Source organism: Pigmentiphaga sp. MLSB6-MA01, assembly GCF_058793475.1.
On record NZ_JBXAFV010000001.1, the window covers coordinates 609577 to 691603 of the forward strand.

The following is an 82027-nucleotide window of genomic DNA, read 5'->3' on the forward strand; positions in this document are numbered from 1 at the left end:
GGGCGTCGGTCAGGAAAGGGCGGTGGCGAGGCGGTGCGTTCACTGCTTGGGCGCGGCGGCGTCGGGCGCCGCGGTATTGGGTGGTGCCTTGGCGGTTTCCGTGGGCGAGTGCGCGCCGGCGGCTTCCAGCGGCTTGGCCTCGGGCGGCGCATAGACGAAGGGGCCGGGGTCGGCGCAAGGCGGCATGGAGGCAGGCTCGTGTACGGTCTTGCCGGCGGCGCGCGCGCTGGCGAAGTAGGCGGCCGCGGTCTTGTTCTGCGCCTGGCAGAGCTTGTAGCCGTCGACCTTGCCCGCCCAGGCGGCGCGGGCGGCGGCCTCGGCCGCCTTGGCCTGGGCCTCGGGGCTGGGCGGGGGCAGCTTGGCAAGGGCCGCGGAGGAGAAGACGGCCAGCAGCAGCGCGAGAGCGGTTTTCATGCGGGATCTCCTGGTCGAGGCCGACGGGTTCAGGCGTTCGCCGGCCGGGTGTCCGGCTTCTTCTGCGCAGGCTGGGTGCGCTGGGCGGGGATCTTGCCCGCCTTGATGTCGTTGTACCAGAGTTCGTGGTGCTCGCGGGCCCAGGCCTCGTCCACGTAGCCGGTCTTCATGGCCTTGTAGGCGCCCTTCATGCCCAGGGTGCCCAGGTAGATGTGGCCCAGGAACATGCACATCATCAGGATGGTCGCCACGGCGTGGACCATGTGGGCGATCTGCATGGTGCCGCGGGTGTAGACCAGGCCGGGGATGACCCGGTCCAGCACCAGCCCGGACCCGATGACGATGAAGCCCAGGAACAGCACGCCGCCCCAGAATACGAGCTTTTCCCCGGCGTTGAAACGGCCGGTGGGTACGTGCTGGCCGTTGAACAGCCCGCCGCCCTTGCGCAGCCAGACCATGTCGTCGCGTGTGGGCAGGTTGTCGCGGATGAAGGTGAAGAAGACCACCACCAGCGAAACCGCGAACAGCGGGCCCACGAAATTGTGGGCAGTCTTGAGCAGCCAGGTCATCCAGCCGAACAGGGCGCTACCCATGATGGGCAGCAGGAAGAACTTGCCGAAGGCCATGATCAGGCCCGAGATCGCCAGGACCACGAATGCGGCGGCATTGACCCAATGGGCCGCCCGTTCGAAGTACGTGAAGCGCTCGATCTTGCGGCCGGTCTCGGCGCCGTGGACGGTAAGCGGGCCCTTGGTGAAGTAGAACAGCGCGATGGCCACCAGCACGATCAGCAGCAGCGAGCCGCCGTAGGGGATCAGCCAGTTGTTGCGCACCTGCCGCCAGGCTTCGCCGGCCGAGGTGTACTTCGAGCCCGGATACTGCACGAAGCGCTGGATCAGCACGCCGGCTTCCGGGGCTTCGCTGCGCGGCAGGCTGCTATAGCCGGGCTGGCCGGAATTGACCAGGCGCCAGTTCGGCGCGTTGTTGCCCGGCTGGACCTTGGCGCGCTCGGCGTTGGTCTGGTCGGCATAGCCCGGATCCTGGCTGGCGTCGGGCTTGACCTCGAAGATGTTGGCACTCTGGATGGCACCCATCGAGGTGCCGGCTGGGGGCTGCGCGGCATCTGCCGCCTGGGCGGCGGGGGATGCCAGCATGGCGCCGAACAGCGCGAGCGCGGCAAGTAGCGACCGTATCATGGCGACCTCCGGTCAGTTCACCCGGTTGTATTCGTTCTGGCCTTGCTGGGCCCGGGTCTTGAGTTCCTGTTCCCAGCTGTTCCGGTCTCCCGGGGTCCAGCCCGGCGCGGTGAAGGCCGAGACGCCGGTGCCCTTGTAAGCGGGCTCGCCGTTCTGGACCTTGCCCTGGTAGAGCGACTGGTCCCGTTCGGTGCAGGCGGCGGTGCCGAAAACGAGCAGGATGGCGAGAAAGACGCTGGCTTTCATCACTTGCCTCCGGTGGTGGTACCGCCCGGCTGGGGATTCTGCGGCGGCTGGCCGGCCTGCTTGGAGCCGTAGGCGGTACCCCAGCCCCAGACCTCGGCGCCCTTGCCGCGCGCGACCACGCGGGTGCGGAAGATGTCGGCGATCACGTCGCCATCGCCGCCCAGCAGCGCCTTGGTCGAGCACATTTCGGCGCAGGCCGGCAGCTTGCCTTCGGCCAGGCGGTTGCGGCCGTATTTCTTGAACTCTTCCTCGCTGCCGTGGGCTTCGGGGCCGCCGGCGCAGAAGGTGCACTTGTCCATCTTGCCGCGTACGCCGAAGGTGCCCTGCGACGGGAATTGCGGGGCACCGAACGGACAGGCGTATGAACAATAGCCGCAGCCTATGCAGGTGTCCTTGTTGTGCAGCACCACGCCTTCGTCGGTGTGATAGAAGCAATTGACGGGGCAGACCGCCATGCAGGGCGCGTCGCTGCAGTGCATGCAGGCCACCGAGATGGACTTTTCGCCCGGCACGCCGTCGTTCAGCGTGACCACTCGCCGGCGATTCACGCCCCACGGGACTTCGTGCTCGTTCTTGCACGCCGTGACACAGGCATTGCATTCGATGCAACGCTCCGCATCGCAGATGAACTTCATTCTGGCCATGGCGCGCTCCTTATGCCTTCTCGATGTTGCAGATGGTGGTCTTGGTTTCCTGCATCATGGTGACGCTGTCGTAGCCGTAGGTGGTACCGGTGTTGACCGCCTCGCCGCGCACGATCGGAGCCGCGCCTTCGGGGTAGTAGTCCAGCAGATCCTTGCCCTGCCAGCGGCCCGCGAAGTGGAAGGGCATGAACGCGGTGTCTGGTCCGACCCGTTCGGTGACCAGGGCCTGCACGTTGAGCCGTGCGCCGGTGGGCGTGACCACCCAGCAGCGCGAACCGTTGGTGATGCCCCGTTCGGCCGCTGCCTTGGGGTTGATCTCGACGAAGCTTTCCTGCTGCAGCTCGGCCAGCCAGGGGTTGGACCGGGTCTCGTCGCCCCCGCCCTCGTATTCGGTCAGGCGGCCGGAAGTGAGGATGATGGGGAATTTCTCGTAGAGCTTGTCTTCCACGTTCTTCTGCTGCAGCGACTTGTACAGCGTCGGCAGGCGCCAGAAGGTCTTCATGTCGTCGTGGGTCGGGTACTTGGCGACGAGATCGGGGCGCGTGCCGTAGATCGGTTCGCGGTGCTGCGGGATGGGATCGGGGAAGTTCCAGACCACCGCGCGCGCCTTGGCGTTGCCGAAGGGGTGGCAGCCGTGGTTCTTCATCACCACGCGGATGATGCCGCCCGACAGGTCGGTCTTCCAGTTCTTGCCTTCGGCCGCGGCTTTTTCGGCGTCGGTCAGTTCGTCCCACCAGCCGAGTTTCTTCAGCAGCACGTGGTCGAATTCCGGATAGCCGGTGGGGATGTCGGCGCCCTTGGAATGCGAGCCGTCCTCGGCCAGCAGGTTGACGCCGTTGCGCTCCACGCCGAAGTTGGCGCGGAAGTTGCCGCCGCCGTCCATGACGTGCCGGGAGGTGTCGTACAGGTTGGGTGAGCCGGGGTGTTTGAGCTCGGGCGTGCCGAAGCAGGGCCAGGGCAGGCCGAAGTAGTCGCCCTGGATGTCGTAGCCGGTTTCCTTGTCGACCACGCTGCCCTTGGCGCGCAGGGTCTTGACGTCGAAGGCGTGCATCAGCCGCATGTGGGCCTTGAGCCGCTCCGGGCTCTGGCCGGTGTAGCCGATGGTCCAGTTGCTGCGGTTGATCTCGCGCAGGATGTCCTCGATGACGGGCTCATCCATGCCCTTGACCTTCTGCATCTTGTAGTTCTTGCACAGCTCGGCGCCGAAGCCGAGTTTCTGCGCAAGCTGGTACATGATCATGTGGTCGGTGCGGCTGTCCCACAGCGGCTCGATGACCTTCTCGCGCCATTGCAGCGACCGGTTCGACGCCGTACAGGAGCCGCTGGTCTCGAACTGCGTGGCCGCGGGCAGCAGGTAGACGGCGCGGTTGGGGTTCAGGTCCTCGCTCTTGCCGGGCATGGCCGCCATCGCGGCGGTGGCCGAGGGGTAGGGATCGACCACGACCAGCAGGTCGAGCTTGTCCATGGCCCGCTTCATTTCCAGCCCGCGCGTCTGCGAGTTGGGCGCGTGGCCCCAGTAGAAGACGGCGCGCAGGTTGGAGTCCTGGTCGATGAGGTCGTTCTTCTCCAGCACGCCGTCGATCCAGCGCGAGACGGTGATGCCCGACTTGGTCATCATCGCGGGCGAGGCGTAGCGGCTCTTGATCCAGTCGTAGTCGACGTCCCAGACCTTGGCGAAGTGGCGCCACGAACCTTCGGCCAGGCCGTAGTAGCCGGGCAGCGAATCGGGGTTGGGGCCGATGTCGGTCGCGCCCTGCACGTTGTCATGGCCGCGGAAGATGTTGGCGCCGCCGCCGGAAACGCCGACGTTGCCCAGCGCGAGCTGCACGATGCAGGAAGCGCGCACCATGGCGTTGCCGATGCTGTGCTGGGTCTGGCCCATGCACCACACCAGCGTGCTGGGGCGGTTCTCGGCCATGGTCTTGGCGACGTTGTAGCAGGTGGCCTCGTCCACGCCGCAGGCTTCCAGGACCTTGTCCGGCGTCCACTTGGCCAGGACGTCGGCCTTGACCTGGTCCATGCCGTAGACGCGGTCGTTGATGTATTTCTTGTCTTCCCAGCCGTTCTTGAAGATGTGATACAGCACGCCGAACAGGAAGGGGATGTCGGTGCCGGACCGGATGCGCACGTAGTGGTCCGCCTTGGCGGCCGTGCGGGTGAAGCGGGGGTCGGCGACGATGACCTTGCAGCCTTTTTCCTTGGCGTGCAGCAGGTGCAGCATGGACACCGGGTGGGCCTCGGCGGCGTTCGAGCCGATGTACAACGCAGCCTTGGAGTTCTGCATGTCGTTGTACGAGTTGGTCATGGCCCCGTAGCCCCAGGTATTGGCTACGCCGGCGACCGTGGTCGAGTGGCAGATGCGCGCCTGGTGGTCGCAGTTGTTGCTGCCCCAGAAGCTCATGAACTTGCGCAACAGATAGGACTGCTCGTTGTTGTGCTTGGACGAGCCGATCACGTAGACCGAGTCCTGGCCGCTTTCCTTGCGCAACTGGAGCATGCGGGCCGAGATTTCGTCGAGGGCGGTATCCCAGCTGATGCGCTGGTACTTGCCGTTGACCAGCTTCATCGGATAGCGCAGGCGGTGCTCGCCGTGGCCGTGCTCGCGTACCGAGGCGCCCTTGGCGCAGTGCGCGCCGAGGTTGATGGGGGAGTCGAACACCGGTTCCTGGCGGACCCAGACGCCATTCTCGACCACGGCGTCGACCGAACAGCCCACCGAACAGTGCGTACAGACGGTGCGCCTGACTTCGACCTTGCCTTTGCCGATGGCGGTCTTCTGGTCACCGTCGGCCGCGTCGGCTTTCCTGACCAGGCCGAGTTGCGTGGCGGCGAGCCCCGCGCCCACGCCCAGTCCCGAGCGGCGCAGGAAGGTGCGGCGGTCCATGGTGGGCAGCGCGTGGGCCATGCCGCGGCGCAGGCTATGGACGAACGAGGAAGAGGATGCGCCGGAGTCGCCGGCGCCCGTTTTCTTGGTCAGCAGCATGCCGTGCTCCGGTGGTTAGACCAGCGTGGACTTGTAGTAGCGCTTGACGTGGTCGGTGACGCTGTAGCCGCCGCCCCGTTCGGGCGCGGGCCTGGCGGCCGCCTGGGGCGACGGGCCGGGGCGCAGAGAAGGCGCGACGACAGCTGTGGCGGCAACGGCGCCGGCGGTGGCGGCGCCGACGAAGAAACCCCGGCGGGATAGGTTGGCGGCGATCTTGGGCATCTCTGTCTCCGTTGGGGCTGCCAGATATGAAGTGCTGTGCATACTGTACCCCCGGTAACCGGTTACAGGCAATGCCGCAAACCGTTCCTGGCCTCGGGTATACCCTCGGCCTTGCCGCGGTCAGGGCAGCATGTCGAAACCCTGCGCCTCCACGCTGGCGAACGCCCGCGTGAACTCGCTCAGCGCCGCATAGAAGCGCGCCCGCGGGTGGGCCGACAGGGCGTCGCACATGGCGGGCACCCACGGCAGCAGGTGGTCGCCGAAGAACTTGCGCTGGTTGGCGAGGTGGCACTGCGCCGCGTCCTCGCCGGCGATCAGGTAGCGCATGACTTCGCACAGGTAGGCGATGTGGTCCTCGGTCTCGGGCATGGCGGGGTCCCGGGCCAGGCCCAGGGCGGCCAGGTCATTCCGAAGTCCGACCAGCGATTTTTCGTTCAGGAAACCGTTCAGGTAGTGCGACCCGTACAGGTAGACCTCGGGCTTGCCCAGGCCGCCGAACAAGGCCTCGTACTCGTCGTGCAACGACGGATCGTCCATGTCCCGCGCGGCGGCGACCAGGTCGCGCCAGGGCGTTTCCAGGAAGGCGCCCGCCATCGGGGCTTCGGTGGCCGCCGCGCGCAGGCCGGCCGCGAAGGCCGGGTCGGGCGGCGCGTAGAACAGGCGCGCCAGCACGCCATAGAGTTCGGCGCGGGCGATTTCCTCGTCGAGCGAGGCCGAACCGATATCGGCGGGGGAAATGGAAGCGTTCATAGATCCGTGATGCGTGATTCGTTGGCGCCGGAGTACAGATCGATCACGCGGCAGTCGCCGCACATTTTCAAGCGTTCCTGGCCCGCGCCCTGGAACATGGGGTGGCCGCCCAGCCGGGCCAGCATGGCCTCGATCGCTTTCTGCGTGCCGAAGGGTTTGTGGCAGCGCACGCAGTGATAAGGCTGCGTTTCGTTCAGCACGCGGGCCTGGGCGCGTTCGGGCGCGAGCAGCAGGCGCGGCGCGAGGGCCAGCGCGTTCTCGGGACAGGTTTCGACGCACAGCCCGCATTGCACGCAGTTCTTTTCCAGGAAGCGCAGTTGGGGCGCCTCGGGGTTATCGAGCAGGGCGCTGGACGGACAGGCGCCCACGCAACTCATGCACAGCGTACAGGCGTCCTTGTCGATGACCAGGCCGCCGATGGGCGAGCCGGTGCCCGGCGGCCCGCCGGGCAGGGCGATTTCGTTCCGCGCGGCCGGGGCGTGGGTGATCAGGTGGTCCAGCGCGAGGTCCAGCGTGCTGCGCTTCTCGCGGACCATGGCGAAGCGTGCAGGCACGGCCGGCACGCCGGGGCGGCGTGCCGCGAGTTCGCGCAGCGCCGTGTCCAGCGCCTGCGGCGACTCGGGGCGCAGCAGGTGCAGGTGCGGTCCCGCGTAACCCAGGCCGTCGAGGATGGCCTGGCCCACCGCGAGTTGCGCGGCCAGGTTGTCCAGGTATTGCGGCGCCTCTTCGGCCGTGGCCAGAATGGCGACCTGCGAGGCGCCCAGCGCGATGGCGCCCAGCCAGGCCTCCAGGCCGAGGCTGGCGGTGTGCCAGACGCCCAGCGGGATGACGTTGGCCGGTACGCCCTGGAGCCGGTCCAGGCTGGCCTCGCGTCCCAGGCGCTCGATCATCGCGCGTCCGGCCTCCTGGCTGTGCACCAGCACGACGGGGGCCTGGCCGCCCGCCCGCGCGTAGGTGGACAGCAGTGTGCGCACGGTCGCGCCCTGGTCCGTCATGCGCGGGTAGGCATAGGTGATCGCGCCGGTCGGGCACGCGGTCGTACAGGCGCCGCAGCCCACGCAGAGATTGGGATTGACCTTGATCTGCTGGTGCGCCTTGTCGCTGTCGATGGCGTGGGCCGAGCAGATGTCGACGCAGGCGCGGCAGCCGATCGTGTCGTTGCGGCTGTGCGCGCACAGCGACTGCTTGTAGTCGAAGAACTTGGGTTTCTCGAATTCCCCGACCATGTCGCGCAGCCGCAGCAGCGGCGCGGGATCGGCACCGTTCCAGGAGAAATAGCCCTGCGGCGGGGCGTGCTGCGCGAACAGCGTGCGGCCGCCCAGTTCCAGGACCAGGTCGAAGCGCGCCTCCTGGCGTTCCGGGGCGCGGGCGAAATCGATCGCGCCCGCGGTCGTACAGGATGCCACGCAGGCACGGTGGTCGCGGCAGCGGCCGGGGTCGATCTGGTAGTCGAGGCCGATCGCGCCTTCGGGACACGCGGCAATACAGGCATTGCAGCGCGTGCACAGGTCCAGGTCGATGGGATTGTCCTGCACCCACGCCAGATCGAACGCGCCCAGCCAGCCTTGCAGCGATTCCAGGCGGCCCGCGAGCACGGGATGGAGGCGCTCCTGGGTGGCGCCCGCCGCGCCGGGGCCACGCGCGAAGATCGTGACCTCGAGCGTGTCGTCCAGCATGGAGGCGGCGCGTTCGGCCTCGTCGAGCGGGCCGACGATGAGCAGGCGTCCGGCGCTGCGATAGGTGACGGTGGGGACCGGTTCCGGGTCGGCCAGCCTCGCGGCCGCCAGCAGCGCGGCCAGCTTGGGCATGGCCTTCGAGGCGTCGCGGCTCCAGCCGCCTGTTTCACGGATGTTGACGAAGCGCACCGGGGCGACGGCGCCTTCGGTGTGTTCGCCGATCTGCGCGAACAGGCGTTTTTCCTGCGTACAGGCGACGATGACGGGCGCGGTGCCCGTGACCGCCCGCTGGAAGTCGCCGGCTTCGTGGCGGCAGAGCGTGGAGTGCAAAGCCAGCTTTTCGTCCAGTGCCGCGCCGAGCGAGTCGGCGTCCAGGGGCATGGTCTTGTTGCAGTCGCAGATCAGTGTAGGCATGGGCGCTCTGAAGAGCCCGGCTACCTGGGGGATTCGGGCTCGGGAAAGTCGAAATGCGTCTGGCCGTCGCTGGGCGTCTGGCCTGTGGATGCGCCAGACTCTAGCACGGATCCCCCGGCGTCATCACCGGTCGCGGCCTCGTTCGCGGGCCGGGCCGGGCCGGAGGGATCATCGCCGGACCGCGGAGCGGGATCGTCCTGGACCAGGGCCAGGACGCGCGCGCTGACCATCTGCCTGAGCGTGGACTCGGGCAGTTTCTCGGGCGAAGAGTAGTCGTCGATGTAGACGTCCAGCCCGTCCATGATGTTGTAGTGCGGGTCGGAAAAAAGCTTCTTCAGCGCCGCCAGCTTGACATCGGGCTCGACCGCGGGCTGCATGAAGGCGGAGAAGTCCGAGTCGTGCGTCAAGGTTGCCAGGTCCTCCCGGGTCGGGGCCGGCGGGGACTGTGCCGCGAGGCCGGTATTCTGGCGCGGATCGGCCGCGCGGGAAGAGGCTTCGCTGTCCGCCGGGCCGTTCGTATCCGGGGGCGGCGCGGCAGGCGGGCTTGCCGGGTGGCCGGCCTCGTCCGCGATCGGCTTGGCGACGACGGGGTCGGCGTCGACGTCGCGCTCGTCCGCGCTTGCCCGGGACCGGGCCTTGCGCCGCGACCAGCGGCCGAGGAAGCCTGCGTTCTCGTCGCTCATGGCTCTTCGGTGTTCTTGCGCCTGCCGGTGCTGACCGAAGCCGGGTTGCCGAAGCGGTCTTGCAGCGGCTCGAAACTGACGGGGCGCCGCCTGCGCTTGGGCTCGGCCACGTAATGCTCGGCCACGAAGGCCTGCAGCCATCCCGCGATATCGGCGGGGGCGGGCACCTGTTCGACGGTTTCCTGCGCGTCCAGCAGCCGGCCCGCATGGTAGTAGCTGAGCGTGACCAGTTCGGGCCGGGCCAGCGGCTCGTCGCTCAGGCCCGGCGTTTCCTCCATGCGCCACATCACGAACCAGCAGGGCGCCTCGGTCGTGGCGTTCAGGTAGTAACCCTCGGCGTCATCCTTGAACAGCTCGACCACGAAGCCGGGATGCAGCCACAACTCGCCGTCCGCATCCTGGCGCAGCAGGTGGGGCGTGCCGCCGAACGCCGGCTCGTCGGCGACAACGTCCGCCAGGGTCCACCGCCAGGGCTGCCACCGGCTCATCGGGCCATGGACGCGCTCCTTGCGCATGATCACGGCGACGTCGATGCGGGGAGCCTGGCTGGTCATGGCGGCCTCGCGTCAGGAGTCGGCGCTGATGGAAATGGTGGGGAACTTGGACGAGAAGTCCTTGTTCCGGGCGGCGACGGCGACCGCCACCTGGCGCGCGACGGTCTTGTACAGGCCGGCGATCTCGCCGTCGGGGTCGGCCACCACGGAAGGCTTGCCGCTGTCGGCCTGCAGCCGGATATTGATGTCCAGCGGCAGCGCGCCCAGATAGGGCGTGTCGTATTCGGCGGCCATCCTCTTGCCGCCCTCGGCGCCGAAGATGTGTTCGACGTGCCCGCACTGGCTGCATACGTGCACGGCCATGTTCTCGACCACGCCCAGGATGGGCACGCCCACCTTCTCGAACATCTTGATGCCCTTGCGCGCGTCCAGCAGCGCGATGTCCTGCGGCGTGGTGACGATGACGGCGCCGGTCATGGGGACGCGCTGGCTGAGCGTGAGCTGGATGTCGCCGGTGCCCGGAGGCATGTCGACGATCAGGTAGTCGAGGTCTTTCCAGTTGGTCTGCCGCAGCAGTTGTTCGAGCGCCTGTACCGCCATGGGGCCGCGCCAGATCATGGCCTCGTCGTGGGCGACCAGGAAGCCGATGGACATGACCTGCACGCCGTAGTTTTCGAGCGGCTCCATGGTCTTGCCGTCGTCGCTGACGGGGCGCGCGTCGATGCCCATCATGAGCGGCTGGCTGGGGCCGTAGATGTCGGCGTCGAGCAGGCCGACACGCGCGCCCTCGGCCGCCAGGGCCAGGGCCAGGTTGACCGCCGTGGTGCTCTTGCCCACGCCGCCCTTGCCCGAGGCGACGGCGACGATGTTCTTGACGCCCTGCAGCAGCGGCACGCCGCGCTGGACCGCGTGGGCGATGATCTCGCTGCGCACGTTGGCGCTGACGTTGGCGATGCCGGGCACGGTCCGGGCCGCCGCGATCAGCGCGCTGCGCAGGGCGGGGATCTGGCTCTTGGCCGGGTAGCCGAGCAGGACGTCGAACGAGACATCGCCGCCGTGGATCTCGACGTTCCTGATCGACCGGGTCGAGACGAAGTCTTTGCCGGTATTGGGATCGACGACGGTTTGCAGGGCCTGGAGCAGGGATTCGGAAGTGGCCATGGGAAGGGGGCGGGCTCATGAGTGGGAGGCTGCGTGTCGCAGGCCGATAGGGGATATTAGACCACCAGCCGCGGACGGCGAAATCCACGGGCGCCTCGTCTATACTCAGCCGCATGATCGACAAGGACTCCATTACCGGTTTGATCCTGGCGGGTGGGCGCGGCAGCCGCATGGGCGGCGTCGACAAAGGCCTGCAGAACTACCAGGGTATTCCGATGGCCATGCATGCGCTGCTCAGGCTGGGACCCCAGGTGGGGCAGGTCCTGATCAACGCCAATCGCAATCTGGCGGCCTACGAATCCATGGGCGTGCCGGTGTGGCCCGATGCGCTTTCCGACTACGCGGGGCCGCTGGCCGGATTTCTGACCGGGCTCGAGCGTTGCGAGACCGATTACCTGGTCACGGTGCCCTGCGATACCCCCAAGTTTCCCGAGGACCTCGTCGCCCGGCTGGCCGGCGGGTTGGAGGCGGCCGGTGCCGAGATCGCCATGGTGGCCACCCGCGCGGACGGCGCCGTGCGCACCCAGCCGGTGTTCTGCCTGCTGCGGGCGGAACTGCTGGACAGCCTCGTGGCGTTCACCGCCGCGGGCGGCCGCAAGATCGACAAGTGGACCGCCACCCACCGCTGTGTCGAGGTCTTTTTCGACGACCCCGCGGCTTTCGCGGGAGCCAATACGCTCGCCGAATTGCAGCAGCTCTGATGCCATGAACGACAAGTCCGCTCCTTCGCTAGAAGAAATCTCGTCCTGTGTCAGCGGCTACGATCCGAACGCGCTGCCGGTCGAGCAGGCCCGTGAATTCATCGCCCGGCTCGTGCCGTCCGTGGAAGGCGTCGAGATGCTGGCGCTGCGTTCCGCGCTGGGGCGCGTGCTGGCGCGCGACATCGTCTCCGGCATCGACGTGCCGGCGCACGACAACTCGGCCATGGACGGGTACGCGTTCTATGGCTCCGACCTGGCCGCGGGCCGTGACACGGAGCTGAAGGTCGTCGGCAGCGGCCTGGCCGGCAACGGTTTCACGGGCAGCGTCGCCTCCGGGCAGTGCGTGCGCATCATGACCGGGGCCACCATGCCCGACGGACTCGATACCGTGATTCCCCAGGAGTTCGTCCGGCAGGATGGCGATCGCGTCGTCGTGCCCGCGGGGGCGGTCAAGACCGGCGAGAATCGCCGGCTGGCGGGCGAGGACCTGGCCCGGGGCGACGTGGCCCTGTCGGCCGGCCGCGTGCTGCGCCCGGCGGACCTGGGCATGCTGGCCTCGCTCGGCCGGGCCGAGGTGCCGGTCTGGCGCCGCCTGCGCGTGGCGTTCTTCTCCACCGGCAGCGAATTGCGCTCGATCGGCGAACCGCTCGATCCGGGCTGCGTGTACGACAGCAACCGCTACACGTTGTGGGGCATGCTCCAGCGGTTGGGCGTCGACGTGCTCGACATGGGCGTGGTGCACGACGATCCGCAGGCACTCGAGTCGGCGTTCCGCGATGCCGCCGCGCAGGCCGACGTGGTCATCACGTCGGGCGGCGTGAGCGTGGGCGAGGCTGACTACACCAAGGCCATCATGGCCAAGCTCGGCGACGTGCTGTTCTGGCGCATTGCCATGCGCCCCGGCCGCCCCATGGCCATCGGCCGCATCGCCACCGGCGGGCGCAGCGCCATCCTGTTCGGCCTGCCCGGCAATCCCGTGGCGGTGATGGTGACCTTCTATGCCCTGGTGCGCGACGCCCTGCTGGCCATGGCCGGCGCGCCGGCCCAGCCGTTGCCGATGCTGCGCGCGGCCAGCGTGGGCGCCATTCGCAAGAAGCCGGGGCGTACCGAGTACCAGCGGGGCATCGTCACGCCCGCCGCGGGCGGCGGCTGGGAAGTGCGGATCACCGGATCACAGGGGTCGGGCATCCTGCGCAGCATGAGCCAGGCCAACGGCCTCGTCGTGCTGGGGCACGGCCAGGGCAACGTGGCGGCCGGCGAACTGGTCGACGTCCTGCCTTTCGACGGGCTGATCTGATGACGCGCGTCCTGGGGCTGGCAGGCTGGAGCGGAGCCGGCAAGACCACGCTGCTGACGAGATTGATTCCCGCCCTGCGGGAAAAGGGCCATAGCGTGTCGACGCTCAAGCACGCGCATCATTCGTTCGACATCGACAAGCCGGGCAAGGATTCCCACCGCCACCGGGAGGCCGGCGCCGGGGAAGTCCTGATCGCCTCGGGCAGCCGCTGGGCGTTGATGCACGAGCTGAGGGGGGCGCCCGAGCCTCGCCTGGGTGAACTGCTGCACCGGTTTTCGCCGGTCGACTTCATCCTGGTCGAGGGCTTCAAGCGCGATCCGCACGTCAAGATCGAGATCCACCGGTCCGCCAACGGCAAGCCCTGGCTGTATCCCGACGACGCCAGCATAGGCGCCATCGTCAGCGACGTGCCGCCCACCAGCGCATCGTTGCCCTTCGTGGACCTCGACGACCTGCCCGGCATCGCCAACCTGGTCGTGGACCTGGCCTGGCCCCTGGACCGCACCCTGGCCGCCCTGAGCGCTTAATAGACCACCGTCTACCCGCCTGTCGGTTGCCCGGGCACCGCGGATCCGGCTTTGCCGGTCCGCAGGCGCCGCTCCCTTGAGGGGGAGCGGCCAAAGGCCGCCCGGGGGTGGGCTTCCCTTCCGGTCCGCAGGCGCCGCCCCCTGGGGGGGCGCGTAAGCGGGCAGGGGGGCTACCCCAGTCGTTTTATCAGCGACGACGTGTCCCAGCGGCTGCCGCCCATCTGCTGCACGTCGGCATAGAACTGGTCGACCAGGGCCGTGACGGGAAGCCGGGCGCCGTTGCCGCGGCTTTCGTCCAGTACCAGGCCCAGGTCCTTGCGCATCCAGTCCACCGCGAAACCGAAATCGAACTGGCCGTCCACCATGGTCGCGCCGCGGTTTTCCATCTGCCAGCTCTGCGCCGCGCCCTTGGAAATCACTTCCAGGACGAGCTTCATGTCCAGCCCGGCCTTCTGGCCGAACGCGATTCCCTCGGACAGGCCCTGCACCAGGCCGGCGATGCAGATCTGGTTGACCATCTTGGCCAGTTGGCCGGAGCCGGATCCGCCGAGCAGGGTGACCGCCCGCGCATAGGCCAGCGCGATTGGCTTCATGCGCTCGAACGCCGCGCCGTCGCCGCCGCACATGACCGTGAGCACGCCGTTGACCGCGCCGGCCTGGCCGCCCGAGACCGGGGCATCGATGAAGGCGATTTCCTGGTCCTGGGCCGCGGCGGACAGTTCGCGCGCGACCTTGGCCGAGGCCGTGGTGTGGTCGATCAGCAGCGCGCCGGGTTTCATGCCGGCCAGGGCGCCGTCCGCGCCCAGCACGACGCTGCGCAGGTCGTCATCGTTGCCGACGCAGAGGAAGACCATGTCCGCGTCCTGGGCGGCTTCGCGCGGCGTCGGCGCGTGGCTGCCGCCGAACTCCTGCACCCAGTCCCGCGCCTTGGAGGGCGTGCGGTTGTAGACCCGGACGGTGTGCCCGGCCTGGGCCAGGTGCCCGGCCATGGGAAAGCCCATGACGCCCAGGCCGATGAAGGTGACGTTGAGCGGGGAAACGCTGTCGTAGGTTTTGGGGCCGATCGATGCCATGCTGATTCTCCATTGCCAGGGGCAAGTGTATAGCGTCGCGGATGTCTGTTTACGGCGGAACCGCGGGGCGGCTGATGTCCGGGCCACAGGCAAGAAAAAAGCGCCCGAAGGCGCTTTTTTCTTGCCGCCGCCGAAGCGGCGGGCATCTTCATCAATCCTCGACGAAGGTTTCTTCGCGCTTCTTGCGGATCGCGGGCGAGGCCACGAGCAGGACCAGGATCACGGCGATGACCAGCAGGGTCGCCGACAGCGGCCGGGTCACGAAGGTCGTGAAGTCTCCACGCGACAGGAGCAGGGCACGGCGGAAGTTTTCTTCCATCATGGGGCCCAGCACCAAGCCCAGCAGCAGGGGGGCGCCTTCGCACTTCAGCTTGGACCAGGTGTAGCCGACCAGGCCGAAGGCTGCCGTCATCCAGATATCGAACACGTTGTAGTTCAGCGTGTACACACCGATCGAGCAGATCAGCAGGATGGCCGGGAACAGGATGGGGTAGGGCACCTTCAGCAGCTTGACCCAGATACCGATCAGCGGCAGGTTCAGGATCACCAGCATCAGGTTGCCGATCCACATCGACACGATCAGGCCCCAGAACAGGTCCGGGTTGCTGGTCATGACCTGGGGACCAGGCTGGATGTTGTGGATGGTCATGGCGCCAACCATCAGGGCCATGATCGCGTTACCCGGGATACCCAGCGTCAGCAGCGGGATGAAGGAGGTCTGCGAGCCGGCGTTGTTGGCCGATTCCGGACCCGCCACGCCACGGATATTGCCCTTGCCGAAGCTGGAGGGATCCTTGGCGAGCTTCTTTTCCACCGTGTACGAGGCGAACGAGGACATCACCGCGCCGCCGCCGGGCAGGATGCCCAGGGCCGAACCGATGGCGGTGCCGCGGATGATGGCGGGCGCGGAGTCCTTCAGGTCTTGCCAGGTGGGATACAGGTGGCCGATCTTGTCCAGGAAGACTTCGCGCTCTTCCTTCTGCTCGACGTTGTTGATGATCTCGGAGAAGCCGAACACACCCATGGCGACCGCGGCGAAGTCGATGCCGTCGGTCAGTTCGGGGATGCCGAACGAGAAGCGGGCCACGCCCGAGTTCACGTCCGTGCCGACCATGCCGATCAGCAGGCCCAGCAAGATCATGCAGATGGCCTTGACCAGCGAACCCGACGCCAGCACGACCGCGCCGACCAGACCCAGGCACATCAGCGAGAAGTATTCCGCGGGGCCGAACTGGAAGGCCACTTCGGCCAGCGGGGGCGCGAAGGCGGCGATCAGCAGCGTACCCACGCAGCCGGCGAAGAACGACCCGATGGCCGCAATCGCCAGCGCCTGTCCGGCGCGGCCGTTCCGCGCCATCTGGTAGCCGTCCAGGCAGGTCACCACCGCGGAGGTTTCACCCGGCAGGTTGACCAGGATGGCGGTGGTCGAACCGCCGTACTGGGCGCCGTAGTAGATGCCGGCCAGCATGATCAGGCCGGCAACCGGGGGCAGCGCGTAGGTGATGGGCAACAGCATCGCGATGGTCGGAACGGGACCCAGGCCGGGCAGCACGCCCACCAAGGTGCCGATCAGGCAACCGAGAAATGCATAGATGATGTTTTGAAGCGACAGCGCCGTTTCAAAACCTAGGGCCAAGTGCTCTAACACTTCCATGGATGGCTTTCCTTAGTTCAAACCGAGAAACGAAGGCCACAGCGGGAAGATCAGACCCAGGCCCATAATGAAGATGAGGTGTACGGCGATCACCAGGCAGATGCCGTTGATGATGGCGGTTTTCCACTTGAATTCGTGGCTGGCCATGCTGGACAGCAGCACGAGCAGGAATGAGGCCACGTACACGCCCAGCGGACGCAGCAGGATGCCGAACAGCACGACATTGCCAAGAATGACGCCCAGGGTCTTGAGGTTGAATTTCGGGATTTCTGTCTTTTCGGCCCTGGGCGACAGGCCGGAGATGCCGATGATCGCACCGAGGATTGCCAGGATCACGCCCAGCCAGAATGGGAAGTAGCCTGGTCCCATCTTGGCCGCCGTGCCCATCTGGTAATCGATGGCGAATCCGGCGAAGAACAGCCCGAGGAATACGAACATCACCCCGGACCAGAAATTCTGTTTTGACTGAATGCGCATTGGAAGTGGGCTCCTATCTGACTTCACTTGCAAGGCCGGCATGTTAGCTCACGCGAAGCAGGCGTGAATAACGAAATTGCTCGCAATGCGTCGGGGTTTTCCCGAAAAATGATAGATCGGCACAACTTTGTGCCAAATTGATCCATTGGATGTTCAGACTCCTGTCAGCCTTGACAGCTTTTTCGCGTCGAAAGTCGTGCCAGACTTCCCCCGGGGCCGCGAGGCCCTGCCCATGACAAGGTTTTCAACGACGGGGAAGGACGCACGATGAAGTCGATGCACAGGTGGGACGACGGCCGGGAACGCGGCAAGGCCCTGACGCAGAGGGAGCGCGAGGTCATGGATCTGCTGGTCGAAGGGCGTGCGAACAAGGTGATCGCCGACCGGTTGGGCATATCCATCCGAACCGTCGAAGTGCATCGCGCCCGGGTGCTGTCCAAGCTGGGCGTGCGCAACGCCGTCGAGCTGGTCTGGCGCATGCACACGCACAAGATGGCCGCGGTGGCGGAAATGCAGGGGTTGCGCGTGGCCGAGGGCGAGGCCGGTGACGACTGGGGCCCGCGAGCCGATTGAGGCGGCGGCCGGACGGGGGCCGGCCGGCTTTCAGGACCGCTTGAGCTTGTGGGCGAAATCCTTGCGCATCTTGGCGACCTTGGGGGCGACCACGAAGGCGCAGTAGCCCTGGCCGGGATTGCGCAGGAAATAGTCGCGGTGGTAGTCCTCGGCCGGCCAGACCTTGGCCGGGGGCAGCAACCGGGTCACGATGGGCGAGCCGAACACCTGGCGGGCCTCCAGGTCGGCGATGACCTCGCGCGCCGCTTCCTCCTGGGCCGGGGTCTGCCAGAAGACGGCCGATCGGTACTGCGGCCCGGCGTCATTGCCCTGTCGGTCGAGGGTGGTCGGGTCGTGCGAGGCGAAGAAGATCTCCAGCAGCTCGTGATAGGTGACCACGGCGGGGTCGTAGCTGACGGTGACGACCTCGATGTGGCCGGTGTCGCCGTTGCAGATCTGCTCGTACGTCGGGTGGTCCACATGTCCCCCGGCATAGCCGGAGTCGGCGTGAAGCACGCCCTCGATCTGCTGGAACACGGCTTCGATACACCAGAAGCAGCCGCCGCCGAACACGGCTTGGTCGACTTGTGCGGGCATGGTCGTCCTCTTGAAGGGAGCCGGCGCCGTTGGCGCCCATGCCGATAGTGTAGCGGTCCGTACGGTCCGGCCGGCGCGAAGGGGCCCCTCGTCCCCGCCGCTCAGGCCGTGGCGGGCGTCCGCCGGAACAATTCGACGAACAGGTTCCTGAGCCAGATGTTGGCGGCGTCGTGGTGCGCGCGTTCGTGCCAGAACATCCGGATTTCATACGAGGGCAGGGGGACCGGGGGCGGCAGAATGCGCAGCGGCATGGTTCCGGCCAGGTGGTCCGCCAGCCCGCCTGGCATGGTGACGACCAGGTCGGATGCCGGGATGACGAAGGGCAGGGCGATGAATTCCGGGGCCTCCAGGCCGATGCGGCGCACGATGCCGTGCCGCAGCAGCGCTTCCTCCACGACGCGATGGGCCATCGCGCGGGTACCGGTTACGGCGTGGCGGGCCTCGCGGAAAGCGGCTTCCGTCATGCCCGCGCCGAAGCTGGGGTGGTCGGGGGAAACGGCGCACACATAGTGTTCGTGGAACAGCAGGCGCTGATGAAAGCCGGCGCTCAGGGTGGTGATGTGGCCGACCGCCAGGTCGACCTCGCCGTTTTCCAGCTGGGTGCCGGGCTGCTGGTCCGGCAGCGTGCCGATCTTCAGCGCGACGCCGGGGGCGTGCCGGCGCAGGTGGTCGAGCAGCCTGGGCAGCATGACCATCTGCCCCACTTCATTCATGTAGACGCGGAATACCCGATCGGCCGTGGCCGGGTCGAAGCTGCCGGTGTCCCGCAGGGCTTCGTCCAGCGTGGCCAGGGCCGCGCGGGCCGCGTCCGCGATGCGGGCGCCGCGCGGTGTGGGCACCATGCCGCCGGGTGCCCGGACGAACAGCGGATCGCCCAGGATCCGGCGCAGCCGCGACAGGGAGTGGCTGGCCGCCGACTGGGTCAAGCCCAGTGCCTCGGCGGCCTGCGAGACGCTTCCCTTCGTCCGCAGCGCATCGAGCAGTCGCAATTGCCCGAACTCCAGCTGAGAAATATGCACCGAATTCATAGAAAGAATGACTGATGTGACATCGACATCATGGCCGCCATTCTAGATCATGGCGTGGCGATTGCTTCAGCCTTTCTTCTTTTCGGAGTCTCGTCCCATGCCTGTCCCACACGTCCAGGCCCGCTGTCCTTCCGGGGATGTCGAGCTGGCATACCGTCTTGTCGGCACCGGAGCCGCGCCGCGGGCCGAACCCGTGGTATTCATCCACGGCCTGTCGTACTTCTCGTACGACTGGGTCGATTTCGGTGCGCAACTGTGCGGCCAGGAGCGGGCCGGTTGCGCCATGGACATGCGCGGGTTCGGCGACTCGTCCTGCAGTCTGGGGAAGGACTACACCATCCCGACGATGGCGCAGGACATCGAGAACCTGCTCGACCACCTCGGCTGGCGGCACGCCATCCTGGTCGCCCATTCGATGGGCGGGCGCGGCGCGACCTGCCTGGCGGCCAGCCGGCCCGAACGCGTGGCGGCGTTGGTGCTCGTCGATTGGTCGCCGGAGAACGCGCCCGCGGGAAGCCGGCGGGTGGCATCGACCGTTGCCGGAACTCCGGACAGCTTTCCGTCGGTGGAGGCCGCCATGCGATATTTCGGCGCCGATCCGGACACGCCGGCCGCCAGCCGGCTGCGCCCGCGTTTCGAGGCCTATCTGCGCGAGGTGCCGGGAGGCTACGCGCTCAAGCGCGATCCGTATTTCCGGGACCAGTTCCGCCGCCAGTTGGAGACGGGCGAGAAGCCGCGCCATGGCGTGGATCTGTGGCGCGCGCTGGGCGAGGTCGCCGTGCCGACGCTCGTCCTGCGCGGCACCCGGTCGGACCTGTTCGCCGCCGAGACCCTGCCCGTTGTCCAGGCCTGCAACCCCCGCCTACGCACGCGCGAAATCGAAGGCGGCCATCACATCGCCGGCGAGAACCCGGATGGGGTGCTCGAGGCGATCCAGACCTTTCTGTCCCAGGAGTCCCTATGAAGCCTTTCGTCCGCGGCACCGCGCCCATGCGCGGCATCGACCATCTGGCGTTCGTCACCGATGACCTGCCCGCCACCATGGATTTCTACACCCGCGTGATGCAGATGCGCCTGGTGCACGTGCGGCGCGTGCCTTTCGAGCAAGACAGGGGCCAGCCGCCCTACGACAATCTGCGCCACTATTTCTTCGACATGGGGCACGATCAACTGCTGGCGTTCTTCGAGTATCCCGCCGGACTGGCGCGGCAGAACCGCGATCTGCCCGGCGGCATGCAGCACGTCGCCTTCCATGTCGAGCCGGAGCGGTTCGATGCGCTGCTGGCCCACGTGCGGGCGGCCGGCGTCGATGTCATCGGGCCGGTGGCCTTGGGAGGGCGCTTCTGGTCCGCCTATTTCTACGATCCCAATGGCATCCGGCTGGAGTTCGCGACCAGCCGCGGGCAGCGGCGGGACGGCGTGGTCGATTCGGTGCTGCAGTCCGAGGACGAGGCCCGCGCCGAACTGGGCACGCTGTTCCAGGATCCGGCGCAGGTTGCGTTCTGGCTCGGCCAGATGCCCCTGCGGGACCACGCGGGCGCGAACCCGGGCCGGGTGGGCCCAGCCCGCTAACCACGAAAGGAGGAGACCATGGACCGCTGTTCCCATGCAAGGCGTCGGCTGCTGGCGGCCGCGATGGTTGCCGCGGGCACGCCCTGGCGGATATCCCGGGCCCAGCATGTCGTCCGTCTGCTGGTGGGTTTTCCGCCGGGCGGGGCGATCGACGTGACCGCGCGGGTCTACGCCGAGGCCATGCGCGGCGCGGGGACCTTCGTCGTCGAGAACCGCGCCGGCGCCGCCGGCAACATCGCGGCGACGGCGCTGGCCCAGAGCCGGCCGGAGGCCTCGACGGTCATGCTGGCCCCGTTGAACGTGTATTGCATATCGACCGCGCTGTATCGCAGCCTGTCGTTCGATCCCGCCAGGGATTTCGCGCCGGTCGGTATCGTTGCCACGTTCCCGTGGGTGCTGGCGGTACATCCGGATATCCCCGTGCGGTCGGTCCCGGCGTTCATCGCCTGGGCCCGGGCCCGTCCCGGGCAAGCCTTGTGCGGCATGGCCGCCGTCGGCAGCGAGGGCCACCTGATGGCCTTCGGCTTCAGCCAGAACGAACAGTGTCCGCTGACCTTCGTGCCCTACAAGGGGGGCGCGCCCATGGCGCAGGATCTCATGGCTGGCCACATTCCGGCCGTGTTCGATCCCATCGTCAACCTGGCGCCGGCCCACAAGGCGGGCAAGGTGCGGATACTGGCGGTGACCAGCGCGGAAAGGTCGGCGCTCCTGCCCGAGGTGCCGACCTTCACGGAGCTGGGTTATCCATCGGCGGCGGGCGAGACCTGGATAGGCGCGAGCGCGAGGCAGGGCGTTCCGGCCCCGGCCGTTCGGGATCTGTCGACGGCGCTGCTTGCGGCGGGCCGGACCGCCGCGGTGAAGGACAAGCTTGCCGCCATTGGCCTGGCGGCAAACGTCCAGGGGCCCGAGGCCATGGCGGCGACGATGGCCTCGGATACGCAGCGCTATGCCGGCCTGGTGCGTGCGCTGGGGTTGAAGCTGGACTGACTCGCGCCGGTCCGGGCGGGGCGCGTCAGTTCTTCAGGGTCAGGATCCACTGAGCCAGCTTGCGCGCCTCGTCGTCGCTGACGGCATTCTGGGCGGGCATGGGAATGGCGCCCCACTTGCGAAAACTGCCCTTGCGGATAGAGGCGACCAGTTTGTCGGCCGCGTCGGTGTCCGAGGCATAGCGTGCCGCCACGCTCTGGTAGGAGGGACCGACGCGCTTGGCGGCGACGTCGTGGCAGGCCATACAGTTCTTGGCCTTGGCAAGATCGAGCCCCGTGGTCTGCGCTCCGGCGGTCGTGTGCAGGGCGGCCAGTGCCACCAATGCGCCCAGGCTGAGGGAACGAATGGACATGAAGGTTCTCCGTGATGCTGCGCGATGCGCGTACTTCTCGACGGGGCAGAGTATATACAACCGGATCCGGCGGACACCGGATCCGGGCACGACTGCGTCGATCTGTCACAGGGGCCCGGGGCAAGGGGCGTTATGATCGCCACTGTTCGACAGACACCGTGGCCGGGCTGGCGCCCGGCCTTTCCTTGAAAGGCGCGCGCAAACATGTTGGTTCACCCGCAGTTTTCTCCCATCGCGTTCGAGATCGGACCCCTGGCGGTGCGTTGGTATGGACTCATGTACCTGGTCGCGTTCGTCCTGGCCTGGACGCTGGGTCGCTGGCGCATCCGCCACGGCAAGACCGCGCTCACGACGCGCGACCTGGACGATCTCCTGTTCTACTGCGTGCTGGGGGTCGTGCTGGGCGGGCGCCTGGGCTATGTCCTGTTCTACAAGCCAGGCTATTACCTGTCGCATCCCCTCGAGATCTTCGCGGTCTGGCAGGGCGGCATGTCGTTCCACGGCGGACTGCTGGGCGTGCTGCTGGTGATGGCGCTGTTCGCGCGGCGGCGTGGATTCCGCTTCCTGCAACTGGGCGATTTCGTCGCGACGCTGGTGCCGCTGGGATTGGCGGCCGGCCGCCTGGGCAATTTCATCAATGGCGAATTGTGGGGTCGGGCGACGACGGTGCCCTGGGGCATGGTGTTCCCGCAGGCGGGTGACGGCGTCGCCCGCCATCCTTCGCAACTTTATGAAGTCGGCCTGGAAGGTCTGGCCCTGTTCGCGGTGGTCTGGCTGTTCGCCAGCAAGCCCCGGCCGATGGGCCAGGTCAGCGGCGTGTTCCTGATGGGCTATGGATTCTTCCGCTTCATGGTGGAGTACACGCGGGAGCCGGACAGCTTCCTGGGCATCCTGGCGGGGGGGTTGAGCATGGGGCAGTGGCTGTCGCTGCCCATGGTGCTGGTGGGGCTGGCCCTGTTCGTCTGGGCGCGCCGGCCGGCGGCCTGAGCCGCCGGGCCTGCGGGGCGCGGACGATGGCTATTGCAGATAGACCGTGCCGCGTACCGAGACCGACACCGAGGACTTGCCGCCTTCCAGCGGCAGGTCGGCCGCCTTGGCTTCCATGGCGGGAGCCGCCATCGCGTAGGCGCGCGGCATGGGCGTGACCGTGCCGCTGCCGCTCAGATCGAGCTGCTTCACCGCATAACCCGTGAATCCGAAGGCCTTGGCGGCCTGGGTCGCCCGCGTGGTGAAGGCCTTGGCCGCTTCGGCCAGCAGGCGCTGCTCCTCGGCCTCGCGCGCCTCGCGCGACAGCGAGAACGACACGTTCGATACCGCCATCTGGCGGCTCAGTTCGCCGGCCAGCTTGGAGGCGGCGCCGAAGTCCCTGGATTCCAGGATCAGTTCCGCGCGTCCGCGCCAGGTGGTGATGCGGCCGTTGCGGTCGGTATTGGCCCAGACGTTGTAGTTGCCGCTGCGCGCGGTGACCGCTGTGTTGCGCTTGGCCTCGGCCAGCGTGGTCTCGAGCAACTGGTTGAGTTGCTGCGACAGCTTGGCCTGGTCGCTGCCCTCGATTTCGTTGGCCAGCGTGATGGTCACCTTGTCCTGCGCCACTTCCGACGTGGCGGCGGCCGACAGCGATAGCGTTGGCCGGTCGGGCCTGGCGGTGTCCGGCGCGGCCTGGGCGACGGCGAGGGACGACATCGCTGCCGAGACGGCCAATGCCGCGCCGCACAGGGCGCGGCGCATCGTGGGGGCGAGGGAGGGGCGGTAAGCCATGGTGTGAGTCCTTGTTCTGATTGATGGAAGGGCTGACCACGTGCGCCGCGACCCGGACCGCGACGCTCGTCAGGCTCCCGTCAGCGCGGTGACGGCCTTGTATAGCATATAGGCCGCCAGCAGCATCAACAGGTAGGCAAAGATCCGCTTCAGCGAGCGTACCGGCAGCTTGTGCGCGGTATGGGCACCCACCGGCGCCAGCAGCACGCTGGAAATGATCAGCACGATCAGCCCCGGCCAATAGACATACCCGAGCATGCCGGGTTGCCCGCTGGGATGCTGCATGCCTGACCAGATGTAACCTGCGGTATTGGCCAGCGCGATGGGGAAACCCAGCGCCGCCGAGGTGGCCACGGCGTTGTGCAGCGGGACGTTGCACCAGGTCATGAAAGGGACGGAAACAAAACCGCCGCCGGCGCCGACGAGCCCCGACAGGAAGCCGATGCCGGTTCCCGCCGCCGAGGTGCCCAGCGTGCCCGGCATCTGGCGGCTGGGCTTGGGCTTCTTGTCCAGCAGCATCTGGATGGCCGAATACCCCACGAACACCGCGAATACCAGCGCCAGCCAGCCGGTCTTGAGCGTCGAGAACACCGCCCCGCCGGCAAGCAGCCCGCCGATCACCAGCCCGGGCGCGAAGCGCGCCACGATCTCCCACCGCACCGCGCCGCGCTTGTGGTGCGCACGCACGCTGGAAATCGACGTGAACAGAATGGACGCCATCGACGTCGCGATCGCCGCGTGTACCACCAGCTCAGGCGGCAGGCGCTGCCAGGTGAACAACATGGTCAGGAAAGGCACCATGATCATGCCCCCGCCTATGCCGAGCAGCCCCGCGGCAAAGCCGGTGCAGGCCCCGAGTACGAGCAATGCGACGATGAATAAGGGATCCATAGTTGAAGTCTTGACGATAGTTGGTAAATCGGTGGACGCGTCTCTTCTCCCCAAGACCCGCCCTTCGTTCTAGTTCTGGCACCGAAAAAACTACCCCGGCAATGCTTGGTCGATTCCAGGCAAGCCGGCATTGACGAACGCCGCCCCCCGCCAGCCTGGTGGTACCCCAGGATGCGGTGGATCCGGCTTCGCCGGTCCACCCGCATCGCCCCCTGGGGGGCGCGCGTCAGCGCGTAGGGGGGGCCAAAAAAAACCCGGAGCATAACGTATATGCTCCGGGTCGGATAGGATCCCCGCCTGTGTCGCTAGGCCGGCATCTTGAACCGTGGTTCAAGGTGGTCGCGGTCAGCCGCGCTTCGGGTTCGTCTGACGGAGAGACGATCACACCCGCGGGCAATTTCCACAACCTCATGCCATCAGCATGGGTCCAAGAAATATAAGGCCAAACACGAGCACGGCAGGGAAGACTGATCATACGCGTTTGTGCCGCACCGAAAAGTACCGCACAAACATCAAAACTCAAAACAACTTTTCTTGGGCCCCCAGGGCTGCATCGACCATGCGATGCATGTCTTCGATTTTACGCTTGTAGTCGCCGACTGCAAGTCGAGAGTCGGGAGAATTTGCATTCATCAGCTCGGCGGCCAATTGCAGCGCCGCCATCACCGCGATGCGCTCGGTGCCCGCCACTTTCCCTCCGGCCTTGATGCGCTGCATGGCGCGATCAACCATGGTGGCCGCGGTCAGCAGCGCCTCTTTTTCCGAGGGTTCGCAAGCCAGCGGATAATCCTTGCCGAGGATCGTGACGTCAAGACGTTCCATATAGACTCCGAGCGCCCGGATCGGCGCCTTCTGCACCAAGTGAGGAAGCGTTGTCCGGCGCATCGGCGTCGCCCTCGACCGCCTCGGCCGGCTCTTCGCCGCCGGGCAGGCGCGCCAGCACGCCCTCGACCCGCGATTGTGCGGCGGCCAGCGTATCGCGCAGCGCGCGGATGTGCGAATCACGTTGGGCGAGGCTCTTGCCCAGCGCCGCGTTTTCGTCGCGCAGGCTTTGCGTCAGTTCGGTGAGCTGGCGTATGCGGCTGGCGAGAAGGTCGAGATCTTCGATCATGGGCGTATCGTAAACCATCCAGTGCCGAAAATTGTAGCGAACGGCGAGCAGCCGGAAACCCGGCCGCACGCCGCTGTATCAATTGTTTGCAAGCCTCTCAATCGCGGCCGGATGGCGGGGCCCGGCTACAGCTCCAGGTTGTCGATCAGCCGTGTCGCGCCGAGCTTGGCGGCGGCCAGCGCCACGAGCGGTTCGCCGCCTTCGACTTCCTCGCGGGAGGGCGGCAGCAGGTCGCGCTGGCGCCGCACCGAAATGTAATCGACCTTCCAGCCGCGTCCGTCCAGCGTGGCGGTGGCCTCGCGCTCGAGCGCGGCGGCGTCGTGGTTGCCGCTGCGCAGGTCGGCCTGCACGCGGCGCAGCGTGGCATACAGCTGCGGCGCTTCGGCGCGCTGGTCCGCGCTGAGGTAGCCGTTGCGCGAGGACAGGGCGAGGCCGTCGTCCGCGCGTATGGTTTCCTGCGGCACGATCTCGATCGGCAACTGGAACTGCCGGCACATGGCCCGTACCACCATCAATTGCTGATAGTCCTTCTTTCCGAACACGGCCACGCGCGGCTGCACACAGGAAAGGAGCTTGAGCACGACGGTCGAGACGCCGGCGAAGAAACCCGGGCGGAATTCGCCTTCCAGGATGCCGCCCAGGTCGTCGGGCGGCTGGACGCGGAAGTTCTGCGGTTCGGGGTACATCTCGCGCTCGTCGGGCGCGAACAGCACGTAGACGTTGCGGTCGCGCTCGAGCTTCTCGATGTCGGCGGGCAGCGTGCGCGGATAGCGGTCGAAGTCTTCGTTGGGGCCGAATTGCAGGCGATTGACGAAGATGCTGGCGACGACCGGGTCGCCGTGCTGGCGAGCGGTCTTCATCAAGGCGAGGTGGCCCTCGTGCAGGTTGCCCATCGTGGGAACGAACGAGACCCGGAGCTGACCGCGCAATTGATCGCGCAATTCTTCGATGGTGTGAACGACCTTCATGGCGTTGGATTCGGTAGGGTGGGCTTGGAGACCGGGGAGGCGGACGGCGGGGCCGCGCGCCGGGGCCTCAGTGAGTATGGACGGAAGTGAAGGCCAGGCGCACGTAGATCGGCGCATACGGCTCGGCCTGGGTGATCTCGAGCAGCGATTCGCGGGCCAGTTCCAGCATGGCGATGAAGTGCACCACGATCACCGGCACGCCGGCGCCGTCCTGCACGCGTTCCATGAAGAGTTCGGTGAACTCCATGTAGCGCACGTTCTGCAGCCGGCGCAGGATCTGGCTCATATGATCGCGCACGGACAGTTCCTCGCGCGAGATGTGGTGGTGCGCATTGAGCTTGGCGCGCTTGACGATGTCGGCCCACGCGTCGCGCAGTTCCCCGACGTCGACGTCGGGCAGCCGGCGCACGGTGGTCTGTTCCAGCAGCACCTGGGCACGCACGAAATCCCGTCCCAATTGCGGCAACTGGTCCAGCCGTTGCGCCGCGAGCTTCATCTGTTCGTATTCGAGCAGGCGCCGGACCAGTTCGGCACGCGGATCCTCGACGTCTTCATCGGTATCCGCCTTGCGCACGGGCAGCAGCATGCGCGACTTGATCTCGATCAGCAGCGCCGCCATGAGCAGGTACTCGGCGGCCAGTTCGAGGTTGTGCTCGCGGATCTGGTCGACGTACGACAGGTACTGGCGCGTGACTTCCGCCATGGGGATGTCGAGGACGTTGAAGTTCTGCTTGCGGATCAGGTAAAGCAGCAGGTCGAGCGGTCCCTCGAACGTTTCGAGGAATACCTCGAGCGCGTCGGGGGGGATGTACAGGTCTTGGGGCAGGGCGAACAGCGGCTCGCCGTAGAGCCGGGCGATCGCGACGCCGTCGACGATATCGGGGGTGCTGTCGACCGCGGGTTCAGCCAATGCTGCCAGCCCGTCGTTGGGGGGCGGGGAAGAGCCCATGCCGGCGATGATCAGTCTTCAGTCTGATAGACATAGGGCTTCTGCGGCACCGTCCCGGCCTTGAAACCTTCGACAAGTTCCGGATCGATGGTCTTGTCCCACAGGCGCGCGCGGCCCTCCTTCTGCTCGCTTTCGAGGTTGGGGCGCTGCTGCTTCAGATCCTGCAGGAAACGGGTGATCTCGGATTCGTAATTCTTGGCCATGACTAACCTTTGTTCTGGCATGCCGTGCCGCCGGCGCGTGAAGTCCGCCGTCGGGACGTTTTGTGCTCCCGGGAGTTTACTGCACGCCGGGCCGCCACGCCGGCCGCGCGGGGTGTTTGCGGGGGTTGGTGGAATTTTCTCTATTTTTGTGGAAATGGGAAAAATATTTCTCAAAAATCACGGATAGAGGCGTAAGTTTGCAGAAATTTTGCGAGGTGGTATTGATAAAGTATCCGCAGTTTCCCTAACTTTCTGACATTCCCATGAGCAAATGGTCGTTCACTTCGCATCCTTCGTCCGTGGGTGAGACGTACTTCGAACATCTCGCCGCGTCGTGGGGATTCGCGTTCCGCATGCTGATGGGGGGGCTGGCGGCCCTGGTCCATGGCCTGTTCCCGTTCCTGTGCGTGCGCACCGGTTCGTCCATCATCACGAAACTGAACGACAAGATGGTGGTGAACCGGGTCAAGCCCGGCCACGTGCCGGCCGGTCAGCCGTCGCAGGTCCGGGCGCGCTAGGGACGGCGGTAGCCGTCCCCCCGGCGATGGCGCGGGCCGCCGCGCCGGTTACCGTACGCGCATGCCAGGCTGGGCGCCCGCCACGGGCTCCAGCACATAGATGCCGGGCAGCGCTTTCTCATCGGCGTGGCTGGCGGCCAGCACCATGCCCTCGGAGATGCCGAACTTCATCTTGCGCGGCGCGAGGTTGGCCACCAGCACGGTCAGCTTGCCGATCAGGTCTTCCGGCTTGTAGGACGACTTGATGCCGGAGAACACATTGCGGGTGCGGCCTTCGCCGGCATCCAGCGTCAGCCGCAGCAGCTTGTCCGACCCTTCCACGTATTCGCAATTGACGATCCTGGCGATGCGCAGGTCGATCTTGGCGAAGTCGTCGATGGTGATCGTGGGCGCGATTTCCTCGCCGCCGGGCGTGGGCGCCGCGGGTGCCGGCGCGGCGGGCGCTTCCAGCAACGCGTCGAGCAGCTTGGGATCGACCCGCTGCGCGAGGTGCTTGTAGGGCGCGATGCGCTGCGGCGGCACGACCACGTCGCGCCATTCGAAATCGCGTCCCAGGCCGAACAGTTCGTGCGCCACGCGCCGCGTCAGCGCGGGCAGGACCGGTGCCAGCATGACCGACAGCGCCTTGAAGCCGATCATGGTGCGCGAGCAGATCTCGTGCAGTTCGCGCTTCTTGTCCGCGTCGTCCAGTTGCTTGGCGAGCACCCAGGGCTGGGCCGCGTCGAAGGACTGGTTGATGCGGTCGGCGGTGGCCATGATCTCGCGGATGGCCTTGCCGAACTCGCGCGCCTCGAAGGCGTTGCGCACGAGGGTGGCCGAGGCGTTGAGCTCGTTCTCGAGTTCGATGGGCGTCCCGCCGTCAAAGCAGAGCTGTCCGTCGAAATGCTTGATCAGGAAGTTCGAGGCGCGGCTGGCGATGTTGACGTACTTGCCGACCAGGTCGCTGTTGACGCGCGCGATGAAGTCCTCGGGGTTGAAGTCCATGTCCTCGACGTGGGCGTTGAGCTTGGCGGCGATGTAGTAGCGCAGCCACTCCGGGTTCATGCCGAGATCGAGGTAGCGCAGCGGCGAGATGCCGGTGCCGCGGCTCTTGGACATCTTCTCGCCGCTGACGGTGATGAAGCCATGGACGTTCAGGCCGTCCGGCGTCTTGCGCTGGGCGAAATGCAGCATCGCGGGCCAGAACAGGGCGTGGAAATAGACGATGTCCTTGCCGATGAAATGGTACTGCTCGGTGTCGGACTGCGGATCGAGCAGCGCGTCGAAGTCCAGGCCCGTCTTCTTGCAATAGGCCTTCAGCGAGGCCAGGTAGCCCACCGGCGCGTCGAGCCAGACGTAGAAATACTTGCCCGGCGCATCGGGGATCTCGATGCCGAAGTACGGCGCGTCGCGCGAGATGTCCCAGTCCGCCAGCCTGCCTTCCTCGCCCAGCCATTCGCGGGTCTTGGCATAGACCTCGGGCTGGAGGCGCGGCGTGCCGTTGCCGTTGACGCTGCCGGTCCATTCCTGCAGGAACGCGTAGCAGCGCGGATCCGACAGCTTGAAGAAGAAGTGTTCCGAGCTTTTCAGGACGGGCGTGGCGCCGGTCAGGGTGGAGTACGGGTTGCGCAGGTCGGTGGGGGCATAGACCGCCCCGCAGACTTCGCAGGCGTCGCCGTACTGGTCCTTGGCCCCGCATTTGGGGCATTCGCCCTTGATGTAGCGGTCGGCCAGGAACATGCCCTTGACCGGGTCGTAGAACTGCTCGATGGTGCGGGTCTCGATCAGGCCGGCGTCGCGCAGCTTCAGGTAGATTCCGCTCGACAGCTCGGTGTTCTCGTCGGTGTCGGTGGAGTGCCAGTGGTCGAACGCGATGTGGAAGCCCTGGAGGTACTTGGGGCGTTCCGCGGCGATGCGGGCGACGAGTTCGCGCGGCGTGATGCCTTCGCTTTCCGCCTTGAGCATGATGGGCGCGCCATGAGCGTCGTCGGCGCACACGAAGTGGACCGTATGGCCTTGCATGCGCAGGTTGCGGACCCAGATGTCGGCCTGGATGTACTCCATGATGTGGCCGATGTGGAAGGATCCGTTGGCGTAGGGCAGGGCGGTGGTGACGAAGAGTGTGCGCGACATGGGGCGGAAACGAGGGGCGATGAAAGTATCGAATGGGGGATTTTAGCCGTTGGGACGGCGGATGGCCGGGCACGGGGCTTTGTCCGTGCCGCCCGGCCGCCGTTTTTGCCATACTGGGCGCACAGGAGGCATCCATGTCCATGAATACCGTTTATGCCGCCGGGGAGCCCGCCCGGACCGAGGTCGACGCCCTGGGCGGGCCCACGGTGCTGGAGTTCGGCGCGCCCTGGTGCGGGCATTGCCTGGCGGCCCAGCCGCTGATCGAGGCCGCTTTCGACGGGCATCCGAAGGTGCGGCACCTCAAGGTCGAGGATGGCAAGGGCCGGCCGCTGGGGCGCTCGTTCGGGGTGAAGCTGTGGCCCACGCTCGTGTTCCTGGACGAGGGACGCGAAGTGGCGCGCCTGGTGCGCCCCGGCCAGGCGGCGCAGATACGCGACGCGCTGGCCTTGATCGATCCGCCGGCCTGAGGCGGGAACCGTCAGGCGCGCGCCGCGCGACCGGCGTTCCGGAGCATGTCGTAGAGCAGGTTGGCGGCGGGGGAAAGTGGCCGTCCGTGCTTGGAGATCAGGCCCAGGGTACGGCTGACGCGGGGTTGGGAAAGCGGAATGCCGACCAGGGTCGCGTGCGTGGTCAAGGGCAGGGCCAGTTGCGGAACGGCGGCCACGCCCAGGCCGGCCTCGACCATGCCCAGCAGCGTCAGGATGTGGCTGACCTCGATGGCGGTCTGCGAGCGCTTGCCGCTCTTGGCCAGCGCCGCCTCGATCAGCAGGCGGTTGCCGCTGCCCTTGTCGACGGTCATGACGCGTTCCCGGGCCAGATCCTCCCAGGTGACCGATTTGCGCCGGGCCAGCGGGTGATCCTTGCGCGCCGCCAGCACGAAGTTTTCCTTGAAGATGGCCTTGAAGTCGACTTCGGTCTCCTGGGTGCCGATGAAGTTCACGCCGAAATCGGCCCGGCCGGAGATGACGGCGTTGAGGACGGTGTTGGCGCCTTCGTCGATGACGCGCACGCGGATGCGGGGGTGCTTGGCGGTGAAATCGCGCAGTACCGAGGGCAGGAAGTAGTACGCCACCGACGGCACGCAGGCCACCGTGACGAGGCCGCTCAACTGCGCCGCGAGGTCGCTCACGCCCAGCATGGCGCTTTCCAGTTCGTCCAGCGCGGCGCGCGAGCGTTCCAGGAACACACGCCCCACATTGGTGAGCGAAACGTGCCTGGTGGTGCGGTCGAGCAGGCGCACGCCCAGGATGGCTTCGAGCTTCTCGATGCGCCGGCTGAGGGCGGGTTGCGACAGATGCAGGTCGTCGGCGGCCGCGCGGAAGCTGGAGCGTTCCGCGACCGCGACGAATGCCTGCAATTCCTGGAGATCGAAACTAATGCGTGCCATGCATCAAATTATATAAAAAATGCAATTTACTAATGCACAATCGGAGTGCATCATTTCGTCATGCAAAAAGTCATACCTTGTGTACTCATGCGGGGAGGTACGTCCCGCGGCCCCTATTTTCGCGCCGAATGGCTGCCGCAGGACGTGGCCAAACGTGACCAGGTGCTGTTGGCGGCCATGGGGTCGCCGCACGAACTGCAGATCGACGGACTGGGAGGCGCCAACACCCTGACCAGCAAAGTCGCCATCGTGTCGCCTTCGACGCGGCCCGGTTGCGATGTCGATTACCTGTTCGCGCAGGTATCGGTCGACCGCGCCCTGGTCGATACCCGTCCCAACTGCGGCAACATGCTGTCCGGCGTCGGTCCGTTCGCGATCGACCAGGGCCTGGTCGCCGCCAGCGACGGCGAGACCCGTGTGCGCATCTACAATGTGAACACGAATTCGACCATCGATGCCGTGGTGCAGACGCCCGGCGGCAAGACCGAATACGAAGGCGATGCCCGCATCGACGGCGTCCCGGGCACCGGCGCGCCGATCCGGCTGAACTTCCTGGATGCCTGGGGCTCGGTCACGGGCAAGGTGTTTCCCACGGGCAACACCCAGGACGTCATCGATGGCGTGCCGGTCACGTGCATCGACGCGGCCATGCCGCTGATGATCGTGCGGGCCTCGCTGCTGGGCGTGAAGGGCGACGAGACGGCCATCGAACTGGATGCCGACACGGCCATGCTCGAACGGCTGGAGGCCCTGCGCCTCGAAGCCGGCCGGCGCATGGGCCTGGGCGACGTCACGGACAGCGTCATCCCCAAGCCGGTGCTGGTCAGCGCGTCGGCGGATGCGGATACGGTGGTGTCGCGGTATTTCACGCCGCACAAGTGCCACCGCTCGCATGCCGTCACCGGCGCGATCGGCGTGGCGACCGCCTTCGTGACTCCGGGCACGGTGGCGTTCGAGCTGGGCGCGCCTCGCGCGGCCGGCATGCATCGCATCGCCGTGGCGCATCCCTCGGGACGCATCGAGGTCGATGTCGAATTGCGCGGCACGGCGCCTTCGATCGAAGTGTGCGGTGCCGGCCTGATTCGCACAGCCCGGAAAATCATGGAAGGGCAGCTTTACATTCCCGCCCGCTTTTTTTAGGACCGCGTCATCCGCCACCGGACGTCTTCATCGAACGTCTGGCGGAAGTCGCTCATGCTTCGGTAGATCCGAAGAACCAAACGGAGACCCCTTTATGCAAGCCTCGTTCCGACTGCCGGCGATTGCCGCTGGAGTGACCGCTGCCGCGCTGTCCCTGGGCGCCATCAACGTCCAGGCCGCCTGGCCCGATCGTCCCATCACCATCGTCGTTCCCACCGCTCCCGGCGGCGGCAACGACGCGTTCGCGCGCGTCATCGCCCAGAAGATGGGCGACAGCCTCAAGCAGAGCGTCGTGGTCGTCAACAAGGCCGGCGCGCAGGGCGCGATCGGCAGCGAGTACGTCGCGCGCGCGCCGGCGGATGGCTACACCATCCTGTTCGGCTACATCGCCACGCACGGCATCAACCCCGCGCTGCAGAAACTGCGCTACGACCCGGTCAAGGACTTCAAGCCCATCGGCCTGCTGGCCAGCTCGCCCACGCTGCTGGTCGTGTCCTCGGCCTCCGGCATCACCTCGGTCAAGGACCTGATCGAAAAGTCCAAGAAGGATCCCAAGGGCCTGAGCTACGCGTCGGCGGGCGCCGGCACCGCGCCGCACGTCACGGCCGAGCTGTTCAAGATGGTGACGGGCGCCAACATGCTGCACGTGCCGTACAAGGGCTCGGCGCCGGCGATGACCGACACGCTGGCCGGCACGACGCAAGTCATGTTCCCCAGCCTGTTCAGCGCCTATCCGCACCTGGCCTCGGGCCGGATCAAGGCCCTGGCCCTGGCCGGCGACAAGCGTTCCGACGTCCTGAAGGACGTGCCGACGCTGGAAGAACTGGGCGTCAAGGGCGTGAGCGTGCCCCAGTGGTATGCGCTGTTCGCGCCGGCCGGCACCGACGACGCCATCGTCGACCGCCTGAACAAGGAACTCAACAGCGCGCTGCGCGACCCCGAGGTGATCGCCAAGTTCAAGGAACAGGGCGCCGAGACGATGAGCAGCACGCCGCAAGAACTGGGCAACTTCGTGAAGGCGGAAGTGGCCCGCTGGAAGAAGGTGGTGGACGCGGCGAAGATCACCGCTGAATGAGATTCCCCGACGCCCTGCGGGCGTCCCGATGCGGGTGGGCCGGCGGAGCCGGATTCCCCTGCATCCAGGGGTAGCGACGGGCTGGCGGGGGAGTAGAGATACCGACTGTCAGCGGTCCGGCGCCAAGAAAAAAATGGCCTCGCTTTTTGAAAGCGAGGCCATTTCGTTTCCTGGCGCCCCTTGACCGGGTGCCGCGGATCCGGTCTTGCCGGTCCGCAAGCGGGGCTCTCTTGAGGGAGAGTGGCCGCGTGGGGCGGGCCAGCCCAGCGCCTCAGTGCGTCGAGGGAGGCATCACGTCTCGCACTTCCACGTCGACGATGTCGCTGCGCTTCATGCGGTTGGCATAGCCGCTGGTGGATCGGGCGGGGGCCGCCGCTGCGGCGCCGCCTCCGGCGTTCTCGCCGAAGCCCCAGCGGGTCTGGGAGCGTTTCCAGTAGGTGTTGGCGACGAACGGCTTGCCGCGCAACTTGGCCACGACGTAGACGATGGTGAGGGCGACCGCGGTCGAGGCGAGGAGGATGGCCGCCATGATCATGCCGACCAGGGCGATGCCCGCCACGAAGGCGGTGCGTAGCAATTTGGCGATGGTGTCAGTCATAGAGAGTGCGTCGGGCGGGAGCGGCCCGGGAGCGGGCGGTCAAAGCGTTTGGTCGGCCGCGGGGTTGGAAAAGTTCCCGATTCTTGGGGCTTGCCCTACAAATGGGGATGTCCGCGGCGGGTTCAATAGGGTTCTTCCGGAGTCTCGGTGGGTTCGATGTGGCTGGCGATGACCTTGTCGATGCGTTTGCCATCCATATCGACCACTTCGAAGTTCCAGCCCGCCCAGTCGACCTGCTCGCCGGTGTGCGGGATGCGGCCCAGCAGCAGCATCAGCATGCCGGACAGCGTATGGTAAGTGCCCGAATCGCCTTCGGGTAGATGTTGCAAACCCAGCATATCCTCCATTTCGTGCACGTCGAGCAGGCCATCGAGCAGCCAGGAGCCGTCCTCGCGCTGAACGGCCGAGGGTTCCTCGGGGGCCGTGGAGGTGTGGAATTCTCCCACGATGGCTTCCAGTACGTCGCGCAGGGTCACCAGGCCCTGCACATCGCCGTACTCGTCCACCACCAGCGCGGTCTGGGTATGCGAGTCGCGGAAGTTCTGGACGAGCTCGGTGCCGGTCAGTGTTTCGGGCACGTAGAGCACCGGGCTCAGCCGGCCGGAGAGGTCGAGCGGCTCGCCCGCCATGAGCTGGGCGAGCAGGTCCTTGGCCCGCACGAAGCCGATCACATCCGACAGGTCCCCGCGTACGAGGGGAAAGCGGGAGTAGTGCGAGCTTTCGATTTTTGCCCGGGAGACCTCGAGCGGCGCGTTGATGTCCAGATAGACGATGTCGGAGCGCGGCACCATGAGCGAGGACAGGCGCCGCTCGTCCAGCCGGAAGACGTTGCGCACCATCTGCTGCTCGGCATGTTCGAAGATGCCCGCCGTGGCCCCCTGGGCCATCAGCACCTGGATTTCTTCCTCGGTGACGAGCTGGTCGTTGTTGTCCTTGGCGCCCATGAGCTTGAGCACCGTGTCGGTGGCCAGCGACAGCAGCTTGACGAAGGGGGTGGCGATCCACGAGAGGACGCGCATGGGCGCGGCGATCAGGCCGGCGATGGTTTCCGCGTGCATCTGTCCGAGCCGCTTGGGAACCAGTTCGCCGATGATGATCGACATCAGGGTGATGACGATGATCACCAGCGTCAGCGCGATGGCGCTGGCCGCGTCCGCCAGCGCCGGGAAGGTGTCGCGGATGGCTTCGGCCAGGGGCTTGGCGAGGGCGCCTTCGCCCACGATGCCGGTCATGATGCCGATCGAGGTGATGCCGATCTGGACGGTGGAGAGGAAGCGCGTGGGGTGTTCGGCCAGTTCGAGGGCGGCGCGGGCCTTGGCGTCGCCTTCGTCGGCGCGCTGTTGCAGGCGGGATTTGCGGGCGGTGACGACGGCGATCTCGCTCATGGCGAAAATGCCGTTGGCGACGAACAAAATCAGAAGTAAGCCAATTTCCATTTTTCCAGGCGGGTCGGTCAGGCGTGCATTCCCCCTTTTGTTTGGAAAACGCTTGTAACGCCAGCGAAACCGGTCTTATTTGACCGAATTTCCCCTGCCTACTGTTGTGAAGACCCCGTAGCATAGCCGAGGATGGCCGTATTCCAAATGAGCAATGCTACTTACGGGGGGCCATACGCCTTGTAAACACTTCGAAACAATCGCCGGCGCGCGGTCGCGGAAGACGCGCGCGATCCGCTATGCTTGGGGTTGAATCAACACGGCGGAAGCGTCATGAGTTTGTCAGTCGAACGGGCCTTCGCGGCCGTGCATGCCATGATCGATCTTCTTTCGGGCGCCGGCGTGGCCGGCGTCTTGGTTGCCAGCGGAACCGTATTGCCTGCCCCGCGGACGTGATGCGCCTGCCTTTCGCGCCTGTCTTCCTGTGCGCCTTGCTGGCCCAGCCCGTGTTCGCGGCGCGGCCCGAGATCACCATCGACCCCGGCGGGTTGTCCGCGGGGGCGCTGGAAGCCGTGACGCACGCCGTGGACAGCATGGCCGACATGGCCGACGACCAGGACGGCGGCGAGGGCATACGCCTGCGGCGGCGCGCCCGCGAAGCCACGCTGGATGCCCTGGCCACCGAAGGCTATTTTTCGCCTCAGGTCCAGCTCGAGGCCGGGACCGACGTGGCCGGCCCGACCTGGGACATCACCATCGTCCCGGGCGAACGCACGATCGTCGAGACCGTGGACATTTCCTTTCTTGGCGCCATATCCGGTCCGGAGTTCGAGGAGCGCGTCGCCCTGTTGCGCAAGGACTGGGGACTGAAGGAAGGCAGTCCTTTTCGCAATGACGAATGGGAAACGGCCAAGCGCAACCTGCTGGACAAGGCCTCCGAGCGGGATTTCCCGGTGGCCCGCCTGGTCGATACGGCGGCGGACGTGGACGCCGACCGCGCGCGGGTCGTCCTGCAGGTCAAGCTCGACAGCGGGCCGGCCGTGCGCCTGGCGGGTGTCGAGGTGCGGGGCCTGAAGCGCGTGCCCCAGGGGGTGGTCGAGCGCTATGTCCGTATCCGTCCGGGCGAACCCTATGACCGCGACCGCATGGTCGACTGGCAGCAGACGCTCCAGTCTTCGCCGTTCTTCTCGGGCGCGACGCTGGACATCGATCGCAAGGGCATCGCGCCCAGCCATGAAGAGGACCCCGCCCTGATGCCCAAGGGGCTGGAGCCGGACCAGACGCGCACCGAGCAGGCCTACCAGGGCCCCAGCCACCTGACGCTGCCGGTGATGGCCGACGTGGTCGAGTCGCGTCCCCGCCGCATGAGCGTCGCGCTGGGCGTGGATGACGAGGCCGGCGCGCGCATCGAGACCGTCTACCGGCAGAACGTGGTCCTGGGCCAGCCGGTGGAGCTCGAGACCGGGCTGCGGCTGGACCGCCTGCGCAAGTTCGGTTATGCCGACATCCATCTCGCGCCCAACGAGAACGGCTTTCGCGACAGCTTCGGTGTGCTGGCGCAGGACTCGGACGTGCAGGGCCTGCACGTGCGGCGGCTGGCGGTGGGGGCGATCCGCGCCAAGACCTATCCCGCCGGCTTCCAGAGCCGTGTCGAGTACGAGACCCGCTATGGCGCGCGACTCGCGCACGAAATGACCGACATCGACGGCTACAACTCCTTCACCACCAACACGGCCACGGCCACCGCCGAGATCATCCGCCGCGACGTCAACGACAAGTACGATCCGCGCGAAGGCACGCTGTTCGCGCTGGGCGCCGGCGCGGGTACCGCGCTCGACGCCAGCAATCATTTCAACCGGCTGACCGCGCGCGGCCAGTTCTGGTGGTCGCCCTCCAAGCGCGACGTCGTCACGGTGCGCGGCGAGATCGGCCGGCTGTGGGCGCAGGACATCAATCGCGTGCCGGACGATTTCTCGTTCCGTACCGGCGGAGCGCGCTCGATCCGGGGCTACCGCTACCTGGGACTGGGGCGGCAGGTGGGCAACGCCGTGCTGGGCGATGCCGTGCTGTTCGTCGCCAGCGTCGAGGCCACGCGCTATTTCGACGACCGGCTGGGCGGCGCGGTGTTCGTCGACACCGGCAACGTCGCATCGAGTTTCTCGGACATGAAGCTGGCCACAGGCGTGGGCGCGGGCCTGCGGGTCCGCACGCCGGCGGGGCCGCTCAGCGTGGACCTGGCCTACGCGCTGCGCGATAAGAACATCCGCCTGCACTTTTCCCTGGGGATCGCATTTTGAACGGGCCCGCCACTCCTCCTCCCAAGCCCGCTCCGCGCCGCCGCCGCTGGCCGTGGGCCGTGGCCGGCGTCTTCGCGCTGGGTGTGGCCGCGGTGGCCGGCGCGGGCGCATGGATCGCGTCCTCGGCCAGCGGCGCGGCCTGGGCCGTGCGCACAGGCGTGCAGTTGGCGGGCGGGTCCGTGCGGCTGGAGGGCGTGCGCGGCTCGCTGCTGGGCGGGCTGGACATCGACACGCTGGAGCTGCGGCTGCCGACGGTGGATGCCGATCTGGAGAAGCTGCGCCTGGACGTCCGGTGGCGTGCGCTGCGCGGCGCGCGGCTGCATGTGTCCGAGTTGTCGGCGCGGCGGGCCAGGCTGAACCTGCGGCCGTCCGACGAGCCCGGCACGCCGCTGGCCTCGCTGCGGCTGCCGCTTGCCATCGACGTGGACAAGCTGGGGCTGGGCACGCTGGACATCGAGATGGACGGCGAGCGGCTGCCCGCCAGTTTCGACGGCATCGACCTGCGCGCGACGTCATCGGGCGCCGAGCACCGGATCCTCTTGGCCAACCTGCACGTGGCGGCGCCGCAGGCCGAGGCGACACTGCGGGGCGAGGCTACCGTCGGCGCCGATGCGCCGTTCCCCGTGAAGCTGGCGCTGCACGCCGGGGGCCGCCAGGCGGCGCATGCGTTCGACCTGGGCGCCTCGGCCACCGGGTCGCTGGAGCGGCTGGCCTTCACGGTGAAGGGCGATGGCGCGGGCGTGGATGTGAATGCCGAAGGGCAGGCGGCGCTGCTGGAAGGGTTTCCGCTGCGCGGGCTCAAGCTGCAACTGCGTGGCATCGATCCCTCGGCGTGGGTGCCCGGCGCGCCGTCCGCCAACCTGGGCCTGACCGCCGATCTGGCGGTGGCCGAGGGTGCCGCGCCGGCGCTGCTGCAAGGCCCCTTCGCGCTGACCAATTCCACGCCGCGCCCCCTGGACAAGGACGGCGTACCGGTGGCCGCTGTCTCCGGACAATTGAGCGCGCCGGTCGAGACCTTCGACGCGCTGGACATCGCCGGGCTGGCGATCGAGTTCGCCGGAGGCGGGCGCCTGGCGGGGCAGGTGGCGTGGCGCCGCGATGCCTCGGCCGGCGATGCGGGGCGCGTGCAGGGCCGCCTGCAGGCCATTGGCGTCGATGCGTCGCGGCTGCACGGCGCGGCGATGCCGACGAAGCTGGCGGGGACGCTGGCCTTCTCGGCCGACACGGCTGTCCAATCGCTGACCGCGGACCTGTCCGACCGGTCGGGCAAGGTGCCGCTGACGCTCAAGCTCGAGGCCGGTATCCGCGACCAGGTCGTTCACCTGCCGCAATTTGCGCTGGCCGCCGGCGAAGCGCGTGCCAGTGGCAAGGGCGAACTGCAACTGGACGAGCCCCGCCGTTTTGCCGCCGAGCTGCGGCTGGAGCGTTTCGATCCCGGCCACTGGGTGCGCAGCGATGTCCTGCCACCGGCGCAGGTTTCGGCGCGGGCCGAGGTCAAGGGCGCGCTGCTGCCCGAGCCGGGCGGGACGGTGCAGTTGCGCATCGAGGATGGCAGCCGCTGGAACGGGCAGCCCCTGGGCGGGCATGGCGACCTGGTTTTCGCGGGCATGCGTGTCACGCGCGCGGATGCCGCGCTGAGCGCCGGCAGCAACCGGCTGACGGCCAAGGGCGCGTTCGGCCGCCCGGGCGACAAGCTGGATTTCGACCTGGACGCGCCGCGGCTGCAGGCCCTGTCGTCGCTGTTGAACGGGCGCCTGTCCGCGCGTGGCTCGTTGGGCGAAACGCTGGATGCGCCGGTGCTGGACATGACGCTGGATGCGGGCGACCTGCAGTTGCCCGGTGGCGTGCGCGTCGGCAAGATCCAGGGGCGCACGAGCCTGGGCGGGTCTCCGGTCAACGGCAAGCGCCCGCAGGGCGGGTTCGCGGCCGCGCCGGCCGACGTCGACCTGCGCATCGAGAAAGTGGCCGTATCCAGCGCCCCGCAAGCCACCATGAGCCATGCGGCCTTGCGCCTGCAAGGCACGATGGCGCGGCACGAGGGGACGGTCGACGCCGAGTTCGTGCCCGCCGACCGGTCGGCGCCGGCCACGCTGGCGATCCGCTTCGACGGCGGCTGGGGCCCGGGCAAGGAGCGGGGCGCGCCGCCCGGGTGGCGGGGCAGGGTGGCGCAGTTCGAGCTTGCCCGCGCGCCGCTGGGCATGTCGCTGGAGGCGCCGGTGGACCTGAGCTACGTGCCGGCGGCGGTGGCGCCGCAATGGCAGTGGGAAGCCGGTTCCGCCGGAATCGCGCTGCGCCTGCCGGGGGGGCAGACCGGAAGGCTGGTCAATGACGGGACGCGCGGCGGAGGCGGCCGCTGGGAATCGCGCGGGCGTGCGCAGGGGCTGGCCTGGGCGCCGGAGATCCTGCTGGAGGCCCTGGGCGGCAAACCCATTCCGCGTGAGCGCATCGTCGTGCTGGATGCCGACTGGGACATGCGTTTCGCCGGTTCGCTGCAAGGGACGGCGAACATCCGCCGCCGCAGCGGCGACCTGTGGGTGCCGGGCACGCCGCCGCTGGCGTTGGGCCTGCGCACCCTGGAGGCGAGTGTGCGCGCGACGCCGGACGGCAATGCGGGCCATAGCCGCGTCGTCCTGCAAGCCGTCGTCGACGGCGAACGCGTGGGCAGCGTGCGGGTGGACGGCGAAGCCGGCGTCGTTGCCCGAGACGGCGCGATCGGCCTCGATCGCGACCGCCCGGCCCAGTTGGAAGCCCAGGTCGACCTGAAGGACCTGAGCTGGGTCAGCCTGTTCGTGGGCGACAGCGTCGAGGTGGGCGGCAAGGTGGCGGGCTCGGCGCGCGTGACCCAGTCCGGCGGCCAGTGGCATGCCTCCGGCGGCCTCCAGGGGGAGGGCATCCGGCTCGTGCGGCTGGACGACGGGCTGAGGCTGCTGGACGGTACGCTGAAGGCGACGCTGGAGGATGACCGCATCGTGCTGGAGTCCCTGCGTTTTCCCAGCGTGATCCGCGTCAATCCACGCGACTCGCGGGTGCAGCAGTGGATCAAGAACGAGAGCCAGGGCGGGTGGATGGAGATCAGCGCCGATTGGCGGCTGTCGCAAGCCTCGGGCCACGCGACCCTCAAGGCCGAGCGCTTCCCCGCCATCCAGCGCGCCGATCGCTTCGTGGCCGGATCGGGGCGGGTGGACATGGACATCATCCCGGACCGCATGCGCATCGCCGGCCTGTTCGAGGCCGACACCGGCTGGGTCGACATGGGCACCCAGGCGCCCGCCAAGCTGTCGGACGACGTGTACGTGCGCCGCACCGGCGAGGAACGGCAGAAGAAGACGCTGGGCATCGCCATCGACGTGGGCGCCAAGCTGGGCGAACGTTTCTACCTGCGGGGCTATGGCCTGGACACGGGCATCACCGGCGATCTGCGCATCGTCGGCATGGTGGGGGCCTTGTCCTCGAGCGGCACGGTGCGCACGCGCGGGGGTCGTTTCAATGCCTATGGCCAGACGCTGACGGTGCGCCGCGGCGTGCTGACCTTCCAGGGACCGATCGACGATCCCTTGCTCGACGTCGTGGCGGTGCGCGTCGGTCCGCGCGTGGAAGCGGGCGTGCGTATCAGCGGCACGGCGCGCCGGCCCCGCATCGCGCTGGTTTCCACGCCCGAGGTCAGCGACGTGGAAAAACTCTCGTGGCTGCTGCTGGGACGGGGCCCCGACGAAGGCGGGGGCGGTGCCGACGCCACGCTGCTCTTGAGCGCGGCGACGTCGCTGCTGGGGCCGCAGGGCAGCGAGCCGATCTCGCGCCAACTGGGCCTGGACGAGATAGGCGTGCGGTCGGGCAACGTGGGCAGCAGCCGGGGCCTGCTGCCGGATCGCACGGTGGCGGGCGACAGTACCGCGTCGGCCTACAACCTGTCGAACAACCAGTTCCTGGTGGTAGGCAAGCGCCTGTCCGACCGGATCTACGCCAGCTTCGAGCAGGCGCTGTCCGGCCGCGACGGCGTGGTCAAGCTCAGCTACCGCCTGAGCAATCGCCTATCGGCCGTGGCCAAGGGGGGCACGCTGAATGGCCTGGACCTGCTCTATTTCGTGCTGTTCGACGACTGACGAAAGCGCGAGGGCCCGTTGCCGGGCCCTCGCATCGTTCAGGGGATGGCCGGCAGCACCCGTCCCCGTACGCTGCCGAATCCCACGCGCAGCGCGCCGCGGCGGGCGTGGCCGCGAATCACGACCTGGTCGCCGTCCTGCAGGAAGGCGCGCGTGGCGCCGTCGGGCAGGGCCAGCGGCCGTTTGCCGTTCTCGGTCAGCTCCAGCAGGCAGCCCCGCGCCTCGGGATCCGGTCCGCTGATGGTGCCCGAGCCCATCAGGTCGCCGGTGCGCAGGTTGCAGCCGCTGCTGGTGTGGTGCGCGAGCTGCTGCGCCATGGTCCAGTACAGGTGCCGGAAGTTGCTGCGCGCGATGGTCGTGGACACGCCGTCCGGCGTGCCGAGTTCGACCGACAGCTCGATGTCGTAGGCGTGGCGATCGCCTTCGCGCAGATAGGGCAGCGGCACGGGATCCTGCGGCGGCGCATCGACGCGGAAGGGCTGGAGGGCGTCCAGCGTGACCACCCACGGCGAGATCGACGTGGCGAACGCCTTGGCCTGGAAAGGGCCCAGGGGAACGTATTCCCAGCGCTGGACGTCGCGCGCGCTCCAGTCGTTCATCAGCACCATCCCGAAGATGCGTCCGGCCGCCGCATCGGGATCCAGCCGGCTGCCCAGGGCCGTGCCCGGTCCCACGAAGAAGGCCGTCTCTAGCTCGAAGTCCAGCTGGCGGCAGGGCCCCCACTCGGGCGCGCCGCCCGCGACGGGGAGCTGCCCCATGGGACGGCGCACGTCGTGCCCGGACAGCACGACCGAACTGGCCCGGCCGTTGTAGCCGATGGGCAGGTGCTTCCAGTTGGGGGTGAGCGCATTGGCCGGATCCCGGAACAGCTTGCCTACGTTGGTGGCGTGGTCCTCCGACGAGTAGAAGTCGGTATAGGACGCGATCTCGAACGGCAGGTGCAGTGTGCACTCGTCCATGGGTACCAGGGCGTGGGCGCGCAGTCCGGCATCGTCGCGCAGGCGAGCGTCCGAACCGGACAGCAGCGCCGCCAGGCGGGCCCGGACCGCGCTCCACGTCGGCCGGCCGGCGGCGGCGAAGGCGTTCAGGCTGCCCTGGCCGAACAGCGGCGGACCCGAGGGCGTGGGCAGGAGTCCCGCGCGCTCCAGCGCGTGCAGGTCCACCACCCACGCGCCCAGCGCGGTGCCGGCGCGGGTGCCGCCGTGGGGCGTGGAGAAAATGCCGTAGGGCAGGTTCTGGATGGGGAAGTCGCTGTCGGGCTCGACGTCGATGAAGGCGCGCAGCGACGCATCGATGATCTCGTACATGGCGGCGATACCCGGTCAGCTGCCGGTGTTCAAGAGACCGAGCGACTGGATCAGCGCGCGGTTGGTCTCGTTGTCGCTGGCGAGCCGGCTGGCGAAGGTGGCGCTGTCGAGGTAATTGACCTGCTGGTACAGCTGGCCCGCGGCCTTCTGGAACTCGCTCTTTTCCGTGGCGGCGTGGCAGGCCTGCTGGAGTTTGTCGCGCGCGGCCTGCGGGACGCCCTGGCTGACGTACAGGCCATTGCGGGCGATGACCGCGTGCTTGATGCCGAATTCGGTGATGGCGGGGACCTCGGGCAGGCCGGGCAGGCGCTTGTCGCCGTACACCGCCAGGATGCGCAGGTCCTTGCCCACCACCGACGAGACACCCAGCGCGCCGAAGTCGATATGGCCGCCCAGCAGTTGGGGAATGACCTGGGCATCGCCGCGGAAAGCGATTTCGTTGAAGCTCACGCTGGAGGACTTGGCCAGGTTGGCCGTGGCCAGGTGCGGCACCGATCCCGGGCCGGCATGACCGTAGGACAGCTTGCCCGGCTCTTGGCGCGCCTTGTCCAGCAATTCCTTGACGCTGTGGATGGGCGAGTCCTTGCGCACGGCGATGACGAAGGGGTTCTCGAAGATCTGGCAGATCGGCGCGATGCTGTCGGGCTGGTAGGGCAGGCGGCCCATCAGGAAGGGGGCCTGGGTCAAGGGCGACGAGGGCGAGAACAGCACCGTGTAGCCGTCGGGACGCGCCGAGGCCACGGCCGCCACGCCTATGGTGCCGCCCGCGCCGTCGCGGTTGTTGACGACGATCTGCGTGGACAGGATCTCGGACAGTTCACGGCCGAACGCGCGCGCCATGACATCCACGCTGCCGCCCGCCGAGTACGGGACGATGAGTTCGACCGGGCGCGACGGGTAGGTCTGGGCGGCGGCCGGGCCGCACATGGCGGCCAGGATCGGGACGAGCAGGATCTTCTTGAACGACATGCTTGGTCTCCTCTTGGAGTAGGGGTTACTGCTGCGGAAGGGCGGGGTCGAACTTGCCGTCGACCAGGACGAACAGCACGCGGGCCGGTTCATCCGTGCGATTGGTCCAGGCGTGATTGGTACCGCGCTGGATCAGGACTTCGCCGGCGCGGAGCGTGACTTCGGATTCGTCCAGCAGCATGGTGATCTCGCCCGACAGCACGATGGCGTAGTCGATGGTTTCGGTGCGGTGCATGAAGGGGTGGCGCTGCTTGCCGCCGTCCTGGCCGGTCAATGCATGCTGGCCGCCGAACATCGAGAACGCCTGCTTGGCCGCGTCGGCATCCACGTCGCGCAGCTCCAGGCCCGCGGGCGGGAATTCGATGATGCGGACGACCGTGCCCAGCTCGGGCGGGGCCAGCGAGACCGGCCCCAGGGTGGGGTCGGCGCCGTTGTCGATGGGAGCGGGGGCCGTGGGCGTCTGCCACAACTGGGTCAGGTAGTAGCCCGGGCGGCTGGCGTCGTGGCGGACATTGGGGGCGTAGCCGTCTTCCAGCACCACGGCGCGGCCCTGCTCGTCGTGGCCGGTCACGATGCGGCGGATCTTTCCGTTCATGGGGTTCCTCATGCGGTGCGCCGGGTGGCGCGTCAGGACCCATCATAGGAATTCCTGGCGTTTCGGTCAAACGAATGATTCAATCAATCGACTGAAATAATTTTCGGGCTTTGCGGGTAACATAGAATCCCCGCTGCTTTCCGGACGTATCCATGCCCACTCCTGTTGCCGATCCGGCCGAATCCGCCTCCACCCGAGACCGCATCGTGGACGTGGCCGAGCGGCTGTTCGCCGAGCACGGCTACAACGGCGTGTCGCTGCGCACGATCACCGGTACCGCGGGCGTCAACATGGCCGCCGTGCACTATTACTTCCGGACCAAGGAAGGCCTGCTGCGGGCGATTTTCGAGGCGCGGGCAGGCCGGATGAACGACGAGCGCCAGGCGCTGCTGCGTGCCTGCGTGCCGGGGGATCCGCAGGCACGCCCCGAGACGCGGGCGGTGCTCGAGGCCTTCATCGGGCCCGGCATGCGCGTGGGGCAGACCGAAGAAGGGGCCCGCTTCAACCGGCTGTCGGCCATCTGTTCGGTCGAGCCCGATCCGGCGGTCAAGAACATCGTGTTCGGCGTCCACGACGAGGTCGGCCGCCTGTTCGTCGATATCCTGGCGCGTGCCTGTCCCCACCTGGCGCGGGATGAGCTGTACCTGCGCCTGCAGTGCGTGTTCGGCAGCATGATGTACATCCGCGCCGACAATGGCCGCGTCGCGCGGCTGATGCCGGACGTGCGCGCCACGCCGGTGTCCGCGGCCAGCGTCGACCTGACCCTGTCACGCCTGTTGGACTTCCTGGCGGCCGGCCTGGCGGCGCCTGCCGCCGGCTAGCGCACGGCGTCACAATTCCCGGCAGACATCGAGCACCAATTCCCGCAGCCAGCGCTGGGACTGGCTGGGGTGGGTCCGTTCGTGCCAGAGCTGCGAGACCACGAACTCGCCCAGCGGCAGCGGATGAGGTGTCATGCGCAGCGGGTAGAGGCCGCAGAAGGCCCGGGCGATGCGGTGCGTGACGGTGGCGATCAGGTCGGTGCAGGCCAGCGTGGGGGCGATGGCGAGCATGTGGGGAACCTGGGCGGCGACGTCCCGCGAGATGCCGTGCTGCTGCATCGCATCCTGCAGCACCCGTTCGCGGGCGCCGTTCTGGCGCGGCATGGCGACGTGCCGCGCCGAGGCGAACTGCTGGGGGCCGAGCGCCTGGCCGTCCAGCGGGTGGCCGATGCGGTACAGGCAGACGTAGTCGTCCCTGAACAGTTCCTGCCGATAGATGGGGTAGGTGGCGGTGGCCACCGGCGACAGCACCAGGTCCACCTTGCCCAGCAGCAGCAATTCCTCGGGCATCAAGGGTTCGATCGGATGGATGGTCACCGAAACCGAGGGTGCCGCCGATGCCAGCCGCCGCATGAGCGCGGGCAGCAGGGTGAAGGTGACATAGTCCGTGGCCGCGAGGTTGAAATGCATGCGCGCGGAGTGCGGCGCGAAAGGCTCGGACGGCGAGGCCAGCCCGTTCAGCGCGAGGATGGCGTGGCGTACGCCGGTGGCCATTTCCATGGCCTTGTGGGTGGGGACGACGCCACGTCCGTTCCGCAGGAACAGGGGGTCGTGGAAGATCTCCCGCAATTGCGCCAGCCCCTTGCTGACGGCGGACTGGCTGATGTCGATGCGGTCCGCGGCGCGCGTTACGTTGCCTTCGGCCAGCACCGCATCGAAGATCATCAGGAGATGCAGGTCGACGTGCTTGATATCCATGGGTTCGGGCTTCGTCGGGGCCGGTGGCCGGCGGGGATAATGAAATATTCCACAACGGAATCGAGATAGCCATTCTTGGACGGGAAGCGGGGGCTGGCCAGATCCTCGCTATGGGGCCGCGCGCCGTCCGTCACGCTTCCTCCTCTATCTGGCTCGTTCTTCGTCGATCTTGCATATTCTTGCGTGGTGTCCATGGGTGTTTCGTCGTGGGCGCAAACACGGTTCCATCTTCCTTCCCGCTGGCTTCCCTGCGTTGACAGTGCCGGCAATTGCTCAGCATGCTGAGAACCTGTCATCGGCAGTGCATCGCAGGATCAATATTCGCAGAACGAGGGAAAAAGACCAGCATGAAAACCAGGATCAACGGCGACTGGGTGGTGGGATTCCAGGACGGCGGGCATGTGCTCCATCGGCAGGCCTGCGTGGTCTACGACGGCGACCGCATCGTCTACGCGGGGGACGACTACCGGGGCGAGGCCGATCGCGTCATCGAGGCGCCGGGCTGCCTGCTGTCGCCAGGCTTCATCGACACGCACGTGCACTCGGGCCATCGCGCGCTGCACAAGCTGCTGACCGACCACGGCCGGCCCGACCTGTTCGGCCAGCCCTACATGGACGTCACGATCGCCCGGTCGGGCACGCGCATACAGGGGTATCCCAATTATCTGACCAAGGAGCAGGCGCAGGTGGACCCCGGCATCGTCCTGCACGCGGCATTCACGGTCAGCGAACTGCTGCGCAATGGCGTGACGACCTTCGTCGAACTGGGCGGACATGTGATCGTCCAGGAGGCGCTGTGGAAGCAGTGCGAAGCGCTGGGAGTGCGAGGCTACCTGGGGCCGGGCTACGACAGCGGCCGCTGGGCGTCGGACGACGACGGCAACCTGACCCGCGTGCCCTATCCCGACGGCGGCCTGCACCTGTTCAACGACGCGGTGGCGTTCATCGAACGGGTCGAGCGCGATCCGAGCGACCGGGTCCACGGCATCCTGGTGCCGCGCGAAGTCGAGAATTGCAGCGTCGACATCCTGCGCCGGACGGTGGCGGCCGCGCGCGATCTGGGCGTGCCGATGGCCACGCACGCGGGCTACAACGTCATCGAGTTCTACGAGACCGTGCGCGAGCACCGCAAGACGCCCATCGAACTGCTGGACAGCGTGGAGATGCTGACCCCCGCGCTGAACATCGGGCACGCCAATTTCATCTCTGACAGCCCACGCCTGAATTATTCGGGCGGCAGTGACCTCAGGCGCATGGGGAAGAACCAGGTCTCGGTTTCCCACTGTCCCATCAACATCGTGCGCCGGGCCCGCGTGCTGGACTCGTGGAAATCGTACCGGGAGGCCGGGGTGAACATGACGATAGGCAGCGATACCTATCCGCGCGACATGATCATGAACATGCGCACCGCCTCCTATCACGGGAAAGTCATGAGCCACGACCTGACGGCGGCCAGCGCGGAACAGGTGTTCGAGGCGGCCACGCTGGGGGGCGCGCGGTCGCTGGGCCGCGACGACCTGGGGCGGCTGGCGCCGGGCGCCAGGGCGGACATCGTCGCCATCAATCTCGGGCGCAAGGACGTGCTGCGCTATGGGCCGATCTGGGACCCGATATGCAGCCTGGTCGAGTGCGGCGTGGGCGACGACGTGGACCTGGTCGTCACCGGTGGCGAGATCCGCATGCGCGACGGCCGTATTCCCGATGTCGACCTGGGCGGCCTGCGGGCCGAGGCCCAGGCCTTCGCGGAGAAAGTGTGGGGCCAGGTCCAGGATTGGGACCCGCTGCGGCGCACCGCCCGGATGATGTGCCCGCCTTCGTTTTGCCCTGATTGCGAATAGCCCCCGGGGCGCCGCCCGCGGCGCCTGGATCCGATCGTTCCAAAGGACAAGTCCATGAAGACCTCACGTTTTTCCCCTGCCCGGGCGCACCTCCTGCGGGCGGCCGCCTGCGCGGTGGCGGCCTGCCTGGCGGCGCCGGCGTCCGCCCAGGACCATGCCGTCAATGCCTACCCCGAACGCCCGGTCCGCATCGTCGTGCCGTATGGCGCGGGCGGCGCGGCCGATCTGCTGGCGCGCGTCCTGGCGGAGCGGCTCGCCCAGGACTGGGGCCAGCCCGTCATCGTCGAGAACAAGCCCGGCGGGGTCGGGACCATAGGCATCTCGGCCGTGGTGAAGGCCGCCCCCGACGGCTATACGCTGGTGTCCGTGCCGGTGTCGGACCTGGCGGTCAACCCGCACCTCTATCGGCAGCGCCCGTTCGATATCGCCCGCGACCTGGCGCCCGTCGCCCAGGTGGGGGCGGTGCCCAACGTGCTGGTGGTGTCGAACGCGCTGGGCGTGGCGGATGCCAAGGGGCTGATCGTCAAGGCCAAGGCCGGGCGCCTGAGCTATTCGTCGCCGGGCATCGGCAGCCAGGCGCACCTGGCCGCCGAGATCTTCGCCGGGCGCGCGGGCGTCAGCCTGCTGCACGTGCCCTACAACAGCGTGTCGGCGGCGCTGGCGGACGTGGCGGGCGGGCAGATCGACATGATGATCGCGCAATTGCCGGCCGCGCTGCCATTCATCCGCGGGGGCCGGGTCAAGGCACTGGGTGTGGTCGCTGAACAACGTTCGCCGCTGGTGCCCGAGATGCCCACCTTGAAGGAAACGACCGGCCTGTCCTTCGGCGACGCGGTCTCGTGGTCGGGGCTGATGGCGCCGGCCGCCACCCCGCTGGCGCTGCGGGAGAAGATCGCCCGGGCGGTCACCCGGGCGATGCGGTCGCCCCAGGCCCAGGAACTGCTGGCGCGCCAGGGCACGGTGGGGCTGGGAGGGACGCCGGACGATCTTTCCAAGGCGATTGCCGAGGATTCGCGCCGGTACGGCGAGGTGATCAAGGCGCTCGACATCCGGCTGGATTGAGGGGGCGGGGGGGCGGGGACGGGCGGGGGGGTATTGGGGGTATCCCCAGTCCAGCTACAATTCCCCCTTTCCCGTAGACGTCCCCTGACGAGACCCCCGTCCATGAGCATCAAAAGCGACCGCTGGATCCGCCGCGTGGCGGCCGAAGGCATGATCGAGCCATTCGAGCCCGGCCAGGTCCGGGCGCACGACGGCAAGCGCATCGTCAGCTATGGCACGAGCAGCTACGGCTACGACGTGCGTTGCGCCGACGAATTCAAGATCTTCACCAACATCAATTCGACCATCGTCGATCCCAAGGCCTTCGACGAGAAGTCCTTCGTGGATTTCAAGGGCGACGTCTGCATCATCCCGCCCAATTCCTTCGCGCTGGCCCGTACGGTCGAATACTTCCGCATCCCGCGCAGCGTCTTGACCATCTGCCTGGGCAAGAGCACCTATGCGCGCTGCGGGATCATCGTCAACGTCACGCCCCTGGAACCCGAGTGGGAAGGCCACGTGACGCTGGAGTTCTCGAATACCACGCCGCTGCCCGCCAAGATCTACGCCGGTGAGGGCTGCGCCCAGATGCTGTTCCTGGAAAGCGACGAGGTCTGCGAGACCTCTTACCGGGACCGCGGCGGCAAATACCAGGGCCAGCAGGGTGTGACGCTGCCGAGGACGTAGGCCCCCCCCTACGCGCTTCGCGCGCCCCCCAGGGGGCGATGCGGGTGGACCGGCGGAGCCGGATCCACCGTATCCTGGGTCGGGACGCCAGGTTGCGTGGGGTTGGTCCTCAAACCGACATCGAATTTGTTTTACGCTAGTTGTTTATTTTTACGCCCGGAGGCGTCATGCGAGGTAACTTGCACGCGGCCGGCCGTTTTTAAACCGATTTCCCTGCCGCCACGCGTGCCCTCCCAGGGCACAGCGGATCTGGCTTCGCCAGTCCGCCAGTGCCGCCCCCTTGGGGGGCGCGCGTAAGCGCGCAGGGGGGGGCTTCAATTGAAATTCCGCTTCCCCATCGTCATCATCGACGAAGATTTTCGCTCCGAAAACGCATCGGGCCTGGGCGTGCGCGCGCTGGCCGCGGCCATCGAGGCCGAGGGCATGGAGGTGCTGGGCGTCACCAGCTATGGCGACCTGTCGTCCTTCGCGCAGCAGCAGAGCCGCGCCAGCGCGTTCATCCTGTCGATCGATGACGAGGAATTCGGCGAGGGCATGCCCGAGGACGTGGCCAATGCCGTCAGCAAGCTGCGGGCTTTCATCGGCGAGCTGCGCTTCCGCAATGCCGAGATCCCCATCTACCTGTACGGCGAGACCCGCACGTCGCGGCATATCCCGAACGACATCCTGCGCGAGCTGCACGGCTTCATCCACATGTTCGAGGACACGCCGGAGTTCGTGGCCCGCCACATCATCCGCGAAGCCAAGAGCTACCTGGAGTCGCTGCCGCCGCCGTTCTTCCGCGAACTGGTCAAGTACGCCCAGGACGGTTCGTATTCGTGGCACTGTCCCGGCCATTCGGGCGGCGTGGCGTTCCTGAAGAGCCCGGTGGGCCAGATGTTCCACCAGTTCTTCGGCGAGAACATGCTGCGCGCCGACGTCTGCAACGCGGTGGACGAGCTGGGGCAACTGCTGGACCACACGGGCCCGGTCGCGGCGTCCGAGCGCAATGCCGCGCGCATCTTCAACGCCGACCACTGTTTCTTCGTGACCAATGGCACGTCCACCTCGAACAAGATCGTCTGGCACGCCAACGTGGCGCCCGGCGACGTGGTGGTGGTGGACCGCAACTGCCACAAGTCCATCCTGCACGCCATCATCATGACGGGCGCGGTGCCGGTGTTCCTGCGGCCCACGCGCAACCACCTGGGCATCATCGGGCCCATTCCGCTGGAAGAGTTCCGCCCCGAGAACATCCAGAAGAAAATCGATGCCAATCCCTTCGCCAAGGACAACGCCGGCCGCAAGCCCCGCATCCTGACCATTACCCAGAGCACCTACGACGGCGTGGTCTACAACGTCGAGATGATCAAGGAACTGCTGGGCAGCAGCATCGATACCCTGCACTTCGACGAAGCCTGGCTGCCGCACGCGGCGTTCCACGAGTTCTACCGGAACATGCACGCCATCGGCAAGGACCGTCCGCGCAGCACCGAGGCGATGGTGTACGCGACCCACTCCACGCACAAGCTGCTGGCCGGCATTTCGCAAGCCTCGCAGATCATCGTGCAGGAATCCGAGACCCGCAGGCTGGACCGCTACGTGTTCAACGAAGCCTACCTGATGCATACGTCGACCTCGCCGCAGTACGCGATCATCGCGTCCTGCGACGTGGCGGCGGCGATGATGGAGCCGCCGGGCGGCACGGCGCTGGTCGAGGAAAGCATCCTCGAGGCGCTGGACTTCCGCCGCGCCATGCGCAAGGTGGAGGCCGAGTTCGGCGCCAGCGACTGGTGGTTCAAGGTCTGGGGGCCGGACAACCTGGTGGCCGACGGCATCGGCGAGCGCGACGACTGGCTGCTCGAGACCGACGCCAACTGGCACGGCTTCGGCGCCCTGGCGCCCGGTTTCAACATGCTCGATCCGATCAAGGCGACCATCGTCACGCCGGGCCTGGATGTGTCGGGTACCTTCGGCCAGACCGGCATTCCCGCTTCCATCGTGACCAAGTTCCTGGCCGAGCATGGCGTGATCGTCGAGAAGACCGGCCTGTACTCGTTCTTCATCATGTTCACGATCGGCATCACCAAGGGCCGCTGGAACACGCTGCTGACCGCGCTGCAGCAGTTCAAGGACGACTACGACAGGAACCAGCCCATGTGGCGCATCCTGCCCGAGTTCTGCCACGACTATCCGCAGTACGAGCAGGTGGGGCTGCGCGACCTGTGCACGCGCATCCACGAGATGTACCGTGCCCACGACGTGGCGCGCCTGACCACCGAGATGTACCTGAGCGACATGGTGCCGGCCATGAAGCCGTCCGAAGCCTTCGCCAAGATGGCGCATCGGGAAATCGAGCGGGTCGACATCGACGCGCTGGAGGGACGCGTGACCAGCGTGCTGCTGACGCCTTACCCCCCGGGCATCCCGCTCTTGATCCCGGGCGAGCGCTTCAACAGCACCATCGTCAAGTACCTGCAGTTCGCCCGCAAGTTCAACGCCCAGTTCCCGGGCTTCGACACCGACATCCACGGGCTGGTGGAGGAAGTGCTGCCCAACGGCGACATGCGCTTCTACGTGGATTGCGTCAAGGACGCCTGATGGCGGCGGACGGGCCGCGCGGCGCGGCCTTCGACGTGGCGGTGATCGGCGCGGGCGCCGCCGGGATGATGTGCGCGGCGGTGGCCGGCCAGCGCGGCAGGCGCGTGGTGCTGGTCGACCACGCGCGCAAGCTGGCCGAGAAAATCCGCATCTCGGGCGGGGGGCGGTGCAACTTCACCAATCGCGACGCCGGGCCCGCCAACTTCATTTCCGATAACCCTCATTTTTGCCGTTCGGCGCTGTCCCGCTACACGCCGCGCGATTTCCTCGCGCTGGTGGCGCGCCATCGCATCGCCTGGCACGAAAAGCACCGGGGCCAACTGTTCTGCGACGAATCCAGCGAGGACATCATCCGCATGCTGCGCGCCGAATGCGACGCGGGCGACGTCGTCTGGCGCATGCCTTGCACGGTCGAGTCGGTGGATCGGGGCGAGCAGGGTTTTTCGCTGCGCACGTCGTCGGGCGAGATCCGCGCGGCGCGCGTGGTCATCGCGACGGGCGGGCTGCCCATCGCGCAGATTGGCGCTTCGGACTTCGGCCTGCGCATTGCGCGGCAGTTCGGCCTGAAGATCGTCGAACCCCGGCCTGCCCTGGTCCCGCTGACCTTCGACGCCGCATCGTGGAAGCCGTTCGTTCCGTTGGCCGGCGTCGCGCTGGAAGTCGATATACGCACGGGAGAGGGACGTCGCGCGGCATCGTTCCGCGAGGATCTGCTGTTCACCCATCGAGGCCTGTCGGGTCCGGCGGTGCTGCAGATATCGAGTTATTGGCAGCCGGGCGAGGCGATCGCCATCGACCTCGCGCCGGATGTCGACCTGGTGTCGGACCTGCTGGCCGCCAAGGCGGGCGGCCGCCAGCACCTGGCCAATGTGCTGGCCGGCATGGTGCCGCGCCGGCTGGCCGAGCAGTGGCTGGCCGCCGCCCATCCCGGCCTGGGCGAGCAGCGTATCGCCGACCTGCCGGACAAATCGCTCCGGCAGGTGGCCGAGGGCATGAAGCGCTGGGCCGTGACGCCATCGGGCACCGAAGGGTATCGCAAGGCCGAGGTCATGCGCGGCGGCGTCGACACGCGCGGCCTGGACCAGCAGACGATGGAGGCCAAGGCCGCGCCCGGCCTGCACTTCATCGGCGAGGTGGTGGACGTGACCGGATGGCTCGGCGGCTACAACTTCCAGTGGGCCTGGGCGTCCGGCGTGGCCTGCGGCCAGGCGGTCTGATCACCCGCCTTGCGCCTCGGCGGGCAGGCGCATGTCCGGATGGGTATCCAGCCAGGCGGCCAGGGTGCCGCGCGTGCCGCCGCGCCGGACAATGTCTGCCAGCAGCGGGGACAAAGGCGGAACGTCGAGGCGCCGCCCCGTATCCAGGTTGACGATCGTACCCCGCGTGAAATCGACGTCCAGCCGGTGGCCGGTGCAGAAGGCCTGATCGATGCCGGGCAGGCCGGCCATGACCGGCACGCCCTTCGAGATCGCGCCGCGCAGCGTCTTGTAGGGCATCGATACGCACAGCACCGACAGGCCCAGCGACGCCATCGCGATGAAGCCCTGGAAATGCGGCTTGCCGCAGCCGAAGTTCGCGCCGGCCACGACGATGTCGCCCGGCGCCACCCGCCCGGGGAAGTCCGGGTCCGCCATCCTGAGCAATTCGGGCTGGAGTTGCCGCGGATCGTCGATCCGGCGGATCGCCATCTCGAAGGGAATGAGGCCGTCGTCCAGGGGGATGTCATTGCCGAATACGTGGCAGCGCCCGATCCGTCGCATCGTGTCGGTCACCGGATCTGCTCCCGTTCTTGCAGCAGGGCGCGTGGATCGGCGATGCGGCCGGCCAGTGCCGATGCCGCCACCGTCAGCGGACTGCCCAGGTAGGCCTGGGCAGCCTTCGCGCCGAAACGGCCGGCGTGGTTGGTCGCGGCGGTGGAAATGGACGTCTCGCCATCGGCCAGGGGGCCCATCACGCCGCCCGCGCAGGGGCCGCAGCCGGGGGGAAGCAGCATCGCCCCAGCTTCCTGGAACACTTCCGAGAGCCCGTCGCGCGCCAGGCGCAGCGAGGTCTCGACGGTGCCCGGGACGATGAACATGCGCACATGGCCGGCGATGCGCCGGCCGCGCAGCAGATCCGCGGCCGCGGCGAAATCCTCGTACATGCCGGATCCGCAGGAACCGATGTAGGCGTGGTCCACGTGCCGCCCGGCCACATCGTCCACGTCCACGCCCAGGTGCGGGCCGCCGGGCAGGGCGACCTGCGGGGCGAGGCCGGGCAGGTCGATCGCGACGTCCGCCTCGACGTGCGCGTCGGCGTCGCCGGCGTGGACCGAACCGTGGCCGGCCCGCGCGGGCGGAGTGAACCAGACGTTGGCGACACCGATCTCGGTCAGCGAGTTGCAGAGCGCGACGCGCTCGGACAGCGGCAGCGCGGCCGCATAATCGCCCGCGAACTCGATGATGCGGTTGTCGTGCGCGGGCAGCCGGCCGTCGGCGAAGAGGCGGGTGACATGGAAGCCGACGTCGCGCGCGGTCAGTGCCGGTCCGGTGGCGCCTTGCAGGCGCAGGCGCACGGTCGCGGGCACCTGTTCCCAGACCGAGCCGGTCGCGAGCACCGAGACGATCTCCGGGCCGGGCGCGCAGGCCACCGCCCCGACGGCGCCGAAGTTCGTGGCGTGCATGTCGTAGCAGGACAGGAACATGCCCGCCCGCACCAGGCCTGTTTCGATCGGAAAGAGGTGTCCGTGGCCGCCCCGGCCGGCGTCGAAGAAGCGACCGACGTTCCACTCGCGGGCGATCTGGCGGATGCGGCGCGCGCGCAGGGCAGAGGCCGGGCTGGCGTAGGCCACTTCATGGTCGGTCACGAACATCACGCGGTCGGGCCGGGCGACGCGGCGGTATCCCAGGCTCGACAATTCGTTGTAGGCGGATTCCACGTAGCCGTCGTGGATGATTACCAACTCGGGTTCCGGCGCGATGATGTCGCCGGGGCGGACATGGGGCTTGCCGCTGGCGCGCGCGAGGATTTTCTCGGCGCCCGTCTGCGGGATCCTGGAGTCGATGCGGTTCATTGCGGGATCGTGTCAGCCGGGCTTGCGGGCCATGACGTCGGCATAGCGCCCGCCTTCGTCGACGATGCGGGCGGCCTCGCGCTCGAAGTCCAGGCGTGCCCGCAGCCGGTCCAGGAAGAGGGCGGCGCCGGCGCGCGGAATGACGATGATGCCGTCGTCGTCGGCGCAGAGGATGTCGCCGGCATGGACCAGCCGTCCACCCACCGATACCGGGACGCCCGTTTCGCCCCGGCGTCCGCCCGACCAGCCGGTGGCGACCGCGCCGCGCGCGAACACGGGGAAGCGCGCGCGGCGTATCTCGGCCAGGTCGCGGACCCGTCCGTTGCTGACCACGCCGGAGACGCCGCGGCGCTGGGCAACCGAGGTTCCCGTGCCGCCCCAGGTGCAGGCATCCGGAGCGGGGCCGACGTCGATCACGATGACCGAGCCGGCGGGTGCTTCGTCGGCCGCGCGCGTGATCTCGTCGCCATGGCCGGCGGGCGCGCGCACGGTATGGGCCGGTCCCACGCACAGCACGCCGGCCACCAGGGCGGACAGCGAGGGTGACATGTGTCCTCCGCGCTCCATGGCTTCGTAGGCGGCCGCGGCCGAGGCCTGCCGCAGCAGGCCGCACAGCGCGGCGATATCGTCGGTGTCCGGGGGCATGGTCATTCCTGGGGGATCCGGGCGGCGGTCACGATGTCTTTCCAGCGCTGTGCGTCGTTGCGCAGGAAGCGGGAGAACTCTTCCCGCGTGTTGGCCTGGGCGGCGGCGATGTTGGCCTTGGCCAGCCGCTCGCGCATGTCGGGCGAGCTCAGGACGGCCACGATCTCACGGTTCAGGCGCTGCGTGATCGCGCCCGGCGTTCCCCGCGGGGCCAGCAGGCCGACCCAGCCTTCGATCTCGAAGTCCTTGAGTTCCGCAACGGCGGACTGGGCGGCCGCCGGCACGCCCGGCATCTGCGCGATGGGCGCCAGGCTGGCCACGGCCAGTGGCTTGAGCCGGCCGGAGTCCACATGGGGCTTGCCCGAGAGGACGGCGTCGAACATGAACTGCACCTGGCCGCCTATGAGGTCGGTCAGCGCCTGCGGACTGCCCTTGTAGGGCACGCCCAGCACGTCGGTCTTCAGCCGGGACAGGAAGGCGGCGATGGCCAGGTGCTGGATCGTGCCGCTGCCCGCCGTGGCGTAGGTATAGCGCTCGGGATGGCTGCGCAGCTGCGCGACGAAGTCCTCCAGGCTGGCGTAGGGCGCATCGGCCCTGACCAGCAGCACCATGGGCGCCACGGCCACCCGGACGACAGGCGAGAAGTCGCCCAGGATGTCGAACGGGATCGACTTGTAGATGGCCGGACTGATCGTGGCCGAGGTCGAGGTCATCAGCAGCGTATAGCCGTCGGGGTCGGACTTGGCCACATAGGCCGCGCCGACCTGCCCCGAGGCGCCGACTTTGTTTTCGACCACCACCGGCTGCCCGAGCCGCGCGGCCAACTGTTCGCCCAGGAAGCGCGCGGCGACGTCGGAGGAATTGCCGGGCGGGAAGGGGGCGATGATGCGGATGGGCTTGGCGGGATAGCCGCCCTGGCCGGCGGCCGGCGCGGCCGCGAGCAGGGACGCTGCAAGCGCGGACAACAGGAGTCCGAGGGATCGTGAACGGTTCATGGCTTGTCTCCAGAAGGCGCGGGCCTGGACGGCCCGCTCGCGCATCGTGCCGGCCGGTCGCGGGCATCGTGCGGTGTCCATGCCGCGCAGTGTAGGAAGCGCCTGGTGGAACGACAATCGCGATTATTGTTAGGATTGAGAAGATTTTCCGTACAATCTTTTCATCCGCGTAACCAGGCGAACTCCCATGGCCAGACCCGGCGACCCGATCTCCACGGTCAACCTGAAACTGCTGCACACCTTCATGCTGGTGGGCGAGAGCCGGAGCTTCCGTACCGCCGCCGGGCGCGCCCACCGGTCCGGCTCGGCGGTCAGCGGCCAGATCCGCCGCCTGGAAGAACAACTGGGGGTGCCGCTGTTCCATCGGACGACGCGTCAGGTCAGCCTGACGCGCGAGGGCGAGCAACTGCTTCAATGCGTCCGCCGCGCCTTGCAGGAAGTGGAAGGCGGCTTGCAGGCGATCCAGGAAGCCGCCGACGTCCAGCGCGGGCGCATCGCGCTCGCATGCGCGCCCACCATCGCCGGCGCCTACCTGGGCGACGTGCTGGCGGCTTTCCAGAGCCAGTACCCCGGCATCCAGGTCTTCGTGCGCGAGATCACCGCGGCCGCGCTGTTCGACAGCGTCAGGAAGCGGGAAGTGGACTTCGGCATCAGCGTGATGACCGGTTCGCCCGAGTTCCGCTTCGAGCCGCTGCTGACCGACGAGCTGGTCGCGCTGGTGCCCCGCGCACTGTTGGACGGCGACCGCAAGACCATCTCGCTCAAGGCCCTGGCGGCCATGCCCCTGCTGGTGCTCGAGCAGGGCACCGCGCTGCGCACGCTCGTCGAGGAAGCGATGGCCGCGCAGGGGCTGCACCTGGCCACGCGATTCCAGTTCATGCACTCGCAGACGCTGATCTCCATGGCGACGGCGGGCCTGGGCGCCGCCATCCTGCCCGCGACCGCGCTGCCGCGCACGCTCGGCCCCGGCGTGCAGAAGCTGCGCATCGTCCGCCCCACCCTGGTCCGCAGCATGGCGATCGTGACGCTGCCCGGCCACGCGCTGTCGCCGGCGGCGTTGAAGCTCGTGGACATGCTGCGCAGCATCCTGGCCCGGACCCGGTCCTGACCGCGCGTCAGAAGGGATAGCTGCGCGGGCCTGTCTGCACCGTGATCCAGCGCAGGTCGGTGAACGCATCGATTCCGGCCGTGCCGCCAAAACGGCCGAAACCGCTGGCCTTGACGCCGCCGAACGGCATCTGCGGCTCATCGTGCACGGTCGGGCCGTTGATGTGGCAGATACCCGAATCGATACGCCTTGCCAGCGCCAGGGCGGCGGCGAGGTCCCGGCTGAAGATCGCCGAGGAAAGTCCGTACTCGGTGTCGTTGGCGCAGCGGACCGCCTGCTCGGGGCCATCGACGCGGACAATGCCCTTGACCGGCCCGAAGGATTCCTCGCGATAGATCGCCATCTCGGCGGTGACCCTGTCCAGCAGCACGGGCGCCATCAGCGGCGAGTCCGCCTTGCCCCCATGCACCAGGACCGCTCCCTTGGCGAGGGCATCGTCGATCATGCGGTTGCAGCGATGGACCGTCTCGGGATCCACGACCGCTCCGAGCACGCTGTCCGCCTGTCGCGGGTCCCGCGGCACCAGGCCCGAGATCCGGCCCGCCAGGCGTGCGGCGAATTCGTCCGCCACGCTCGCGTCCACGATCAGGCGCTCCGTCGACATGCAGATCTGGCCCGAATGCAGATAGGCCCCGAAGGCGGCGGCCTGCGCCGCGGCATCCAGATCCGCGTCGGCCAGCACGACAAGCGGAGCTTTTCCGCCGAGCTCCAGCAGCACGGGCTTGAGGTGCCGCGCGCAACTGGCGGCAATGAGACGCCCAACCCGTGTCGAGCCCGTGAAATTCACCCGCCGGACCGCGGCATGGGCAACCATGGCCTCGACCACCTCGCCCGCCGCGGCAGGTGCGTGGACGATGTAGTTGATCGCGGCCCCGGGCATGCCCGCCTCGACAAGCGCCTCGTGAAAGGCTTCCGCGATCAGCGCATGTACCCGCGGGCAGATCTCCGACCCCTTGAGGACGACGGTATTGCCGCACGCGAGCGGCATGGCGATGGCCCGCACCCCGAGGATGACCGGTGCATTCCACGGAGCGATGCCCAGAACGACGCCGGCAGGCTGCCGCACCGCCATGGCGAGGCTGCCGGGCACGTCCGAGGGAATGACCTCGCCACTGACGCGCGTGGTGGCTGCCGCCGCCTCGCGCACCATGACCTGCGCCTGGAGTACATTGAATTCGGACCAGAGGCGGCCCGCGCCGGTTTCCTCCATCATGGCTTCGATCAACGCATTCTTGCGCGTGCCAATGCCTTGCGCGGCCCGTTCGAGCACCGCGCGCCGCTGCGAGGGCCCGGCGCCGGACCAGGCGGCCTGCGCCCGGCCGGCCGCCTCGACGGCGGCCACGGCATCTTCGGCCGTCGCGGCCGCCGCCCACGTGGCTTCGCTCCCGTCGAGGGGACAACGGCGGACGAACCGTTCGGCCGAACGGCCTTCGCGCCACCGTCCATCGATCAACAACTGGATTTCTTTCAACTCAGATTCTCCCAGGCCAGGGCCTGTCGACACCAGAAGGCGCCTTGCACAGGCCCTAGGCAACCTCGATTTCCAATACAAGCGGCCGCTCGGCCCGTCGTGCCGACCCGATCGCGGCATCCAGCGCCGCGCGCAGGTCGGTCTCCCCGCCGATGCGGCGCGCATCGCAGTCCATCGCCTGCGCCAGCTTCACGAAGTCGAGCCCGGGCAGGGCCGTGCCCGGCACCCGTTCGCCCTCGGCGAAACCGAACACCGGAGCGAAATGCTCCAGGGCGGCGTAGCGGCGGTTGCGCAGGATGATCAATGTCAATGGCAACCGCAGTTGCGCCGCCGTCCACAGGGCCTGGAAGGCGTACATGGAGGATCCGTCTCCCACCACGCCGATCACATGCCTGTCCCGGTTGCCCATGGCCAGTCCTACCGCCGCCGCCATGCCAAAGCCCAGCCCGCCGCTGCTGCAAGCGTAGTAGCCGTGGCTCTCGTAGATCGGCAGGTAGCGCTGCAAGACAGGCCGGGCGCTCGCGGCCTCCTCCAGGATGACGTCGTCGCGCCGGCGGACTTCGCTCAGGGTCTGCAGCACGTAGGCGATCGACATCCGCTCGCCGGCATGGGGCGGTGCGGCGGCGGGCACCGGCGCGCGTGGCGGAGGCAGGGCGCGGGCGCTGTGCGGCGACAAGGCGGCCAGCTCCTGCACCGATTCGCGCAGGCTGCCGACCGCCGCCAGGCCCACGGGCGCCCACGCCGCCGTGTCCGGCTCGTCGACGATGAGAAACAGCGCCGTGCCCGGCTCAACGAACGGTCCCTCGCCTTCGACGTGGTAGGTGAAGGCGGGCGCGCCCAGCACCAGCACCGCGTCATGCCCGGCCAGTTGCCGGCGCAATGCGTCGCGCATCGCGGGCAGGGTGCCGCCGAACAGCGGATGGTCTTCGGGAAAACTACAGCGCCCGGACATGGGGGCGGCATAGACCCTGGCGCGCTGGCGTCCGGCCAGATCGAGCACGGCCTCCCACGCGCCTGCGCGGTCCACGGCATCGCCCACGACGATGGCGGGCCGCTCGCAGGCGCCCATGCCTTCGGCCATGCGTCCCAGCAGGCCGGCGTCCGGGCGCACCGCCTGGCTCACCGCGCGCAGCGGCACCGGTTCGGCGGGCCGGTCCCAGTCGTCGGCGGGCACCGAGACGAGCACCGGTCCCCGCGGCGGCATCATCGCCACGTGGTAGGCGCGGGCAATCGCCCGCGGCACATCCTCGGCGCGCGCGGGTTCGGCGGCCCATTTCACGTAAGGCCGAGGCAGTTCCGTCGCCCGTTCCGAATACAGGAAAGGGTCATAGGGCAGCATGGAGCGCGCCTGCTGTCCTGCCGTGATCACCATGGGCGTATGGTTCTTGAAAGCGGTGAAGATCGCTCCCATGGCATTGCCGACACCGGCGGCCGAGTGCAGGTTCACGAACGACGGGCGCCGCGACGCCTGGGCATGGCCGTCGGCCATGCCCACCACGATGGACTCGTGCAAACCCAGCACATAGCTGAAGTCGGAAGGAAAGTCCCGGAAGAACGGCAGCTCGGTCGATCCCGGATTGCCGAACACATGGCGGATTCCTGCCTCCCGCAAGAAACCGTAGACAGCATCCCGCACACAAAACACCTTCGCCACGCCAGCCCCCTAGTCCAGGGAAATGTTCAGGCGCTTGATGATCTGCGCATACCGGCGCGAATCGGCGTCAAGCTGGGATTGGAACTGCTCGGGCGTCATCGCCAGCGGTTCGTAGGCCAGTTGCATGTAGCGCTCCCGCAGTTCCGGATCTTGCAGCGCCGTGATGATGTCGCGGCGGATCCTGGCGGCGACGGCATCCGGAACGCCCTGGGGCGCCAGGATGCCTACCCAGGCGCTGAGCTCGAAACCTTGCGGCCCGCCGGCTTCGCCCATGGTGGGAACCGATTCGAACCCATGGACCCGCGAGGGAGCCGCTGCCGCCAGCAGCCTGAGCTTGCCACCCTTGTAGAGCGCGTTCATGCTTCCGATGGTGCCGAACGCCCAGGGAACCTGGCTGCCGGCCACGGCGGTGTAAAGCTGGGACATTTCCTTGTACGCGATGTGCGTCATCGTCGTGCCCGCCGCCTGGTCAAGCATGGCGCCCCCCAGGTGCCCCGGGCTGCCCACGAACCATGACCCGTAGTTGATGTTCCCCGGGGCCGCCTTGGCGTCGGCGATCAGGTCGCCGACGCTGCGGTATCGGCTATCGGCGGGAACCGCGACGAAGAAATAGTTGCGGAACAAGGTCGTGACCGGCGTGAAATCGCGCTTCAGGTCGTACGGAAGCTTGCTGAACAGATAGGGCTGCGCGGCCATCTGCGCGCTGTCCAGTTGCAGCAGGGTATAGCCGTCGGGCGCGGCGCGCTTGACGGTTTCGATGGCGATGAAGCCCGCCGCGCCAGGCTTGTTCTCGACCAGCACGGGCTTGCCCCAGGCCTTGGACAGGCGTTCGGTCACCATGCGCAGGTTGACGTCGACACCGCTGCCGACCGGAAAAGGGGTGACGATGCGCACGGGCCGATCGGGATACTGCGCCGCCGCTTTCGGCACACCGCAGACCGCCACCAGGGCAATCTGGCAAAGCACGGCCATCGGCCGCCAAATCAGGGGAAAACGGAATGCGACCATGACTGTCTCCTTACACCTTTCATGTAGGAATCGTGCCGTGCTCCGGCACGACCGGCGCGGGCTGTTGCGAAGGCAACGGCGCCATGCCGCCGGCGACTATGTCACCCGCTTCGCGCACGGGTCAAACACCTGTCTCGTGCATTGAGAATCCCCCGGCCGCCGGTCTGCTTTCGCACCGACATCGAGTCAGGCACAATCGGATCCGATACACCCGCGTTCCGCTCTACTCGTCCACCAGAAAAGGGGAAGCCCCATGATGCTCGCGTTGTTGAGTCGTTCGTCGCAGTCGGAAGTGTTGCGCCGGTGCGCCCGGGGGATGGCCGTCCTGGCCGCCTGCGCGCTGCCGGCCCTGGCCGCGGTCCAGGCGGCGGAAAAGCCGGATTCGTCGTTTGTTCCCGATGTCGGCCAGGAAGGCAAGGACGTGGTGTGGGTGCCTACCCCCCAGACCCTGGTCGACAAGATGATGGACATGGCCAAGGCCGTGCCGGGCGACACCCTGATCGACCTGGGGTCGGGCGACGGGCGCCTGGTGATCAGCGCGGCCCGGCGCGGCATCAAGGCCCACGGCATCGAGTACAACCCCGAGATGGTGGAACTGGCGCGCCGCAACGCCCAAGCCGCGGGCGTGTCCGGCCGGGCCACGTTCGCGCAGGCGGATCTGTTCGAGACCGATCTTTCCCGCGCCAGCGTCATCACGCTGTTCCTGCTGCCCGCCATCAACGAGAAGCTGCGGCCGCGCCTGCTGGAACTCAAGCCCGGCACCCGCGTCGTGTCCAATACCTTTCCCATGGGCGACTGGCGGCCAGACGAGCAGGCCACGGTCACCGAACAATGCCAGACCTGGTGCTCGGCGCTGCTGTGGATCGTGCCGGCCAGGGTCGAGGGGGCCTGGAAGCTCGACGGCCGCGAATTGAAGCTGGCCCAGCAGTTCCAGCGGCTGAGCGGCACGCTGGGCGCCGCGCCCCTCGATGACGCCACCCTGCGCGGCGATGAGATCTCGTTCTCCGTGAACGGGGTGCGCTATCACGGCAAGGTGAACGGCAACACCATGCAAGGCACGCGCGCCGGAGGCTCGCCCGCCTCGTGGACCGCCGTGCGCGGCTGACGTCCGTCCCTCCCGCCTTCCAGGAGTCCGCATGACCGCGCCACTTTCCCTGAAACAGACGCCGCTCTTCGCCGAGCACCTGGCCTTGTCCGGCAGGATGATCGACTTCGGCGGCTGGTCCATGCCCGTCTCATACGGTTCGCAAATCGACGAGCACCACGCCGTCCGGCGCGGCGCGGGCATGTTCGACGTCTCGCACATGCTCAATGTGGATGTGGTGGGCAGCCAGGCGCGGCCCTACCTGCGCCACCTGCTGGCCAACGACGTCGATCGCCTGGCCGAGCCGGGCAGGGCGCTGTACGCCTGCATGCTCAATCCGCAGGCCGGGGTCGTCGACGACCTGATCGTCTACCTGCTGACGCCGGAGCACTATCGGCTCGTGGTCAATGCCGCCTCGGCCGACAAAGACCTGGTGTGGATGGCGCGCGTTGCCCAGGCCGGCGGCTACGACGTGGCGATCGAGCCGCGCCGGGAACTCGCCATGATCGCGATCCAGGGCCCCCAGGCCCGGGACCGGCTGGCGCAGGCGAGGCCGGCGCTGGGCCGCCTGGCGCGCGGTCTCGCGCCGTTCACGGCCGAAGGGGCCGAGGGCGCGCTGATCGCGCGGACCGGCTACACCGGCGAGGATGGCGTGGAAGTGGTGCTGCCCGGCGCCGAGGCGCCCGCCCTGTGGCGGGACCTGCTGGCGGCGGGCGTCGCGCCCTGCGGCCTGGGGGCGCGCGACACGCTCCGGATCGAGGCCGGCCTGAACCTGTATGGGCAGGACATGGACGAGCTGACCCAGCCGGCCGAGGCCGGACTGGCCTGGACGGTGTCCGACCACGACCCGCAGCGCGACTTCGTCGGGCGCGAGGCGCTGGCCTACGGCCTGAAATGGCAATTGCTGGGACTCAAGCTGCTGGACCGGGGCGTCATGCGCGCCCAGATGGCGGTCCACACGGCCGAGGGCGCCGGCATGGTCACCAGCGGCACCATGTCGCCCACCCTCGGCACGTCCATCGGCTTCGCCCGCGTGCCGGACAGCGTGTCGCCCGGCGACGCGGCCGAAGTGGAGATCCGCGGCCGGCGGGTGCCGGCGGTGGTCTGCCGGCTGCCCTTCGTGCGGCGCGGCAAGATCCTCGACGGCGGTTAGGGCCCATTCCCGGCCCGTGCGAGGCTCCTTCCGGCGGGAACTGGCCCTGGCCCTGATCCGCGCGCGCCGGCCGCCGCCAAGGTTCACTACAATTCCCCCAGACTCTGCCGACCCTTTATCAGGATCCACCCTCATGAACCTTCCTTCCGAACTCAAGTACGCCAAGACCCACGAGTGGATCCGCGCCGACGGCGATCTGCTGGTCGTGGGCATCACCGACCATGCGCAGGACCAACTGGGCGACCTCGTCTACGTCGGCGATGTCAAGGTGGGGGCCAGGCTCCAGGCCGGCGAGACGGCCGGCGTGGTGGAGTCGGTCAAGGCGGCTTCCGACATCTACGCCCCGGTGGCGGGCGAAATCGTGGCCTTCAACGAAGACCTCTCCGCCAGCCCCGAACAACTGAACCAGGAGCCCTACGCCGCCTGGATCTTCAAGCTCCGGCCGGACAACATGGCCGATACCGCCGGCCTGCTCGACGCGGCGGGTTACCAGGCGGCCGTCGGCGCCGAATAGCGCCACCGTCGCGGCCCGTTCCCCCGGGCCGCGGCCGGCACCCGCCCGGCGACCGGGCAGACGCCGTTCCAGCCATTCCATCGCAGGCCCCCGACAGGATACGCTCCCATGCTCAAGGCGCTTGAAGACGATGCGGCATTCATGGCCCGCCATATCGGGCCTTCCGACTCCGACCAGGCCGGGATGCTGGCCGTGGTCGGGGCCGACAGCCTGGACGACCTCGTGCGCCGCGTGGTGCCGGCCGCCATCCTCGAAACCGCTCCCCTGGACCTGCCCGGCCCGAAGGACGAGGCCGGCGTGCTGGCGCAACTCGAGGCCCTGGCCGGGCGCAACACCCTTTTCCGCAGCTACATCGGCCAGGGCTACTACGGCACGCACACGCCGCCGGTCATCCAGCGCAACATCCTGGAGAATCCCGCCTGGTACACCGCCTACACGCCCTACCAGCCCGAGATCTCCCAAGGCCGGCTGCAGGCGCTGCTGGTGTTCCAGACCATGGTGTGCGAGCTGACCGGCCTGGACATCGCCAACGCGTCGCTGCTGGACGAGGCGACGGCGGCGGCCGAGGCCATGACCCTGGCGCGGCGGAGCTCCTCCAGCGATAGCCGGGTGTTCTTCGTGTCCTCGGGCTGCCACCCGCAGACCATCGAGGTACTGCGCACCCGGGCCTCGGCGCTGGATATCGACGTCGTGGCCGGCGACGAGGCCGCCGGCGTGCCCGCGTGTTTCGGCGTCCTGCTGCAATATCCGTGCAGCACCGGCGAAGTGCGGCGCTACGCGCGGATCGCCGCCGGGGTGAAGGCGGCGGGCGGCGTGGTCGCGTGCGCGACCGACCTGCTGGCCCTGGCATTGCTCCAGCCGCCGGGCGAGTGGGGAGCGGACATCGCCATCGGCTCGTCGCAGCGCTTCGGCGTGCCGCTTGGCTACGGCGGTCCGCACGCCGCCTTCATGGCGTGTCGCGACGAGCTCAAGCGCAACCTGCCGGGACGCCTGGTGGGCGTGTCGCGCGATGCCTCGGGCCGGCCGGCGCTGCGGCTGGCGCTGCAGACGCGCGAGCAGCACATCCGCCGCGAGAAGGCCACGTCCAATATCTGCACCTCGCAGGTGCTGCTGGCCGTCATGGCCGCGATGTACGCGGTCTGGCACGGTCCCGACGGCCTCGCGCGGATGGCGGCACGCGTGCACCGCCAGGCGGTGGCGCTGCGCGATGCGCTGGCCCGTCTCGGGGTCGAGGCGAGGCACGAAGCCTTTTTCGATACGCTGCACCTGCGCACGGGCGACCATACCGCCGCCGTCGTGCGCGCGGCCGAGGCGGCGGGCATCAATCTGCGCAAGCTCGACGCGGCGCACCTGGCGGTGTCGCTGGACGAGACCGTGACCGACGCCGACCTGGCATCCCTGCTGGCGGTCTTCGCCGACGGCTGCGGCAGGGCGGGGGCGCGCGGCGCGGACGCGGGCGGCGCGGCCGGGCCCGGGGCGATTCCGCCGGACCTGGTGCGCGATACCCCCGTCCTGTCCCATCCCGTGTTCCGCTCCATCCGCTCGGAAACCGACATGCTGCGCTGGCTGAGGCGGCTGTCCGACATGGACCTCGCGCTGGATCGCACCATGATCCCGCTCGGTTCATGCACGATGAAGCTCAACGCCACGGCCGAGATGATGCCTGTCACCTGGCCCCGCTTCGCCGCGCTGCACCCGTACGCGCCGGCGTGGCAGGCCGAGGGCTACCACGAGCTGGTCGCGGGGCTGTCGCGCGCGCTGTGCGAGATCACGGGCTACGACGCCATCAGCTTCCAGCCCAATTCCGGCGCCCAGGGCGAGTATGCCGGCCTGATGGCCGTGCGCGCCTATCATGCGGCGCGCGGCGAAGCGGCGCGCGACATCTGCCTGATCCCGGCCTCGGCCCACGGCACCAACCCCGCCTCCGCCCAACTGGCGGGAATGCGGGTCGTGGTGGTGGCCTGCGACCGGCAGGGCAATGTGGACGTGGAGGACCTGCGCCGCAAGGCGGCGGAGGCGGGGCAGGGCCTGGCGGCGCTGATGGTGACCTATCCGTCCACCCATGGCGTGTTCGAGGACGCCATCGGCGAGATCTGCCGCATCGTCCACGACCACGGCGGCCAGGTCTATCTGGACGGGGCCAACATGAACGCGCTGGTCGGCCTGGTCAAGCCCGGCCGTATCGGCGCCGACGTGTCCCACCTGAACCTGCACAAGACCTTCTGCATTCCGCATGGCGGCGGCGGGCCGGGGGTGGGGCCGGTGGCGGTGCGGGCGCACCTGGCGCCCTACCTGCCCGGCGTGGTCGGCGAGGACGGCCGGCTGCCGGACGGCACGCCATGCGGGCCCGTGGCCGCCGCGCCGCTGGGGTCGGCGGGGATCCTGCCCATTCCGGCCGCCTACGTGGCGCTGATGGGCCCCGAGGGACTGCGCAGGGCGACCCAGGTCGCCATCCTGAACGCCAACTATGTGGCGCGCCGGCTGGCCGGTCACTATCCCGTCCTGTACACCGGCCGCGGCGATCATGTGGCGCACGAATGCATACTCGACCTGCGGCCCATCAAGCAGCGTTGCGGTATCGATGCCGAGGACGTGGCCAAGCGCCTGATCGACTACGGCTTCCACGCCCCGACGATGAGCTTTCCGGTGGCTGGCACGCTGATGGTGGAGCCTACCGAATCCGAGAGCCGCGCCGAGCTGGACCGCTTCATCGAGGCGATGATCGCCATACGCGTCGAGATCGCGGAAATCGAGGCGGGCGAACAGGACCGCAACGACAACCTGCTCAAGAACGCGCCGCACACCGCCGAGACGCTGCTGGCGCGGGACTGGCCGCATCCGTATGCGCGCGAGCGCGCGGCCTATCCGCTGCCGTCGCTGCGCGAGCACAAGTATTGGCCGCCGGTGGGGCGGGTGGACAACCTGTACGGCGACCGCAACCTGGCCTGCTCGTGCCCGCCCATGAGCGACTACGCCTTGGGCGCGGGTGGAGATCCAGCGTGAACAGGCCCTGGGCCGCGGCCGGGATCAGTCCATGGCCACGTGCGGCGCGTCCTCGCCCGCGGCGCGGCGGCGCGACCGCACGACGGCCAGCAGCGGCACCACGCACAGGGTGGCGATGAACATCAGCTTGAATGCGTCGACGTAGGCGATCATCGAGGCCTGTTGCGTCACCATCTGGTTCAACGATTCCAGCGTGGAAGGCGAGCTCAGGTCGTAGTTCTGCACGAGCGCGGCATTGGCCGGATGCATATGCTCGACCAGCGAGGCATGGACGACCTGGGTGTTGCGCGTGACCTGCGCCTGGATCACCGAGATGCCTATGCTGCTGCCGATGTTGCGCATCAGGCTGAAGATGGCGGTGCCGTCGGCCCGCAGTTCGGGGGCCAGCGTGGCGAAGGTGACCGCGCTCAGGGGGACGAATACGAAGCCCAGGCCCACGCCCTGGATGACGCCCGGCCAGACGATATCGTTCTCCGACAGGACCAGCGTATAGCCCATCATCTGGTAGAGCGCGACGGCCGATACCAGAAAGCCGGCCAGCAGCATCATGCGCACGTCCATGCGCCCGACCAGCCGTCCCGCGATCAGCATGGCCACCATGGTGCCCACGCCGCTGGGCGCGGTGACCAGGCCCGTGGTGGCCACCGGATAGCCCATCAGCGCCTCCAGCATGGGCGGCAGCAGGGCGCGCGTCGCGTACATCACCGCGCCGATCACGAAGATGAAACAGGTGCCCGTGACGAAGTTGCTGTCCTTCAGGAGTTCGTAGCGGAAGAAGGACCCCTTGCCCGCGGTGGCCGTGTGCAGCGCGAAGAAGACGAAGCTGACCAGCGCCACGGCAGCTTCGATGCGTATCTCCAGCGAGCTGAACCAGTCCAGTTGCTGGCCGCGGTCCAGCATGGCCTGCAGGGCGCCGATCGCCAGCGACAAGGTGATGAACCCGAAGAAGTCCAGCGCCTGCCGGGCCGAGGGCTTGGAACGAGGCAGGTAGGTCAGCACGCCGAACAGCGCGAAAGCGCCGATGGGCAGGTTGATCAGGAACACCCATCGCCAGTTGTAGCTGTCCGTCAGCCACCCGCCCAGCGTCGGGCCCAGTATCGGTCCCACCATCACGCCCACGCCCCAGATCGCCATGGCCTGCGGTTGCTTGTCGCGCGGATTGATGTCGAGCAGGATCGATTGGGACAGCGGCACCAGCGCGGCGCCGAACAGGCCTTGCAGCAGCCGCGCGCCGACGATCTGGGCAAGGGTCTCGGACAGGCCGCACAGCAGCGACGCCACGGTGAAGCCGCTGACCGCGACCGCCAGCAGGCGCTTGACGCCGAGCCGCGCGGCCAGCCAGCCGGTCAGCGGCGTGGCGATGGCGGCGGCCACGATGTACGAGGTCAGCACCCAGCTGATCTCGTCCTGGGAGGCGGACAGCGTGCCCTGCATGTGCGGCAGCGCGACGTTGGCGATGGTGCTGTCCAGCGTCTGCATCAGCGTGGCGAGCATGATGGACAGCGTGATCATGCGCCGGTTGAGCGGCGCGGCGGAGGTTTGCACGGTAAACGTCCGGCGGGACTGGAATGGTATGCAGGTATATCATATGCTTGCTTACATATTCCCGAACGCGCGTCGATGGGTGACAATATCGCGCGTTTCCCCTTCCGGTCTTCCCATGGCGACTCCCTACGACAAGCGCTTCGGTTTCATGGTGTCCGACATCGGCCGGCTGATGAGCACCGAGTTCGACCGCCGGGCGCGCGGGCGGCTGGCGCTCAGCCGCGCGCAGTGCCGCCTGGCCCTGTACCTGTCCTTCCTGGGGCCGATGACGCAGGCGCAACTGGCCGAGACGCTGGACGTCACGCCCATGACCGTCGCCCGCATGCTGGACCGGATGCAGGAGGGCGGCTGGGTCACGCGCATGCCGGTGCCCAACGACAGGCGGGCATTCCGTGTCGAGGCCACGGCCAAGGCCGAGTCCATGCTGGCGGAGGCGCTGAGCGTGGGCGACGAGCTGGCCGCTTTCGCGCTGCGTGGCCTGACCGAGGAAGAGCGCGGCCAGTTGATGGGATTGCTGCAACGCGTCCGCGACAACATGACCACGCCGGACGGCGGATAAGCCTTGCCGAAGCCGCGCCGTCCCGCATTCGGCGCGAAATGAGAGCGAATTGCAAAAACTCGCGCAGCGCTTAAAATGCTGCACATGCGACATTGGTACGCGTTTCTCGTATTGCTGTGCCTGCCCCTTCAATGGGCGTGGGCGGAGTCCGCCGTGTGCCAGTTCAAGGCCCACGTGGTGGCCGGCTACCAGCATGCCCGTGTCGCGTCCCACCTGCCCACGGCGGTCGCCCAGGAACTGCGCGAGATGCCACAGGCCGGCGCCGCCGCCCAGATCGACATGCCGCGCTGGGAGTTCGAGCTGGACGAGGAATTCGACATCGTCGAGCAGATTTCCGAGCCCGACTGGGGCGACGTGGCGGTGGATGGCCTGGCCTGCCGGCCGCCGGTCAACGACAATTCGTACAGCGGTGTCCCGCTGGACCCCCACGAGTTCGACCTTCCCCTGTGCGTCGCGATCACCGCGCCCACCCTGGGCGACTCGCTGTTCGTCGCTTCGCCGCGTCCTCCCGCGCCGGCTCCGGTGTTCCGGGCCTACCGGCCGCCGTCACTGACGGCCTGATCCGCGTCACTTTCGTCTGCGGCGGCAGCTAGCCGCCGCACGCGCCTTGCCGGCGGCCCCCTGGGCCGTCGCGCGTGTTCGTCCCAACGATCATCATGAAGCCCATCACACTCGTTTTGTCAGTGTGGCTGGCGGGCATGTGTACCCACGCGGCTGCAGCGCAGCCCTACACGCTCGACCAGCTATTGTCCCTTGCCCTGCAGGGCAACAAAGGTGTCGAGGCCGCCGCCGCCGGCGTCGACGCCGCCCAGGCCGGCCTGACCACCGCCCGGGCCTATCCCAATCCCGAGGTGGAGTTCACCACGGGCCGCGTCTCGGCGCGCCAGCCCGGCACCGCCACCGGCATCGGCCAGACGTTGTCCATTACGCAGCGCATCGACCTGCCCAGCCAGCGCCAGCTGCGGCGCGAATTGGCGACCGGGACGCTGAGGTCCGTCACCGCGGGGCAGGAGTTCTTCGTGGCGGGGCTCGTGGCCCAGGTCAAACGCGGGTTTTACGAGACGCTGCGGCGCGAGGCCGAGTTCGCCGCGGCCCAGGAAGACCTGGTGCTGACCCAGCAGTTGTACAACCGCGCCCAGGTCCGGGTGGACGTGGGCGATGCGCCCAAGTACGAGGCGATCCGCGTCGCGGCCGAGCTGCTGAATGCGCAGAAGAACAACCAGAGCGCCCTGTTGCGCGTGAACCAGGCCAAGTCCTTCCTGCGCCAGCAGGTCGGCGGCATCCTGCCCACGGCGTTCGCCGTGGACGGCCGGCTGGGCGGGACGCCCGCCCTGGAGCCGCTGGGCAAGTTGCGGGAGGTGATGCTGGCGGGCAATCCCGAACTTACCCAGTTCCGGGCGGAGGTGCTGCGAGCCCGCACCGCGGTGGACTACGAACGTTCGCTGCGCATGCCCTCGGTGGCGCTCAAGGCCACGTCCAGCCGCGACCCCGACACGCGCGACACGCAGTTCGGCGTGGTGGTCAGCGTGCCCTTGTGGGACCGCCGCCAGGGCCCGATCGACGAGGCCGCCGCCACCGCCATGCGCGCGCGCAGCCTGCTCGAGGCGCGCGAGTTCGAACTGACCCAGCAACTGGATTCCGCCTACCAGCAGTTCCAGATCGCCGCCTCGCAGGTCGAGGCGCTGGAGTCGGGCATCGTGCGCCAGGCCGAAGCCGCGTTGAACGTGGCCGAGGCCGCTTATCGCTATGGCGAGCGGGGGATCATCGACTACATCGATGCCCAGCGCGTGCTGCGTACCGCGCGCAACGACCTGATCGCCGCCCAATTCGATCTGCAAATGGCCGCCGTGGAAATCGAGCGGCTGCTGGCCAACTCTTCCGCAGGTGACCCTTCATGATTCCGAGCCAATTCCGCACGACCTTCCACGGCATCCGCCGGGCCCGGCCGGCCGCCGGCCGATGGAGCCTCCTCGCGGCGTTCTGCCTCGTCCTGGCCGCCTGCGGCGACAAGCCCTCGACCGAGGCAGTCCCGGCCGAAGTCCTCGACCCTGGCATCGTGATCGCGGACGAGGCCATGCAGGCCCGCATCAAGATTTCCGCGATCTCGGTGGAACCGTTCAGCGACGTGCTGCGTGTCGCGGGCCGCATCGATTTCGACCGCCAGCGCATGGCCCGCATCGGCGCGCCAGTGACGGGGCGGGTAACCGACATCAACACCACGCTGGGCGCGGCGGTCAAACCCGGCGACGTGCTGGCGCGTCTGCACAGCACCGAGCTTGGCAGCGCGCAACTGGCCTACCTGAAGGCCCGGGCCCAGTCCGAGCTGCAGCAGAACGCCCGCGAGCGGGCCCGGCTGCTGTTCGCCGCCGACGTGATCGGCAAGGCCGAATTGCAGCGGCGCGAGAACGAATACGCGGTGGCCGCGGCCGAATTGCGCGCCGCTTCCGAGCAGTTGAGCGTGCTGGGCATGTCGCCGCCGGCGATCGCCCGCATGGGGCAGTCGGGCGAGATCAGCTCCTTTTCGCCGGTGGTGTCCACCCTGCGCGGATCGGTGGTGGAGTTCAAGGTATCGCCAGGACAGGTGGTGCAGCCGGCCGACGCGCTGTTCACGGTGGCCGACCTGTCGCGCGTGTGGGCCGTGGCCGAAGTGCCTGAGCAGCAGGCCGACCTGGTGGCGGCGGGGCAGACCGTCGATATCGAGGTTCCCGCGCTGGGCAACCGGAAGATTTCGGGCGAGCTGATCTTCGTCGGCCAGGTGGTCGATCCGGCCACGCGCACCGTGCCGGTCAGGACAGCCATCGACAATGCCGACGGCAGGCTCAAGCCGGCGATGCTGGCGACCATGCTGATCGCCAGCCGGCCGACCGGGCAGCTCGTGATTCCCGCATCGGCCGTGGTGCGATTCGAGAACGAAGATCTCGTCTATGTCGAGATCGAGCCGGGGCGCTTTCGCGCGACCCAGGTGCAGATGGGAGCCTCGTACAACGGCAAGCGGGTGGTCACCTCGGGCCTGAAAGCCGGCGACCGCGTCGTCGTCGAAGGCGCCTTCCACCTCAACAACCAGCGCGCTGGCGTCGATCCGGAGTAACGATCATGCTCGAGAAAATCGTCCGCGCTGCCCTGCAGCAGCGGCTGATCATCGTCGTGCTGGCGGTGGTGGCCCTGGTGGCCGGCCTGGACGCCATGCGCAAGCTGTCGGTGGATGCCTTCCCGGACGTCACCAACGTCCAGGTCCAGATCGCGACCGATGCCACCGGCCGCTCGCCGGAAGAGGTCGAGCGCTTCGTGACCGTGCCCATCGAGATCGCGATGACCGGCCTGCCAGGGCTGGAGGAGATGCGTTCGCTGAACAAGCCGGGGCTGTCGCTGATCACGCTGGTCTTCACCGATGCGACCGACGTCTATTTCGCGCGCCAACTGGTGATGGAGCGGCTGATCGAGATCGGCTCGCGCATGCCCGCCGGCGTGACACCCGTGCTCGGGCCGGTTTCCACCGGCCTGGGGGAGGTGTACCAGTACACCCTGGACCGGCCCGACGACGGCGACCGGGAGCTGACGCAGAAAGAATTGACCGAGCGGCGCATCGTCCAGGACTGGGTGGTGCGGCCGCTGTTGCGCTCGATCCCGCAGGTGGCCGAGATCAATTCGCAGGGTGGCTACGTGAAGCAGTACCAGGTGCTGGTCAATCCCGACCGCATGAGCCACTACGGCATCACGCTGCAACAGGTCTACGAGGGGCTGGCGCGCAACAACGCCAATTCCGGCGGCGGCATCCTGCCGCACTACGCGGAGCAGTACCTGATACGTGGCGTGGGCCTGATCGAGAACCTGCAGGACATCGCCAACATCGTGCTGGCCGAATCCAACGGCACGCCCGTCTATGTGCGGGACGTGGCCGGGGTCAGCATGGGGCACGAGGTCCGCTACGGCGCCGTGGTCAAGAACGGCGTGACCGAGTCCGTGGGCGGCATCGTCATGATGATGCGGGGCGGGAACGCCAAGGAGGTCGTGGCGCGCATCAAGCAGCGGGTGGCCGAGATCAACGGCCAGGGCATGCTGCCCGACGGCCTGCGGATCGTGCCCTACTACGATCGCAGCGAACTGGTCGACGCCGCCCTGTGGACCGTGGCCAAGGTGCTGCTGGAGGGCGTCCTGCTGGTCGTCGTCGTCCTGTTCCTGTTCCTGGGGGATGTGCGGTCCTCGCTGATCGTCGTGGCGACACTGGTACTGACACCGCTCCTGACCTTCTTCGCGATGAACCGGCTGGGGATCTCGGCCAACCTGATGTCGCTGGGGGGGCTGGCGGTCGCCATCGGCCTGATGGTCGACGGTTCCGTGGTCGTGGTCGAGAACGCCTTCGCCCACCTGGGCCACGCCAAGGAAAACGGCGAGAGCAAGATCCGCATCATCCTCAAGGCGGTGGCCGAGGTGGCGACGCCGGTCGTGTTCGGCATCGGCATCATCATCCTGGTGTTCCTGCCGCTGATGACGCTGCAGGGCATGGAAGGCAAGATGTTCGCGCCGCTGGCCTACACCATCGCCATCGCGCTGGCGATCTCGCTGGTGCTGTCCCTGACCCTGTCGCCGGTGCTGTCGTCCTACCTGCTCAAGGGGGGCGCCGAGCACGACACGCGCATGATCGCCTTCATGAAGCGGCATTACCTGCGCATGCTGGACTGGGTGCTGCGCAATACCAGGAAGACCGTCGTGATGGCGGTACTGGCCTTCGCCGCGTCGCTGGCCATGCTGCCCCTGCTGGGTACCGCATTCATTCCCGAGATGAAGGAAGGTTCGATCGTGCCGGGCATCAACCGCGTGCCCAACATTTCGCTCGAAGAGTCGATCGAACTGGAGCGGCAGGCCATGAAGATCATCATGGGCGTGCCGGGTGTGAAGTCGGCGATTTCCGGCGTGGGCCGGGGCGAGAGCCCGGCGGATCCGCAGGCGCAGAACGAGTCCACGCCCATCGTCAGCCTCAAGCCTCAGGAAGAGTGGCCCGAGGGCTGGAACCAGGACACCATCGCCGAGGAAATCCGCAAGCGCCTGCAAGTGATTCCCAGCGCGCAGGTCATCATGGCGCAGCCGATCTCCGACCGGGTCGACGAAATGGTCACCGGTGTGCGTTCGGACGTGGCCGTCAAGGTGTTCGGCGAAGACCTGGACCGGCTGCTGCAGAAGGCGCAGGAGATCGCGCGGGTGGCCGAGACGGTGCCGGGCGCGCGCGACGTGCGGGTGGACCGGGTCAGCGGCCAGCAGTACTTGTCGATCAACATCGACCGCCAGGCCATCGCCCGTTATGGCCTGAACGTGTCGGACGTGCATGACGTGATCGAAGTGGCCATCGCCGGCAAGACCGCTACCGAGATCTATGAGGGCGAGCGCAGGTTCTCGGCGGCCGTACGCCTGCCCGAGAATTTCCGCGGCAGCGTTCAGGCCATCCGCCAGATCCTGCTGACCACGCCGCATGGCGTGCGCGTGCCGCTCGAGAGCCTAGCCGCGATCGAGGTGCGCGACGGGCCGGCGCAGATCAGCCGCGAAGGCGGCAAGCGGCGCGTGGTGGTCGCCATCAACGTGCAGGGCCGTGACCTGGGCGGGTTCGTGGCGGAGCTGCAGCAGACGGTGCGGGGCAAGGTGCAACTGCCCACCGGCTACCACCTGGAGTGGGGCGGGCAGTTCCAGAACATGGAGCGCGCGCTGGGCCATTTGTCCATCATCGTGCCCGCCACCGTGGCCGCCATCTTCTTCCTGCTGTTCCTGTTGTTCAACTCGGTGCGCTACGCGACGCTGATCATCACGGTGCTGCCGTTCGCCTCCATCGGCGGCATCATCGCGCTGTTCGTGACGGGTGAGTACCTGTCGGTGCCGGCATCGGTGGGATTCATCGCGCTGTGGGGCATCGCCGTGTTGAACGGGGTGGTGATGGTGTCCTGCATACGCAAGCTGCGGATGGAAGGCATGCCGCTGGCCGAGGCGGTGGTGGAAGGAGCGACCATGCGGTTCCGGCCGGTCATGATGACGGCGACCGTGGCCATGCTGGGCCTGGTTCCCTTCCTATTCGCGACCGGACCGGGATCGGAGGTCCAGCGGCCGCTGGCGGTGGTGGTGATCGGCGGGCTGATCTCTTGCACGCTGCTCACGCTGCTGGTGCTGCCCACGCTGTATCGCTGGTTCGACGAGGAGTCGCCCGAGGCATAGGCGAAGAATCCCCAGCCGCCGAGGCGGCTGGACGGCAACGCAAGGAGAAAGCGAATGAAGGAAATCAAGGCGATCATACGGCCGGTGCGCCTGGACGACGTGCGCGAGGCGCTGATGCGCACGCCGGGTTTTCCCGGCATGACCGTCACGCACGTCGAAGGGTGCAGCGCCCCGGGCCGGCACCAGCCGCAGAACCTGAAGGAAGAGCTGCTGGATTTCTCGCCCAAGGTGCGCATCGACATGGTGGTGCCGGACGAGTACGCCGACATCCTGTACGACGCCCTGAAGCTGGCGGCCTCGACGGGCCACATCGGCGATGGCCTGGTCTGGATGGGCGAGGTGTCGCGGTGCGACTATCTGTGGCAGCCCGGCCAGCGGGGAGGCTGATCCGGGGCCGGCCGGCGAGTGCGGTTGGCCGGACAGGATTTCCGTTGTTTTTCTGAAATATGGCAAAACCGGCCCGCACCAGGGCCGGTTTTGCCATGTGCGCGGTCCCTGCGTAATGGCATGGATATTGCACGGTCCACCTGCCGGCCGGCTTGGAGAACGGCGGTTCATCTGGCACGAAGGAGAGAGGAAGAAAGGCGCGTGGCTTGGCGCGGTCCGCCGCATCGGTGCGGTGGCCTGCAATGACTGATGTGTCGCAAAGAAAAAACGGAGACAGACATGGACAGGTACGGACGAATCCGATGGTCGTCGTTGGCGGCGGCCGCCTTGTTGCTGGCCGCCTGTGGCGGAGGCGGCGATGGTGACGGCGGTGGCTCGACCCCGCCTCCAGGCCCGGGCGCCCAGGTGCCGGGCGTCAAGGAGCAAGTGGAAATCGTACGGGACCGCCATGGCGTGTCCCATATCTTTGCCCAGAACCAGCGCGACCTGTTCTTCGCCCAAGGCTACAACGCCGCGCGCGATCGCCTCTGGCAACTGGACCAGTGGCGGCGGCGGGGCGAGGGCAAGATGGCCGAGCAGTTCGGCGCCCGCTTCGTGCCGGCCGACCGCGCGGCGCGCAAGTTCCTGTTCCGCGGCGATACCGAAGCGGAGTTCGCCAGCTATCACCCGCAGGGCAAGGAAATCCTGACGGCTTTCTCCGATGGCATCAATGCCTACGTCGACGAGGTCAAGGCGGATCCCGCCAAGCTGCCCATCGAATTCCGCCTGACCGGCACCGAGCCCGGCCGCTGGTCGCCCACGTCGTCGCTGATACGTATCTATGGCATCACGCGCAACGTCAGTACCGAGATCTCGATGGCCCGGCGCATCGCCGCCGTCGGACTGCCGGTCACGCAGGAACTGACCGACCAGCAACCGCCCAGGACCCTGCAAGTGCCGGCGGGGCTGGATGTCGGAACCCTGACCACGGCCATCCTGGCCGAGTATCAATTGGCGCGCAACGGCATGGCGTTCGAGGCGGGGGATTTCCCGCGCAGCCCGCTGTCGCCGGTCGCCCGCGAGCGCCTGGCCTCGGCCTTGTCGGCCAGCGGCGGCACGGCCGCGCGCGAGCCCGAGGAACTGCTGGCCCTCCAGCACGAAAGCAACAACTGGACGGTATCCGGGGACCGCACCGCCTCGGGCAAACCGATCCTGGCGGGGGATCCGCACCGTGCGATCAGCATGCCGTCGCTGCGCTACATGGTCCATCTGCACGCGCCGGGCTGGAACGTGATCGGCGCCGGCGAGCCCGCGCTGCCGGGCGTGTCGATGGGGCACAACGAACGCATCGCGTTCGGCCTGACCATCTTCGCCTATGGCGACGAGGAGGACCTGTACGTCTACGAGACCAACCCGGCCAATCCCGACCAGTACCGCTACAAGGGGGCGTGGCAAACCATGACGAAGGTGGAGGAGAACGTGCCCGTGCGCGGCCAGGCCGAGCAGAAGGTGACGCTCAAGTTCACGCGCCATGGTCCGGTGGTGTACGAGGATGCGGCGGCCAACAAGGCCTATGCCGTTCGCGCCGCGTACCTGGAATTCCCGGGCACGGCGGCCTACCTGGCCAGTCTGCGGCTGAACCAGGCGAACAACTGGACCGAGTTCAGCGAAGGCATGGCGCGGCATTTCACGCCGGGCGAGAACATGGTCTACGCCGACGTGGACGGCAACATCGGCTGGTTCGGCGGTTCGCTGGTGCCGATACGGCCCAACCCGGACTGGAGCGGACTGCTGCCGGTGCCGGGGGACGGGCGCTACGAATGGGCGGGGTATCTGTCCGGCTCGCTGCTGCCGCGCATCCTGAATCCCCGCGAGGGCTTCTTCGCCACGGCCAACCAGTACAACGTCCCGGACGACTACGCCTACCGCGACCTGACCAATACCATGGGCTGGGCGGAAGCCTACCGCTACGACCGCATCGTCGAGGTGCTCAAGACCGCCACGCGGCACACCGTGCAGGACTCCGCCAAATTGCAGATCGACGAGTTGTCCCTGCCGGCGCGCACGCTGGTGCCCATGCTGGCCGGCCTGAACTCCGGCGACGCGGACGTGGCCGAGGCCTTGCAGCGCCTGCGTGCCTGGGACTACGTGGCCAGCGTCGATTCCGTGGCCGCCACCATCTTCGAGGTCTGGCTGCCCAAGGTCTCCACGCAGGTCTCCAATCTGATCGTGCCGGCGGCGGGGCGTTCGCTGTTCGGGACGCTGTCCAAGCCCGTGGTGTTCGCGCGGCTTGCGGCGCCTGATGCGGTGTTCGGCGCGGATCCGGTCGCGGGGCGCAACGCACTGCTGCTCGATACGCTGAAGTCGGCCATGGGCGACCTGAAGACGCGGATGGGTGGAGACGTTTCGGCATGGAAGTGGGGGTCGGTGCACCACATCAAGTTCGACCATGAACTGGCGGCCTTCCTCGATGCCGGTACGGCCAGCGGCCTGGCCACCCAGCGTTTCTCCGTCGGCGGCACCGGCGATACCGTCCACCGGGCCTCGTACCGGACGTCGGACTTCCGCGTGACCAGCGGCGCGTCCTACCGGCAGATCATCGATGTGTCCGATTGGGACAAGTCGCTCGCGATCAACGTGCCGGGGCAGTCCGCCGATCCGGACAGCCCGTACTATGACAACCTCCTGGAGGCCTGGGCCAAGGGCGAGTACTTCCCGATGGTCTATACCCGAGGCGCGATCGATGCCGTGAAGGCCGATTCGTGGACGCTGCGTCCGGTGGCGCGCTGAAGGGGGCGGCGATGCGCAAACCGATCGCGATCGCATCGGCGCTGGTGGTGCTGGCGGCGCTGCTCGCCGCCGGCAGCGCCGCGGGCAGCCGCGTCACGGTGCTGGTGCTGGATGTGCCGGACCGGCAGGCCACGCTGCTGGTCAGGCGCAGCGCGGCGCTCGGCATGGGCTGGTTGGAGTCCGAGGCTACGCTGTGCCGGCGCCAGGCGCCGGGCTCGCCCCTGCACTCGGTGATGCTGTCACCGGAGTTCTGCCCGCTGGCCCTGGCGGCGGGCCGGGAAACCCGCGGGGAGCGCGTCCTGTTGACCTTGCCGTTCCAGGCCTGGCTGCATGGACTGGCCGGGCGGGGATCCAGCGCCGGCAGGCCTTAGGCCCGCGTCCGGTCATAGGTGACGAAGTCGTAGCCCAGGCCGTCCTCGGGCGGCTGGGGCTCGCGCGAGGATTCGCGCCATTGGCCGGGAGGCAGCGGTGGGAACCAGGCGTCGCCCGGCACGTCGGCATGCACCTCGGTGGCGATGAGGGTGTCCGCGCGATCCAGCGCGGCGGCGTATATCTGCGCCCCGCCTATCACGAACACCTGGGCGGCGTCCCCGGCCGCGGCCAGGGCCTCTTCCAGCGTGTGTACCACCGTGGCGCCCCCGGCCGCATAGGCCGGGTCGCGGGTGATGACGATGTTCTGGCGGCCGGGCAGCGGCCGGCCCAGCGATTCCCAGGTCTTGCGGCCCATGACGATGGGATGGCCGAGGGTGGTGCGCTTGAAGTGCGCCAGGTCGCCACGCAGGCGCCACGGCAGGGCATTGTCGCGTCCAATGACGCGGTTGCTGGCGTAGGCGACGATAAGGATGAGCTGGGCGGGCATGGCGGGGAAGAGTCTGGCGTATCCAGCCCGCAATCTAGCATGAACGCCGTACGGTCCCCGGAGGCGCCGGCCGGGGTGGATGGCTGTCAGGCGGCGGGATTTCTGATACAACGCATGCCTGTGGGTCCGGTTCGCGTCGCGGCCGGGCCGCATCACGACAACAATCATTCATCAACAAGGGAAGACAAGGGAATTATGGGAACGCAGATCGAATTGACCGCCTCGGACGGTGCCACCATTTCCGCCTACCGCGCCGACCCGGCCGGCAAGCCGCGCGGCGGCCTGATCGTGTGCCAGGAAATCTTCGGGGTCAACGTCCATGTCCGCGGCGTGTGCGACCGCTATGCCCAGGAAGGCTACCTGGCGATCGCCCCCGCGTTCTTCGACCGTATCGAGCCGGGCGTGGAGCTGGGCTATGAGCCCGACGACATCGCCAAGGGACGCGGATTGATGCAGAAGGCCTCCATCGACAACGCCCTGAAGGACGTTGCCGCGGCGATGGCCGTCGCGAGCGAAGCGGGCAAGGTCGGCATCGTCGGCTATTGCTGGGGCGGCACCGTGGCATGGGCCGCCGCGGGGCGCCTGGACGGCCTGTCGGCCGCCATTCCCTACTATGGCGGCGGCATCGCGGCCATCGCCAGCCAGAAGCCGCGCATTCCGACCATGGCGCATTTCGCGGAAAACGACCACTCCATCCCGATGACCGACGTCGAGAAGATCCGCGCCGCCCAGCCCGAGGTGATCATCCACACCTATGTGGCCAGTCACGGCTTCAACTGCGAGATGCGGGGTGCGTACGACAAGCCCAGCGCCGACCTGGCGCTCGCGCGCTCGCTGGAGTTCCTGCGCCAGCACGTGGGCTGACGCGAAACGTCGCCCGGCCGCATAGGGTAGGAGGAACAGTGCCTGGGCCGGAGTGGCGTTCATTTTCTTGACCCGGTCTTGTCCGGGGTGCCGGGGCCGGCGGGTGGGCGGGGCGCAAACGAAGCCGGTCCCGCTGCGCGGGACTTCCCGGTGGGGACAGGGTGGACGGGGCGGGCGCAGAACTCGGGCGGGAACAGTCCCCCGGACTGTTCCCAAGGCCGCC

The 82027-nt window shown here is 67.9% G+C and carries 77 protein-coding genes and 1 other RNA gene (1 of these 78 cut by a window edge); 35 read left to right on the top strand and 43 right to left on the bottom strand.

Annotated features, from left to right (window positions below; translation table 11 throughout):
• From AC1Q6E_RS02920 to apbC, 12 genes are all read right to left on the bottom strand, one after another.
• Positions 1 to 43: the 5' portion of a formate dehydrogenase accessory sulfurtransferase FdhD gene (locus tag AC1Q6E_RS02920; RefSeq protein WP_296560543.1), read on the bottom strand. 839 nt of this gene lie to the left of the window's left edge; only the first 43 of its 882 coding nucleotides appear in the window; its start codon is at positions 41 to 43; its stop codon lies beyond the left edge, outside the window.
• Complete coding sequence (locus tag AC1Q6E_RS02925; RefSeq protein WP_152793793.1) at positions 40 to 414, bottom strand: hypothetical protein; 375 nt, start codon at positions 412 to 414, stop codon at positions 40 to 42. Before AC1Q6E_RS02925 ends, AC1Q6E_RS02920 begins: the two co-directional genes overlap by 4 nt.
• Before the next feature lie 29 nt (positions 415 to 443).
• Entirely contained in the window at positions 444 to 1610 is a 1167-nt protein-coding gene (locus AC1Q6E_RS02930) for a formate dehydrogenase subunit gamma (RefSeq protein WP_152793794.1), read from the bottom strand.
• Between the two features lie 12 nt (positions 1611 to 1622).
• Positions 1623 to 1856: a hypothetical protein gene (locus tag AC1Q6E_RS02935; RefSeq protein WP_130357211.1), complete on the bottom strand. Its 234-nt coding sequence runs from the start codon at positions 1854 to 1856 to the stop codon at positions 1623 to 1625.
• The gene (gene fdh3B / locus AC1Q6E_RS02940; protein WP_130357212.1) at positions 1856 to 2500 is read right to left on the bottom strand and encodes a formate dehydrogenase FDH3 subunit beta; all 645 of its coding nucleotides are present in this window, start codon (positions 2498 to 2500) and stop codon (positions 1856 to 1858) included. Before fdh3B ends, AC1Q6E_RS02935 begins: the two co-directional genes overlap by 1 nt.
• A 10-nt stretch (positions 2501 to 2510) precedes the next feature.
• The gene (locus tag AC1Q6E_RS02945) at positions 2511 to 5483 is read right to left on the bottom strand and encodes a formate dehydrogenase subunit alpha (RefSeq protein ID WP_152793795.1); all 2973 of its coding nucleotides are present in this window, start codon (positions 5481 to 5483) and stop codon (positions 2511 to 2513) included.
• Positions 5484 to 5498: 15 nt separating this feature from the next.
• Entirely contained in the window at positions 5499 to 5705 is a 207-nt protein-coding gene (locus AC1Q6E_RS02950; protein WP_296560536.1) for a twin-arginine translocation signal domain-containing protein, read from the bottom strand.
• A gap of 120 nt (positions 5706 to 5825) precedes the next feature.
• Complete coding sequence (locus tag AC1Q6E_RS02955) at positions 5826 to 6455, bottom strand: TorD/DmsD family molecular chaperone (RefSeq protein ID WP_152793797.1); 630 nt, start codon at positions 6453 to 6455, stop codon at positions 5826 to 5828.
• On the bottom strand, positions 6452 to 8545 hold the full coding sequence (locus AC1Q6E_RS02960) for a 4Fe-4S binding protein (protein WP_492572164.1): 2094 nt from the start codon (positions 8543 to 8545) through the stop codon (positions 6452 to 6454). Before AC1Q6E_RS02960 ends, AC1Q6E_RS02955 begins: the two co-directional genes overlap by 4 nt.
• A 20-nt stretch (positions 8546 to 8565) precedes the next feature.
• The gene (locus tag AC1Q6E_RS02965) at positions 8566 to 9228 is read right to left on the bottom strand and encodes a DUF3306 domain-containing protein (protein ID WP_492572165.1); all 663 of its coding nucleotides are present in this window, start codon (positions 9226 to 9228) and stop codon (positions 8566 to 8568) included.
• Positions 9225 to 9782 carry a DUF3305 domain-containing protein gene (locus tag AC1Q6E_RS02970; RefSeq protein ID WP_152793800.1) on the bottom strand — a complete coding sequence of 186 codons (558 nt, stop codon included), beginning with the start codon at positions 9780 to 9782 and terminating at the stop codon, positions 9225 to 9227. The genes AC1Q6E_RS02965 and AC1Q6E_RS02970 overlap by 4 nt, the downstream gene beginning before the upstream one ends.
• A 12-nt stretch (positions 9783 to 9794) precedes the next feature.
• Positions 9795 to 10883 carry an iron-sulfur cluster carrier protein ApbC gene (gene apbC / locus AC1Q6E_RS02975; RefSeq protein WP_152793801.1) on the bottom strand — a complete coding sequence of 363 codons (1089 nt, stop codon included), beginning with the start codon at positions 10881 to 10883 and terminating at the stop codon, positions 9795 to 9797.
• Positions 10884 to 10996: 113 nt separating this feature from the next.
• Here apbC and mobA point away from each other — a divergent pair, with 113 nt between their 5' ends.
• Genes mobA through mobB form a run of 3 tightly spaced genes read left to right on the top strand, consistent with a single transcriptional unit; the run spans position 10997 to position 13408 of the window.
• Positions 10997 to 11584, top strand: coding sequence for a molybdenum cofactor guanylyltransferase MobA (gene mobA, locus AC1Q6E_RS02980; protein WP_152793802.1), 588 nt, complete (start codon positions 10997 to 10999; stop codon positions 11582 to 11584).
• Between the two features lie 4 nt (positions 11585 to 11588).
• A complete protein-coding gene (gene moeA, locus AC1Q6E_RS02985) occupies positions 11589 to 12881 on the top strand; it encodes a molybdopterin molybdotransferase MoeA (protein ID WP_152793803.1) in 1293 nt (430 codons plus the stop codon).
• A complete protein-coding gene (mobB, locus tag AC1Q6E_RS02990) occupies positions 12881 to 13408 on the top strand; it encodes a molybdopterin-guanine dinucleotide biosynthesis protein B (protein WP_296560526.1) in 528 nt (175 codons plus the stop codon). Before moeA ends, mobB begins: the two co-directional genes overlap by 1 nt.
• A 170-nt stretch (positions 13409 to 13578) precedes the next feature.
• On the opposite strand, the gene AC1Q6E_RS02995 is transcribed toward mobB, so the two are convergent.
• From AC1Q6E_RS02995 to AC1Q6E_RS03005, 3 genes are all read right to left on the bottom strand, one after another.
• Positions 13579 to 14481 (bottom strand): NAD(P)-dependent oxidoreductase, encoded by a 903-nt coding sequence (locus AC1Q6E_RS02995; RefSeq protein WP_152793805.1) that lies wholly within the window; start codon positions 14479 to 14481, stop codon positions 13579 to 13581.
• 151 nt (positions 14482 to 14632) lie between these two features.
• Positions 14633 to 16135 (bottom strand): tripartite tricarboxylate transporter permease, encoded by a 1503-nt coding sequence (locus tag AC1Q6E_RS03000; RefSeq protein ID WP_152793806.1) that lies wholly within the window; start codon positions 16133 to 16135, stop codon positions 14633 to 14635.
• 12 nt (positions 16136 to 16147) lie between these two features.
• Positions 16148 to 16612 (bottom strand): tripartite tricarboxylate transporter TctB family protein, encoded by a 465-nt coding sequence (locus AC1Q6E_RS03005; protein WP_152793807.1) that lies wholly within the window; start codon positions 16610 to 16612, stop codon positions 16148 to 16150.
• Positions 16613 to 16879: 267 nt separating this feature from the next.
• On the opposite strand from AC1Q6E_RS03005, the gene AC1Q6E_RS03010 reads away from it, so the two are divergent.
• Complete coding sequence (locus AC1Q6E_RS03010) at positions 16880 to 17185, top strand: response regulator transcription factor (protein WP_152793808.1); 306 nt, start codon at positions 16880 to 16882, stop codon at positions 17183 to 17185.
• A gap of 30 nt (positions 17186 to 17215) precedes the next feature.
• Here AC1Q6E_RS03010 and msrA read toward each other — a convergent pair whose 3' ends face one another.
• A complete protein-coding gene (gene msrA / locus AC1Q6E_RS03015) occupies positions 17216 to 17761 on the bottom strand; it encodes a peptide-methionine (S)-S-oxide reductase MsrA (protein WP_152793809.1) in 546 nt (181 codons plus the stop codon).
• 101 nt (positions 17762 to 17862) lie between these two features.
• Positions 17863 to 18780 (bottom strand): LysR family transcriptional regulator, encoded by a 918-nt coding sequence (locus AC1Q6E_RS03020; RefSeq protein WP_492572166.1) that lies wholly within the window; start codon positions 18778 to 18780, stop codon positions 17863 to 17865.
• A gap of 106 nt (positions 18781 to 18886) precedes the next feature.
• Between AC1Q6E_RS03020 and AC1Q6E_RS03025 the strand changes: the two genes are divergently transcribed.
• The 3 genes from AC1Q6E_RS03025 to AC1Q6E_RS03035 are packed head-to-tail and all read left to right on the top strand — an operon-like array spanning position 18887 to position 21348.
• Positions 18887 to 19753 carry an alpha/beta fold hydrolase gene (locus AC1Q6E_RS03025; protein WP_492572167.1) on the top strand — a complete coding sequence of 289 codons (867 nt, stop codon included), beginning with the start codon at positions 18887 to 18889 and terminating at the stop codon, positions 19751 to 19753.
• Positions 19750 to 20361, top strand: coding sequence for a VOC family protein (locus tag AC1Q6E_RS03030; RefSeq protein ID WP_152793812.1), 612 nt, complete (start codon positions 19750 to 19752; stop codon positions 20359 to 20361). Before AC1Q6E_RS03025 ends, AC1Q6E_RS03030 begins: the two co-directional genes overlap by 4 nt.
• Positions 20362 to 20379: 18 nt before the next feature.
• Complete coding sequence (locus AC1Q6E_RS03035; RefSeq protein WP_152793813.1) at positions 20380 to 21348, top strand: tripartite tricarboxylate transporter substrate binding protein; 969 nt, start codon at positions 20380 to 20382, stop codon at positions 21346 to 21348.
• A gap of 25 nt (positions 21349 to 21373) precedes the next feature.
• On the opposite strand, the gene AC1Q6E_RS03040 is transcribed toward AC1Q6E_RS03035, so the two are convergent.
• Positions 21374 to 21700, bottom strand: a complete 327-nt coding sequence (locus AC1Q6E_RS03040; protein ID WP_152793814.1) for a c-type cytochrome — start codon at positions 21698 to 21700, stop codon at positions 21374 to 21376.
• 204 nt (positions 21701 to 21904) lie between these two features.
• On the opposite strand from AC1Q6E_RS03040, the gene lgt reads away from it, so the two are divergent.
• Positions 21905 to 22687 carry a prolipoprotein diacylglyceryl transferase gene (gene lgt / locus AC1Q6E_RS03045; RefSeq protein ID WP_152793815.1) on the top strand — a complete coding sequence of 261 codons (783 nt, stop codon included), beginning with the start codon at positions 21905 to 21907 and terminating at the stop codon, positions 22685 to 22687.
• 30 nt (positions 22688 to 22717) lie between these two features.
• On the opposite strand, the gene AC1Q6E_RS03050 is transcribed toward lgt, so the two are convergent.
• The 8 genes from AC1Q6E_RS03050 to AC1Q6E_RS03085 form a co-directional block, all read right to left on the bottom strand.
• Positions 22718 to 23458, bottom strand: coding sequence for an SIMPL domain-containing protein (locus AC1Q6E_RS03050; protein ID WP_492572168.1), 741 nt, complete (start codon positions 23456 to 23458; stop codon positions 22718 to 22720).
• 69 nt (positions 23459 to 23527) lie between these two features.
• Positions 23528 to 24349 carry a sulfite exporter TauE/SafE family protein gene (locus AC1Q6E_RS03055; protein WP_152793816.1) on the bottom strand — a complete coding sequence of 274 codons (822 nt, stop codon included), beginning with the start codon at positions 24347 to 24349 and terminating at the stop codon, positions 23528 to 23530.
• A 286-nt stretch (positions 24350 to 24635) separates the two neighbouring features.
• Positions 24636 to 24816: non-coding RNA, 6S RNA (gene ssrS, locus AC1Q6E_RS03060), on the bottom strand.
• A gap of 52 nt (positions 24817 to 24868) precedes the next feature.
• On the bottom strand, positions 24869 to 25171 hold the full coding sequence (locus AC1Q6E_RS03065) for a cell division protein ZapA (RefSeq protein WP_087837239.1): 303 nt from the start codon (positions 25169 to 25171) through the stop codon (positions 24869 to 24871).
• Positions 25158 to 25460 carry a coiled-coil domain-containing protein gene (locus tag AC1Q6E_RS03070; protein ID WP_152793817.1) on the bottom strand — a complete coding sequence of 101 codons (303 nt, stop codon included), beginning with the start codon at positions 25458 to 25460 and terminating at the stop codon, positions 25158 to 25160. Before AC1Q6E_RS03070 ends, AC1Q6E_RS03065 begins: the two co-directional genes overlap by 14 nt.
• Before the next feature lie 125 nt (positions 25461 to 25585).
• Positions 25586 to 26428, bottom strand: coding sequence for a pantoate--beta-alanine ligase (panC, locus tag AC1Q6E_RS03075; RefSeq protein ID WP_152793818.1), 843 nt, complete (start codon positions 26426 to 26428; stop codon positions 25586 to 25588).
• Positions 26429 to 26495: 67 nt separating this feature from the next.
• The gene (locus AC1Q6E_RS03080; protein WP_152793819.1) at positions 26496 to 27377 is read right to left on the bottom strand and encodes a segregation and condensation protein A; all 882 of its coding nucleotides are present in this window, start codon (positions 27375 to 27377) and stop codon (positions 26496 to 26498) included.
• An 11-nt stretch (positions 27378 to 27388) separates the two neighbouring features.
• Positions 27389 to 27580 carry a DUF3460 family protein gene (locus AC1Q6E_RS03085; protein ID WP_152793820.1) on the bottom strand — a complete coding sequence of 64 codons (192 nt, stop codon included), beginning with the start codon at positions 27578 to 27580 and terminating at the stop codon, positions 27389 to 27391.
• Between the two features lie 263 nt (positions 27581 to 27843).
• On the opposite strand from AC1Q6E_RS03085, the gene AC1Q6E_RS03090 reads away from it, so the two are divergent.
• Positions 27844 to 28098 (top strand): DUF6356 family protein, encoded by a 255-nt coding sequence (locus AC1Q6E_RS03090; protein WP_152793821.1) that lies wholly within the window; start codon positions 27844 to 27846, stop codon positions 28096 to 28098.
• A gap of 48 nt (positions 28099 to 28146) precedes the next feature.
• Here AC1Q6E_RS03090 and metG read toward each other — a convergent pair whose 3' ends face one another.
• Positions 28147 to 30210 carry a methionine--tRNA ligase gene (gene metG / locus AC1Q6E_RS03095; RefSeq protein ID WP_492572169.1) on the bottom strand — a complete coding sequence of 688 codons (2064 nt, stop codon included), beginning with the start codon at positions 30208 to 30210 and terminating at the stop codon, positions 28147 to 28149.
• 134 nt (positions 30211 to 30344) lie between these two features.
• Between metG and AC1Q6E_RS03100 the strand changes: the two genes are divergently transcribed.
• Positions 30345 to 30677: a thioredoxin family protein gene (locus AC1Q6E_RS03100; RefSeq protein WP_152793823.1), complete on the top strand. Its 333-nt coding sequence runs from the start codon at positions 30345 to 30347 to the stop codon at positions 30675 to 30677.
• An 11-nt stretch (positions 30678 to 30688) separates the two neighbouring features.
• Here AC1Q6E_RS03100 and AC1Q6E_RS03105 read toward each other — a convergent pair whose 3' ends face one another.
• The gene (locus AC1Q6E_RS03105) at positions 30689 to 31597 is read right to left on the bottom strand and encodes a LysR family transcriptional regulator (RefSeq protein ID WP_296560505.1); all 909 of its coding nucleotides are present in this window, start codon (positions 31595 to 31597) and stop codon (positions 30689 to 30691) included.
• Between the two features lie 60 nt (positions 31598 to 31657).
• On the opposite strand from AC1Q6E_RS03105, the gene AC1Q6E_RS03110 reads away from it, so the two are divergent.
• Together AC1Q6E_RS03110 and AC1Q6E_RS03115 are read left to right on the top strand one after the other, a co-directional pair.
• On the top strand, positions 31658 to 32737 hold the full coding sequence (locus tag AC1Q6E_RS03110) for a 4-oxalomesaconate tautomerase (RefSeq protein ID WP_152793825.1): 1080 nt from the start codon (positions 31658 to 31660) through the stop codon (positions 32735 to 32737).
• A 94-nt stretch (positions 32738 to 32831) separates the two neighbouring features.
• Positions 32832 to 33812 carry a Bug family tripartite tricarboxylate transporter substrate binding protein gene (locus tag AC1Q6E_RS03115; protein WP_152793826.1) on the top strand — a complete coding sequence of 327 codons (981 nt, stop codon included), beginning with the start codon at positions 32832 to 32834 and terminating at the stop codon, positions 33810 to 33812.
• Positions 33813 to 34083: 271 nt separating this feature from the next.
• On the opposite strand, the gene AC1Q6E_RS03120 is transcribed toward AC1Q6E_RS03115, so the two are convergent.
• Positions 34084 to 34410 (bottom strand): hypothetical protein, encoded by a 327-nt coding sequence (locus AC1Q6E_RS03120; protein ID WP_152793827.1) that lies wholly within the window; start codon positions 34408 to 34410, stop codon positions 34084 to 34086.
• A gap of 122 nt (positions 34411 to 34532) precedes the next feature.
• Positions 34533 to 35846: a hemolysin family protein gene (locus AC1Q6E_RS03125; RefSeq protein ID WP_152793828.1), complete on the bottom strand. Its 1314-nt coding sequence runs from the start codon at positions 35844 to 35846 to the stop codon at positions 34533 to 34535.
• A gap of 273 nt (positions 35847 to 36119) precedes the next feature.
• Between AC1Q6E_RS03125 and AC1Q6E_RS03130 the strand changes: the two genes are divergently transcribed.
• From AC1Q6E_RS03130 to AC1Q6E_RS03140, 3 genes are read left to right on the top strand one after another with little or no spacing between them, the layout of a single operon-like run.
• Positions 36120 to 36242, top strand: a complete 123-nt coding sequence (locus AC1Q6E_RS03130) for a hypothetical protein (RefSeq protein ID WP_492572170.1) — start codon at positions 36120 to 36122, stop codon at positions 36240 to 36242.
• Complete coding sequence (locus AC1Q6E_RS03135) at positions 36242 to 38083, top strand: BamA/TamA family outer membrane protein (protein ID WP_152793829.1); 1842 nt, start codon at positions 36242 to 36244, stop codon at positions 38081 to 38083. The genes AC1Q6E_RS03130 and AC1Q6E_RS03135 overlap by 1 nt, the downstream gene beginning before the upstream one ends.
• Entirely contained in the window at positions 38080 to 42183 is a 4104-nt protein-coding gene (locus AC1Q6E_RS03140) for a translocation/assembly module TamB domain-containing protein (protein WP_492572171.1), read from the top strand. Before AC1Q6E_RS03135 ends, AC1Q6E_RS03140 begins: the two co-directional genes overlap by 4 nt.
• A gap of 38 nt (positions 42184 to 42221) precedes the next feature.
• On the opposite strand, the gene fahA is transcribed toward AC1Q6E_RS03140, so the two are convergent.
• The 3 genes from fahA to AC1Q6E_RS03155 are packed head-to-tail and all read right to left on the bottom strand — an operon-like array spanning position 42222 to position 45054.
• The gene (gene fahA / locus AC1Q6E_RS03145) at positions 42222 to 43490 is read right to left on the bottom strand and encodes a fumarylacetoacetase (protein WP_492572172.1); all 1269 of its coding nucleotides are present in this window, start codon (positions 43488 to 43490) and stop codon (positions 42222 to 42224) included.
• Positions 43491 to 43505: 15 nt separating this feature from the next.
• A complete protein-coding gene (locus AC1Q6E_RS03150; RefSeq protein WP_492572173.1) occupies positions 43506 to 44459 on the bottom strand; it encodes a Bug family tripartite tricarboxylate transporter substrate binding protein in 954 nt (317 codons plus the stop codon).
• Positions 44460 to 44484: 25 nt separating this feature from the next.
• Positions 44485 to 45054, bottom strand: a complete 570-nt coding sequence (locus AC1Q6E_RS03155) for a cupin domain-containing protein (RefSeq protein ID WP_296560491.1) — start codon at positions 45052 to 45054, stop codon at positions 44485 to 44487.
• Between the two features lie 152 nt (positions 45055 to 45206).
• Between AC1Q6E_RS03155 and AC1Q6E_RS03160 the strand changes: the two genes are divergently transcribed.
• Positions 45207 to 45875 carry a TetR/AcrR family transcriptional regulator gene (locus AC1Q6E_RS03160; protein WP_152793834.1) on the top strand — a complete coding sequence of 223 codons (669 nt, stop codon included), beginning with the start codon at positions 45207 to 45209 and terminating at the stop codon, positions 45873 to 45875.
• Positions 45876 to 45884: 9 nt separating this feature from the next.
• Here the strand turns inward: AC1Q6E_RS03160 and AC1Q6E_RS03165 are convergent, their stop codons facing one another.
• On the bottom strand, positions 45885 to 46793 hold the full coding sequence (locus tag AC1Q6E_RS03165) for a LysR family transcriptional regulator (protein WP_152793835.1): 909 nt from the start codon (positions 46791 to 46793) through the stop codon (positions 45885 to 45887).
• A gap of 347 nt (positions 46794 to 47140) precedes the next feature.
• Between AC1Q6E_RS03165 and AC1Q6E_RS03170 the strand changes: the two genes are divergently transcribed.
• The 5 genes from AC1Q6E_RS03170 (at position 47141) to AC1Q6E_RS03190 (ending at position 54156) form a co-directional block, all read left to right on the top strand.
• Positions 47141 to 48631 carry a chlorohydrolase family protein gene (locus tag AC1Q6E_RS03170; protein WP_152793836.1) on the top strand — a complete coding sequence of 497 codons (1491 nt, stop codon included), beginning with the start codon at positions 47141 to 47143 and terminating at the stop codon, positions 48629 to 48631.
• Between the two features lie 54 nt (positions 48632 to 48685).
• The gene (locus tag AC1Q6E_RS03175) at positions 48686 to 49693 is read left to right on the top strand and encodes a Bug family tripartite tricarboxylate transporter substrate binding protein (protein WP_296560485.1); all 1008 of its coding nucleotides are present in this window, start codon (positions 48686 to 48688) and stop codon (positions 49691 to 49693) included.
• Positions 49694 to 49795: 102 nt separating this feature from the next.
• Positions 49796 to 50359: a dCTP deaminase gene (dcd, locus tag AC1Q6E_RS03180; protein ID WP_130357256.1), complete on the top strand. Its 564-nt coding sequence runs from the start codon at positions 49796 to 49798 to the stop codon at positions 50357 to 50359.
• A 318-nt stretch (positions 50360 to 50677) separates the two neighbouring features.
• On the top strand, positions 50678 to 52939 hold the full coding sequence (locus AC1Q6E_RS03185) for an arginine/lysine/ornithine decarboxylase (protein ID WP_152793901.1): 2262 nt from the start codon (positions 50678 to 50680) through the stop codon (positions 52937 to 52939).
• Entirely contained in the window at positions 52939 to 54156 is a 1218-nt protein-coding gene (locus AC1Q6E_RS03190) for a BaiN/RdsA family NAD(P)/FAD-dependent oxidoreductase (protein WP_296560479.1), read from the top strand. The genes AC1Q6E_RS03185 and AC1Q6E_RS03190 overlap by 1 nt, the downstream gene beginning before the upstream one ends.
• Here AC1Q6E_RS03190 and AC1Q6E_RS03195 read toward each other — a convergent pair whose 3' ends face one another.
• Genes AC1Q6E_RS03195 through AC1Q6E_RS03210 form a run of 4 tightly spaced genes read right to left on the bottom strand, consistent with a single transcriptional unit; the run spans position 54157 to position 57631 of the window.
• Positions 54157 to 54711, bottom strand: coding sequence for a 3-isopropylmalate dehydratase small subunit (locus AC1Q6E_RS03195; RefSeq protein WP_492572174.1), 555 nt, complete (start codon positions 54709 to 54711; stop codon positions 54157 to 54159).
• Positions 54708 to 55991 (bottom strand): aconitase family protein, encoded by a 1284-nt coding sequence (locus AC1Q6E_RS03200; RefSeq protein WP_296560475.1) that lies wholly within the window; start codon positions 55989 to 55991, stop codon positions 54708 to 54710. Before AC1Q6E_RS03200 ends, AC1Q6E_RS03195 begins: the two co-directional genes overlap by 4 nt.
• Before the next feature lie 12 nt (positions 55992 to 56003).
• Entirely contained in the window at positions 56004 to 56636 is a 633-nt protein-coding gene (locus AC1Q6E_RS03205) for an RraA family protein (RefSeq protein ID WP_296560474.1), read from the bottom strand.
• A gap of 2 nt (positions 56637 to 56638) precedes the next feature.
• Positions 56639 to 57631, bottom strand: a complete 993-nt coding sequence (locus AC1Q6E_RS03210; RefSeq protein ID WP_492572175.1) for a tripartite tricarboxylate transporter substrate binding protein — start codon at positions 57629 to 57631, stop codon at positions 56639 to 56641.
• Positions 57632 to 57818: 187 nt separating this feature from the next.
• On the opposite strand from AC1Q6E_RS03210, the gene AC1Q6E_RS03215 reads away from it, so the two are divergent.
• Complete coding sequence (locus AC1Q6E_RS03215; RefSeq protein WP_152793919.1) at positions 57819 to 58739, top strand: LysR family transcriptional regulator; 921 nt, start codon at positions 57819 to 57821, stop codon at positions 58737 to 58739.
• Between the two features lie 7 nt (positions 58740 to 58746).
• Here AC1Q6E_RS03215 and AC1Q6E_RS03220 read toward each other — a convergent pair whose 3' ends face one another.
• Genes AC1Q6E_RS03220 through AC1Q6E_RS03230 form a run of 3 tightly spaced genes read right to left on the bottom strand, consistent with a single transcriptional unit; the run spans position 58747 to position 62872 of the window.
• Positions 58747 to 60210, bottom strand: a complete 1464-nt coding sequence (locus AC1Q6E_RS03220) for an aldehyde dehydrogenase (protein WP_492572176.1) — start codon at positions 60208 to 60210, stop codon at positions 58747 to 58749.
• 55 nt (positions 60211 to 60265) lie between these two features.
• Positions 60266 to 61864 (bottom strand): benzoylformate decarboxylase, encoded by a 1599-nt coding sequence (mdlC, locus tag AC1Q6E_RS03225; protein ID WP_296560465.1) that lies wholly within the window; start codon positions 61862 to 61864, stop codon positions 60266 to 60268.
• Between the two features lie 9 nt (positions 61865 to 61873).
• Positions 61874 to 62872, bottom strand: a complete 999-nt coding sequence (locus AC1Q6E_RS03230; protein WP_492572177.1) for a Bug family tripartite tricarboxylate transporter substrate binding protein — start codon at positions 62870 to 62872, stop codon at positions 61874 to 61876.
• Between the two features lie 253 nt (positions 62873 to 63125).
• Between AC1Q6E_RS03230 and AC1Q6E_RS03235 the strand changes: the two genes are divergently transcribed.
• From AC1Q6E_RS03235 to gcvP, 4 genes are all read left to right on the top strand, one after another.
• Entirely contained in the window at positions 63126 to 63977 is an 852-nt protein-coding gene (locus AC1Q6E_RS03235; RefSeq protein WP_296560463.1) for a class I SAM-dependent methyltransferase, read from the top strand.
• Between the two features lie 31 nt (positions 63978 to 64008).
• Positions 64009 to 65109, top strand: coding sequence for a glycine cleavage system aminomethyltransferase GcvT (gene gcvT / locus AC1Q6E_RS03240; protein ID WP_492572178.1), 1101 nt, complete (start codon positions 64009 to 64011; stop codon positions 65107 to 65109).
• 133 nt (positions 65110 to 65242) lie between these two features.
• Positions 65243 to 65623: a glycine cleavage system protein GcvH gene (gcvH, locus tag AC1Q6E_RS03245; protein ID WP_152793927.1), complete on the top strand. Its 381-nt coding sequence runs from the start codon at positions 65243 to 65245 to the stop codon at positions 65621 to 65623.
• 108 nt (positions 65624 to 65731) lie between these two features.
• The gene (gene gcvP, locus AC1Q6E_RS03250) at positions 65732 to 68626 is read left to right on the top strand and encodes an aminomethyl-transferring glycine dehydrogenase (protein ID WP_492572179.1); all 2895 of its coding nucleotides are present in this window, start codon (positions 65732 to 65734) and stop codon (positions 68624 to 68626) included.
• A 24-nt stretch (positions 68627 to 68650) separates the two neighbouring features.
• Here the strand turns inward: gcvP and AC1Q6E_RS03255 are convergent, their stop codons facing one another.
• Positions 68651 to 70120, bottom strand: a complete 1470-nt coding sequence (locus AC1Q6E_RS03255; protein WP_152794787.1) for a DHA2 family efflux MFS transporter permease subunit — start codon at positions 70118 to 70120, stop codon at positions 68651 to 68653.
• Between the two features lie 166 nt (positions 70121 to 70286).
• On the opposite strand from AC1Q6E_RS03255, the gene AC1Q6E_RS03260 reads away from it, so the two are divergent.
• The 8 genes from AC1Q6E_RS03260 (at position 70287) to AC1Q6E_RS03295 (ending at position 80452) form a co-directional block, all read left to right on the top strand.
• Entirely contained in the window at positions 70287 to 70730 is a 444-nt protein-coding gene (locus AC1Q6E_RS03260; RefSeq protein ID WP_296560458.1) for a MarR family winged helix-turn-helix transcriptional regulator, read from the top strand.
• A 75-nt stretch (positions 70731 to 70805) separates the two neighbouring features.
• Complete coding sequence (locus AC1Q6E_RS03265) at positions 70806 to 71291, top strand: hypothetical protein (protein ID WP_492572180.1); 486 nt, start codon at positions 70806 to 70808, stop codon at positions 71289 to 71291.
• A gap of 95 nt (positions 71292 to 71386) precedes the next feature.
• The gene (locus tag AC1Q6E_RS03270; protein WP_152793933.1) at positions 71387 to 72628 is read left to right on the top strand and encodes a TolC family protein; all 1242 of its coding nucleotides are present in this window, start codon (positions 71387 to 71389) and stop codon (positions 72626 to 72628) included.
• Entirely contained in the window at positions 72625 to 73818 is a 1194-nt protein-coding gene (locus AC1Q6E_RS03275) for an efflux RND transporter periplasmic adaptor subunit (protein WP_492572181.1), read from the top strand. The genes AC1Q6E_RS03270 and AC1Q6E_RS03275 overlap by 4 nt, the downstream gene beginning before the upstream one ends.
• 5 nt (positions 73819 to 73823) lie before the next feature.
• Positions 73824 to 76925: an efflux RND transporter permease subunit gene (locus AC1Q6E_RS03280; protein ID WP_152793937.1), complete on the top strand. Its 3102-nt coding sequence runs from the start codon at positions 73824 to 73826 to the stop codon at positions 76923 to 76925.
• Between the two features lie 54 nt (positions 76926 to 76979).
• Positions 76980 to 77312, top strand: a complete 333-nt coding sequence (locus AC1Q6E_RS03285; RefSeq protein WP_492572182.1) for a P-II family nitrogen regulator — start codon at positions 76980 to 76982, stop codon at positions 77310 to 77312.
• Between the two features lie 279 nt (positions 77313 to 77591).
• Positions 77592 to 80081, top strand: coding sequence for a penicillin acylase family protein (locus AC1Q6E_RS03290; RefSeq protein ID WP_492572183.1), 2490 nt, complete (start codon positions 77592 to 77594; stop codon positions 80079 to 80081).
• Between the two features lie 11 nt (positions 80082 to 80092).
• The gene (locus AC1Q6E_RS03295; RefSeq protein WP_296560453.1) at positions 80093 to 80452 is read left to right on the top strand and encodes a hypothetical protein; all 360 of its coding nucleotides are present in this window, start codon (positions 80093 to 80095) and stop codon (positions 80450 to 80452) included.
• On the opposite strand, the gene AC1Q6E_RS03300 is transcribed toward AC1Q6E_RS03295, so the two are convergent.
• Positions 80449 to 80940: a dihydrofolate reductase gene (locus AC1Q6E_RS03300; protein ID WP_152793945.1), complete on the bottom strand. Its 492-nt coding sequence runs from the start codon at positions 80938 to 80940 to the stop codon at positions 80449 to 80451. The two genes, AC1Q6E_RS03295 and AC1Q6E_RS03300, sit on opposite strands and share 4 nt — an antisense overlap.
• A 195-nt stretch (positions 80941 to 81135) precedes the next feature.
• Here AC1Q6E_RS03300 and AC1Q6E_RS03305 point away from each other — a divergent pair, with 195 nt between their 5' ends.
• Positions 81136 to 81804 carry a dienelactone hydrolase family protein gene (locus AC1Q6E_RS03305; protein WP_152793947.1) on the top strand — a complete coding sequence of 223 codons (669 nt, stop codon included), beginning with the start codon at positions 81136 to 81138 and terminating at the stop codon, positions 81802 to 81804.
• Positions 81805 to 82027 lie beyond the last annotated feature (223 nt).

Coding starts and splice junctions, on each gene's coding strand:
- msrA (WP_152793809.1), bottom strand. CDS start 17,761: ATGCCCGCACAAGTCGACCAAGCCGTGTTCGGCGGCGGCTGCTTCTGG.
- AC1Q6E_RS02935 (WP_130357211.1), bottom strand. CDS start 1,856: ATGAAAGCCAGCGTCTTTCTCGCCATCCTGCTCGTTTTCGGCACCGCC.
- AC1Q6E_RS02970 (WP_152793800.1), bottom strand. CDS start 9,782: ATGACCAGCCAGGCTCCCCGCATCGACGTCGCCGTGATCATGCGCAAG.
- AC1Q6E_RS03270 (WP_152793933.1), top strand. CDS start 71,387: ATGAAGCCCATCACACTCGTTTTGTCAGTGTGGCTGGCGGGCATGTGT.
- AC1Q6E_RS03010 (WP_152793808.1), top strand. CDS start 16,880: ATGAAGTCGATGCACAGGTGGGACGACGGCCGGGAACGCGGCAAGGCC.
- AC1Q6E_RS03190 (WP_296560479.1), top strand. CDS start 52,939: ATGGCGGCGGACGGGCCGCGCGGCGCGGCCTTCGACGTGGCGGTGATC.
- AC1Q6E_RS03235 (WP_296560463.1), top strand. CDS start 63,126: ATGATGCTCGCGTTGTTGAGTCGTTCGTCGCAGTCGGAAGTGTTGCGC.
- AC1Q6E_RS03200 (WP_296560475.1), bottom strand. CDS start 55,991: ATGAACCGCATCGACTCCAGGATCCCGCAGACGGGCGCCGAGAAAATC.
- mobA (WP_152793802.1), top strand. CDS start 10,997: ATGATCGACAAGGACTCCATTACCGGTTTGATCCTGGCGGGTGGGCGC.
- AC1Q6E_RS02950 (WP_296560536.1), bottom strand. CDS start 5,705: ATGCCCAAGATCGCCGCCAACCTATCCCGCCGGGGTTTCTTCGTCGGC.
- panC (WP_152793818.1), bottom strand. CDS start 26,428: ATGAAGGTCGTTCACACCATCGAAGAATTGCGCGATCAATTGCGCGGT.
- AC1Q6E_RS03265 (WP_492572180.1), top strand. CDS start 70,806: ATGCTGCACATGCGACATTGGTACGCGTTTCTCGTATTGCTGTGCCTG.
- AC1Q6E_RS03300 (WP_152793945.1), bottom strand. CDS start 80,940: ATGCCCGCCCAGCTCATCCTTATCGTCGCCTACGCCAGCAACCGCGTC.
- AC1Q6E_RS03055 (WP_152793816.1), bottom strand. CDS start 24,349: ATGGATCCCTTATTCATCGTCGCATTGCTCGTACTCGGGGCCTGCACC.
- AC1Q6E_RS03050 (WP_492572168.1), bottom strand. CDS start 23,458: ATGGCTTACCGCCCCTCCCTCGCCCCCACGATGCGCCGCGCCCTGTGC.
- AC1Q6E_RS03205 (WP_296560474.1), bottom strand. CDS start 56,636: ATGCCCCCGGACACCGACGATATCGCCGCGCTGTGCGGCCTGCTGCGG.
- AC1Q6E_RS03120 (WP_152793827.1), bottom strand. CDS start 34,410: ATGACTGACACCATCGCCAAATTGCTACGCACCGCCTTCGTGGCGGGC.
- AC1Q6E_RS02955 (WP_152793797.1), bottom strand. CDS start 6,455: ATGAACGCTTCCATTTCCCCCGCCGATATCGGTTCGGCCTCGCTCGAC.
- AC1Q6E_RS03135 (WP_152793829.1), top strand. CDS start 36,242: ATGCGCCTGCCTTTCGCGCCTGTCTTCCTGTGCGCCTTGCTGGCCCAG.
- AC1Q6E_RS03295 (WP_296560453.1), top strand. CDS start 80,093: ATGCGCAAACCGATCGCGATCGCATCGGCGCTGGTGGTGCTGGCGGCG.
- AC1Q6E_RS02925 (WP_152793793.1), bottom strand. CDS start 414: ATGAAAACCGCTCTCGCGCTGCTGCTGGCCGTCTTCTCCTCCGCGGCC.
- AC1Q6E_RS03115 (WP_152793826.1), top strand. CDS start 32,832: ATGCAAGCCTCGTTCCGACTGCCGGCGATTGCCGCTGGAGTGACCGCT.
- lgt (WP_152793815.1), top strand. CDS start 21,905: ATGTTGGTTCACCCGCAGTTTTCTCCCATCGCGTTCGAGATCGGACCC.
- AC1Q6E_RS03130 (WP_492572170.1), top strand. CDS start 36,120: ATGAGTTTGTCAGTCGAACGGGCCTTCGCGGCCGTGCATGCCATGATC.
- AC1Q6E_RS03125 (WP_152793828.1), bottom strand. CDS start 35,846: ATGGAAATTGGCTTACTTCTGATTTTGTTCGTCGCCAACGGCATTTTC.
- AC1Q6E_RS03065 (WP_087837239.1), bottom strand. CDS start 25,171: ATGGAACGTCTTGACGTCACGATCCTCGGCAAGGATTATCCGCTGGCT.
- AC1Q6E_RS03280 (WP_152793937.1), top strand. CDS start 73,824: ATGCTCGAGAAAATCGTCCGCGCTGCCCTGCAGCAGCGGCTGATCATC.
- AC1Q6E_RS03160 (WP_152793834.1), top strand. CDS start 45,207: ATGCCCACTCCTGTTGCCGATCCGGCCGAATCCGCCTCCACCCGAGAC.
- AC1Q6E_RS03000 (WP_152793806.1), bottom strand. CDS start 16,135: ATGGAAGTGTTAGAGCACTTGGCCCTAGGTTTTGAAACGGCGCTGTCG.
- AC1Q6E_RS03025 (WP_492572167.1), top strand. CDS start 18,887: ATGCCTGTCCCACACGTCCAGGCCCGCTGTCCTTCCGGGGATGTCGAG.
- AC1Q6E_RS03260 (WP_296560458.1), top strand. CDS start 70,287: ATGGCGACTCCCTACGACAAGCGCTTCGGTTTCATGGTGTCCGACATC.
- AC1Q6E_RS03150 (WP_492572173.1), bottom strand. CDS start 44,459: ATGTCGTTCAAGAAGATCCTGCTCGTCCCGATCCTGGCCGCCATGTGC.
- AC1Q6E_RS03285 (WP_492572182.1), top strand. CDS start 76,980: ATGAAGGAAATCAAGGCGATCATACGGCCGGTGCGCCTGGACGACGTG.
- AC1Q6E_RS03275 (WP_492572181.1), top strand. CDS start 72,625: ATGATTCCGAGCCAATTCCGCACGACCTTCCACGGCATCCGCCGGGCC.
- AC1Q6E_RS03085 (WP_152793820.1), bottom strand. CDS start 27,580: ATGGCCAAGAATTACGAATCCGAGATCACCCGTTTCCTGCAGGATCTG.
- fahA (WP_492572172.1), bottom strand. CDS start 43,490: ATGTACGAGATCATCGATGCGTCGCTGCGCGCCTTCATCGACGTCGAG.
- AC1Q6E_RS03165 (WP_152793835.1), bottom strand. CDS start 46,793: ATGGATATCAAGCACGTCGACCTGCATCTCCTGATGATCTTCGATGCG.
- AC1Q6E_RS03170 (WP_152793836.1), top strand. CDS start 47,141: ATGAAAACCAGGATCAACGGCGACTGGGTGGTGGGATTCCAGGACGGC.
- AC1Q6E_RS03070 (WP_152793817.1), bottom strand. CDS start 25,460: ATGATCGAAGATCTCGACCTTCTCGCCAGCCGCATACGCCAGCTCACC.
- AC1Q6E_RS03040 (WP_152793814.1), bottom strand. CDS start 21,700: ATGTCCATTCGTTCCCTCAGCCTGGGCGCATTGGTGGCACTGGCCGCC.
- AC1Q6E_RS03030 (WP_152793812.1), top strand. CDS start 19,750: ATGAAGCCTTTCGTCCGCGGCACCGCGCCCATGCGCGGCATCGACCAT.
- AC1Q6E_RS03255 (WP_152794787.1), bottom strand. CDS start 70,120: ATGCTCGCCACGCTGATGCAGACGCTGGACAGCACCATCGCCAACGTC.
- AC1Q6E_RS03175 (WP_296560485.1), top strand. CDS start 48,686: ATGAAGACCTCACGTTTTTCCCCTGCCCGGGCGCACCTCCTGCGGGCG.
- AC1Q6E_RS02995 (WP_152793805.1), bottom strand. CDS start 14,481: ATGGCATCGATCGGCCCCAAAACCTACGACAGCGTTTCCCCGCTCAAC.
- AC1Q6E_RS02945 (WP_152793795.1), bottom strand. CDS start 5,483: ATGCTGCTGACCAAGAAAACGGGCGCCGGCGACTCCGGCGCATCCTCT.
- AC1Q6E_RS03155 (WP_296560491.1), bottom strand. CDS start 45,054: ATGAACGGAAAGATCCGCCGCATCGTGACCGGCCACGACGAGCAGGGC.
- gcvH (WP_152793927.1), top strand. CDS start 65,243: ATGAACCTTCCTTCCGAACTCAAGTACGCCAAGACCCACGAGTGGATC.
- AC1Q6E_RS03305 (WP_152793947.1), top strand. CDS start 81,136: ATGGGAACGCAGATCGAATTGACCGCCTCGGACGGTGCCACCATTTCC.
- AC1Q6E_RS03100 (WP_152793823.1), top strand. CDS start 30,345: ATGTCCATGAATACCGTTTATGCCGCCGGGGAGCCCGCCCGGACCGAG.
- gcvP (WP_492572179.1), top strand. CDS start 65,732: ATGCTCAAGGCGCTTGAAGACGATGCGGCATTCATGGCCCGCCATATC.
- AC1Q6E_RS03215 (WP_152793919.1), top strand. CDS start 57,819: ATGGCCAGACCCGGCGACCCGATCTCCACGGTCAACCTGAAACTGCTG.
- gcvT (WP_492572178.1), top strand. CDS start 64,009: ATGACCGCGCCACTTTCCCTGAAACAGACGCCGCTCTTCGCCGAGCAC.
- fdh3B (WP_130357212.1), bottom strand. CDS start 2,500: ATGGCCAGAATGAAGTTCATCTGCGATGCGGAGCGTTGCATCGAATGC.
- AC1Q6E_RS03080 (WP_152793819.1), bottom strand. CDS start 27,377: ATGGGCTCTTCCCCGCCCCCCAACGACGGGCTGGCAGCATTGGCTGAA.
- mobB (WP_296560526.1), top strand. CDS start 12,881: ATGACGCGCGTCCTGGGGCTGGCAGGCTGGAGCGGAGCCGGCAAGACC.
- AC1Q6E_RS03210 (WP_492572175.1), bottom strand. CDS start 57,631: ATGAACCGTTCACGATCCCTCGGACTCCTGTTGTCCGCGCTTGCAGCG.
- AC1Q6E_RS03090 (WP_152793821.1), top strand. CDS start 27,844: ATGAGCAAATGGTCGTTCACTTCGCATCCTTCGTCCGTGGGTGAGACG.
- moeA (WP_152793803.1), top strand. CDS start 11,589: ATGAACGACAAGTCCGCTCCTTCGCTAGAAGAAATCTCGTCCTGTGTC.
- AC1Q6E_RS02965 (WP_492572165.1), bottom strand. CDS start 9,228: ATGAGCGACGAGAACGCAGGCTTCCTCGGCCGCTGGTCGCGGCGCAAG.
- AC1Q6E_RS03230 (WP_492572177.1), bottom strand. CDS start 62,872: ATGGTCGCATTCCGTTTTCCCCTGATTTGGCGGCCGATGGCCGTGCTT.
- AC1Q6E_RS02960 (WP_492572164.1), bottom strand. CDS start 8,545: ATGCCTACACTGATCTGCGACTGCAACAAGACCATGCCCCTGGACGCC.
- metG (WP_492572169.1), bottom strand. CDS start 30,210: ATGTCGCGCACACTCTTCGTCACCACCGCCCTGCCCTACGCCAACGGA.
- AC1Q6E_RS02930 (WP_152793794.1), bottom strand. CDS start 1,610: ATGATACGGTCGCTACTTGCCGCGCTCGCGCTGTTCGGCGCCATGCTG.
- dcd (WP_130357256.1), top strand. CDS start 49,796: ATGAGCATCAAAAGCGACCGCTGGATCCGCCGCGTGGCGGCCGAAGGC.
- AC1Q6E_RS03105 (WP_296560505.1), bottom strand. CDS start 31,597: ATGGCACGCATTAGTTTCGATCTCCAGGAATTGCAGGCATTCGTCGCG.
- AC1Q6E_RS03110 (WP_152793825.1), top strand. CDS start 31,658: ATGCAAAAAGTCATACCTTGTGTACTCATGCGGGGAGGTACGTCCCGC.
- AC1Q6E_RS03290 (WP_492572183.1), top strand. CDS start 77,592: ATGGACAGGTACGGACGAATCCGATGGTCGTCGTTGGCGGCGGCCGCC.
- apbC (WP_152793801.1), bottom strand. CDS start 10,883: ATGGCCACTTCCGAATCCCTGCTCCAGGCCCTGCAAACCGTCGTCGAT.
- AC1Q6E_RS03035 (WP_152793813.1), top strand. CDS start 20,380: ATGGACCGCTGTTCCCATGCAAGGCGTCGGCTGCTGGCGGCCGCGATG.
- AC1Q6E_RS03005 (WP_152793807.1), bottom strand. CDS start 16,612: ATGCGCATTCAGTCAAAACAGAATTTCTGGTCCGGGGTGATGTTCGTA.